The organism is Gordonia sp. OPL2, from assembly GCF_003797825.1.
Classification (GTDB): domain Bacteria; phylum Actinomycetota; class Actinomycetes; order Mycobacteriales; family Mycobacteriaceae; genus Gordonia.
Genome location: NZ_RKME01000019.1, coordinates 1 through 109,024 on the forward strand (window position 1 = coordinate 1; position 109,024 = coordinate 109,024).

Sequence of the window (109,024 nt, forward strand, 5' to 3'; positions counted from 1 at the left end):
GGTGCGGGTGGGGTGTCGGCATCGAATCGGGCGCGCGTCAGGTAGGCATCGTCGACGACGACCTCGGCGGATACGGCGTCGGCGATCAGGGCACGCCGACGCGGCGGTTGCTGGGGCTCGACCGGCACGTATGCGGCGCCGACGGTGAGGATCGCATAGACGGCGCAGACCTGGGCCACACCTCGTGGCAGAGAGACCACCACTCGATCCCCTGCGGTGACACCGTCGGCGACCAGGGTCGCGGCGAGTCCGCGGCGCAGGGCATCGATGTCGGCGTATGTCCATGTGCGCCCGTCGAATTCGACCGCCACGGCATCCGGATGATCATCCACCCGTCGCGCGAACCCGTCGAGCAGTCGCGCGTCGTCGCCGGGCACCGCGCGTCGCGGTCCGGTCCCGGCATCACGAAGCGCGTCGTCCTCCCCGTCCAGCAGGAGGTCGATGTCGGCGATCGGGACGGCCGGCTCGGCCAGGAGGCGCTCGGTGAGGGCGAGGAAGCGACGGAGATGGAGGTCGAGTTCGGCCTGGGTGTACAGCCCGGGATTGCCATGCAGGTCGATGACGAGACGTTCGCCCGGACCGGCCTGATACAGGTTGATCCGCAGGTCCTCGAGAATCCCCGATGACAGGATCTGGTAATCGACACGCGCGCCGGACAACTCGATGGGCTTGTCGAAGAACATCATGTTCACGATGGGACCGAACGAGGCGGTCGTCGAACTCGCCATCCCCGCGTCGACGCGGATGTCCTCGAATCGGTAGCGCTGGTGGCGCAACGCGCCCGTCATCTCGACGCGCAACTGGTCGACGAGTGCGGTCATCGAGGTGTGGGTGATGTCGCGACCGACGATCGGCAGCATGTTCGACACCATGCCGCCGGCACGCTTGATGCGGGCGGTCGCGCGGCCGGTGACCGGCAGGCTGAGGACGACGTCGTCGGTGCCCGTCATCCGGGCGAGATAGGCCGAGAAGGCGGCGGTCAACACGACCGCGGCGGAACTCCCACAGTCGTCGGCGACATGGTCGAGACTCTTGTGGGTAACCGTGTCGAGTGTGGTCCGGGCGAGGAGATTGACCGGCCGCAGCGGGGCGATCGTCGACGTCCCGGCAAGGCTGACTCGCTCGGGCAGTTCCGCGACCCGGGCCGACCAGTGTTCCCGGTCGGCGGCACGTCGCCGACTGTCGGCGTAGGCGGCGTCGTCGGCGACGAGCTCCGCCAGATCCGCACGACGGGGGTCGGCATGGTCACGACCGGCCAGCGCCGCGTTGTACCGCTCGAGGACCTGCTGGATGCAGGTGAGCGCGGCGTAGCCGTCGATGGCGATGTGATGACCCCGCAGGTACCAGAAGGCACGGTCGTCGGCGACTCGCAGGAGACTGGTGACCGCGAGCCTGTCGGAGAGCACGTCGATGGTGCGCTGGTGGTCGGCGGCCATCCACTCCTGGGCGGACGCGAACGGATCATCACGGTCGCGGAGGTCGACGATGTCGAGCCGGAAGCCGACTCCGGCGTCGACGACCTGGGCCGGTACCCCGTCGGTCTCGACGATCCTGGTGAACGGCGACTGCAGATCCCAGCCGACCTCACCGACAACGCGGCTGAACAGGTCGATGTCGAGCGGCCGATCGTCGTCCTGGATGTCGAGATAGTGGGCGATGATGACCGAGTACTCGGTCGAGAGGTTCTCGGCGAACCACATCCCGCGCTGCGCAGCGGTGAGCTCGAGTGGCTGGTTCCCCGAGACCGCGGCGGCGCGAGTGATCGCGCTTTCGGTCGGGTCCATTCCACTCGCTCTCGTTCGGGCGAGGTGGAGAGGGTTGCCGACGTGCCAGAGCCCTTTTCTCGGGTCCTGCGCGTACCGGCGTCTCTCCACCGTCTCGTACGTTCACACCCGCCATCGCCGCACAGCCGTCCTGGCTGTCGGCGACAACGGTCCCCCGACCCGTTGGAACCACTGAACCGAATCGTTAGTATCTCGAACTAACAAACCCGGATCACTGGTATGTCGTCTGCCGCGTTCGGTGCGTTACACGGCCGCGTCCTTCTCCGACGGAGAACCGTAGCGAATACCCTCCGTCGGACGGTAATCGCGAACTCCGGTGCGTCGGCACAGTCGCAACTGTAGGGGCGAATCCTGTGTGGTTGCTGTCGAGCTCGCCGGGACTCGCCGTGAACACCGACCACGATCCCGCTGACCTGGGCGGACTTTGCGTCGACGTAGGCTCGAATCCATGGCGACCGACAAGACCGGAGCACAGGCCTCCGTCACCGACAATCCCGCCGAACAGCGCTACGAGATCGCCGTCTCCGACGCCGGCGGCGGCACCCCGGCGACTGCCGGTTTCACCGCTTATCGCGACCGCGAGGCGAACGGCGTCGCCGAGCGTGTGTTCTTCCACACCGAGGTGGGCGAGGAGTTCGGGGGGCGCGGGCTCGGGACCATCCTGATCACCGAGGCCCTCGACGACACCCGCGCCCACGGCCGAACCATCGTCGGCGTCTGCCCGATGGTTGCCGCCTTCCTCAAGAAGCACCCCGACTACGCGGACGCGACCCACCCGGTCACGCCCGAGGTCCTCACCTGGCTTCAGTCAGCGCTCGACTGACACCCGATCGCCCACGATGTCGCCGGTCTGCGTGCAGTCGTAGCGTCGGGTGCCGTCGGCGGCGTTGACGACGATCGTCGCGAGTGTGGGTCGTCCCGGCGGCATCACACGCGCGGTGACCCGCCCCTGCGCCACGGTGGCGAGCTCGTCGATGAGGACGTCGTCGAGGCGGCTCTGCACACCGCTGCCGACGGTGCCGCCGTCGTCGAGGAGCAGGACGGTCACCCCGCGTTCGCGGGCCTGCCAGACGGCGTCACGGACTCCGGGCGCCTGCCACGCGGAGGCGCGGATGCCGTCACGCAGTTGAGCCTCGACGAGGCGAGCGCCGGACACGTCGCCCGCGGTGAACCAGTGGGTGGCGGCGACCTGCTCGAGCAGCGGCCGCGCACGACTGTCGAGCCGGGCGAGTTGCCGGTCGCGCTCGGCGGCCGACGCAGCCGCGGCGGCGCCGGTTGCGGCATACCGGAGTTCCTGGGCACGCAGCAGACGGATGCTGTCGGCCATCGGCCGCAGGATCATCGCGGTGAGAGTTGCGAACAGCATCACCGGGTACACCCACGATGTGTAGCTCAGGCCGGTGACGAACCCGATGCCACGGAAGGCGCCCCACACGCCGGCGGACAACGACATCGCGAACGTGCCGACCCAGGCCGGCACCAGACGCCCGCGGACCGCGAGCAGCACCACCACCACGATCCCGGAGATCGCGGCCGGAAGGCATTGCAGGCGGTCGTCGGGATTCTTCGGGATCGACCACCAGGCGATGGCGGTGCCGGCGACCATCAGGATCACCGCCGCGACGGCTGCGCGCATCGGCAACGGATCGCCGACGATGCGGACCAGCCCCGCGAGCACGCCCGCCAACAGCACGAATGCCACGATGAGCCCGGCCCAGCGCAGAGGCGAGTGAATGTTCATGCTCGACCCGAGGGTGACGACGACGTAGACCACGCCGTACGTGAGCAGGGCACCGGTCACCGGCCGGGAGCGGAGTCCGAACAGGTCGATGGACTGGGTGTCCTCCTGCGGTTCCGGCGCGGTGCCCGCCGTCGGCTCAGTGCTCATCGCGCACCCACCTCAGCACGACCGTCGTCCCGCGGCCCGTTGCACTGCGCACCTCGGAGTCCCCACCGGCCACCGACGCCATGCGCCGGCGTATCGCCACCGCCACCCCCAGCCGCTCCGGGGGGACCTGACCGGGATCGAAACCCCGCCCGTCGTCGACGACGGCGACGGTGACGCGGTCCGCCCGGAAGTCGCCGACGACAAGACACGACGCCGCCGGACCCGCGTGGCGGCCCACGTTTCGGATCGCCTCGCACATCGCGTCGTTCACGGCGGCGACCACATCCGTGGGATAGCGGGCGTCCGGTGACCGCTCGACCGAGAATTCCCGCTCGACCGAGTCGTCGGTGGTGGCGATCGCGGTGCGCACCCGCTGGACGAACTCGTCGACCCCGACAACCGGACGTCGCGGCTCGTCGTCGTCACGGTGATCGAGTTCGTCGAGTGCCGAGGTCGCCTGCGAGACCAGTGCCGAGGCCGGCCGGCCGACGTCGATGGCCAGGAGGATCGCGATGACCTTGTCATGGATGAGTGCCGCGAACCGCGCGCGCTCGGCACCCTGAGCGGTCGACGCGGCCGAGTCCGCTGCGGACTCCATCGCCGAGGATCGAGTCTCGTCCAAAACGCCCGCGGTGCGCACGGCCATCACGGCGATCGCGAGGAACACACAGTTGAGGGCCATCGTGAGCAGCGCGCCGAGGAACAGCTGCGGGCGCAGTTCCGAGTACAGCCCGAGCTGATTGGCGGCCGTGGTGAGCGTCGTCGAGACGACGATGTGCGCGATCGCGAGCCGGGCGTGCCCGGCGATGCCGAACACCAGTCCGGCCACTCCCGGGAACTGCACGAGCCACACGCTCCACCACGATGTGTCGGCCGCGACGTGACCGTTCCACGCGACGAACCACAGACCGACCGCGGCGAGGAAGCTGCCACTGCAGAGCCCGGCCAGTGCGGTCAGGTGAGTCAGTGATTCCCGGTAGGTCGCGGCGATCACCAGCAGCGCCGGACCCGCCACCAGAAGGGCGCTGAGCGGGGCCCACCAGAACGCGGTCAGGTCGGCGCGCGCGGCGATCAAGGGCGACAGACCGGCGGTGAAGATGAGCAGACCGAAACCGATGACACGCGCCCCGATGCGCCGCACACGGGCGAGAGCGCTGCCGTCGGACGGCCCGGCCAGCCGCTCCCGCCAGACACCACCGTGTCCTGACTCCGCGGCCGCCGCGTGTCCGCCCGCGGTCGTCGTGGAAAGCTGCGTCAACCCGATCATCTCCGTCTGTCTGCGGCGGCGACGATGCCGGCGCGCCGCATCCGGTCCGGCCCGTCTACGCGGTGACCGACCCGGTTCTCACTGCGACGATACCGTCGGTGCCGCATTCGACCCGACGGAAGTCCGGTCCGGTGTTCGCGACGATGGTGGCCAGCAGTCCGCGATCCGGCGGCAGGATGCGGGCGGTCACCTGCCCGTGGGCGGCTCGCGTGAGTTCGGCGACGAGCAACCGTCGCAGTCGGTCGGCGAGGTCCGGGCGTTCCGGGTCGAGGGCGCCGTCGTCGAGCAGCAGGACGCTCACACCTCGTCGCCGTGCCGCCCACACGGCATCACTGACCTGTTTCGAGTTCCATCCCGGGGCACGGATGCCGTCGCGGAGCTGACCTTCGGTGAGCCGGGACGCCACGACCTCGTCAGCGGTGAAGCGATGGCCGTCCACGATCTGTTCCAGGATCGGCCGGGCCCGTCGGTCCAACTGGCGCAGTTGCCGATTGCGTTCGGCAGCCGCAGCGGCGGTCGCGGCCTCGGTGGTCGCCTGCTCGACAGCACGCTCGGCCAGCATGCGGATTCGGGCTTCCATCGGCCGACCCATCACCACGAACAGCATCGCCAGCATCATGACCGGGTAACAGAACAGGGTGTTGCCGGCGCCGACGACCGCACCGACACCGATCGCCGCTCCCCACGCCCCGGCGACGACGCTGCCACACGCCGCCGCCGTCCAGGCGACGAACGGCCTGCCCTGCAATGCCAGCAGCGTCAGCACGATCGTCATCGCCGACACCGGCGGTGCGGTCTGCAGCGTCTGATAACTGGCCCCGGGGATGCTCCACAGCGAGATCGCGAGTCCACACACCGCAAGCGCACCGATGACAGCCGCCCGCGGCACCGGACAACGGGTTCCACGCGTACGGATCACGATCGCGGTCGCCGCCACGAACACCGCGAACCCGGCGGCCAGTCCCACCCAGCTCCACACCGCCTCGATCTCGGCGCACGCCCACCCCAGCACGATGACATAGGCAACGGCGAACGCCCCGACGGCCCACACCACCGTCGACGACCCGAGTCCGAACAGGTCGACCGTCGCGTCGTCCGGTCCACGGCTGCCGGCGTCACGGGCGCCGGGTCGGCCCGACCGCACCGTGCCGATCACGGTCGACGCCAATCGAGGACCACGGTGGTGCCACACCCTGGCGCACTGCGGATCTCCGCGAGGCCGCCCGGCACCGTCTCCATCCGACCGCGGATACCCACCGCGACGCCGAACCGCTCGGGCCGGACCTCTGCGGGATCGAACCCGACCCCGTCGTCGGAGATCGTCACCCGAACGGTGTCGGCACCGAACTCTGCGACGAGGGCGCATCGTGTTCCGGGACCGGCATGCCGACGCCAGTTCCGAATCGCCTCGCCCGCCGACTCGGTGATCGCCGTCATCGCCGCGTGCGGATAGCTCACCTCGGCCTCGGGTACCGCGACGTCGCAGCGGACCTGATCGCTGACGGTGTCGGCCATCTCGGCCAGCCTCGCGGCGAACTGCGCGGCGTCGATCGGCTGGTGCTCCGGCTCATCGCCACGATCGAGTTCATCGAGGGCTGCTGCGGCCTGTGCGATGAGGCGCGGGTCCGGCGTCCCGCTCCGGACGGCGAGCAGCGCGGCGATCACGTTGTCGTGGATGAGCGCGGCGAAGCGCGCCCGTTCCGCCTCGGCCGCGATGTCGGCCGCGACGGTCGCCGCGGCGGCCAGCATGTCGGCGCGGCGGGCGTCGAGCGACCAGACGTTGCGGGTCGTGGCGTATGCGACCGCGACGAACACGCCGCCGAGCGTGATCGTCAACGGGGCGCTGAGCAATTGCGAGAGGTGCACCTCGCCGTAGCGTCCGAGCTGATTGGCGACGTGCACGAGAAGGGTCGCGACGACGAGATGGACCAGCGCCCAGCGTGTTCGGGACACCAGAACCAGGGCGATACTCGCCACCGGCGGGAACTGCACCAACCAGACCGCCCAGCGATCCGGCTCGGTCTCGCCGTTCCACGCGACGAACCAGAGCAGGGCGGCGGCGATGTAGCCGATCGAACATGCCCCCGCGAGAGGAACCAGCCCTCGCGGCACCGCCCGGAACGTGGCGATCACCATCAGGGTCGGCGGCCCGGCCACGAGCACCATGCTCAGCGGGGTCCACCAGGCGGCGGTGAGGTCGGCGCGTGCGATCGCGACCGGTGTCATCACCGCGATGAACACCAACAGGCCCAACCCGACGAATCGCGTCCCGACCCGTTCGAGTCGTCCCACATCCGAGTCGTCGGAACGGATCCCGCCGCCGAAGCCCTCGAGGTAGTCGCTCACCGCACGCCGGACGTCGAGCCGTCGGTCGAGCACCACCATGCGTTTCACCGTCGTCGAGGGCAGGCCACCACCACCGGGTCTGCGATGCATCGAGAGTACTGTGCACCGAGCCGCTCGGCAGCAGGTCAGCGGTAGATCTGCCAACCCCACCCGACGAGTGACACCTCGACCGACCCGTCGTCGGCGACCGGTACGCGTTCCCCGGACAGCGGATTCCTCAGGTGCGACGGCAGATCCGCCCAGCCGGTCGGGATGCGGCCGGTCGCCGTCTCGTCGGAGACGTTGAGGACGATCAGCCATCGGTCGTCGTCGGCGGTGCGTGTCCAGGCGATCACGGTGGGCGCGGCGTCGTCGGTGCCGCACAGGTCGAGCCGGCCGTCGCGCAAACCCGCAGTGGCGAGCAGTCCCAGGAGCGCGCGATAGAACAGTGCGCGGTCGGTGTCGACGGGTTCGTCGGCGAATCGGCCGAGCTGCACCGGGAGTCGTCGTCGGCGACCGTCGAGCTGACCCTGGTGGATCAGTCGCGGCCCGGCCTGGGTGAGAGCCGCGACCGCCGCCTGGCGATCGCGGTCACCGAAGGCCACCGGCGCACGTGGTTCGTCGTGGTTCTCGATGAAGCGAAGCAGGTGTCGGCCGGCGGGTGGCCCGGCGGACATCACCTCGCGCAGGGTCGTCGGAGCATCTCGCACGGCGTCGTAGAACCGTTTGTCGTAACACTGATCGAAACCGTCGGCGAGCAGCGCAGGCTCGGTGTCCCAGTAGGCCTCGGCGATGAACACGAAATCGGGATACCGGGCACGCACGCCCTCGATGACCGGCGGCCAGAACTCGTCGTCGGGGATCGGCCCGGCCCGCTCTCCCCACGTCCGGGCGAACACATCGTTCCTCACGAGCATCGCCATGTCGCACCGCACGCCGTCGCAGCGGGCGGCGATCGCGGTCACGGTGGCGCGCGTCGCCGCCCGCAGACCGTCGCTGAACGCGTTGACCTGCACGACATCCCGCCAGGCCGGAAAGTACGGATCCCGGCCGTTGGCGATCACCGCGTCCCCCACCGCCACGAACGACAGAGGATCACGGTCGAGGTCGTCGGCGCTGCCGCGGATGAACCAGTCGGGATGCTCGGCGACCCAGGGATGGTCGACGGCAACATGATTGGGGACGAGATCGAGGATCAGGCCGACGCCGCGGTCGGCGAGGGCACGTCGGGCGGTCGCGAGTGCCGCGGGCCCGCCCAGGTGGTCGTCGACGATGTAGTCACGCACCGAATACGGCGACCCGACGACGTCCCCGGGCTCGAAGTCGGGCATCGTCGAGGCGAACCACGCCATCAGCGGGTCGTCGGCGCGGGCGATGGCCACCCCGGCCGGGCTGCGCCGCCAGACCCCCATGAGCCACACCGCGTCGAATCCGCGGTCGGCGATCCCATCCCACTCGTCGTCGGGGACGTCGGCGAGCGTGACCGACCGGCCGGCCGCGCGGCTCAGTGCCGTCAGCCACGGCCAGGTGTTGATCTCGTAGATGAGCGGCCACGCCGGGATGCGAACAGGGCCGGCATCGTCGGGGACGGGATGCATGAGGTCTGTCTACCGTACGGCCGACCGACCGGCAGCCCCATCGGAACGACCGGGGGAGAATGGCGAACGGCCCGCTCCCCTACCGGGGAACGGGCCGTTCGCGAATCTCCGAGGAGAGTGGCCTACTTGGCCTTCTCCAGCACCTCGACGAGGCGCCACCGCTTGGTGGCCGAGGTCGGGCGCGTCTCCATGAGCCGCACGCGATCGCCGATGCCGGCGGTCTCGTTCTCGTCGTGGGCCTTGACCTTGCTCGTGGTCCGGATGATCTTGCCGTAGAGCGGGTGGCTCTTACGATCTTCCAGCTCGACCACGATGGTCTTCTGCATCTTGTCGCTGACCACGTAACCGATCCGCTCCTTGCGGTTGTTACGCGTCTCGGTCTGGGTCACGTTCTGGTCCTCACTCATGCGTCATCACCGTCCGGTCCCGACGCCAGGCCCAGCTCACGCTCACGCATCACGGTGTAGATGCGCGCGATCTCGCGACGCACGGTCCTCAGACGGCGATTGTTGTCGAGCTGGCCGGTGGCCATCTGGAAACGAAGGTTGAACAGCTCTTCCTTCGACTCTTTGAGGCGATCGACCAGATCGGTGTCGTTGAGCTCACGCAGCTCGTTGGCAGCAACTCCGAGTCCCATCAGAACTGCTCCTCTCTGGTCACGATCCGGGTCTTGATCGGGAGCTTGTGCTGCGCGCGGCGCAGGGCCTCGCGAGCGATCTCCTCATTGGGGTAGGTCATCTCGAACAGCACACGGCCCGGCTTGACCGGCGCGACCCACCACTCCGGCGAACCCTTACCGGAACCCATGCGGGTCTCGGCAGGCTTCTTCGTCAGCGGACGGTCCGGGAAGATGTTGATCCACACCTTGCCGCCACGCTTGATGTGCCGGTTGATGGCGATACGAGCGGACTCGATCTGACGGTTGGTGATGTACGCGCCTTCCAGAGCCTGGATGCCGTAGTCACCGAACGTCACCTTGGTGCCGCCCTTGGCCTGACCCTTCAGGCTGGGGTGATGCTGCTTGCGGTGCTTGACCCGACGGGGGATCAACATGGGCTAGCCCTCCTGCTTCTCGGCGCCCGCCGCTGCAGTCGCCTCGGCCGGAGCCTCCGCCGCGCGACCCGCGTCGGTGCTCGTGGCAGTGGTGCCCGAAGCACCGCTGCGGCGAGGCCGGCTCGGCCGGCGCGGACGACGGTCCTCGGTGGCCGGCGCAGCTGCACTGAGCTCACGCTTGCCGCCGACGATGTCGCCCTTGTAGATCCAGACCTTCACGCCGATGCGGCCGAAGGTGGTCTTGGCTTCGTAGAGTCCATAGTCGATGTCGGCGCGCAGCGTGTGCAGCGGCACCCGACCTTCGCGGTAGAACTCACTGCGGCTCATCTCTGCACCGCCCAGGCGACCCGAGCACTGGACCCGGATGCCCTTCACGTTCGGCTGACGCATCGCCGACTGGATCGCCTTGCGCATCGCGCGGCGGAAGGCCACACGGTTGCTCAGCTGCTCGGCGACGCCCTGGGCCACGAGCTGGGCCTCGGACTCCGCGTTCTTCACCTCGAGGATGTTCAGCTGCACCTGCTTACCGGTCAGCTTCTCCAGGTCGCCACGAATCCGGTCGGCCTCGGCGCCGCGGCGACCGATGACGATGCCCGGACGGGCGGTGTGGATGTCGACGCGGACCCGATCACGGGTGCGCTCGATCTCCACCTTGGCGATGCCGGCGCGCTCGAGTCCCGTGGACAGGAGCTTGCGGATGGCGACATCCTCTTTCACGTACTCCGCATACTGCTTGTCGGCGTACCACCGCGAACTCCAGTCCGTGGTGATGCCCAGACGGAAGCCGTGCGGGTTGATTTTCTGACCCACTACTGGGCTCCCTTCTTCGGCTGACGCGACCGGCCGCGGCCGGCGGTGGCCTTCTCGGGAAGGCTCTCGACGACGACGGTGATGTGGCTGGTGCGCTTGCGGATGCGGAACGCACGACCCTGTGCACGCGGCTGGAACCGCTTGAGCGTGGGGCCCTCGTCGGCGAACGCGGTGGCGACGACCAGGCTCCGGCGATCCAGATCCAGGTTGTTCTCCGCATTCGCGACGGCGCTGGCGAGCACCTTGTAGACCGGCTCGGACGCCGACTGCGGGGCGAACCGCAGGATGTCCAGAGCCTCGTCCACGTTCTTGCCGCGGATCAGGTCGATCACACGACGTGCCTTCATCGGCGTGACACGCACGAAGCGAGCCGTCGCCTTGGCGGTCGGATTCTCAGTCTTCGTTGTCATTACCGGCGCTTCGCTTTCCGGTCATCCTTGATGTGACCCTTGAAGGTACGGGTGGGGGCGAACTCGCCCAGCTTGTGCCCGACCATGTTGTCCGAGATGAACACCGGGACGTGCTTGCGACCGTCGTGGACGGCGAAGGTGTGTCCGATGAAGTCCGGGATGATGGTCGAACGGCGCGACCAGGTCTTGATGACCTGCTTGGTGCCCTTCTCGTTCTGGGTGTCCACCTTCGCAAGGAGGTGGTCGTCGACGAACGGGCCCTTCTTGAGGCTGCGTGGCATTCTCTTACTCCCTCCTGCTTATCGCTTGTTCTTGCCGGTACGACGGCGGCGGACGATGAGCTTGTCGCTCGCCTTGTTCTTGCGGGTGCGGCCTTCCGGCTGACCCCACGGGCTGACCGGGTGGCGACCACCCGAGGTCTTGCCCTCGCCACCACCGTGCGGGTGGTCGACCGGGTTCATCACGACACCGCGGACGGTCGGGCGCTTGCCCTTCCAGCGCATACGGCCGGCCTTGCCCCAGTTGATGTTCGACTGCTCGGCGTTGCCGACCTCGCCGACGGTGGCGCGGCAGCGCACGTCGACGCGACGGATCTCGCCGGAGGGCATACGCAGGGTGGCGTAGGTGCCCTCCTTGCCCAGCAGCTGGATCGAGGCACCGGCGCTGCGGGCCATCTTGGCCCCGCCGCCCGGACGCAGCTCGACGGCGTGCACCTGGGTACCGGTCGGGATGTTGCGCAGCGGCAGGTTGTTACCCGGCTTGATGTCGGCGCCCGAGCCGCTCTCCACCACGTCACCCTGGTTCAGACCGCGGGGGGCGATGATGTAGCGCTTCTCGCCGTCCACGTAGTGCAGCAACGCGATCCGCGCGGTGCGGTTCGGGTCGTACTCGATGTGGGCGACCTTCGCGTTGATCCCGTCCTTGTCGTTGCGACGGAAGTCGATGACGCGGTAGGCACGCTTGTGACCGCCACCCTTGTGACGGGTGGTGATGCGTCCGTGTGCGTTTCGTCCGCCGCGACCGTGCAGCGGGCGAACCAGCGACTTCTCCGGATGGTCGCGGGTGACCTCGGCGAAATCCGCGCCGCTGGATCCGCGACGACCCGGGGTCGTCGGCTTGTACTTACGAATAGCCATGTCTCTAGTCCCTCAGTTCCCGAGTCCCGGTCAGCCGACCGGTCCTCCGAAGATCTCGATGGGCTTGCTGCCGTCGGCCAGCGTCACGATCGCGCGCTTGGTGTCCTTGCGCTTGCCGTAGCCGAAGCGGGTCCGCTTGCGCTTGCCCTGCCGATTGGCGGTGTTGACGCTGGTGACCGTGACGTCGAAGATCTGCTCGACCGCGATCTTGATCTGGGTCTTGTTCGAGTCCGGGTGCACCAGGAAGGTGTACACGTTGTCCTCGATCAGTCCGTAGGACTTCTCGGAGATCACCGGCGCCAGGATGATGTCGCGCGGGTCAGCCTGCGTAGCCATGCTCAGGCCTCCTCTCGGTCATTGGCGACGGGAGACTTCGTCTCGGTCGCTGCGTTCTGCTCGATGAACGCGTTGAGCGTCTCGACGCTGAACACCACCTCGTCCGAATCCAGGACGTCGTAGGTGTTGAGCTGATCCGGCGCGATCGGCAGGACGTTCTGCAGGTTCGCGACGCTCTTCCATGCGGTCTCGTCCTCACGGCCGAGAACCACCAGGAACTTGCGACGGTCACTCAGCGCTTCGAGGAACAGGCGAGCCGACTTGGTCGACGGGGTCTGTCCCGCAACCAGTTCGGTGATCACGTGAATCCGCTCGTTGCGCGCCCGGTCGGAGAGGGCACCGCGCAGGGCAGCGGCCTTCATCTTCTTGGGGGTGCGCTGGCTGTAGTCGCGCGGCTGCGGGCCGTGGACGGTGCCACCGCCGGCGAACTGCGGTGCGCGGGTCGAACCCTGACGGGCGCGACCGGTGCCCTTCTGCCGGTACGGCTTGGCGCCGCCACCGCTGACCTGTCCGCGGGTCTTCGTCGCGTGGGTGCCCTGGCGACCCGCGGCCTGCTGGGCCACGACCACCTGGTGCATCAGCGCGATGTTGGCCGGTGCGTCGAACAGTTCGGCGGGAAGATCGACGGTGCCGTCGGTCTTGCCGTCGGCCGTCTTCACGTCCAGCGTCAGTTTCGTTGTCGTTTCGGTGCTCACTTGGTCGCACCACCCTTCACTGCGTCGCGGATCACCACGATGCCGCCCTTGCGGCCGGGGATCGCGCCCTTGATCAACAGCAGACCGGCTTCGGCATCCACCTTGTGCACGGTCAGGTTCTGCGTGGTCACGGTGTCGTTGCCCATCCGGCCCGCCATCCGCATGCCCTTGAACACGCGACCCGGGGTGGCGCAGCCACCGATCGAGCCGGGTGCGCGGTGCACGCGGTGCGCGCCGTGGCTGGCACCCAGACCGGAGAAGCCGTGGCGCTTCATCACGCCGGCAAATCCCTTGCCCTTGGAGGTACCGGTCACATCGACCTTGGTGCCGTCCGCGAAGATCTCCGCGGTCAGCTCCTGGCCGATCTCGAGCTCCGAGACATCCGCGACGCGGATCTCGGCGAGGTGGCGACGCGGGGTGACCCCGGCCTTGGCGTACTGCCCGGCGACCGGCTTGGTGACCTTGCGCGGGTCGATGGCGCCGTAGGCGACCTGGACGGCGGTGTAGCCGTCGCGGTCCGCGGTACGGAGCTGCGTGATGACGTTCGGCCCGGCCTGGATGACCGTCACCGGGACGACACGGTTGTTCTCGTCGAACACCTGGGTCATGCCGAGCTTGGTGCCCAGGATGCCCTTGGTGGAACTCTGGTTACTCATTTTTTCTCGCCCCCCGCCTACTGGATGTTGACGTCGACGCTGGCCGGCAGATCGATGCGCATGAGCGCATCGACCGTCTTCGGCGTCGGGTCGAGGATGTCGATGAGTCGTTTGTGAGTGCGCATCTCGAAGTGTTCGCGGCTGTCCTTGTACTTGTGCGGCGAACGGATGACGCAGTAGACGTTCTTCTCGGTGGGCAACGGCACCGGGCCGACCACGCGTGCCCCGGTACGGGTCACGGTCTCCACGATCTTGCGCGCCGAAGCGTCGATCGCCTCGTGGTCATAGGCCTTGAGCCTGATGCGGATCTTCTGTCCCGCCACGCTGTGTCCTCTTCCGTCAGTTGTTCTCGACAGACGAACACCGCGTGACCGTTGCACCCCGCGAACGGGGCCGACTCGACGCCGGCGGGCACATGACCACCCGTGTGAGATTCGGGGATCGACGCTGTTCATCTATCGTTGTACGTTGGCTCGTCTCTCGAACGAGCCTGGTTGCTCCGGCACCCGCGGTCGGGCGTGTCGTGTCCGTGCCCCTGATTCGGCGCACGCGTTACACGCCCTGGCCCGGAATCCGGGGCCTGGGAGTCATTCACCTGAACGAGGTCGCGGTGTCCCACACATGCAGGAGCGTGCGTTCCCCGGTCAAGGCAACCCGACAAGTATGCACCAGGTCGGGGTCACTATTCAAATCCGGGCTGGTGGGACCATCCGCAGTCGGACGGACGACCCGCGAATCGCGTGATGGCCGTGGGCGAATCGGCCACCGGTCGCGGACAGGTTTTGTACCCTCGTGACGCGCCACACGCACCTCATCGGGGGGTTCGACCATTCAAGGGAGATCGGGGACATGAGCACACTGGCCGTCGTCGTGCCCGCGTACGACGAGGAACTCACCATCGCGGACTGCCTCGACGACCTGCTGGCCCAGTCCAGACCGTTCGACGAGATCATCGTCGTCGACAACGGCAGTTCCGACCGCACGGGCGACATCGTGGACAAGTACTCGATCGAGCATCCGAGAGTGCGCCGGGTCGTCGAACCCACGCCGGGTGTGGCCAATGCCCTGCGTCGCGGCATCGAGTCGGCAACCTCGGACCTCGTCGCGAGGACCGACGCCGACAGCAGGGTCGGACCGGGTTGGGCGCGGGAGGTCGAGGACTTCCTCGACAGCGACGACGGCCGGGACTATTCGGCGGTGACCGGACCGGTGTTCATCCACGACGGCCCCTCCTACGACTTCACCCGGCGCATGGCCATGCGGTCACTGGGCCGCCTCGCGGAGGGCTCCGAGGTGCGAAGTCTGTTCGGCCCCAACTTCGCCGTCCGCAGGTCGGCGTGGGACGCGGTCGCCGACAGCGTCCAGACCCGACAGGACATCTGGGAGGACCTCGATCTGAGCATCGCGTTCCTCGACGCGGGACACCGTATGTACTTCCAGCCGACGATGACCGTGGACACCTCGTGCCGGCAGTTGCGCCACTCCCCTCTGGGCAACCGCCAGTACATCCTCGGCGGCATCCGCACGATGCGGGGCCGCGGCGACGAGACCCGGACCCGGCAGATGTATGTGGATCTGCCGTTCCGCGTCATCGCCTTCACGGTGATGTGGCTGTACTTCCGGCCATGGGACCAGGCGGCAGGCAACTGGCGAGTCCATCGTCTGCTGATCCCGCTGCGCCGACGACGGCCGCTCGCGACGACCCGCCGCTGACCCGACGGTTCGCCCACACCACTTGGGGCCGAGGACCCGCGCACCGGAACTTACCGCGGAGTAATATCGGGGACCATGAGTGAGACCTCGTCGGCGAGCCCGACCTACGCCCTGCGCCGCAGACTGCCCGACAACATCGTCGGCCACGCCCTGTTCTCCCTGGGCATGGTCGCCCGCGTCCCCTACTTCGGCACGGTGCTGCCGATGGTGAACGAGATGCGCCCGGGATTCTGCCGCGTCACCGGCCCCAACTGGTTCGGGGTCCACAATCACCTCGGCACCTTCCACGCCATCGCCGCCTGCAATCTCGCGGAGGCGGCGATGGGCATGTTGATGGAGGCGACGACACCGTCGACGCACCGGTGGATCCCCAAGGCGATGCACACGCAGTACCTGACCAAGGCCACCACTCGTCTCACCGCCGAGGCCGAACTCGTCGCGGCGGTGGACTTCGCCGACATCACCGAGGGCACCGATGTCGTCGTCGGAGTACGCATCCTCGACACCACCGGGACCGAGGTCGTGCACTGCGACATCACCACCTGGGTGACTCCCCGGTCCTGACACCCCGTCCTGACATCCCGGTCCTGACATCCGGGTCCTGCCAACCTGCCTTCCGGCGACCGGCACCGTCGGCCTCCGCCGCCCGCTCTCGGCGGCAGCGCTCGTCCTGCCGCAGCGGCCGATTGCTCCTAGGCTTAGACGATGAGGCCGGTTGAGGAGCGCGCCGAGAACGACGCCCTCCCCGACCGCGCCCATCGTCGGGTGGGTGTCGAGGAGGAGTTCCACCTCGTCGACCTGCGGACGTCACGACTGACCACCCGGGCGCCGGAACTCCTCGAACTCCTGCCCGCCGACGGCCCGTTCGTCGAAGAGTTGCAGCGCTGCGTCATCGAGTCCAACAGCGGCGTCCACCAGCGCCTCTCGGACCTCCGCGACAATCTGCGATCCCAGCGTTCGGTCCTCGTCGAGACCGCACGATCACTCGGGATCGGGATCGTCGCGGCGGGTTCGGTACCGCTGTCGGTGCCGACCGAGATGCGGGTCACCGAGACGCCCCGCTATCGGCGCATGCTCGCCGATTACCAGTTGCTGGCCCGCGAGCAACTCATCTGCGGCACCCAGGTACACGTCGACGTCACCGATCGCGACGAGGCCGTGGCCGTCGCCGCCCGACTCGCGCCTCATGTCCCCGCCCTGCTCGCCCTGTCGGCGAGCTCACCGTTCTGGGCCGACGGCACCGACACCGGATATGCGAGCTCCCGCACCCTCATCTGGCAGCGGTGGCCCACCAGCGGCCCGTTCCCGGACCTGAGCACCGCCGCCGACTACGACGCCGAGATCGCCCGCCTCATCGGCAGCGGCGTCATCTCCGATCCCGGCATGCTCTATTTCGACGTCCGACCGTCGGCCCGGCTTCGCACTCTCGAGCTGCGCGTCTGCGACAGTTGCCCGTCGGTCGACACGATCACGGTCATCGCGGGTCTCTTCCGCGCCCTGGTGGTCCACGAGGCGCGCCGGGTCGACGAACCCGCCTCGCCGACATCCCCGGCCCTGTACCGGGCAGCCCTCTGGCAGGCCGCCCGCGCCGGCCTCGAGGGCGACCTGATCGACGTCGAGCACGCGACGCCACGGCCGGCGTCGAGCGTCATCACCGCGCTCACCGAGATGGTCCGCCCCGAACTCGAGGCGAACGGGGACTGGGAGACGGTGTCCGAGCTCACCCGACGGGCGTTGACGGCAGGTAGTTCGTCGTCACGCCAGCGCCGCACACTCCGACGTCGTGGCCGGCTGACCGCCGTCGTCGACAACCTGATCGCCGAAACCGCGGGCACCCTGCCGACGGTGACCGTTCCGGACGACCCGGAAGGCCGTATGCTGCACGGCTATCACCGGGTCGAGCTCGCCGACGACGTACCCGTTGTCGACACCCCCGATCGGCTGTCCTACGACGAGGCCGTCGCCGACGACGTGACCGCACGACCGGGATATTCGGAAATCCTCAGTGCTGCAGCAGCTCTGGGCGCTGCGGAGCTGCGCAAGCGGCAGTATCAGATCGAGCGCGAGCAGAGCATCGACGGCGTGACGTTCCGGGTCACCGGCCAATCCCGCGCGCAACTGTTCCCGCTCGACATCGTTCCCCGCTACATCGGCGCCGACGACTGGCTCCGGGTGGCCGCCGGCCTGCGCCAGCGTGCGCTCGCACTGAATGCCTTCCTCGTCGACGTCTACGGCGATCAGGAAGCCGTGCACGACGGCATCATCCCGATCGAGGCCCTCGACCGCGCGCCCGGATTCCGGCAGACCGGACGCGTCCCGGCCTGGCAACGCGTCCGCACCCACATCTGCGGGACCGATCTCGTGTCCGCCGCGCCGGGACGGTTCATGGTCCTCGAGGACAATCTGCGGGTGCCGTCGGGCATCGCCTACGCGATGTCGAACCGAGAACTGCTCTCCCAGTTCGTCCCCGAGATCCCCATGCCACCGGATACGCTGCCGCTCACCGATGTGCCCCGCATGCTCGGCGAGACGATCGCCGCGGCCCGTCCGCCCGATTCCCACCCCGACGGCGTCGACATCATGCTCAGCTCCGGATGGCAGGACTCCGCCTGGTTCGAACACACACTGCTCGCCCGCGGCGCCGGACTGGCGGTGGCGACACCGGAGAACATCTCGATCACCGCCGGCGACGGCCCGGACGGCGGACGCGTCTTCTTCCACCACGGCACCGCACGCGTCCCGATCAACACGGCGTACGTGCGGATGGACGAGGACATGTTGCTGTCGTCCAAGGGGTTCGACCATTCCCCGCTGCGGGCGGGCATCCTCGACGCGCTCGGGCGCGGCCGATTCGCCATCGCGAACGCGCTGGGCAACGGCGTCGGCGACGACAAGGCCATCTACTACTACGTGCCGAACATGATCCGGTACTACCTCGGAGAGGAGCCGCTGCTCGATCAGGTGCCGACCTGGCTGTGCGCCGAACGTCATCAGCGCGATCACGTCCTGGCCAACCTGGAGCACCTCGTCGTCAAACCCATCGACGGACTGGGTGGTTCGGACATCACGATCGGTCCCGAGTGTGATGAGGAGGAACTCGCCCGCCGGCGGGTGGACCTCCTGACACACCCAGAGCGCTACATCGCTCAGGAGGTGGTCGCGCTGTCGACCCACCCGACCTTCGACGGCAACGGCTTCTATGCGCACCATGTCGACCTGCGGGCCTTCGTCCATCTGAGAGACTCGCGCGAGAGGGTGACCGCCCACGTCGCGCCGGCGGCGCTCACGCGGGTCGCGCCGGCGGGCAGTCTGATCGTGAACTCGTCGCGTGGCGGCGGGGGCAAGGACACCTGGATTCAGGGAGTCGCCGAGGAGTCCGGCGGGCCGGGAGCGGTACCCGCAGGACCGGGAGAGGACGAGGGACATGTGCGGAATCTGTGGTGAGATCCGCTTCGACGCAACACCGCCGGATGTTGCCGCGGTCGACAGGATGACGTGTGCGATGACCCGGCGCGGACCGGACGGGTCCGGGGTGTTCGCCAAGGGATCGGTGGCGCTCGGTCATCGTCGACTCAAGATCATCGACCTGTCCGAACGCGGTGGCCAGCCGATGGTGGATCCCGAACTCGGTCTGGCACTGGTGTTCAACGGATGCATCTACAATCACCGTGAACTGCGCGCCGAACTCGAGGGCAAGGGATACCGCTTCTTCTCCCACGCCGACAGTGAGGTCATCCTCAAGGCCTTCCACGCCTGGGGCCCCGATTGCGTCGATCATCTGATCGGGATGTTCGCGTTCGCCGTGACCGACACCGACTCCGGAACGCTCACCCTGGCCCGTGACCGCCTCGGCATCAAGCCGCTCTATCTGTCGGAGACCCCCGGCCGTCTGCGGTTCGCGTCGTCGCTGCAAGCGTTGCTCGGCGCAGGCGACGTCGACACGAGCCTCGACCGGGTCGCACTTCATCACTATTTCAGCTTCCACGCGGTCGTCCCCGCCCCGCACACCATCTACAACGGCATCCGCAAGCTGCCCCCGGCCACCGTCCGGACCATCACCCGGGATGGGAGGAGCACCGAGAGACGGTACTGGACAACGGACTTCGCCCCACACCCCGACCGGTCCGACTGGGACGAACGCCGGTGGCAGCACGAACTCCTCGACTCGCTGCGCACCTCCGTCCGCCGTCGGATGGTGGCCGACGTCCCCGTCGGCGTCCTGCTGTCCGGCGGAGTGGACTCGTCGCTCGTGGTCGCGTTACTGGCCGAACAGGGGCAGCGCGACCTCGCCACCTTCAGCATCGGATTCGATTCCGCCGGAGGGGAATCCGGGGACGAGTACGCGTACTCCGACCTGATCGCGGACACCTTCGGGACCGACCACCACAAGATCCACATCGGCACCGACCGCCTGCTGCCCGCCGTGCCGGACGCCATCGCGGCGATGGGCGAGCCCATGGTCAGCCACGACTGCGTCGCCTTCTACCTGTTGTCGCAGGAGGTCAGCAAGTCCATCAAGGTGGTCCAGTCCGGGCAGGGCGCCGACGAGATCCTCGGCGGATACGACTGGTATCCGCCATTGCAGCACACACCCCGCGCGGACACGACGGCGGCGTATTCCGCGGTGTTCTTCGACCGTGATCACGCCGCGATCACAGCGTTGCTCGACGAGCGATACCACGTCGACGGCGACTACGACCCCAGTTGGGAGTTCGTCCACGCCCACCAGTCGGCACCGGGCGCCCGGACCGCCGTCGACGCGGCCCTGCGCCTGGACACCACGATCATGCTCGTCGACGACCCGGTCAAACGCGTCGACACGATGACGATGGCGTGGGGACTCGAGGCGCGGGTGCCGTTCCTCGACCATGAGTTCGTCGAACTCGCCGCGACGTGTCCACCGGATCTCAAGCTCGCCGGTGGCGGCAAGGGCGTCCTGAAGGAGGCCGGCCGGGCGTTGTTGCCGTCGGCGGTCATCGACCGCACCAAGGGGTACTTCCCGGTGCCCGGCATCCGCCATCTCGAGGGCGGGGTGCTCGACATGGTCACCGACGCACTGCGTTCGAGATCCGCCGTCGATCGCGGACTCTATCGGCCCGAGGCGCTCGACCGACTGTTCGCCGATCCCAACGGCATCCGCACCACGCTCGGCGCCAACGAACTCTGGCAGCTCGCCCTGCTGGAGATGTGGCTGCAGAGCATGGAGGCGATCACCACACCATGAACGTCGTCCGCAGCACCCCGGATGCCGGGACCGGCCCATCGTCCACCTCCACCGCCACGGTCCGTTTCGACGAGACCGGGTGGCACACCTACGGTGCGTCGGTATCGCCCGACGGCTCGGCGTTCGCCTACATCATCGACGACGGAACCGGTTATCCCCGTGCCGCCCAACGGTCTCTGTCGGTGGACGGGGTCGGCGAACTCCGGTGGGTGCGGCTGCGCGCAACCGGGCCGGTGCGCAAGGTGATCCATTCCACCGACAGCCGATGGCTGGCCGTCGAGATCGCCCCCAGCGGCGGCGAACACCACCAGGTGTGGGTGGTCACCACCGACGCCGACGACGACACCGCGCATCGGATCGGCGCCACCCGCCCCGACGGACGGTCGTTCGGCACCGTCTCGCTCGTCGGCTGGGACACCGACTGGGTCCTCATCACCGCGACCGAACCGGACGGGACCGCACACTCACTGCGCGTGCACCCGGGGACGGCGACCACCATGACCCTCGACGTCCGCGTCGGTGGTGCCCTCGTGGACTCCTGGAAGGGGGCCACCTTGGTCCGCGTGGGTCCGCGCGGTTATCGCGACATGCTGCTGTTGCGTCGGCGCCTCGACTCGCCGTCGGACGAGGTCACCATGACCCCGCTCCTGCCCAACGATCCCGGTGCCGTGACCGACCACGGCTACATCCTGGATCAGGGTTTCGACCACTCATCGGTCGTCTTCGTCGGACCGCCCCAGGATGCCGCGCGCGACCTCGACAGTGTGCAGGCACTGGTCATCAGCGACTTCGATGCAAAGTTTCCCCGCCTGCTCGGCGTCGAGGTCAGCCGATACGGAGTACGGTTCCGGGTGCTCGCCCAGCGTCCGGACGCCGGCGTCGACGAGTTCGCCGTCAGCAACGACCAGTCGACGGTCGCGATGCTGTGGAATATCGGCGGTCGCAGCGAATTACAGATCCTGACCCTGCCCGATCAGACCCTGCACGACCCGATCCCGCTGCCCGGTGATGTCGCGTCGGAACTGTCGATCAGCGCGGCCGGCGCCCTCGCCACCGTGACCGTGTCGAGCCCGCAGCACTCACCCCTCGTCCATCTCGTCACACCTGGCACCGGCGAGGTCACGGCGGTCCGCGACGACGTCGTCACCGGCGAGGGACCGTCGAGCACGCTGGCACCTGAACTCCTCGAGTTCTCGGCCCGCGACGGCATGCCGCTGTCCGGCTGGCTCTTTCGCTCGCGAACCCGCGGCGGCCCCACGCTGATCTACTTCCACGGCGGCCCGGAGGCCCAGACCCGCCCGGACTACAACTTCCTGTTCGGGCCGCTCGTGGACGCCGGCATCACCGTCTTCGCACCCAACGTGCGCGGGTCGTCGGGCTACGGGCGCCTGTTCTCCCACGCCGACGACCGCTACGGGCGCTACGCCGGGATCGACGACGCCGCCGACTGCGCGGAGGTCCTCGTCGCACGTGGGATCGCCGAACCGGGCGCGATCTACTGCTCGGGTCGCTCCTATGGCGGCTATCTGACCTTGGCCTGCTTGACCTTTCACGCCGACCTCTTCGCCGCGGGGATCGCGATCTGCGGCATGAGCGATCTCGAGTCGTTCTTCCGCAACACCGAACCGTGGATCGCCGTCGCCGCCTACACCAAGTACGGCCATCCCGAGTCCGACCGGGAACTGTTGGCCGACCTCTCCCCGATTCACCGGATCGCGGATCTGCGCGCGCCGCTGCTGGTGATCCACGGAGCCCACGACACCAATGTGCCGGTGAGCGAATCACAGCAGATGGTCGACGAACTCCGGGCGCGCGGCGCCACCGCGGAGCTGCTGCTCTTCGGCGACGAGGGCCACGAGATCGTCAAGCGTGACAATCAGCAGCGCCTCACCGCAGCGGTCGCCGGCTGGATCCTCGACCACCCGTCCCGGGGGGCAGCCGTATGAACCCGCGGATGACCGAGCGGCTCATCGCGCAACTCGTCGAGACCCGCTCCGACAGCGCCCGCGCCAACGTCCTCGAGGAGTTGCGTCGTCTGATCCTCTCCGGCGGAGCGCCTCCCGGCGCACAGATCCCGCCTGGAGAGGTGGCCGACGCCTTCCAGGTGAGCCCGATCCCGGTGCGTGAGGCCCTCAAGACCCTGGTGGGCGAGGGCCTCGTCGTCCATCAACGCAACGCCGGTTACCGGGTGAGCCAGATGTCGGTCGACGAGCTGCGCGAGATCTACTTCGTCCGTGGCGTTCTGGAGCAGGCCGCGCTCGCCCGGGCCGTCGAACAGATCGACGACGCCGGTCTCGATCGGGCCCGAGGACGCCACGACGAGCTGGTCACCGCTGCGAAGTACAACGACAGCAAGGCCTTTCACGACATCTCCCGTGAGTTCCACCGCGAGCTCACCGCGCCCTGCGCCATGCCGCGGCTGCTCAACATGTTCGAGAACACGTGGAATCTCACCGAGCCGTTCCAGGTGATGCGGTCGGTCGGATCCCAGACGCAGGAGGCCCTCAACGCCGATCACGCCGCCCTGCTCGATGCCTTTGCCGCCCGTGACACCGCGGCCGTGCTCGACGTCGGGCAGGTCCATCATCAGCGGCTCGAGAGCGCCATCATCGAGACCGCCGCCGACCTCGTCGTACGGCACGACTGATCCGCCTGCCCCCGATGGGCAGGGTCCCTGTCCGTTCGCTCGCCGGTTCTCTCTCGTCCCGGCGGCGGGCGAATTCGGACATCGGCGGAATATATCTGTCTGTTCATCCGCGGGTAACAAACCGTTCTTACCTTTTTCTCATCAGCGCACCCCGACCGTCGGCGCGCAAGACCGGGAGAACACACATGTCAGCACCATCTGCCGACGCCACGACCACGCATGAGAGCGCGGCGGGCGAGAGCGTCATCAAGCTCGGCTATCACCAGAACCTGACCAACTCCGATCTCGCGCCACTCAAAGAACAGAAGTGGACCTGGTACAACATCTTCGCGTTCTGGATGTCGGATGTGCACAGCGTCGGCGGCTATGTGTTCGCCGGTAGCCTGTTCGCCCTCGGCATCGCCGCCTGGCAGGTGCTCGTCGCCCTACTCGTCGGCATCATCGCCGTCAACCTGCTCTGCAATCTCGTCGCCAAGCCGTCGCAGCTCGCCGGCGTGCCCTATCCGGTCACCACCCGGGTGGCGTTCGGCGTCAAGGGCGCGAACATCCCGGCCATCATCCGCGGCCTGATCGCCGTTGTCTGGTACGGCATCCAGACCTACTTGGCGTCAGTCGCTTTCGGCCTGCTGGCCCTCAAGTTCTGGCCGGGTCTCGAGCCGTGGGGTGACGTCGAGCAGCACGGTTTCCTCGGCCTCAGTGTCCTCGGATGGGCCGGCTTCATCCTCATGTGGGTGCTGCAGGCTTTCGTGTTCTGGAACGGCATGGACACCATTCGCAAGTTCATCGACTTCTGCGGTCCCGCAGTCTATGTGGTCATGGTCGCGCTCGCCGCCTACCTGATCATCAAGGCCGGGTGGAGCAATGTCAGCTTCGATCTGTCCACCGGACCCGGACTGTCGGGATGGTCGTCGATCACACAGATGATCAGCGCGTTCGCCCTCGTCGTCTCCTACTTCTCCGGCCCGATGCTGAACTTCGGCGACTTCTCCCGCTACGGAAAGACCTTCGCGGAGGTGAAGAAGGGCAACTTCTGGGGTCTGCCGGTCAACTTCCTGTTCTTCTCGATCCTGGTGGTGTGCACGGTGTCCGCCGGTGCGACCGTGATCGGCAAGGACGGGGACGGCAACATCATCACCGACCCGGTGCACATCGTCGACAAGATCGACAACACGACCGCGGCCGTGCTCGGTGTGCTCACCTTCGCCATCGCCACGATCGGCATCAACATCGTCGCCAACTTCGTCTCGCCCGCATTCGACTTCTCGAATGTCGCGCCCACCAAGATCTCGTGGCGGACCGGCGGGATGATCGCTGCCGTCGGCTCGGTGCTGATCACCCCGTGGAACCTCTTTAACAACCCCACGGCGATCCACTACACGATGGACACCCTCGGTGCGGTGATCGGTCCGTTGTTCGGCATCCTCATCGTCGACTTCTACATCATCAAGAAGCAGAGGATCGAGGTCGACGATCTGTTCAGCATGGACCCGGGCAAGACGTACTCCTACCGCAACGGATGGAATCCGGTCGCGATCATCTCGGTGATCATCGCCTCGGTCCTCCCGATCAGCTTCGTGATCTGGGGTACCGCCTACCAGGCCAGTTTCACGTGGTTCATGGGCGCAGCCGCCGGCGCGATCGTCTACTGGATCGGGATGACCTTCGCGCCCAAGAGCTTCATCTACGGCACCGGCGTGGAACCGGAGGTCCTCCCCACGGCGAAGGACGGCAAACTCGAGCCGTCCGCGCTCTGAGTCCGCGGGCCACGATGCGCATCTGCGTCATCAACCCCAACACCGCGACGGCGATGACCGACGTCATCGCCGTCGCGGCGTCCGCGGTCGCCCGCCCCGACGCCGAGATCATCACGGTCACCTCGTCGATGGGCCCGGCGTCGATCGAGAGTCACTACGACGAGGCGCTGGCGGTTCCCGGTGTGCTCCGTGCGATCGCCGATCACCCCGACTGCGACGGCTATCTGATCGCCTGCTTCGGAGATCCCGGGATCGACGCCGCGCGGGAGATCGCCGCCGCACCCGTGCTCGGTATCGCCGAGGCCGCGATGCATCTCGCGGCACCGCTGGGGCGCGGTTTCTCGATCGTCACGACGCTGCACCGGACGATCGGTCGGGCCACCGATCTCGTCGCACATCACGGATTCTCACGACACTGCCTGGGCGTCCACGCCTGCGACATCCCGGTCCTCGAGCTCGAGACCAACCCGGCCACCGCCGACATCCTGGAGAAGGCCTGCCGGGAGGCACTGCTGTCCGACGGTTCGGACGCCATCGTCCTGGGCTGTGCAGGCATGGCCGACCTCCCGCGGCGAATCAGCGACGCGATCGGGGCACCGGTGATCGACGGTGTGGCCGCCGGCGTCGGCATGCTGACCGCCATGGCGGCGATGGGGCTGCGCACCGGCACCGCGTCCGGCGAGTTCGCTCCGCCTGTCCCGAAGCCGTACTCGGGCGCCCTGCGCGACTTCGGTCGGGACTGAGCACGTCGGCGCACCCTCCCGATCGCCGCCCTCGCCGCCCCCGACCTCACCTATCTCGATGACCTGTGCCCCACACGCGAGATCCCACCGACCGTGCCCCAGACGCGAGATCCCACCGACTGTGCCCCAGAATCCGCCCACCGTGTCCAGAAATCCGCCGATCGTGTCCAGAATCTCCCGCCACCGTGTCCAATGGATCGCCGACTGTGTCCAGTTCCGGCCGGAGGACCGAAGCGGACGCCACCGGCCTGCCGGACACCGCCACGCCTCCCGAACTGCTTCCGGGCCGCTCGACGACATCCTGGATACGCTCGGCGGATTTCTGGACACGCTCGGCGACATTCTGGGCACGATCGGCGAGATTCTGGGCACGGTCGGCGAATTCGGTTTTCGCTCCGCGTGATTCGACGCCGGGCGACGTCGGGCGACCCCGCCCGACGCCGGACCGTCGTGTTCGACGTCGGGTGACACGGTCGCGGATCGACCGGTCAGACCCGCATCTTGACGTTCTTCGCGGCCACCAGGGCGGAAGCGGCCTGCGGGATCAGGACCAGACCGAGCACACCCATGGCCAGCGTCCAGGAGCCGGTCGCATCGTGCAGCGCGCCGATCACGATCGGTCCGATCGCGGCGACGACATAGCCGATCGACTGCGCCATCCCCGACACCTGGCCGGTCACCCGCGTGGACGGGCTGCGCAGCACCATGAACAGCAGTGCGAGACTGATCGACGCGCCCGGACCGAACATGATGAGCATGACCCACAGGGTGACCACCTGATCGGTACTGACCAGGCCGATGAACCCGATCGCGCAGACCGCGACGACGATCAGGGTGATGATCCGTTGATCGGCGAATCGACCGGCCACGATGGGGATCACCAACGACGCCAGCAGGGCCACGACCTGACCGATGGCCAGAATCGTGCCCGCCTGGGCATCGGTCCGACCGTGGTCGAGAAGGTACTGCGGCAACCACGCACCGAAGGTGTAGAACACGAGAGACTGGGTGCCCATGAACACGGTGATCGCCCACGCGATCCCGTTGCCGCGCAGGGATATCGCTTCCGACGACACCGCGATTCGGTGGACGCGCGCCAACTGCGGCACCCAGACGACCATCGCCACGACGGCGAGCACGGCCCACGTTGTGAGGGTCATCCGCCAGTTGCCGTCGAGCCGCTCGTCGATGGGGACGGTGAGCGCAGCGGCGACGGCGGCTCCGCCGGACAGCGTCATCGAATAGAGCCCCGTCATCAGACCCGATCGGTGAGCGAAGTCCCGTTTGATCAGCGCCGGGAGCACCACATTGCAGATTCCGATCGCGGCACCGATGACCGCCGATCCCACGAACAGACTGACCGGGTGCGGCACGAAGCGCAGCGCCATGCCGAGTATCAGGACGATCAACGAGGCGAAAACGGTTCGCTCGATACCGAATCGGGCTGCGATCCGTGGCGCGAAGGGGGCGCTCAGGCCGAAGAACAGGACCGGAAGCGTCGTCAGCAGTCCTGCGATCGCACTCGTGACGCCCAGGTCGGCCATGATGTCGTCGATCAGCGGGGCGACCGACACCACCGGTGGACGGAGATTGGCCGCGACGAGCATGATGCCGACGGCGGCGATGACCGCGGCGACACCTCGCGGCGCGCTCCGGTCGGGTCCGTCGGAGTCCATGGTGTCCGCCGTGGTCGCACTGTCGGACCGGGTCGACGCCTCCCCCGACATCACGTGAGTCCCCGTCTCGCCTCGTCGAGGTAGGAATGCACCGCTGCACGCGCCGCACCGGGATCGCCCGCCTCGATCGCATCGACGAGTTCACGGTGTCCCTGCGGATGCCGTCCGTCGGTCACGCTCGCATCGACAATGCTCGCGTGCATCCGCTGCATGACCTCGACGATCCCGCCGTACAGTTCGACCAGCAGCGTGTTGCCCGAGGCGTCCACGAGGGACGCATGAAAAGCGATGTCCGCCTGCGCATACGACGCTACATCGGTCCTCGACAGCGCGTGTTCGGCCTCGGCGAGGCATGCACGCAGCGCGGCGATCTGCTCCGGAGTGGCCCGCTCGGCAGCCGATGCGGCCGCCTGGGCCTCGACGGCCCGCCGGGCCTCGAGTAGCTCGAGGTGCGCCGGTCCGGGCAGGCATCGTTCGATCGCTGCGGCGAGCACGTTTCGGCTCCGAACGTAGGTGCCGTCCCCGCGCCGCGGCACGAGCATTCCGGAGTGCTCCAGAGCCCGAACCGCTTCGCGGATCGTGTTGCGGCCCACGCCGAAATGCGCGACGAGTTCCGGTTCGGGCGGGATGCGGTCACCGACGGGCCAGCGGCCGCTGCGGATCATGTCCTGCATGCGGCCGACGACGAGTTCGCTGGTTCGAGGCGGCGGTGGGATCAGGTCGGACACCCAAACACCCTAACATCCCATGTTTGGTAGGACTCATCGCGCGGCGAGCACCCAGGCCCTCTAGTGCGCGTGGGCGGCCGGCATCCCCCAGTCGGGCAGCGGGTCGGGGAAGCAGCGCCAGGCATCCGGCCCGTGCGCCAACTCGGCGTCGGTCAACAGAGCCGATCCGAGGAGGTCGTGAACCGCGGGTGCGTCGAGGCGGACACCGATCAGCACCACCTCCTGCGACGGCCCGACAGACCCGCCGTCGTCGGATCCCCAGTACTGAGCGGGCTCGATGACCAGATTCGGACCGGCCTGCGACCACACCGCGAGGAACTCGGGACGGCTCGCGATCCAGCAGAATCCCTTGCTGCGCAACACCCCTCGCAGATCTCCGAGCACCTGCGCCAGTCGCGCGGGATGAAAGGGCCGATCCGAGCGGAACACCGTCGAGGAGATCCCGTACTCCTCGGTCTCGGGCACGTGACCGCCCAGCAGTTCGTCGTCCCATCCCGCGACCGAGGACGCGGCCTCGTGATCGAAGAGTCCGGTTCCCATGACCCGTTCGAGCGGCACGGCGCCCCGGTCGCCGACGACGACATCCGCTCGTGGATTCAGGCGGCGCACCATTGCCTCGACGGCACCCCGGACCTGGTCGGTGACCAGGTCCGCCTTACCGAGGACGACGACGTCGGCGAACTCGACCTGGTCGACGAGCAGATCGGAGATCGAACGATGGTCGCGCTCATCGGCTTCCATCGCCCGCTCGTCGAGGCGGTCACCCTCGACGAGCTCGGGAAGGAACGTCGCACAGTCCACGACGGTCACCATCGTGTCCAACGACGCGACGTCGCCGAGCGAGGTGCCGTCGTCGAACACCCAGTCGAAGCTCGCCGCGACGGGCATGGGCTCGGAGATCCCGGTCGACTCGATCACCAGGTACTCGAACCTCCCGGCACGGGCGAGTTCACCGACGGACTCGACGAGGTCGTCACGCAGGGTGCAGCAGATGCACCCGTTGGTGAGTTCGACGAGTCGCTCCTCCGTGCGGCCGAACCCACCGAGATCGACCAGCGAGGCGTCGATGTTCACCTCGCTCATGTCGTTCACGATCACCGCGACCCGTTTGCCGGCACGGTTGGCGAGGATGTGGTTGAGCAGGGTCGTCTTGCCGGCGCCGAGGAAACCGGAGAGCACGGTGACGGGCAACGGCGCGCGGGCGGAGGAGATCATGCACTAATGATAACTGTTTTCAATAAGGGGGGTGTCCCGCACCCTATCCCGACACGTCGAGTTCGCCGATGATCTTCGTCGGCTCGATCCAGACCGCCATTTCACCCTCGACCCCGTTACGCGCGCCGAACTCCTCCGCGCGATCGGCACCCATGTACCGAGCTCCCGCAAGAGTCGCGATGCGGCGCACCTCGTCGAGGTCGTCGGTGGTCACCGCACGTCCCTGGATCTGGACGAAGGCATACGGCGGCTCAGGCAGGTCCACCGTCAGCACCACACGTGGATCACGGGCGATAGCACGGCCTTTCGCGGTCGTCGCACCGGTGTTGAATGCCACCCGGTCACCATCGACGACGAACCAGATCGGCGCGGCGAGCGGCCGACCGTCCTTGGCCAGATAGCCGAGGTGGCCCGTCTTGGTCCCACTCGACAGGAAATCGCGAATCGCAGGATCGTCCAGGGAAGCAGCCATGCCCCCACCCTACGGTTCGTCCGGGCGCCCCGTCAGCACTCGACGAGGCGGTCCCCGATGCGGCAGGCGGTCATCATGATCGTGGCATGTGGGCCGCTACGGCCGGCGGTCGGCAGGATCGACCCGTCGACGATACGCAGACCATGCAGTCCGATCACCCCACCGAGCCAGTCGGTCCGCTCACCCATGGGCATGCTCCCCCATGCGTGCTGCGATGTCCGCACGACCGGATCGACCGCGACCGAGTCCGGATCGACCTCGCCGGCGAACGGGTCGGAGCGCAGCATCTCGGCGACCGCTGCCACACCGTGCTCGAAGCGAGCGGCGGCGACGGAATCCACCGTCCCGAGATCGATGGTCAACCCCGACGGGTTCAGCCGCACCGACCCAGGTGTCCCCGGCCTCATCACCGCGACCCCGACCGCAGGTCCCGCAGGCGGCAGGCCCTCGATGTAGTTCGCCATATCGTCGCTGTAGCAACGGATCTCGATGTCGTCGGCCGTATGCACCACTGACTGCAGCAGCGGACGTGCCACCGCCCGACCGGATCCCCATCGAGCCCGATAGTGCACCAGCACCTCCCGATGCTCGTGGACCGCCAACTCGTCGGCGCCGCCGAGCACGTCGAGGCCCGAACGCAGCAGGATCGCCGCGGTCCCCAAGGTGCCGGCGCACAGGACGACCTCGCCACACTCGACGGTGGTCCCGGCGACGTCGACGCCGGTGACGGTGCGACCGGCCGTCATCACCGCGGTCACCTCCGCCACGGTTGCGACGGCCAGGTTTCCCCGTCCCAGCGCGGCCCGCAGGTACGCCTCGGCCGCGGTCCGACGCCCGGTGCCCTCACGATTCGACCGCACCCGGTTCACACCGACGATCGGCCATGGTTCCTCGGACGGCCGGACCGGCATCGACCGCGCCCAGTAGGCCTCGAATCTCGGTACCACGTCGGCGAGTTCGTCGTCTGAGAACGCCGACACGTGCATCGTGCCCCCGGGGGCGTCGAGTTCTGCGTAGGCGGCCGCGATGTCGTCGGGCGCCCATCCGGTCGGCCAGCCGGTGAAGTCGCCCGGATGCCACCGAAGGAAGTATCCGCCGTTGACCGCCGACGACCCGCCGAGCCCGCGGCCCCGGATGACCCCCAGACCGGATGCCTCGTCGTAGGCCTGGGCGTAGCGCGAGCCGGCAGCGATGGGCAGTGCCCCGAGGTCGCGGATCTGGGTGCTCGGCCACTCGCGCGGCCCGCGGTCGAGCAGCAGGACAGAGCGATCGGGATTGCGCGACAGCCGTTCTGCGAGGACGCACCCGGCACTGCCCGCGCCCACGACGATCACGTCGACGCGCGACGGCAGATCGTCACGCGACATGGCTATGTGGTCAGGACCGGTCGGAGCGCACCGAGATCACGGTGCGTGAGAGCCCCCTGCCAGAGACCCGCACCGTAGGCGAGATCGTCGAGCCTGCGGAACAGAGTGTAGGTCAGCGGTCCCATCGCCGGACCCGCCGCGGGTTCCGCGACGGCGTGACGCACCCACGACACCACCCCCTCCGCGACGGCCATCTCGACGGCCAGGCGCCGGAAGCGGGCCGAGATCACCGCGAGGATGAGCGCGACCGGCCAATAGTGCCGGCAGACCGCACCACCAGCCTGCAGCAGCCCGAATCCGACCGCCCGGCCGGTCATCTGGGTCGCGACGAGGGGTGCACCCGGCAGCTCGCCGAGTCGCTGTCGCAGTCGCATCCCGAGCTGACCGAGGATGATGACGGCGATCGCGAGACCGATGCGGGTCCGGGTCAGCAGGGCGACGACGGCGACCGCCATCGGGATCGACATCACGACCGGCGCGGCGAAACCGCCGTGCCGGTCCGCGAGGTACGACGCGCCGGTGCCGTAATAGCGCCGCCGGTCGAGGACCGACCGGACGTCGGTGCGGTGATCGTGGGACACCCGCGCCACCGGGTCGTAGCGTACGCGCCAGCCCGCCTTGTGCGTCCGCCAGCACAGATCCACGTCCTCGGCCACGCGCAGCGACTCGTCGAATCCGTCAAAAGTGCTGCGCCGCACCACCATCGCCGCACTCGGGACGTAGGGGACGCGACTTCCGGGAACGACGGCACACTCTTCCGGACCCATGTCCAGCGACGAATAGCCGTTCTCGTAGCGCTCCGCGATCGATGCGTCCCGGTCGGTGCGGCTCAGACCGACGATCCGAGGCGCCACGATGGCGACGGCAGGATCGGAGAAGTGGCCGAGCAGCATCGTCAGCCAGTCGGCGGGTGGGACGACGTCCGAATCGAGGAAGGCGACGAAATCCGTCGTGGCGGCGTCGGCGCCCACATTCCGCGCGGCCGACGGTCCGCGGTTCTCGTCGAGTCGGATCAGCGTCACGTCGGCGCCACACACCGTGATCGGTTCCGGCGACCCGTCGTCGACCACGATGACCTTCGTGCCGGCGACCGCACGCAGGAGTCGGTCCACGCCCGACTGATTCCCGCGCACCGGCACGACGACCGTCACGTCGTCGGGCCGGGGCCCGAACATGGGGCGCGGGTTGGCGATTCCGCTGTCGAGGAGCCGGCGGGCCAGACTACGGGTGGCCGGATCACACACCTCGATGCGGCCGTCGGCGGAGGTCATGCCGAGTGCCGCATCGGTCAGGCGCAGCATCCTCGTCGGCGATCCGCCGACGAGATACCGCAGATCGCGATGCCGCGCACATCGCATGTCGATCTGCACCTGGAAACCATCGGGCAGCGTGTTGTCGACCGTGGCGGTGGCCTGCGGCTGCTTGTCGACCGCGGTCATCCCAGGCGCCCCTTGTCCCCGACGGTCCAATCACGCACCGCCGACACCAGGCCGGCGACCAACGCCTCGGTGATGTCCGCGCCGTGCTCCCGCGTCGCCCCGACCGGGTCGCCGAGCACACCGTTTCCGCTCACCGCCGCCACCCCACCGTCGCGCATGGTGGGCAACAACGTGGCGATGGGGGCGACGTTGCCCGCCTCGGCCGCCGCCATGACGACGCTCTCGGGCGAGAGATGAAGTAGCACAGAGGTTTCCGTGGCACCGGCGTGCGCATCCCCACCGGGAACCGCGCACGGGAACCAGGCGACGTCCCTCCCCTCGTACCGCAGCCGTTCGACAGCCGCCACCAGGGTGGCGCCGTTGCCGCCGTGGCCGTTGACGAAAACCACCCGGTCCGCCCACCGACAGGCACTGCGCCCGTACTCGAGGAGCAGCAGATGCAGGGCCTCGTGTCCGACGGAGATCGTGCCCGGGAATCCCTCGTGCTCCCCGCTCGCGCCGTAGGACAGGGCGGGTGCGGTCACGATCAGGCGGTCGTCGTCGGCCCGCGTGTCGTCGGCGAGGCGGGCGGCAGCACGCGAGGCGACCAGGCCGGCGATGCGGGTGTCGGTGTCGAGGCCGAGATGCGGTCCGTGTTGCTCGGTGGCGCCGATCGGCACGAGGAGGGTGACGGCGCGGTCGGACAGTTCGGGCCAGCACATCTGTCCCAGGCCCGACCGTCGCTCCATTCGTTCAACTCTAGCGACGGTGCCGGTGACAGAAAACCGAGTCGGCGCATTTACTCCATTCGATTCCGGTATCCCGGTCCCACCAGAAGAGACCGTATGTCCGAGCGATCGATCGGTTGTGCCATGCTGGACGCACGAACGTGAGACCCGACACATGGGGACGGGTATTGGACCGGGAGGACATCATGACGTCAACTGCGCCGCACAGCAGCGGAAAGAGCGGGCCCCTCAGCGCAATCCGGGTGATCGAGTTCGCGGGGATCGGCCCCGGGCCGCATGCGGCGATGCTGCTCGCCGACCTGGGTGCCGACGTCATACGCGTCCAGCGCCCCGGCACCCTTCCCGCCGCCGACCGTAAGGCGGACGCACTCCTGCGCGGCCGTGCCGTCGTCGAGGCAAATCTCAAGGACCCGGGAGATCGTGAGACGATTCTCGGCCTGATCGCCAAGGCCGATGTGGTCATCGAGGGTTTCCGTCCCGGTGTCATGGAACGGCTGGGGTTCGGCCCCGACGACCTCTCGACGGTCAATCCCGGCCTGATCTACGGACGGATGACCGGCTGGGGTCAGGAGGGCCCGCGCGCGGACCGCGCCGGCCACGACATCAACTACATCTCGCTGACCGGGATGCTGCATGCGATCGGCCGCAAGGAGGACCGACCCGTCCCTCCGCTCAACCTGGCGGGTGACTTCGGTGGCGGATCGATGTTCCTCGTCGTCGGCGTCCTCGCCGCTCTCCTGGAGCGCCAGTCGTCGGGGGCGGGTCAGGTCGTCGACGCCGCGATGGTCGACGGCGCCTCGGTGCTCGGGCAGATGATGTGGGCCTTCCGCGGCACCGGCCTGTGGAGCGACGAGCGTGGTGTCAACATGCTCGACACCGGTGCTCCCTACTACGAGGTGTACGAGACCTCGGACGGCAAATACATGGCGGTGGGCGCGATCGAGCCGCAGTTCTACGCCGAGTTGCTGACCGGACTCGGTCTCGCCGACGCCGATCTGCCCGCGCAGAACGACGTCGCGAACTGGCCGAAGCTCGAGCAGATCTTCACCGACACCTTCAAGTCGCGTACCCGTGACGAGTGGACGAAGATCTTCGACGGCACCGACGCCTGCACGTCGCCGGTTCTCGACTTCGGTGAGGCCCCGGCCGATCCGCACATGGCGGCGCGCGCGAACCTCGTCGAGATCGACGGCGTCACACAGGCCCAGGTGGCCCCACGCTTCTCCCGCACGTCGCCGGAGACTCCCACCGCGCCTGCCCGCGAGGCCACCGACCCGGCCACCCTCTGGCAGGACTGACCGCCCGACGTCACGCCCGACGTGCCCGCACGCCGGCGCCACACGGCGCTGGTGCGCGGCGCGGGCCATCGGTCGTGCCCGCGAATTCGCCGACCGTGCCCGGCTTTTCGCCGACCGTGCCCAGAATCTCGCCGACCGTGTCCAGAATTTCGTCGACCGGGTCGAGAGTCACGCCCATCACTTGAACCCCGGGTCCACCGGACGTTCGCGCTGACCTCCGACGTCGCGGGACTGTCCCCACGGACGGGGTGCCTGGGCACGATCGGCGCGATTCTGGGCACGATCGGCGATCGACGGCGACGGCGACAGCGACGGCGGAGGCGGTACGGCACGGCGCAGGACGCGCAGCGCAGGACGGGCAGCACACGGCGAACCGCGCGGAGAGGACCTCAGACCTTGGTCGCGCCCATGTCGATCGAGAACTCCGCACCGGTGACGGCTTTGGCGCCATCGGAGGCGAGGTAGAGCACGGCGTCGGAGATCTCGTCCAGCGAGGCGACCGGGTGGTGATTCATCATCGACGTGAGATGCGGTCCGACCCAGGGAATCCCGAAGATCCGATGGGCCTCGGTGTCGGCGACGCCCATCGGGGTGTCGACCGCGTAGGGGTGAACACTGTTGACCCGGATCCGGTGGTGCCCGAGCTCCTTGGCCGCGGACTGGGTGAGTCCGCGCAGCCCGAACTTCGACGCGGAGTAGGACGCCTGCAACGGCATCGCCTTCAGACCCGCCGACGAACTGATGACCACGATGGATCCGCCGTTGCCCGCCTCGAGCATGGCCGGGATCGAGGCGCGCAGCGTCTTCCAGGTCCCGACGAGATTGATGTCGACGACATCGGTGAACTGCTCTTCGGTCAGCTCCCACACCTTGCCCCAGGTGAGCAACCCCGCGTTGGCCACCACCACGTCGAGGCGACCGAACTGCTCGACACCGGCGGCCACCAGCTCCTCCTGGAATGCCAGATCGCGTGTATCCCCTTGCCGGGCAAGGATCTTTCCACCTGCTTCTTCGACGAGGCGGACGGTCTCGCGGAGGTCGTCGGGTGTGGCCGCCGGGTAGGTGGTGTGGTCGGCGACCTCATCGGCGATGTCCATACCGATGATGGCCGCGCCCTCGCGGGCGAACCGCACCGCGTGATTGCGTCCCTGTCCGCGGGCGATGCCCGTGATGTAGACGACCTTGCCGTCGAACTGCCCCATCCGCCCGAGTCCTCATCTTCCGTGTTACATTTCGAAAAACTGTAACACGTTCTACTTTGCCTCGGGCGGACTGGGCAATCCGCACGGATCAGGCGTGACCGAAGGACCGTTCGAAGTCCTCGGGGATGATCAGGTCGTCCCGCGACAGTTCGTGAACACTCTTGTGTCCCAAGCCCATCACGACACCGTCGAGACCCATGCGCAGGAGGTCGAGAACGTTCTCGACGCCGGCCTGTCCGTTGGCACCGAGGCCCCACAGGTAGGCACGGCCGACCATCACGGCGCGAGCACCGAGGGCCAGCGCCTTGGCCACGTCACTGCCGCGGCGGATACCGCCGTCGAGGAGGACGTCCACCTGCCCGCCGACCTGGTCCGCGATCGGCCCGAGCAGACGGATCGTCGCCGGCGTGCCGTCGAGATTGTTGCCGCCGTGGTTGGAGACCGAGATCGCGGAGGCGCCGATGTCGACGGCCCGCTTGGCATCGTCGAGGCGGGTGATGCCCTTGACCATGAACGGCCCGTCCCACTGCTCGCGCAGCCACTGGAGGTCCTCCCAGGTGGGCGGGGGTGTGTTCATCCACTGCCCGTAGGCTCCGAAGAACGTCGGACCCTGCTCACCCTTGGGTGTCAGGTTCGGCGCGGTGAGGTCCGGGATCTCGACCTTGCCGTCGCGAATCCAGTCGAGCGCATAGCGCGGCTTGACCGCGATCTCCGGCGCGAGTTTCAGCAGCGCCGGGATGTCGACCTTCTCCGGGATCTCCGGGCTTCCCCAGTCACGCCCGATGTTGAACACCCAGTCGGTGGTGACGATGAGCCCCTTCGCGCCGGCCTCCTTCGCGCGCTGCACGCGGGCCAGGATGTCGTCGCGGGTACCGAGCCAGTAGAGCTGGAAGAAGATCTTGTCGTTGACCGCCGTGACCTCTTCGATCGGGTGAGAGGCGAAGCTGGACAAGCCCATCGCGGTGCCGCGCGCTGCCGCGGCCCGGGCGACGGCGACCTCGCCGTCGGGGTCGACGGCCTGCACACCAGTCGGCGAGATCATCACCGGGAACGAGATCTCCTGGCCCATCACCGACGTCGACAGCTCGCGGTCGGGCTGGGCGCCGACCACGTGCGGGGCGAAACCGAGTTCGGAGAAGGCCTCGGTGTTGTCGCGCAGGGTGACCCCGGCCTGGGTACCGGCGACCAGCGATGAGTAGACGGATTTGGGCAACCGCTTCTTGGCGCGTCGCTGCGCCTCGTGGACGGTCTCGAACCAGGGATTGCGCGCCCACGGATTCTGTACCCACGGTTTCTTGGCCATTGTGTTTCCTACCTGTTTTCTTCTTCCGGTGGCAGCACGGCATCGCCCGGCCGCATGCCGGGCGTCCGTGTCGCCGATAGATTTCTGTTCTAGGGGGTGAACCCGGCGAGCGGGTTCTCGTCACAGCTCTTCGACGGCGGCGCGCCGACGGGCAACAGATCCCCGTCCGGCTGTCGCGTCATCAGAGTCAGTGGTGTGCCGCGCGAATGATCCTTGTTCGCAGTCGGTTTGGAACGATCCCCGGCCAGCAGCTGCTCGCCGTAGCCCTGGACGCACTCCGGGTCGGGACCGGCCAGCGGCAGTCCGGTGAAGAACTTGGCGGCCATGCAGCCACCGCGGCAGGCATCGAAATGCGCACACTTGGTGCACGCTCCGGCGTTCTGCGGTTCACGCAGTTCGGTGAATAGTTCCGAGCGCTGCCAGATCTCCTGGAAACCGCCGTCGGTGGTGATGTTGCCGGCGAGGAAGTTCTCGTGGATCGCGAACGGGCAGGCGTAGACGTCGCCGACCGGGTCGATCAGGCACACCACACGTCCGGCACCGCACAGGTTCAGACCCGGCAGCGCACCCGACCCGCCCGTCCCACCGAACGCCGACAGATGGAAGAACGAGTCACCTGTCAACACGTTGTCCCCGTGTGCGACAAGCCATTCATAGAGCGACCGCTGCTGCTCCGGCAGTGGGTGCAGGTCATCCCACACATCGGCGCCGCGGCCCGACGGACGCAGGCGGGTGATGCGCAGAGTCGCGTTGTACCGATCGGCTAGCGCCTTGAACTCGTCGAGCTGATCCACGTTCTGCCGGGTCATCACGACACTGATCTTGGCGTCGGCGAACCCCGCCTCGTGCAGGTTCTCCAACGCCCGCACGGCCATGTCGAACGATCCCGGACCGCGCACCGCATCGTTGACCTCGGCGGTGGCCCCGTCCAGCGAGATCTGCACGTCCACGTAGTCGGAGGCGGCCAGCCGGGCGGCGACCTTCTTGTCGATGCGCAGACCGTTGGTGGAGAACTTCACCCCCACCTGATGGCTGGTGGCGTAGTCGACCAGCTCCCAGAAATCGGAGCGGACCGTCGGCTCTCCGCCGCCGATGTTGACGTAGAAGACCTGCATCCGCTGCAGCTCGTCGATGATCGCCTTGCACTGCTCGGTCGACAACTCGCGCGGATCACGCTTGCCCGACGACGACAGGCAGTGCACACATGCCAGGTTGCAGGCATAGGTCAGCTCCCAGGTCAGACAGATCGGCGCGTCCAGCCCCTTCTCGAACTGATCGACGAGTCGACCGACCTTCGGGGGCTGTGCGGCGGCCGGCGGCACTCCAGGCGGCTCCGCCCCGACGAGAGCGGTTGTGGTGGGCGGCATTTCGAGTGTGGTCACGAGAAGAATCCTCTGGGCGTCGAGTCGAGAAGGGGGCGTCGAGTCGAGAAAGGCGTCGAGTCGAGATGGGTCAGGCGGCGCGGCGGACGATCATGCCCGAGTCGGCGAGCGCACCGAGGGCCTGCACGTAGAGCGGGCGGTCGGCCTCGCCGACACCGGCGGCGAACAGTGCGTCCTCGGCAGTCGCATGATCGGCGAGGGAGCGCACGATCCCGACGACGGTCAGGTTCTTGAGGAACGAGAGCTTGCGCGTGCCGAAGTGATACAGGAGCGCGCCGAACGGCTCCGGACGCAATGCCACCTTCGGGTTGAGCGTCCACGCATCGTCGAGCGCGAAGCGGTCGCGGTCAGTGGTCGAGGGCCCGCCCCCGGCGGCCGCAGAGCGACCGCCGGAGACCGGAGTCGATGTCGGGGTCGACATCAGTAGACCCCGCACATCCCGTCGATCGACACCTCTTCGACGAGCGACTCGCCCACGAGTTCGGTGTCCTGCGACGTGGCTGACTGATCTGCCATGATCCAACCTCCATTTTCTGACGGTAGTGATGCGGATCACCTGACACTATAATGGCACTCGGTGCATTAAAACCACCCCTGGCGAAAAACTGATCAAATGGACAGGTGACGATGAGCACATCCGGCGCGAGACCGGCCCCCACACGCTCCGCGCAACCTGGGCGACGGCCGGTCACCTCGCGTGCCGAGATCAGTGCCGTGGCGATCGATCTGTTCACCTCTCGGGGATTCGAGGAGACCAGCGTCGACGACGTCGCGGACGCCGTCGGGATCGCCCGACGGACCCTGTTCCGCTACTACCCGTCGAAGAACGCGATCGCCTGGGGGGATTTCGACTCGCACCTGGCCGAGATGCGGGCCCTGCTCGCCGACATCCCCGAGGACCTGCCCATCGCCGAGGCCCTCCGACAGGCGTTGATCTCGTTCAACGAGGTGCCCCGGACCGAACTCGCCGGCCACCGTCGTCGGATGTCACTCCTGCTGGGCGTACCTGCGCTCCAAGCCCATTCGATGCTGATGTATGCCGAGTGGCGGCAGGTGATCGCCGAGTTCTGCGCCCACCGGCTCGGCCTCACCGAGAACGACCACCTCCCCCAGACGATCGCCTGGCTGTGCCTGGGCACCGCCCTCGCCGCCTACGACCAGTGGCTGACCCATCCGGACACCGACCTCCAGGCCCTGATCGTCGCCGGCAGTCGTACCCTTGCACAGGGAGTGGATGCGCTGTCATGATCGGCGCAGCCTGGGGTAAACTCAACTAGAACGTGTTCTAATTGTTGCCCTGAGCAGCCACGATGCGATGAGCATCGGATACGACGACGATCATCGAGAGGTGGCGAGATGACCGAGCTGACCCCGCATGGCTCGCGGAGCGTGATCCTGACGGTGGCCGAGGTCATCGACGAGACCGCGGATGCCCGTTCGGTCGTGTTCGAGGTCCCCGACGTCCACCGGGAGTCCTTCACCGAGTACAAGCCCGGACAGTTCCTCACCCTACGGATTCCGAGTGAGCAGACCGGCTCGGTCGCGCGATGCTATTCGCTGGCGTCCTCCCCGCGGACCGACTCCCTGCCCAAGGTGACGGTCAAGCGCACCGCCGACGGGTACGGCTCCAACTGGGTCTGCGACAACCTCACCAAGGGAACGCAGATCGAGGTGCTGCCACCGTCGGGGGTCTTCACGCCGAAGGAACTCGACACCAGGCTGTTGCTCATCGCGGCGGGCAGCGGTGTCACACCTGTGATGTCGATCCTCAAGGCGGCGCTGCACGCCGGTTCGGAGCCGATCACGTTCTTCTACGCCAACCGCGGCGTCGACGACGTGATCTTCGCCGACGAACTGCGCGAACTGCAGCAGGCCCATGCCGATCGGCTGTCGGTGATCCACTGGCTGGAGTCGTTGCAGGGCCTACCGAACGATCAGGTACTGGCGACCACCTTCCGCGCCCTCGCCGACCACACCGCGTATCTCTGCGGGCCCGGTCCGTTCATGGATGCTGTCCACAAAGGGCTTGCCGGAGCAGGATTTCCGCATCACAACGTGCACACGGAGGTCTACAACTCGCTGTCCGGCGACCCCTTCGCCGACGTCGAACTCGACGAGGTCACCGAGGAGGAGGACGCCGAGTCCGCCACTGTCGAGGTCGACCTCGACGGCGAGACCCACAATCTCAAGTGGCCGCGGAAGCGCTCACTGATCGACATCATGCTCGCGGCCGGACTCGATGCGCCGTACTCGTGTCAGGAAGGTGAATGTGGTTCCTGTGCCTGCACCCTGACTGAGGGTACGGTCGAGATGGAGAACACGGGGGCGCTCGATCCCGAGGACATCGCCGACGGCTACATCCTCGGTTGCCAGGCGCATCCCACATCGGATTCACTCCGGGTCGAGTTCTGAGACACCACGAGCCGGCTCACACGACGAAGGGCACCTCATGACCCCCGACCGACTGGCACGTTCCCTTGCGGGCATGCTGTTGACCATCGGCACACTGCATTTCGTGGCGCCCAAGCCGTTCGACGAGATCATCCCGGAGGAGATCCCCGCCGATCCGCGTACCCTCACCTACGCCTCGGGTGTCGCCGAGGTCGCCATCGGCGCGGGCTTGCTGGCCCCGCGGACCCGCAAGCCCGCCGCAGCTCTCGCCGCCGCGCTCTTCATCGCGGTCTATCCGGCCAACATCAACATGGTCCGGCTCTGGAAGGACAAGCCGCTCGCCATGCGTGCCGTCGCGATCGGCCGACTCCCCTTGCAGTTCCCGATGATCTGGGCCGCAGTCAAGGTGTTCCGCGGTACCCCGACCACGTAGGTCGGGCACCGGGCCCGACACAGCCGGGTACCGGACAGCAGGGTCAGCGCAGCAGGGTCAGCGCTACAGGATCAGCGCGGCAGGATCAGCGCAGCGATCGGTAGTGGGCCCGCTCGTCGACGTCGAGGTGTTCGATCGCGTAACTGAGTGCGGTGCGGCCCATCTGGGCTGCGTTGTCGGCCAGGAAGCCGGTGAGCAGATCGCGGTCCACGCGTTTGCCGAGTTCTCGCAGCATCCAGCCGGTCGCCTTCTGGATGAGGTCCCGGCGATCCGCGAGGACCACCGGCACGACGGCGAGGGTGGCGTCGGGATCGCCGACCTTGAGAAATGCGAAGGTCCCGACGATCCCGACCCGGCGATGCCAGAGTCGTTGGTCCGCGGCCAGTTCGACGAGCGGTCGATGATCTCCCTGATCGACCAGCCAGCGGCCCAGCACGGAATCCGCCGACGCGTCGACCAGATCCCAGTTGTCGACGCATCCCCGGTCGATCGCGTCGCGGTAGTGCTCGACCCACTCGGCGGCTGCATCTCCCGACGCACGGTCGAACTCCGCCCGCAGCAGGAACAGTGCGATCAGCCGGTGCTCGTGGATCGGTGACGCCAGGAGGGTGTCGATGGTGGCCGCGTCGACATCACGACAACGTTTGGCGACCTTTCGCAGTTGCGGCACCGTCACCCCGATGAAGGAGTCGCCCTCGCCGTACTCCCCCGGTCCGGTCTTGAAGAACCGCGCCGAGCCGGCGGCCCGGTCCGGATCTGCCAGTTGCGCTGTCTCCGCGATGATCTCGTCGGCCCGCGACACCACCACGGGTCAGCCGAGGACGTCGGCGATCGGCGTCGGGGTCAGCAACTTGGGCCGGGTCTTCATCACCGCACCCACCTTCCCGGCGCCGACGACGCCGGTCAGGATGCCGTCCCGGCTGTAGTAGGCGAGGAACTTGGTGCCGTCGTCGTCGACGAGATGCAGGAGGTCGGAGGACTCCGGACGTCCCAGGACCTGGATCTTCAGGTTGTACTGGTCGCTCCAGAAGTATGCGGGCGTGGCCGGGATCATCGCGTCGGTCTTCGCGATCCGATGAGCCACGACGGTGGCCTGCTCGACCGTGTGGGTCCAGTGCTCGACGCGTCTGGTCGCGCCCGACTCGAGCCGCCAGTTCGCGACATCGCCGAGTGCATACACGTCGGGGACCGACGTCGCACCGTTCTCGTCGCAGGCGATGCCACCACCGGATTCGCGTGGGGCGAGCTCGATTCCGGAGCCGTCGAGATAGTCGATCACCGGGATGGAACCGATGCCGACGACCACGATGTCGGCGGCCAGCTCGGAACCGTCGGCCAGCCGCACGCCCCGCACCTTCGTCGCCCGCGCCGGGTCCGTGTCTGCTGCCGAACCCGGCGATGGGTCCGTCAGGATCTCCTCGACGCCGATACCCGTGCGCACGTCGACTCCGTTGGCCTGATGCAGCCGGGTGACCAGAGCGCCGACCTCGGTACCGAGCGCGGCGGCGAGCGGTGTGGGCGCCGGTTCGACGAGCGTGACGCTGATCCCGCGCTGATTGAGGCTGGCGGCCACCTCACAGCCGATGAACCCCGCGCCGACGACGACGGCGGTCGACGCGTCGTCGATCTCACCGCGGAGGGCGAGCGCGTCGTCGATCGAACGCAGCACGTGGATTCCGGACACACCGTCGGTGCCCGGCAGCGTCCGCGGGCTCAGTCCCGTGGCGAGGATCAACGTGTCGTAGCCGACGGTCTCACTGGACGACGGATCGTCGGGCTTCTCGACGGTGACGGTGTGATCGCCGGGTGAGATGGCGCTGACGCGTTCTCCGACCCGCAGCCGGATCGACGACTCGTCGAAGAACTCGGCGGGTTTGAGGTCGACGCGGTCATCCTTGCCCAGCAGCACCGACTTCGACAGCGGCGGACGGTCGTACGGCGGGTGGGACTCCGCGCCGATCAAGGTGATCGGGCCCTCGTAGTCGTTGGCGCGCAGACTCTCCGCGACCCGGATTCCACCGAGACCCGCTCCCACGATCACCACACCCGCGTCTGATCCACTCATCGTGTTTCCTCCGTGACGACATCCGTCCGTCGCGCCGGACGTGCCACGGCGCGCGGTTCCGGTCTGGTGACCGGTGTGAGCTGCGCGAGGTGCGCATGCTCATCGAGTGACGTCGCCGACCGGTTGCAGGTCGGCGAGGCGCCAATTCCCCTCGACACTACGCATAGTGGCCCACCGTGCGGTAGGGGCACGTTCGGTGTTCTCGCCGTCATCGCCAGGCCCGTCCGGCGGACCAGTCCCCGGTACACGGATCGTCTGATCGGCGAACACCAGGACCTGGGACTGGTCGTCGGCGTAGGCGTTGACCGCCGCACCGACGACACGGACCGACATCGTCACGCCCGACTCCACCGCGCCCGGCAGCACCACATCCGGTCCCCTGCTGCGGTAATCGGCCAGCAGCGGACCGGTGAGGTGCGTCTGCACGGCGTCGCGGCCGGTCCGGTCGAGATCCGGACCGAACGTCATCAGCGCTGTCACCGCCGAGGTGGTCGCCGAGAGGACCGCGGAGCGCTGCCCGTCGTCGGGCACCGGTCGTGAGCGGACGACGCCGACGATCCCGACCAGTGAGACGACCAGGGCGACGACCATGACGCCGACGGCGATCGTCACCCGCCGACGGCCGCGGGTGGTGAGTCGCGCCGGTGAGCGCGGAACCGCGCTCATGCCGGCCCCGCCGAACTGATCAGCCACCCTGCGGGTTCACGGGTCATCGTCACCTCGACGGTCACCCGACGGGTATCTCCCCCGAGCAGTTGCGGATCCGTCGCCTCGGCGACCACGAGAACCCGGGCCTGCGCGCCGACGTCGTCGGACCCGGGGTCGGTGATGAGTCCGGCCGAGAGCACCTCCCCGCTGCTCGGTCGGGTCTGTGCTGCGACCTCGGCGGCGAGGGCATCCCGTGCGGCCGTGAGCCTGTCGCGCTGATGACCCGTGCTGACCGAGAGTGCCCGGTCGACATATCCGGGACCATCGGCAGGGTCGGCGGTCAGCAGCGTGGTGATCGCGCTCCGCGACGCATCGAGCGCTGCCGTCGCAGCCTCCGAGCGTGCGGCGGCTGATCGATTGTGGAGCGCGAGCGCTGCGATCACGCTTATCAACGCGATCACGACGACGACCACCGCGATCACGCTCAGCCGGAACCGGCGGGTCCGTAGCCGAGCCCGCGCGCGCAGCGGTTCCGCCGCGGCGATCCGGGCCGAGCGAGCGCGTCTGGTCGCCTCCTCGTATCGGCGACGAACCGGCTGCAACGCGTCGGCGTCCACCTGGGTTGCACCGCGTTTCTCGCTCACGAGAGCACCTCCACCCGCGTCAGCACCCATCGGTCGTCGACGCGGTCGAATCCTGCGGTGACCGAGCGATGTTCGATGTCGTCGGCGGCCGGTGGGGCGGCCGGCGCCGCCGACGCCGGCGTGACGACGATCCTCGCCCGGATGAGGGTGTCACCGTGATCCGGCGCGGCGTCGACGATGCCGACGACCTCGGGCGTCCAGACGACCGAGCGGGCACCGTCGGCCGGCGGCCGGGTCAGTTCGGTGGCGTACCTGGCGGCGAACTCGCCGTCCACGAGACCGCGGGCGCGCTCGCGATCGGCCCGCCACCGCGCCGCGTCGACCGAGAAGACCTGCGCCACGATCCGACCGGCCTCTCGGCGGAGTTCGGCGCGGGTGCGATCGACGGCGTCATCGGTTGCCGCCGTGCGCCATTGACACACGACGCCGATCACCGACGCCAGCACCGCGACCGTTGCTACGACGGCGATCGCTGTTGCGGCACGCACCGAGATGATGCGGCCCGACGGCGCGCGGTCCGGCTCGGGACGATCCGCACCGGATGACGAGGTCTGCTTCCAGGACGCGCTCATGGCAGGTACTGCACCGCGCCGATCTTCAATTGCCCGGCGTCGGGTTCGATCAGGACCCGGAGCCGAAACTGCCTGATGCTCTGGCCTTCTGCGTTCTGGTCCTCTGCACTCTGGTCGTCGGGACGGCTGAACTGCACCGTCGCGGCGACGAGCACCGTCGCCTTGTCCCCCGACCGTGCCGACACCCCGACACCGTCGACCGTGCCCCGCCCGACGGTTCCCTGCGTGTCGACGAACTTCGTGTAGCCGTCGGCGGATTGGGCGAACTGGTCGTGGAATTCACCTGTCGCGCCGTCGAGAACGCGGCGGACCTGATCGGGCCGTCGATGATCCGGGCTCAACAAGACCGACACCCTCGCCGTGGCCGCGCGCTCGTAGTCGTCGTCGGTGTACGCATCAGCTGCTCGAACCCAGTACACGACGCAGATCGCTGCCGCGAGGATCGTCGCGGCAGCGACGGCCACGAGCACCGTCACCAGTCGCGACCGGCGTCGGACACCGGCGGCGACCTCTGCGGTCAGGAGATCGTCGGCGGCTCGACGCAGCTCTCGACGCGCTGCGCGCTCGTCGTCGAGCAACGCATGGTCAGGCATCGGTCCCCCTTTTCTCGACCGGTGCACGGTATCGCAGGGCGAACACCGATGGCCATCAACCCGTCAACCGGTGACCATCACCCCGTCGGACGGCGATGCCGTTGCGGTCGCCGGGGTCACTCCGCGCCGATCCGCCGGGAGTAGGCGGACCGCTGGTCGTGGTCGTAGTCGATGAACATGCTGTCCAGCTTGGTCATCCGTCGTGAGGCACGCTTCATGCGCTGCGGAAACAGCGCGTTGGCGTGGGTCCAGGCCATGGACCGAGGCGCGGTCACCCGGACGCGCGGTCGGGCGATGATGGAGACGACCTGGGCGGCGACCTCCTCGGGTTCGATCGCCCGGACCATGCTGTTGGTGTGCAGACCCGAGATGAGTCCGGTGCGGGTGAAGGTCGGCAGCACGGTGCTCACCCGTACACCGGTGGACTCGAGTTCGGCGTCGAGCGCCTCGGAGAACTCGATCACGGCGGCCTTGGCCCCGTTGTAGATGGTGAGGCCCGGTGTGGGCAGTCGGCCCGCGACCGACGCGATGTTGACGACCTGCCCGTGTCCGCGCCGCACCATCCGGCGCGCGGCCAGCTGGGTGCCGGTGATCACGCCGATCACGTCGATGTCGTAGGTGCGCCGGATCAGGGCATCGTCGTAGGACAGGAAATCGCCGACGGGCATGATCCCCGCGTTGTTGATCAGGACGTCGATCGGCCCGAGGGCGTCCTCCACCTGCGTAAGGAACTCCTCGAACGACCGACGGTCGGTGACGTCGACACCGAATCCCTCGATGCCGAGGTCCGCGGCAGCCTTGCCCACCGCCTCATCGTCGATGTCGCCGAGCGCGACGACCGCACCGGATTCGAACAGCTGTGTCGCGGTCTCGAATCCGATCCCCCGGGCGCCGCCGGTGATCGCGATGACCTTGCCGTGCAACGCCGATCGGAGTTCCTCGTGGTCGGGTGTGCGGCGCAGACGGTCACGTAGGGACATGTGTTTCCTTCATCTCCTCGGGCAGGACAGCTCGTCGGGACGACAGCTCGGACAGTGCGGTGGGGCGGCGGCCACACCGGTCACCAGATCATCGGCGCCAGATACTTGGCTGCCAGCGCACGGACCGCGTCGGGTTGCTGACGTTCCTCCGTCGTCGGTATCTCGAGATACGAGATCACCAGTCGCACATGGAGTTCCACGGCATGGTGGAGATCCTCGTCGGGCATGGTGGCGCCGGCGTCGCGCAAGGTCGCGGCCACCCGGTCGGTGACCATGTCGATGAACAGCGCGGTCACCGCCGAGGTGATCCCGCGCATCTCCGAATCGGTGAGCACGAGCCGGCGCATGAGCGGATCCTCGGAGATCATCACCGCACCCTCGGCGAACGCCTCGACGACCGCCTCAGCCGGCCCGAGCCCGACGACGGCGTGCTCGAGCCGGTGCATTCCGTGTTCATAGAGGTCGTTGGCGACCGCCAGCAGCAACGCCTCTTTGTTCGGGAAGCGTCGGTAGAGGGTGCTCCGGCTCACGCCGGCCGCCGTCGCGACCTCATCCATGTTGGCCCGCCGTACCCCCACCTCGGTGAACTCCGCACCGGCGGCGGCGAGGATGGCCTGTTCCTGATCTTCCGGGCTCGACGTGTTGCGTGTCTTGCGCGGCGCTCGTGTGGAGGTCATCGGCGGTGCAGTCGTACGGGGAGTTTGTCCTTCGGGACCGGTAGTGAGCTGTAGTCCATCGGGATCTGGTAGCTGTCGGGCACCGACCACTCGTAGTCGCGCACCAGGTGGTGCAGGATCGTCTTGATCTCCATCTGGCCAAAATACAGCCCGATGCATTTGTGCACCCCGCCGCCGAACGGCATCCACGCCATGCGGTGGCCCTTGTCCTCGGCGCGCTCCTTCGAGAACCGTTCCGGATCGAACATGTCCGGGTTGGTGTAGAACTCGGGGTCCCGATGATTCGTCAGCTGGGGCACCGACACGAAGCTGCCCTTCGGCACGAAGTAGCCCTGCACCGAGGTGTCCTTGACGGCCATGCGCGGTTGGGCCGGGACCGGCGGGCACATTCGCAGCGATTCCTTCATCACCTGGTCGATGACGGTCAGCTTCCCGAGGTCGTCGTACCCGAGTTCGGGATTGAGTTCCATCGACTGCTCATGCGCGCGCTGCTGCCATTCCGGCGCCTTTGCCATCCGGTAGGCCATCTGGGTCATCGTGATCGTCGAGGTGTCGTGAGCCGCCATGAGCACGAAGATCATGTGATTGACGACGTCTTCGTCGGTGAATGAATGACCCTCGTCGCTCTCGGCGTGACACAGCACCGAGAACAGGTCCGGGGTCTCGCGCGCACGTTTCGCCGGGATGTTCTCGTAGAAGAATTTCTCGAGAACCTTGCGCGACCGCAGCCCCTTCCACCAGCGACCACCCGGTACGGGCTTGCGTACGTAGGCGACTCCCGCACGCACTGTGTCGATGAAGGCCTTGTTGATCCGGTCGGCATCCTTCTTCGGCAGTTCGACGCCCAGGAAGACCTCGAGTGCGACGTCGAGGGTGAGCGCCTTGAACTCCTCGAACATCCGCACGTCGCCGGTCGGCAGGGCCGCGACCCGCTCGGCGATCATCGGCTGCATCTCCTGCATGTATCCCTTGAGCGCCGACGGCGTGAACGCCTGCTGCAGGATGTGGCGGTGATGGCGGTGCTCGTCGAAGTCGAGCAGCATGATTCCGCGGTTGAAGAACGGCCCGATGAAGTAGCTCCACGCCGGGCCGTTGGCGAATGCCTTGTCGCGGTTCATGAGGATCTCGTCGGCGGCGCGCGGGCCCGACGCGATCACCATCTGCACTCCGAGCGCGTTGAGACCGGACACCTTGCCGAACCGCGCAAGCCGTTCGTCGCCGAACGCGAACGGGTCGCGGCGCATCGCCATCATCTCGAGGACGCCGTTGCGCTCCGCGCACGGGACCTCCAGCAGACCACTCTCGGCCGGGGCCTTCGCGAACACCGTTGTCATGGAACTCTCCTCACCGAAACACCACCGACCGAACACCACCGAACGACTTCACGAACCGTCGTGCACATCAGTGCCACCGCTGTGACCCTGGTCGCACATCACCCTATTGGAACAGATTCGCGAAAATGTTTCTAGTCCCGGTCGGTCGCCCACGCCGGCGCGCTGCCGCGGGCGCAGAGAACCGCATGGCATCGGCGCAGGCGTTCTCGCCACCACTGATCGCGGTCCGCCTCGGCGACGGCCAGATGGCGGGGGTCGATGTCGGCCGGCCCGAACCATCGAGGTGCCACCACCCCGTCGACCGGCGTGAACCCGACGGCGACGTCGGTGGTGAACAGGGTCCCGGTTCCCAGCCCGCACGCATGGCCGAGCGAGGGCAGTGCTGCCGCCGCGGCCACACCGGCGGCGATCCCGACGGCGGAGTCGAGTGCTGACGAGACCACGACCGGCAGTCCGATCGTTTCCGCGAGTTCCAGGGTCGACCGCATGCCGCCGAGTGGGGCGACCTTGATGATCGCAACGTCCGCGGCGTCGGCGGCGACGACGCGATGGGGATCGTCGGCCTTTCGGATCGATTCATCGGCCGCGATCGGCACGTCAACGGAGCGACGCACCTCGGCCAGTTCCTCGACTGTGGCACAGGGCTGTTCGGCGTACTCGACATCGCCGATCGCCCGGATGGCCCGGATGGCCTGCGCCACGGTCCACGCACCGTTCGCATCGATCCGGACATGCTGCACCACCGATCGGGCGGCGGTGACCCGCGCGACGTCATCGTCGAGCGTCTGTCCGCGTTCGGCGACCTTCACCTTCGCGGTCCTCGCACCCGGGTACCGAGCGAGGATCCCGGCGACCTCCTCCGCGTCCACCGCCGGCACCGTCGCGTTCACCGGGACCGCGTCACGCAGTGGGGCCGGCGCACCGAGATAGGCCGCCTCGACACCGGCCGCGAGCCAGGTCGCGGCCTCGTCGTCGGCGTATTCGACGAACGGCCCGAACTCGCCCCACCCTGCCGGCCCGCGGAAGATCATCGTCTCCCTGGACGTGAGTCCTCGAAAGCGCGTGCGCATCGGGAGCCGCACCACCACGGCCGACTCGAGCAGATCGGTCACCGGCGGAAGTCCTTCGGCCACCTCGACCACCTCTTCCATCGATCACTGTTGAAACAAATCTTCCACTTCGTTCCAACCTAGGTTAGTCTCCTCACATGTCAGTCAACCAGGACTACGAGCATGCGATCCGCGAGGCCGAGCCGCTCATCGTGGCCGACGACGCCGACACCGCGCTGCCCTCACCCCGTCTCGGCGCCGATTCCCTGATCTGGAAGTTCTACGGGGACAGTCGCGGAGTCCTCGGATTCCAGCGTCTCGCCGGGACCGAGAACTGCATCGAGCAGCTGGGCCAGGCCGTGCTCGACCACTCGGTCATCTTCGACGACTTCCTCGGCCGCGCGCGGCGCACCGGCCCGCCGGTGATGAAGACCGTCTACAGCACCGAGCCCCAGAAGTGGGGGCGCACGGTCCGCGACTTCCACCGCGACATCAAGGGCACGATCAGCGACGGCTCGCGCTATCACGCGCTCAATCCGGAGCTGTTCTATTGGGCGCACGCCACATTCGTCGATCAGGTCCTGTTCATCACCGACACCTTCATCCGGCGTCTCAGCCACGCCGAGAAGGTCCAGATCTTCGAGGAGAGCAAGATCTGGTACGAGCTGTACGGCGTGAGTGCACGCAGTCAGCCTCAGACCTACGACGAGTTCGTCGAGTACTGGGAGGACATGCTCGATCGCTTCGTCCCCCACAAGACGGTGGTCTACGCGACCGGCTACATCCGGCAGGGTCTTCCGCGGCCGAAGAAGATCCCCGCCCCGGCGTGGAAGATCCTGTCCGCCCCGCTGAACGCCTTCACCCGCACGGTCGTCGTCGGGACCGTACCGCAACAGATGCGCGACGTATGCGGCCTCGATTGGGATGCCAAGCGGGAAAAGCGTTTCCAGCGATTCGCCGCCCTCATGCGGGCACTCAACCCGGTGTTCAACCGGCTGCCGCTCAAGTGGCTGTACGTACCGTGGGCCTACCAGGCATGGCGCGAGATCGGCGTCGACCCGAGACCGCTGTACAACAAGCCCGCGGCCTGACCGAACACGGCGGGACGGCTCGTCATCCGGCGCTGCGGTAGCGACCTCCGGGGCTGTCGTAGTACCTGCTGTACGGCTCCTCGGACGGTGCCGCCCCGGGCTCGCGGAGCCGGGGCGCGCCCAGGTCGTCGCCGAGTACCCGTTTGATGATCCTGCCGATCCGCGCGAAGTCCGACGACGCGGTCGACATCGGATAGGCATCGGCGATCAGGGCCATCCAGTGATAGATCTGCCGGAGGTCGTCGGCCGACAGCGGCCCGTTGACCCAATCGTCGTTCGTCCATGTCTCCCGGTGCCAGGTCTGCCAGGGATAGTCGGCGTCGGCGGGTGGGGACACCGAGAACAGTCCGCGCACGACGACATCATTGCGATCGGCGCCGGTCCCGACGCGCCACTGCGTCACCAGCTCGGCGAAACCGGCATAGTCGTCGGCGGTCCACGCGCTCACCGGGAATCGCTTCCACCCGGCACGCCGGATGGTGCGCGCGATCTTGCTGTCGAGCACCTGGCTCGGATGGTCGGGCGCGCCGCCCCCGGCGAAGTAGAGGAACCAGGTGAAACCGGTGGGGCCGAGACGGTCGATCGTGTTGCCACCGCGCTCGGGCTTGAGCAGTTCGAAGGCGGCGGCCGGATCCTCGCGACTCGCCTGCGCAGCCTCCTGCAGGAGACCGCCGATCCGGGTGCGGTCGGTGGCCACGGCGACCATGCGGCGCTTGTTCTCGCCCGGCCGACGACCGTGGCAGAAGGCGACGGTGTTCCACAGCAGGTTGATCGCGTCGTCGGGCGAGGTGACTGCGGCGTCGGCGAGGCCGAAGAGATCGGTTCGGGAGATGGTGGTCTCGCCGCACAGGACACCGGGAAGTCGGTGGTCGGCAAGGTGTTCCGACCACCAGGGGCGGTCGACGCCGACAGAGTCGGCGAGGAGTTCGGCGGTGCGATCGCCGGCGGCGAGCCAATCAGACAGGACGGTGGGTGGTGCGATGTCTCGGGGAGTCATGGTCATTGGACGCAGGAGCACCCCGGCCGGTTCCATCGCGCCGGAACGGCCCACTCGACGCGGGCCGTCCGACGTCACGCCCGGCCCGCGTCCAGGAACTCGGTCACCACCGCTGCGAAGTCGGCGGCGCGATCTCGATGGACGCTGTGACCGGTGGGGATCTCGACGAAGCGGCCGTCGGGCAGGGCATCGCTCAGCGAGCGAAGATGCCGGGGCGGAAGGAAACTCCGGCGACCCCCGGAGATGACCAGCGTCGGAGAGGCCACCGCTCCCAGGCGCGCCCACCAGTCCGGGTCGGCGACCTCGAACTGTGAGGACACGTCGGCCGGGAGGCGTCGGTCGAACCGGATCAGGGGCACCGGATTGCGTAGAGCCCAGCCGAGTCCGCGGACGCGCTCACCGAGGGACGCGGCAACGACGATGCCCTCGTCGAGATCGCGTTGATCACGCGGCATCGGTGGGATCTCCTCCAATACGAGGCGACCGATCCGGTCCGGAACGTCCATGGCCAATCGCAATGCCGCGTGCGCGCCGAGAGAGTGGGCGACGACATCGGCGACGTCGAGGTCGAGGTCGTCGAGCACGAACCGCAGGTCGTCGCGGAAGTCGTCGAGCCGGTAGCCGGCGGCGTGTCCGCTGCGACCATGGCCACGCAGGTCGACGGCGACGACGGTCCGACCCTCGCGGCGCAGTACGGAGGCGAAGGCCCGCCACGTGCTGTGGTCGCCCGCCATCCCGTGGACGAGCACTACCGGTGGCCGGGCGTCGTCGGCACCGGAGACCCGCACGCCGAGGGCGAGCTGCCCGGTGGCCATCGTTCGGTGCAGCACGCGCATGCCGTCGAGGGTAACGAGCGGTGCGATCGGCGACGTCCCGGGTGCCATCGCCGGCAGCGAGGTCGTCGTCAGCGTGACAGTCCCTCTTCTCTCGAAGTTGCGGGGGCTGCCGTCAGCGCGACCGATGGGTCAGTCGCGGAACCAACCGCTGCGCTTCGCGGCGAAGACCATGTCCTGCCAGTAGCCCCACTGATGGGTCCCGACCGCGGGATAGTCGGTTGTGACGCGGATTCCGGAGATCGCCGCGGCCACTTCGAAGGTCCGGGTCTGTGCGAGCGAGAACACCTCCAGCGGTGTGCCCTTGATCGAGCCGACGGCATCGGTGTTGTACCGGCCCCAGACCCCGGAGGACGCGCCGACCCGGATGTGCATCCCCCGCATACGCGGCAGTTGGACCACCGCGTCGTTGTTCACCCACCGCTTGTCCCACGGCAGCCCCCACATGCTGTCGGCGTTGAACGGCCCGACGCCCGCGGCCATGCCCGCGTCGATGAGGGCCAGGCGGACGGCCTCGCGCATCGTCGGGGCGGAGGGGTTGAGGAAGCCCGACATCGAGAAGATGTGCGAGATCCTCTTCCGGTGGTAGGCGCCGTAGATCATCGCGGCGTTCCCGCCCATGGAGATTCCCATCAGCGCGTACTTCTCTCGGGGTCCGGCGGCCAGTCCCCGCGCGTCGAGTTCGTTGATGATCGTGTTCAGCCGGCACGTCCAGCGATACCGGTACTTGATCTTGTTGCCCGGACTCGCTGCGTTCCAGTCGGTGTAGAAGCTGGCGAGACCGCCGACCGGTTCCACCACGTTCACGCCGGAGTCGGCCATCCGCTGGATCCGCGTCTCGTGTCGCCAGCCGCTCATGTCATCGGTCGCACGCAGGCCGTCCAGTGCGATGACCGTCTTGTAGTTCCCCCATCGCGTCCACATGTCCACCGGCGTGGTCGGCATACCGCACCCGGACACGTAGAACCGGCCGAACGACGCGGCGTTGGCAGTACCGGCGGTCACGACTCCCACGCCCAGCGCCGTCGACAACGCGAGAAGGAGCACAACGAGACGTCGCCGCATCACGGCATATCGCCCGCGGGTGGTGAGAACTGACACTGCAGCAACATATTTGGCCTGGTGGGCGCGACGCCACAGCTGTGACCACAGCAGTGGCAGTTTGCAACCAGGGTGTTATCAAAGTGGTCAGTGTTGCCCAAGTGACGAGCGCGGCGGGACAGGGGGGCCGATCAGATCGATCCGAGAATCCGCTGTCGCGCGGCGGCGTACTCCGTGTCGGTGATCTGGCCCGTGTCACGCAAGGCGTCGAGGTCACCGAGACGCTCGCCGACCGACCGTCGCGAATCCGACGTCGACGGGTCGATCGCCCCCATCGGCTCATCCCCCGGCGATGGCTCTGTCATCGCCGACCCCTCTCGGCCCGCGTAAGCCCGCACGATCTCCATGACCGCCCGGCGCGCATGAGGGTTGCCACGCAGGTCGATCGAACCGGATGAGCTGACGTCGTGCTGTCGGAGTACTTCGAGGATTCGGATCAGCGGTTCGGTTCGACCCGTCATGTCGTAGGTGGCGCCGTCCTCGCTCGAGGTGAATCGTGCCGGCACCGAACCGGTGAGCAGTGCTGTTGCCTGCCAATCGATCTCGAACTCGTTGGTGGCCGGGTCGACCAGCACCGCAAGAACCCGGCGATGCAGCATCGGCTGCTGGAAGATCGGGACGACGGTGCGCTTCTGCGCCTCGAAGGACGATATGCCGTCGCCGTGGACGTGGAGATCGAGCTTCATGAGCGGCTGGTCGTTGATCTGGACATTGGTCTGCTCGAGGCCCCGGATGTCGGCGACGGCCATACGTCCGGTCGTGCGCAGCCGCGCGGTCTTGCGCTGCCCGCCGATGCTCAGCCGCGCCACGAACAGCGCGATGGCGACATCGAGAAGGGTCACACCCAACCCCGTCCACAACATCCACTCGGTGTCCGGTTGGTCGATCAGGAAGTACGCGACAAGGAAGATCGGTCCGACGATGCCGCACAGCATCACGAATCCGAAGATCTTGAGGAACGAGGCGACCGAGCCTGGGACACGCGGGCCGGCACCTGCTTCACCGAACATCGTCATGATCTGGAGATGATAGAGCGCTTTCGACGGGCGACCTGCGTCGATATGGCTGATCGGACGGCGGGAATCGGTGCGCGGTGGCACACTTTCCCTGCAGACGAGCACATCAACGGGCTCCCCGGTGAGAGGCCACCATGGACGAATCAGCGCAGACGCCGACCGGGATGAGTCGCCGGACCTTTCTCACCACCTCCGCCGCACTCGGTGTGGGCGCGGCGTTGGGTTCGGCCGCGGCGCTCGGAACGGGCGCGGGCTCGGCCGCACCGTTGGACTTCGGATCGGCCGGGTTGGGGGGTACTCCTCCACCGCCGCCGCCACCGCCCGGGTGTGGCAGCGTCAACTCCCAGGACTTCCTCTGGAAGGCCGTCGACGGGGTGAACCCAGGGAACTTGGGTTCCAACAAGTACGTGGTGGAACCTGCCGTGCAGCCGACCGCGCAGTTCAGTCAGTTGTATGCGATTCGGCACGGAGGCGACAAACCGAACTCGCCCTACGATTGGCTTCTGCTCCCCACGCGCCGCATCTCGGGTATCGAATGCCAAACGATCTGGAAGCCGGACATGCTCAACCTGTGGAGGTATGCGTGGACCGAGGCGCCGGGACTGCTGAAGCTCCCGGAGGACGAGATCGTCGTGGGCATCAACTCGAAGAACGCCCGCAAGCTGAATCAATTGCACATCCACCAGACCCGGCTGAACGGCCCGACGCGCAAGTCGTTGACCGCGGCCAAGGGTCTGCCGACCCGTCTCTCCGACTGGACGACGCCCAAGGCGCTCGTACCGCTGGACATCAACGACCCCACTCGCCCGAGTGCCCATTTCCGGGTGGTCCATCTCGACGCCCTGCTGCCGAATCTCTTCGTCGACCTCGAGCGTCTGGTGGGTGCCTCGGCGATGGCGGATCAGATGATCGCGGTCGCGAAGGCGCCCAAGGGTTTCTACGTGATCAGCAGCTCCGGAAAAGGAGTCCACGACGGTACGGGATCGTGCGAGGGCCTGTTCTTCATGTGACCGCCCGTCTGCAGCGATACAAGCAAAGGCGCCCGGCCACTTTCGTGACCGGGCGCCTCTGTCGACTCAGTGAGTCAGATCAGGCAAGTGGAATCACTTGGTGATCTTGGTGACTCGACCCGCACCGACGGTGCGGCCACCCTCACGGATGGCGAAACGCAGGCCCTCGTCCATGGCGACCGGCTGGATGAGCTTGACGCTCATCTCGGTGTTGTCGCCCGGCATGACCATCTCGGTGCCCTCGGGGAGGGTCACGACGCCGGTCACGTCGGTGGTACGGAAGTAGAACTGCGGACGGTAGTTGTTGAAGAACGGGGTGTGGCGTCCACCCTCGTCCTTGCTCAGGATGTAGGCCTGGCCCTCGAACTCCGTGTGCGGAGTCGTGGTGCCCGGCTTCACGATGACCTGACCACGCTCGACGTCCTCACGCTTGAGGCCGCGCAGCAGCAGACCGGCGTTGTCGCCCGCCTGTGCCGAGTCGAGCAGCTTGTGGAACATCTCGATACCGGTGACGGTGGTCTTGCTGCTCTTCTCGCGGATGCCGACGATCTCGACTTCCTCGTTCACGTTGACCTCGCCGCGCTCCACACGACCGGTGACCACGGTGCCGCGGCCGGTGATGGTGAAGACGTCCTCGACGGGCATCAGGAACGGCTTCTCGGTCTCGCGGACGGGATCCGGGATGGACTCGTCGACAGCAGCCATGAGCTCCTCGACCGACTTGGTCCACTCCGGGTCACCCTCGAGCGCCTTGAGAGCCGAGACCTTGACGACCGGGGCCTCCTCGTCGAACTCCTGGGCGGCCAGCAGTTCGCGGACCTCCATCTCGACGAGCTCGATGATCTCGTCGTCGTCGACCATGTCGGCCTTGTTCAGGGCGACCAGGATGTAGGGCACGCCGACCTGGCGGGCCAGCAGCACGTGCTCACGAGTCTGCGGCATCGGACCGTCGGTGGCGGCGACCACGAGGATCGCGCCGTCCATCTGGGCCGCACCGGTGATCATGTTCTTGATGTAGTCAGCGTGACCAGGAGCGTCGACGTGCGCGTAGTGGCGCTTGTCGGTCTCGTACTCCACGTGGGAGATGTTGATCGTGATACCACGAGCCTTCTCTTCCGGAGCCTTGTCGATCTGATCGAACGCAAAGCTCTTGTTGAGCTCGGGGTACTTGTCGTGCAGCACCTTGGTGATCGCCGCGGTCAGGGTGGTCTTGCCGTGGTCGACGTGACCGATGGTGCCGATGTTCACGTGCGGCTTGGTCCGCTCGAACTTCGCCTTCGCCACTTGATTGTCCTCCTGGACTGTTGTTGCTCTGCCGAGTGGATCTCAGCAGGGTTTTCGAATACTTACGTTGTCGCGGTCCCGATCCTTGAGAGAAAGGGGCGCACGCCAGAGCCGTGGGCGAGTATTACTCGCCGGTGGCCTTGGCGATGATCTCCTTCGACACGTTCGCCGGAACCTCGGCGTACGAGTCGAACACCATGGAGTAGTTTGCTCGGCCCTGGGTCTTCGACCGAAGGTCTCCGATGTAGCCGAACATCTCCGACAGCGGAACCTGTGCCTTCACGACACGAGCACCGCTGCGCTCCTCCATGGCCTGGATCTGGCCACGGCGGGAGTTCAGGTCGCCGATCACGTCACCCATGTAATCCTCCGGAGTCGTGACCTCGACGGCCATGATCGGTTCCAGGATCACCGGGCTCGCCATCTTCGCAGCCTCCTTGAGGGCCTGCGAACCGGCGATCTTGAACGCCATCTCCGACGAGTCGACGTCGTGGTACTGACCGTCGAGCAGAGTGACCTTCAAGTTGACCAGCGGATAACCGGCGAGGACACCGTACTGCATCGCGTCCTGCGCACCGGCATCCACGGACGGGATGTACTCGCGCGGAACGCGGCCACCGGTGACCGCATTGTCGAACTCGTAGGTGGCGCCGTCCTCGGCGTCGACCAACGGCTCGAGCTTGATGATGACCTTGGCGAACTGCCCCGATCCACCCGTCTGCTTCTTGTGGGTGAACTCGTGCTTGTCGACGGTCTTGCGGATCGTCTCGCGGTAGGCCACCTGCGGCTTGCCGACGTTGGCCTCGACCTTGAACTCGCGCTTCATGCGGTCGACCAGGATGTCGAGGTGGAGCTCGCCCATACCGCCGATGACGGTCTGACCGGTCTCGTCGTCGAGCTGCACCGAGAAGGTCGGATCCTCTTCGGCGAGCTTCTGGATCGCGGTGCCCAGCTTCTCCTGGTCGGACTTGGTCTTCGGCTCGATCGAGACGTTGATGACCGGGTCCGGGAAGCTCATCGACTCCAGCACGATCGGCGCGCTCGCATCGCACAAGGTGTCACCGGTGGTGGTGTCCTTCAGACCGATCATCGCGTAGATGTGGCCTGCGGTCGCATCCTCGACCGGGTTCTCCTTGTTGGCATGCATCTGGAAGAGCTTGCCGATGCGTTCCTTCTTGCCCTTGGTCGCGTTGAGCACCTGGGTGCCGGCGTTGATCCTGCCCGAGTAGACGCGCACGAAGGTCAGCTTGCCGAAGAACGGGTGCGCGGCGATCTTGAACGCGAGCGCCGAGAACGGCTCGTCCGACGACGGCTTACGCGAGAGCACCTCTTCCTCGTTGCCGACGGCGTGACCCTCGACCGAGGGGACGTCGAGCGGCGACGGGAGGTAGTCGATGATCGCGTCCAGCATCGGCTGGACACCCTTGTTCTTGAAGGCCGAACCACAGATCACGGGGTAGTACTCGCGAGCGATGGTGAGCTTGCGAATGGCACCCTTGATCTCGTCGACGCTGAGTTCCTCGCCACCGAAGTACTTCTCCAGCAAGGCCTCATCGGTCTCGGCGACGGTCTCGAGCAGCTTCTCGCGGTACTCGGCGGCCTGATCGGCGAGATCGGCGGGGATCTCCTCGATCGTCGGGGCAGCGCCGATCTCGACGGTGCCGCGCCAGGTGATCGCCTTCTGCTCGATCAGGTCGACGACGCCGTCGAAGTTGTCCTCGGCACCGATCGGGAGCTGCAGGACCAACGGCTTGGCGCCGAGGCGGTCCTCGATGGTCTTCACGGTGAAGAAGAAGTCCGCACCGAGCTTGTCCATCTTGTTGACGAAGCAGATACGCGGGACGTCGTACTTCTCGGCCTGACGCCACACCTGCTCGGACTGCGGCTCGACGCCTTCCTTGCCGTCGAACACGGCAACGGCACCGTCGAGCACGCGCAGGCTGCGCTCCACCTCGACGGTGAAGTCGACGTGGCCGGGGGTGTCGATGATGTTGATCTGGTTCTTGTTCCAGAAACAGGTGACGGCGGCGGAGGTGATGGTGATACCCCGCTCCTTCTCCTGCTCCATCCAGTCGGTGGTCGAGGCACCGTCGTGGGTCTCACCGATCTTGTAGTTCACACCGGTGTAGAAGAGGATTCGCTCGGTTGCGGTGGTCTTACCGGCATCGATGTGGGCCATGATGCCGATGTTGCGAACCTTGTTCAGGTCGCTGAGCACTTCCTGTGCCACTTGGTTTCCCTTCGGGAATTGCTGTTGATCAAAAAGGCTTTCGCTCCGGGTGCCGGGGATGGCCCGTCACCCGGAGCAGGTTCTCACCAGCGGTAGTGCGCGAACGCCCGGTTGGCCTCGGCCATCTTGTGGGTGTCCTCGCGACGCTTGACCGAGGCGCCGAGACCGTTGGAGGCGTCGAGCAGCTCGTTGGCCAGACGCTCGACCATGGTCTTCTCACGACGCTGACGGCTGAACGTGACGAGCCAGCGCAGCGCGAGCGTGTTCGCGCGGCCGGGCTTGACCTCGATCGGCACCTGGTAGGTGGCGCCACCGACGCGACGGCTCTTGACCTCGAGGGTCGGCTTCACGTTGTCCAGGGCGCGCTTGAGGGTGACGACCGGATCGGTACCGGTCTTGTCGCGGGCCTGCTCGAGGGCGCCGTAGACGATGCGCTCGGCGGTCGACTTCTTGCCGTCCAGCAGGATCTTGTTCACGAGCTGGGTGACCAGCGGCGAACCGTAGACCGGGTCGTTGATCAGGGGGCGCTTCGGTGCGGGTCCTTTGCGTGGCATGACTTATCAGTTCCCCTTCTTGGCGCCGTAACGGCTGCGGGCCTGCTTGCGGTCCTTGACACCCTGGGTGTCGAGCGAGCCGCGGATGACCTTGTAACGCACACCGGGAAGGTCCTTCACACGACCACCGCGGACGAGCACCATCGAGTGCTCCTGCAGATTGTGACCCTCACCCGGGATGTAAGCGGTGACCTCGACGGAGCTGGTCAGGCGCACACGGGCGACCTTGCGCAGCGCGGAGTTCGGCTTCTTCGGGGTGGTGGTGTAGACGCGGGTGCACACGCCACGACGCTGCGGGCTCCCCTTGAGGGCTGCGGTCTTGGTCTTGGCAGCCTTGTCGTGACGGCCCTTGCGGACCAGCTGGTTGATCGTTGGCACTGAGTGTTTCTTCCTTTGTCGGCAGGTTCGCCGGGCGCCGTGCGGCGCGGGCGGCGGTGGTGCAGTTGTCGTGTTGAGGTTTGTGCTCCGGGCAAGCATCGAGAGCTTTCTCGAATCTCGTTGCTTCCACAACTCGCCCCACCAGCGCGTTTGCGCTGGTCAGTACATTTATCGCTACCCCGAGGTCGGGCGTGTCACACACTCGACGACGGTCTCGCCTGTCAGTCCGCGTGCAACCCGGAAGCCGGGCATGCGGACTGGCCCAGCATGTGCCGGGCACCGGCGATCCACTCTACCGATCGAGTTTGCACAGGTCAAAAATCGGTTCGCCCACGTTGACCGGGACCGTCGCAGGGGTGAACACGCAGTGATCATCTGGATTCCTCAACGGTGGGATCAGCCGCGTTGTTCCCGGTCATCGGGGCTGTCGGCATCGGGGACGTCTCCACCGAGAACCCTGGCACGGGCGTCACCGTCGACCGCTGACTTGAGTTCGGCCTCCTCATCCCACAGTTCCGCGGTCTGGACGAGCCAGAACGCGAGGAATGCCGCCAGCAGAACCCATTCGACCCAGAACACGAGGTTCACGCCCTCACCCCAGCCGCAGACTGATGCCACGCCGGCGACGACGACCGTCACGAACATGCCGGTGGCGATCAGGAAGTACGCCGTCGCGTATCGGCGTGGGGCGTCCCGGACCACCGCGGCGAGCCCGTTGACGCCGACGACCAGTGTCAGGAACCCGAACATCGAGACGGCGGCGGCGACGTGTGGCGTGATACCGAATGCGTCCTCCCACCAGAGCTGCTTGGCGACGACGACGATCACCGCGCAGAGCCCCAGACCACGGGCGACGTTCCCGGCGAGGGTCGTCCGTCGTGACGTCGCGAACCGGCCGATGCGGCTGATCAGCGACCAGATGACCACGGCACTCACGCCTCCGAACACGGCGGTCCACATGTTGAGGATGATCCAGTCGCGCGGCGGATACACGAGGCGTTCAGCGGTGTCGGTGGGCAGGAACGCCACGAAGAACGCGAGAAAGCCCGCGTAGTTCAGCAGTACGTCTTCGATCTCGGAGCGACCCTTGTAGGCCATGAGCATGGCGCCCATCGCACACACCGTCGCGATGAACACGGCCCGCACCGAGGTGTCGTAGTAGTCGCTGATCGACGGCCTGATGTCCGTCGATCGGATCGATTCGGCGGTCACCGCAAAGGCCAGCATCAGGATCAGCGTCACCATGCCGATCCGGAGGTTGCGGTAGGTGTCGACGACGTCCCCGCGTCGACGTGCCACGACGTTGCGCTGGGCGAAACGCATGATCCCGTCGCGCACTTGCCTGATCAGACCCATGCGTCCATTCAAGAACCCACACGCCGACGATGACCCCGGTTCCGGGCAGACCACGCTGTCGGGGTTTCGAGACCTCTACTCGGTCGACTGGGGGAGCTTCACCGTCGACGATCCGCGTCGGGCCGGGTTCGACGGTGGCGGGACGACCGGCCCGATGTCGCCGTCGGGAGCGGTGTCGAGATCGACGACGACCGGCGCGTGGTCGCTGGGCTTGCTGCCCTTGCGCGCCTGCCGGTCGACCCATGCGGCCGCCACCCGATCGGCGACCGTGCCGCCGGCGAGCACGAGGTCGATCCGCATGCCGAGATCCTTGTGGAACATCCCGGCCCGATAGTCCCAGTAGCTGAACACGCGATCGTCCGGCCACCGATCGCGCACGACGTCGCGCAGTCCCAGGGACTGCAGACCCGCGAGCGCATCACGTTCCGGCGTGGTCACATGCGTGTGTCCCTCGTAGGCCGCCGGGTCGAAGACATCCGCGTCGGCGGGTGCGATGTTCACGTCCCCGCACAGCATGGTGTTGTCCGCGGAGTCGTCGCCTGTCCCGGCCGCCACGGCGACTCGTAATCGAGCCAGCCAATTCAGCTTGTACGCATAGTGATCCGAGTCCGGCACACGTCCGTTCGGCACGTACAGGGAGTGGATTCGCACACCACCGCAGAGCGCGGACACCGCACGTGCCTCGACGGGCGAGTCCGGCTCGGGGAACCCGGGCGCGGCGTCGAAGCCGCGGCGCACGTCGACGAGACCCACCCGCGACAGCAGGGCGACCCCGTTCCACTGCCCTTGTCCCACATGGGCGATCTCGTATCCGCGGTCGGCGAGATCGGCGCCGAGGACATCGTGGAACGCGTCGTCGGACAGCTTGGTCTCCTGCAGGCAGACCACGTCGGGGGCACGATCGTCGAGCCACGGCAGCAACCGCGGGATCCGCTGCTTGACCGAGTTCACGTTCCAGGTCGCGACGCGCATGCGGTCAACCGTAGTCGGCGGCGGACGCGGCCCGCGACGCCGTCGTCGGCGGCGAGCGGACTTCCCTTCCCCGGTGATGTGTGTCACGTTGGTGACATCGACACCGTCGCCTTCACCTCCGATCAGACGCCGAGACGCTCGGTCATCGAGCACTCGTGGCGACGGTCCGCGCTGTCCGGTGTCCGCCCGGACGACGCGACCCCCACCGCCCTCGCCGACATCGCCTCCGCCGACCCGCTGCTCGATGCCGCGCGTCCGGTCCTGGACGACGCGGCCGTGCGACTCGCCGACACCGACCTGTCCCTGCTCCTGGTCGACCACGAGTGCCGCATGGTGACGCGGGTGGCCTTCGGATCCGCGGTCGAGCGGACCCTCGACGAGGTCGGCGCGTCACCGGGGGTCCCGTTCGGTGAGGACTTCGTCGGCACCACCGCACTCGGGACCCCGGCGGAGACGCGTGGTGGTGTCGTCGTCAACAGCAGCGAGCACTACCTCGAACAGTTCAAGTCGATCAGCTGTTTCGGTCAGCCGATCATCCACCCCGCCACCCGCAGACTGGCCGGGATCATCTGCATGTCCGAGATCGCCGACCGCATCAACCCACTGGCCGTCCCATTCGTCAACGGCATCGTCGCCGACATCGCCGACCGGCTCCTGGATCGGTCTCGCGCGCACCAGCGGCGGGTGCTCGACGCCTTCCAGCGCGCTGCTCCACGCCGCGACCTCGCCGTCGCCGCCATCGGCGACGACCTGCAGCTCACCAACGCACTGGCGGCAGAGCTGCTCTCCCCCACCGACATCGGCGCGCTGCGTATCGTCGCGACCGACCCCGGACTGCGCGAGACGGTGCTCCCGCTGACCCTGGTGTCCGGCGCCGAGGTCGAGGTCGCCGTCGAACCCGTTGCCGGCGTGCGTGGCGCCGCGCTGTTCCGTTTCCGTCCGGTCGTCGTCGCCCCGCCTCCGCGTCCCACCTCGGTCGGTGCGCCGTCGGCGGTCAGCGTCGCCGTGTCCGGAGAGCCGGGAACGGGACGCAGCACCCGCGCGCTCGCGTTGGCCGCCGACGTCGGCTCGGCCGACCCGCCCGTCATCGTCGACGTCGCCGACGACCTGATCGCCGGGCGGCAGCCCGACATCCCCGCGTCGGTCGCCCGCGCTCGCGAGGTCCGTGCCCCGCTGATCGTCGACGGCGCCGACCTGCTCGACGACCGGGCCGTCGCCCTGCTCGGCCGCGTCGCCGGCCTCAGCTCGGCATCCACACCACTGATCGTCGTGAGCGGCCCACGGGATCAGGCGGCCGCCGGGGTGGCCGCGCTGCTGGCACGGTGCGCCACACGTGTCGACCTCCCACCCCTGCGGCACCGCGTGTCCGAACTCGGCGCGCTCGCGGCGGGAGTGCTGACCGACATCGACCCGACGATGACGCTGTCCGGTGGCGCCACCGACGCGTTGCTGTGCCAGGACTGGCCCGGCAACTTCTCCGAACTCGGGTCCGTGCTGCGGCAGGCCGCGGCAGCCTGCCGGATGCGGGCGGGACGCGTCATCGAGCCCGCCGACCTCCCACCCGCGTATCGCACGACCAGTCGCGCCGCACATCTGTCGGGCCGTGAACAGGCCGAACGGACCGCGATCGTCGAGGCGCTCGACCGGGCTCAGGGCAACAAGGTCCACGCAGCCCGCGAACTCGGCATCAGTCGCACGACCCTGTACGCGCGGATGCGGGCGCTCGGCGTCTGACATCCGCAACGCCGCGGACCCGATTCAGTCGACGAGCGGTCCCGGCACCGTCTGGGCATGCACCGTCTGGGCATCCACCGCCTCACCCTGCATCGTCTGACGCGCGAGCGCCGCGATGAGGTCGGTCTGCGTCACGATCCCCACGATGATCTCGTCGTCGAGAACGGGTACCGCATCACATCCGCGTCCGGACAGCATCGGCAGCAGCGCGGCGACGGGCGTGGCCGGGGCGGCGACCGGCAGATCGAGCGCCATCACGTCCTCGGCACGCAATACGCTGCCGTCACGCCGCAGCAACCGGTCGACGATGGCTCCCGGCCGTGCCCGCATCGGGGTCGCGCGCAACCTGGCGACCAGGTGGATCTGGAACACGACCCCGAGGTAGCGCCCGTTTCGCGTCACCACCGGCAGCGACGTGAAGCCATGCTGATCGAACAACTCGGCCAGATCCGTCACGGTGGCGTCCGGGCCGACGGTCACCAGGTCCCTCGACATCACGTCGGAGGCGTTCAGCGGGCCGGCGCGGTGTCCGGCGGCCTGCAACTCGGCGGCGCCGATCAGTCGGGCGAGATCGGCGACACCGAGGTTCAGCGATTGCCGATACCGCTGCAGGATTCCGGTCAGCTCGTCCTCGCTCAACCCCAGACGCTCACCGGGCGGAGTGACGGAGTCGAAACGTCGGTACGGATAGCGACGACCGGTCGCGCGGGCGTAGCCGGCGGCGAGTGCCACCAGCAAGATCGTGCCGATCGCGACCGGCGCGAGAGCGAACCGGAAGCCGAGGGCATCGATGGCCTCGGGGCTCAGGGCAGCCGTCATCGCGACCGCCCCCGCGGGCGGATGCACGGCGTGGCACAGGATCATCACCGCGACCGACAGCCCGACGGCGAGCGCGACCCGTAGTGCGGCCTGCGGTACCAGCAGGGTGACGGCGACGCCGACCAGGGCGGAGAAGGTGTTCCCGACGACGGCGGGCCAGGGCTGGGCGAGCGGACTGTTGGGTGCGGCGAACACCAGTACGGTCGTCGCCCCGAACGGCGCGATCATGTACAGCCCGAGTTGTAGGTCGATGCCCGACGACATGAGCACCAGACCGACGACACCGAGACCGAGGATCGCGCCGGCGCCCGCGCGCACCGCCTCACGCGGCGACACCGTTGCGGCCACCGGTCCGACCCCGGCCAGGACGCTGCGCAGCCTGCCTCTCGATGTCCGCGTCGCCATCGTGCTCTCCTGCCCCATCGTGGATCCGTCGGTCGTGACCCCCCGATGCCCCGATTCCGGCCGGTCGTCGGCGAATCCGTGCCGGGGTCACACGCTAGCGGCGACGTGGATGACTGGATGAGGGGACCTCACTTGTCCGGGGTCACAGCGGTGAGGCGCTGCTGTACAGGCCACTGTCCAGTTTCTGGACATGGCGGGAAGGTCGAAGGGTGGCAGAAATGAAGCAGGTCACATCTATGACCCAGATCACTTCCGATCTTCACCTGACCAGGAGGTTTTCATGACCGCCGTCGCCACTGACCTGCACGCGAAGGTCCGCGACTTCATCTCCGGCGACCGACCGATGCTCATCGGCGGTGAATGGGTGTGGTCCGCGTCGGGCCGCACGTTCGAGACCATCGATCCGGCGACCGCCCGGCCCATCACCTCGGTTGCGCACGGAGATGCCGCCGACATCGATCGCGCGGTTCGCGCGGCCCGACAGGCCTTCGACGACGGCCCGTGGACGCGGATGAAGCCCAACGAGCGGGAGCGTCTGCTGTGGAAGGTCGGCGACCTGCTGACCGAGCGTGCTGCGGAGTTCGGTCAGCTCGAGGCTCTCGACAACGGCAAGGCGGCGACCATCGCCGCCGCGGTCGACACCAATTGGTCGGCCGACATCTTCCGCTACAACGCCGGCCTGGCCACCAAGATCACCGGCTCGACGGTCGACGTGTCGATGCCCTTCGTGCCCGGCGGCGAGTTCCATGCCTACACGTTGCGCGAGCCGGTCGGCGTCTGCGGGCTCATCGTCCCGTGGAACTTCCCCCTCCTCATGGCCGCGTTCAAACTGGCCCCGGCGCTCGCGGCCGGCAACACGGTGATCCTCAAGCCCGCCGAGCAGACCCCACTGACGGCACTGCTGCTCGGCGAGATCTTCCAGGAGGCCGGGTTCCCTCCCGGCGTGGTCAACATCGTCACCGGGTACGGCGAGGCAGGCGCTGCGCTGGCCGCACACGAGGATGTCGACAAGATCGCGTTCACCGGCTCCACCGAGGTCGGCAAGAAGATCGTGGAAGCGGCGAAGGGCAATCTGAAGAAGGTGTCGCTGGAACTCGGCGGCAAGAGCCCGAACATCGTGTTCGCCGACGCCGACTTCGAGAAGGCGGTTGCCGGATCGGTCGCGGCGTGGATGTTCAACCACGGCCAGTGCTGTGTGGCCGGCACCCGTCTGTTCGTCGAGCGGCCGATCTTCGACGACTTCACCGCAGCCGTCGCCGAGGCTGCGTCGCAGGCCAAGATCGGTCCAGGTCTCGATCCGACGACCGAACTCGGCCCACTGGTCAGTCAGGAGCAGTTCGACCGTGTGTCCGGCTACCTCGCCGCCGGCCTCGCCGATGGCGCCCGGGCACTCACCGGCGGAAAGCGTTGGGGCGATGAGGGATTCTTCATCGAACCGACCGTCTTCGTCGACGTCGAACCGAGCTTCTCCATCGTTCAGGAGGAGATCTTCGGCCCGGTCGTCGCAGCACTGCCGTTCGACGCCGACACCGGTGTCGCCGCGGCCGCCAACGACTCCATCTACGGACTCGCCGCCGGCATCTGGACCCAGGACCTGTCCAAGGCACACAAGACCGCGCGCCAGATCAAGGCCGGCTCGGTGTGGGTCAACCAGTACAACGGCTTCGACACCGCGATGCCGTTCGGTGGATACAAGCAGTCCGGTTGGGGCCGCGAGCTCGGGTCGTCGGCCATCGACCTCTACACCCAGACCAAGGCCGTCAACATCTCCCTCTGATCTCTCCACCCTCATTCGAACCAGGAGCACAATCCATGTCTCTCACCACCAAGGCCGCAGTCCTCACCGGTCCCGGGAAGCCGTTCGAGCTCGTCGAACTCGACCTCGACGAGCCCCGCGACGGGGAGGTCCTGATCAAGTACACGGCTGCCGGGCTGTGTCACTCGGATCTGCATCTCACCGACGGTGACCTGCCGCCGCGCTATCCCATCGTCGGCGGACACGAGGGTTCCGGTGTCATCGAGGCGGTCGGGCCGGGTGTCACGAAGGTCAAGCCCGGCGACCATGTCGTGTGCAGCTTCATCCCGAACTGCGGCACCTGTCGCTACTGCTCGACCGGCCGACAGAACCTCTGTGACATGGGGGCGACCATCCTGGAGGGCTCGATGCCCGACGGGTCGTTCCGCTTCCATTCCGGCAGTGATGATTTCGGCGCGATGTGCATGCTCGGCACCTTCGCCGAGCGGGCGACCATCTCCCAGCACTCGGTGGTCAAGGTCGACGACTGGCTCCCGCTCGAGAAGGCTGTGCTGGTGGGCTGTGGCGTGCCGTCGGGCTGGGGTACCTCGGTCTATGCCGGCGGCGTGCGCGCAGGCGACACCGTCGTCATCTACGGCATCGGCGGCCTGGGCATCAACGCCGTACAGGGCGCGGTGTCCGCGGGCGCCAAGCACGTCGTGGTGGTCGACCCGGTCGCTCTCAAGCGCGACACCGCGATCAAATTCGGTGCGACACATGCGTTCGCCGACGCGGCGGAAGCGGCGGAGAAGGTCAACGAACTGACGTGGGGGCAGGGCGCCGACCAAGCGCTCATCCTGGTCGGCACGGTCGACGCGGAGGTCGTCGCCAACGCCACGGCGGTTGTCGGCAAGGGCGGCACGGTGGTCATCACCGGACTCGCCGATCCCACCAAGCTGACCGTCCAGGTGTCCGGCACCGATCTGACGCTCAACCAGAAGACCATCAAGGGCAGTCTGTTCGGGTCGGCCAACCCGCAGTACGACATCGTCAAACTGCTGCGTCTCTACGACGCCGGTCAACTGAAGCTCGACGAGCTGATCACGCAGACCTACACCCTCGACCAGGTGAACGAGGGTTACCAGGATCTGCGCGACGGCAAGAACATCCGCGGTGTGATCATCCACGACAGCTGACCCCCGCGGGCAGACCCCGGCCCGGACGCGATGCCTCCCCCTGCCGCGTCCGGGTCGGTCCACGTCGGCGCCGCATCAGGTGTCACAGCGATCGGATCAGTGCCGTCATCCACGGCACCGACAGGCAGACGACGACGCCGACGTTGAGCCACAGGTGATCTCGCAGAATGGCGAGATACTCGCGGGTCTGCGCGTTCGGGAAGAAGTACGACGGGGTGTGCGCACCCGTGCTGAATCCGTCGATTCCCGCGTTACGCATGAGTGTAGCGGCACGGAAGGCGTGGTAGTCGCTGGTGACGACCGCGACCGGACCGCGGATCTCCCGCTCGGCCAGTAGTCGCGCGGAGTATGTGAGGTTCTCCGCGGTATCGGTGGACGAGTTCTCCAGAACGACGTCGCTCTCGTCGATCCCGCGCTCGACGAGGTAGCGTGCCATCGCCTCCGCCTCGGGAATTCGCTCGTCCGGCCCGCGGCCTCCCGAACAGATGACGATCGGTCGGCGCCCCTTCCGCCGCGCGAGCTCGTACACCACTTGCCCACGATCGAGACGACCGGCGAGCAGAGGACTGACCCGATCCCCGTCCAGGAGTCCGGCGCCGAGCACGATCACCGCGCCGACGGCGTCCCGGCCCGCGCGACGACGACCCCACCGCGCGTACACCAGCGACCAGCCGAGGAAGGTCGCGAAGACGAAACCCAGATATCCCGCCGGCAAACCCACCGCGAGCAGGATCACCACAATCGTGTTCGAGTCGCCCACGTAGACCTGTCCGATGACCATGCCGGCAGCCACCGCCACCGCGTATCCGAGCAACACCACGCCGAGTCCGGTCGACAGCAGAGTCGGCAGGTGGACACCCTCGTGCCGGGCGAGGTTCGCCCCGTTGACGATCAGGAACGCGCCGAGTGCGGCGATCACCGCCAGGCCCGAAAAGCTCAGTGCCAGAACGATCACGGCCCCCGTCAGCGGATTGCCGGCAGTGCGCATCACGAGAAAGATGACAAGCAGTGCGACAAGGACCAGCGCGGCCCCGAGATAGACTCCGGGCCGCAGCCGGCGCGGGTCACGCCAGGCACTGATGATCCCGCTGAGCAGCAACAAGACGACGACGGCCGCGACGATGAGCATGTGCCCATGCTGCCAGGACGACGCAGGTGCGCTGGCTCATGAAAGGAGTCGGAATGTCATCTCGCGGGGCGTCGGTGACAGCTTGAGTGATCGTGGTGGGTGACACTTCTCCACCAACACTCAGGTGTGCAATCACCGGTCCGATTGGCACGCGATGTGCGCTCGTCCGACGTGCCAGGTCACTGGTGCGAGGCGTGACCGGTTCCGTCCGTGCTGCAGCAGTCGCAGCCGTCGGGCTCACCATCGCGCTGACCGATACTGGGTGCGCAGCATGCGTCGCCCTTCCAGGCGTTGATGCCCTCGCGGACTGCGATCGCCGCAATGACGAGCGCCGCAATCGGATCTGCCCACGACCACCCGAGCAGGCTGTTGAGTACCAAACCGACCAGCAGCACCGCCGACAGGTACGTGCACAGCAGCGTCTGTTTGGAGTCGGCCACCGCGCTCAACGAGCCGAGCTCACGGCCGGCGCGACGTTCGGCCCACGACAACAGCGGCATGATCAGCACACTGACCGCCGCCACGGCGATGCCGATCGATGAGTGCCGCGCCTCGTCACCCAGACCGAACAGCGAACGTAGCGACTCGACGCTGACATATGCCGCCAGGGCGAAGAACGAGTACGCGATGATCCGCAGAGCGACTTTCTCCCGGCGCTCGGGATCCGCACCGGCGAACTGCCAGGCAACCGCCGCCGCCGAGGACACCTCGATGACGGAGTCCAAACCGAAGCCGATCAGTGCCCCTGATGACACTCTCGCACCCTCACTGATCGCGATGACGGCCTCGACGACGTTGTAGGTGACGGTCGCCGCGACGAACCAACGGATGCGGCGCTGCAACAACTCCCGACGCGCGACGTCGAGGGCCGGTCGACCCACCGACGGTAGACCGAGCTCGGAAGCCATCAGCAGCATCCCTGCCCGTCGGAGGCCGGGCAACAGGCCGGGTCGACCGCGAGGACCAAGCCGAGTAAGTCATCCAACGCGTGGCTGATCCGGCCATCGGCCAGCTCGTACCGAGTGCGGCGACCCTCGGGCACCGCAACTACGAGGCCACAGCCCCGCAGACAAGCAAGATGGTTGGACAACGCCTGGCGCGACACTCCGATAGCGTCGGCCAGCTCCGCGGGATACGCACCGCCGCCCCGTAGCCGCAACAGCACCTGCGTGCGCGTCGAGTCCGACAACGCGTAACCGAACCTGGTCAGCGCATCGCGCTGACTCACAGCAACCGCTTCCACGAGCCTCACGGTACATGAGTTTCTGTATTCACAGAAGTCTGTACAACGCCTGGGTGGTGGCAATCAATGAACGTATCGACCCTGTCGTGCTGCCGGCGGTCTCGCAGTGGCCTGATGCCGCCCCGCGGGGCGGTCTCGACGTTCTTCTCTGGCACGACATTTTCCGAAAGTCGTTCTACAAGTGCGGAAACGCGCCGAGGGAAGAGGAGCCGTCGGCACCTGACAACCGCGCGGCCCACGCCCCTCCAAGACCACCGTCATCAAAGTCCTGACACACCAACTGTGGCAGCGATGTCTTGATTCGGAACTGTCACCGCTGTCCCGATACATCACGAAAAAAGGTTGTGGAAATCCCTTGCGCTTCGTACATGTGTTCGATAGATTGGTTGTCAGCAGGTTCGAAATGATGTGAGTGAACCGCCACACCCCCGGTGTGGCCCCAAGAATCCGATGAGTCTCCTGCTGGCCTGATCTGTCGACTCTTGGGGGACTGCTGTGAGCATCATCGACGACATCTCCGACATCTCTGCCGCCGTCCACGATCTGCGCGTCGACGACGCTGACATGACTGGTCCTGTCGCGTTCGACGCGATGCGGGCGCTCCTGAAACTGCGCAACCTGATCGATCACCACGCCGCAGTCCTGACCGCAGCGCTCGAACGACTGCGCGTGGCCACCGATCACGGGCGCACGACTCGAGAACTGTTGATCGTCATGGGATGTGCACCCGCCGTGGCCCAACGCTTCATCCGTATCGCCGGATCGCTCACCACACTGCCGACGTTGGCCGCCCACGCCGCCGACGGCGTCATCTCCGGCGAACATGCTGACGCCATCGTCCGCGGTATCGAGCACATCGGGAAAAGATCACCGGAACCGATCGACGACGGTGAACGTCTAAACCATGTGACAGACCTTCTCGCCCAACACTTCTCCGGCGCCACCCCCGCCGAAATCATCGACCGCGCCCGCACCCTGGGCAACCTGATCGCCGACGACACTCCCGGCGGGTTGCCCGCCGCCGAAGACCGCACCATCAACACGCTCACCAAACACAAGACCACCGACGGACGCATCCACGTCGACGCCGACCTCGATGTCGAAGTCGGCGAAAAATTCCAGGCCGCCATGGAACGCCACGGTGCACCCCGCCCCGAACCCGACGGCTCCCCCGACGCACGCTCCACCGAACAACGTCTCGCCGACGCATTAGAGACCATCCTCGACATCGCCGCCGCAGGCGGAAACAACGCGGCCATGGTTCCGAGAACCCATGTGCTACTGACCATCCCCGCCGACAACCCCAAAGAATCGTCCCTCGAACACATGGGATCGATCACCCCCGCCACGATGAACCGACTCGCCTGCGACCCAACCATCACACCACTACTCGTCGACGGCGAAACCGTCCCCCTCGACGTCGGCCGCGACAAACGACTGTTCACCCCCGCCCAACGCACAGCCCTCTACATCCGCGACCGATGCTGCATCAAATGCGGTGCACCCGCCGAACGATGCCACGCCCACCACATCGACCACTGGAGCCACGGCGGCGACACCTGCCTGGAGAACGGCTGCCTGCTGTGCCCGTCCTGTCACGCCGACATCCACCACAACGGCTGGGACGTGTTCATCGGCGCCGACCACCACCCCTGGCTCACCCCACCGAGCACCGTCGACCCACACCGAAGACCCGTACCCAGCTACAACCGACGCACCCTGACCATCGACAACCTGCCCACCGCCGCCTGACACGACCCGATCTGACCTGACCGAACCGACCAGACCACCAACACCGCACCCGGCCACGCCGGGACCGCATCCGTACCTTGACAACTCCACAGAGTGAAACCACGCCACCACAGGATACCGCGTATCCGACGGCACCCGCAGACAACCCATCTGCCGGTGTGCGCGATCCGCGGCACCCTCGGCCACCACTGGTGCTGTGCTGCAGATCTTCCGCACGCGAGAGACCGCTCTCCGAGGAGAGTCAGGCGGTGTGCGTCAGGGCGAGACGCACCAATTCCGTCCACGTCCCGACGACCTGGGCGCGACGCCGGGAGTCGTCGGACAGGGTGTCGGCAAGGCCGAGACCTCGCGCGAGGTCGAGGGTCACCTGGGCGATCCGACGCGAATCGGGATATCGCCCTTCCGGATCCAACGCCGAGACGGTCATCTGATGTGCGGCGTGCGCGAACTTGCCTTCCATCGGCAGGATCAGCTCGCGCAGAGCCGAATCCGACGCGGCGGCGGCCCACACCTGGAGGGCGGCCTTGAACTCGGTGCCGGTGTAGATCGCGACCGCGCGATCGACGGCGGCGGCGATGCGGCCGGCGTCGTCGTCGGGCAAGGTCGCGATCGCTGCCGACGCGGTCGAGGTCATGTCGTCGAAGACCTGCTCGAGAACCGCGGTGATCAATGCTTCGCGAGTAGGAAAATGATGCTGTGCGGCACCGCGCGACACCCCGGCGCGCTCGGCGACGGCCGCCACCGTCGCCGATGCCCAACCATCCTGTGCCAGCGCATCGATCGCGGAGCGCAGTAGGCGTTCGCGGGTGAGCCGCGAGCGTTCCTGCTGCGGCTCGCGGGGTGCCGGGGTGCGGGTGCCCGAGGAGGTCATACCCGGTCCGCGGTCAGATCCCAGGGTGGCCGCTGCTTCGACAGGAATGCGGCCATCCCCGCGCGCGCCTCCTCCGAGGAGAACAGGGTCGCCGATTCCTTGGCACGAACATCCGCCGACTCCTCGAACTGGGCCAGCACGTCGGCGGTGGTGAGCGCCTTCGACGCCGCCAGTCCCTGCGGCGACGACCGGCGGATGCCGGCAAGGATGGTCTCCTGCCCCGCGGCGAGGTCGTCGGCGGTGGCGAACGCCTCCGAGACGAGCCCGAGTCGGACGGCGGTCGCGGAGTCGAAGGTCTCCCCGGACAGGAAGTACCGGCCGGATGCTCGGGCGGTCAGTCGTGGCAGCAGCACAAGCGAGATGACCGATGGCGCCAGGCCGAGTCGTGCCTCGGTCAGCGCGAAGGTGCACGACGGTCCCGCCAGCACGATGTCGGCGGCACCGATGAGCCCGAATCCGCCGGCCCGCACATGGCCGTCGATCCGGGCGATCACCGGTTTGGGCATCTCCACAATCGTCCGCATCAGGTCGATCATCGACCGGGTCCCGTGGGCAGATGCATCCTCCACCGACATCCCGGATTTCAGTGCCTCACTGAGATCGGCTCCGGCACAGAATGTCCCGCCGGCGTGCGTGAGGACAACGGCACGCACCGACGCGTCGTCGGTGGCGGCCGACAGCCCCGTCAACAATCCCTCGACCAGGGACGCCCCCAGAGCGTTGCGGTTGGCAGGCGAGTCCAGTTCGAGCGTGACGATGCCGTCGGCGACCGTGGTGTGGACGACTTCTGTCGTGTCGTCGGTCATCTCGTGTCTCCTCTGTGCGAGTCGGTACGACGTGCGACTCAGTACGACTTGGGCAGGCCGAGACTGGTCTGCGCCACGAAGTTCAGGATCATCTCGCGGCTGACCGGCGCGATCCGCGCGATGCGGGCGAGGCTGAGCATCGGGGCGAGTCCGTACTCGGTGGTCAGTCCGTTGCCGCCCATCGAATGCACGGCATGATCGACGATCTTCACGCACGCCTCGGCGGCCGCGTACTTGGCCATGTTCGCCGGTTCCGCGGCACCCCAGTCGTCGCCGGCGTCGTAGAGGGTCGCGGCCTTCTGCATCATCAGCTTGGCCATCTCGATCTGGACCTTGCCCTCGGCGAGCGGATGGGCGATCGCCTGATGCGCACCGATCGGGGTCTTCCACACGGTGCGGTCGTTGACGTAGGCCACCGCCTTGTCGAGCGCGAAGCGGCCCATGCCGACCGCCGATGCCGCAGCCATGATCCGTTCGGGGTTGAGGCCGGCGAACAGCTGACTCAGTGCCGCATCCTCGGACCCGATGAGGGCATCGGCGGGCAAACGCACGTCGTCGAGGAACAGCTGGAACTGCTTCTCCGGGTTCTGCAACTCCATGTCGATCATGGTGAACTCGAAGTTCGGCGCGTCGGTCGGCACGATGAACAGCGCCGGTTTCAGCTTGCCGGTCTTGGCGTCCTCGGTCCGGGCCACGATCAGGACGGCCTCGGCCTGGTCGACACCGGAGATATAGACCTTGCGTCCGGTGAGCAGCCACTCGTCGCCGTCACGGCGCGCGGTGGTGGTGATCTGATGCGAGTTGGATCCGGCGTCGGGCTCGGTGATCCCGAACGCCATCGTGATGGTGCCGTCGGCGAGTCCCGGGATCCAGCGCTGCCGCTGCTCGTCGGTGCCGAAGCGCGCGATGATGTTGCCGCAGATGGCCGGCGACACCACGAGCATGAGCAGACCGGCCCCCGCGGCGGCGATCTCCTCCATCACGATGGCGAGTTCGTACATACCGGCGCCACCGCCGCCGTACTCCTCCGGCAGGTTGACGCCGATGAAGCCGAGTTTGCCTGCTTCACTCCACATCTCGTCGGTCTTGCGTCCTTCGCGGGCGCATTCGCGGAAGTACTCCTGCCCGTACTTCTTGGCGAATGCGGCCACCGACTGCCGCAGGGCGGCGCGTTCCGGGGATTCGACGAAGGGGTTCACTGCGACATCGGTAAGGTCGGTCATCCGACGTTCTCCTCGTGCTGTGTCTGGGATGGGTTGGTGGGGTCTGTCTCGTCGTCGGCCGTGATCACGGCGAGGACATCGCCGACCGACAGTTGTTGGCCCGCCTGCACCGACAGGGTGGTGACCACCCCATCCGCCGATGCCGCGACGGTGTGTTCCATCTTCATCGCCTCGAGCCACAGCAGCGGCTGCCCGGCGGTCACCCGGTCGCCCTCGGCGACCGCGATCCGGATCACCGAGCCCGGCATCGGCGCGAGCAGCGATCCCGGTCGCGCCACCGCCGACGGGTCGACGAACCGCGGGACACGACGCAGCGTCACAGCCACACCGGGCCGGTCGACGAACACGGACTGACCGTGGCGCGACACCGTCCACCGGTGGCGGACACCGGCGACATCGGCGACGACACGGTCCGCGGTCACCTCGACCACCGACACAGCCGGCAGATCCGGCAGGTCGACGGTGCCGTCACGGTGATATCGGTACCGGATCTCCACCTCGCCGTCGGTTCGGACGTCGACGTAGCGCCGGATCTGGTGACCGGAGGCGAGATTGCGCCAGCCCGAAGGCAGCCCGGCCTGCACGGTCGCTCGCCGACGACCGGCCGCGGCATCGGCAAGCGCTGCCATCGTGGCCGCCGTCCGCACCTCGTCGGTACTCGCACCCGACGCCGACAACACGTCGAGACCGATCTCGTCGATGAACCCGGTGTCGGTGTCCCCGTCCAGGAACCGCTCGTGGCGCAGTGTGTTCACCAGCATGTCGCGGTTGGTGACCGGGCCGTGGATGGTGGCGTCGGCAAGGGTACGGGCCAGCATGGCTGCGGCCCGACGGCGATTCGGCGCCCAGCTGATCACCTTGGCGAGCATCGGGTCGTAGTAGGTGGTTATCTCACTGCCGGAGTCGATCCCGGAGTCGACGCGGATACCGGCCCGCTCGAGCGGGCCGAACCGGGCGTCATCGTCGATCTCGATCGCGTGCACGATCCCGGACTGCGGCTGCCAGTCGGCGGCCGGGTCCTCGGCGTAGAGCCGGACCTCGATGGCATGTCCGGACGCTCGCGGCGCCTCGACGTCGAGGTGCTCGCCCATCGCGATGCGGAGCTGCCACTCCACCAGATCGGTACCGGTGGTCAGTTCGGTGACCGGATGCTCCACCTGCAGGCGGGTGTTGGTCTCCAGGAAGAAGAACCGTCCCGACTCGTCGGCGAGGAACTCGACCGTGCCGGCGCCGGTGTAGCCGATCGCCTCGACCGCCGACCGGGCCGCCGAGAAGAGGCGCTCCCGCAGGTCGCCGCCGAGCCGTTCCACCAGCGGGGCCGGGGCCTCCTCGACAACCTTCTGATGGCGCCGCTGGATCGAGCACTCCCGCTCCCCGACCGCCCAGATGGCCCCATGGGTGTCGGCCATGATCTGGACCTCGATGTGGTGCCCGCGTTCGACGTACGGTTCGCAGAACACCGTCGGGTCACCGAACGCCGACTGCGCCTCGCGCGCCGCGGCGTCCACCGCGGTCGAGAGTTCGGCCAGGTCCCGGACGATCCGCATGCCCCGGCCTCCGCCACCGGCGGACGCCTTGATCAGCAGCGGCAGGTCGTCGGTGGTCACCGCCGCCGGATCGATGTCGCCGAGCACCGGCACCCCGGCGTCGGCCATCAGCTTCTTGGCGTTGACCTTCGACCCCATCGCGGTGATCGCGGCCGGGTCGGGACCGATCCAGGCGAGTCCGGCGTCGATGACCTGCTGTGCGAAAGTGGCGTTCTCCGAGAGGAAGCCGTAACCGGGATGGATCGCGTCGGCACCTGCCGCCTGCGCGGCGGCAACGATGAGGTCACCGCGCAGATAGGTCTCCGCCGACGTCGCGCCGGGCAACCGGACCGCTGAATCGGCCATTCGCACGTGAGGTGCGTCGGCATCGGGGTCGGAGAAGACCGCCACGGTCCGCATGCCCATCGCACGGGCCGTGGTGAAGACACGGCAGGCGATCTCACCGCGGTTGGCCACCAATACGGAGCCCAGGGCGGAGCGGGCAGGCCGAATGGGTACAGGGGATGATTCCATGTCCTCTTTCCTCACATCCGGAAGACGCCGAAGTTGGACGTGCCCTCGACCGGCCCGCTGTCGATGGCCGAAAGACACAGTCCCAGAATAGTTCTCGTGTCTCTCGGATCGATGACACCGTCGTCGTAGAGCATGCCGGAGAGGAACGCCGGCACCGACTCCGCCTCGATCTGCGCTTCGATCATCTGTTTCATCGCACTGTCGGCGGCCTCGTCGACCGTGCCGCCGCGGGCCTCGGTGGCCGCCCGCGACACGATGGAGATCACCCCGGCCAGCTGGGCTGCACCCATCACCGCCGACTTCGCGCTCGGCCAGGCGAACAGGAACCGCGGGTCGTAGGCACGCCCGCACATCCCGTAGTGCCCCGCACCGTAGCTGGCACCCACCAGCACCGAGATGTGCGGCACGGTCGAATTGGACACGGCGTTGATCATCATCGCACCGTGTTTGATGATGCCGTTCTGCTCATACTCTTTGCCGACCATGTAGCCGGTCGTGTTGTGCAGGAACAACAGTGGTGTGTTGCTGCGGTTGGCGAGCTGGATGAACTGCGTCGCCTTCTGCGATTCCTGACTGAACAGCACGCCCTGCGCGTTGGCCAGGATGCCGATGGGATACCCGTGGATGCGTGCCCACCCGGTACACAGGGAGCTGCCGTACTCCGGTTTGAACTCGTCGAAGTCGCTGTCGTCGACGACACGCGCGATCACATCACGCGGGTTGAACGGGATCTTCAGGTCGGACGGCACGATCCCGAGCAGCTCCTCGGGGTCGTAGCGGGGTTCGAGCACTTCGGCAACCGGGCCGGGGCCGTGCTTGCGCCAGTTGAGCCTGCTGACTATGCGTCGGCCGATGCGGATCGCGTCCTGCTCGTCGGCTGCGTAGTGGTCGGCCAGGCCGGACTGGCGGGCATGCATCTGCGCGCCGCCGAGGGATTCGTCGTCGCTGTCCTCTCCGGTGGCCATCTTGACCAGCGGCGGACCGCCGAGGAACACCTTCGAGGCGTTCTCGATCATGACGACGTGGTCGCTCATGCCGGGCACGTATGCCCCGCCGGCGGTGGAGTTGCCGAACACCAGGGCGATGGTCGGGATACCCGCGGCAGACAAGCGGGTCAGATCCCGGAACATCCGGCCGCCCGGGACGAACACCTCTTTCTGCGTGGGCAGGTCGGCGCCACCCGATTCGACCAGCGAGATGACCGGGAGGCGGTTGGCGAGGGCGATGTCGTTGCACCGCAGGATCTTGCGCAGCGTCCACGGGTTCGACGTGCCTCCGCGCACCGTCGGGTCGTTGGCGACGATCATGCACTCGACGCCTTCGACGACGCCGATACCGGTCACCACAGACGCGCCCACCTGGAAGTCCGAGCCGTAGGCGGCGAGCGGGCACAGCTCGAGGAACGCGGAGTCCTCGTCGACCAGCAACTCGATGCGTTCGCGGGCGATCATCTTGCCGCGTGCGCGATGTCGTGCGACATATTTCTCGCCGCCGCCGGACAGCGCCTTGTCGAACTCGGCCTGGAGTTCGGTGAGCTTGCCCGACATGGCGGAGCTCGCGGCGACGAAGTCTTCGCCGGCCGGGTCGAGAGTGGAGCGGAGAACCGTCACTGCTGATACCCCAATCGTTTTGCAGCGAGACCGGAGAGGATCTCGGTGGTCCCACCTCCGATGCCGATGATGCGCATGTCGCGGTACTGCCGTTCCACCTCGGTGCCCGTCATGTAACCGAGCCCCCCGAAAAGCTGCACGGCCTTGTCGGCCACCCATTCCCCCGTCTCGACGGCGGTGTTCTTCGCGAAACAGACCTCGGCGATGAGGTCGTCGTCGGAACTCACCTTCCGCTCGACGACCGCGCGGGTGTAGGTCCGTGCGATGTCGATGCGGCGAGCCATCTCGGTGACAGAGTCCTGCACCGACTGCCGGGCGATGAGCGGCTTACCGAACGTCTGCCGCTCCCGCACCCAGGCAAGGGTGAGGTCGAGGCAACGCTGGGCGCTCGCGTATGCCTGCACGGCGAGACCGGAGCGTTCGGTGACGAAGGCGGCGGCGATCTGGACGAATCCGGAGTTCTCGGCGCCGACGAGGTTGCTCACCGGGACACGGACATCGGTGAACGACAGCTCCGCCGTGTCCGAACTGCGCCAGCCCATCTTGTCGAGTTTGCGCGTGACGGTGAAACCCGGCGTGTCCTTCTCGATCACGAGGAGGGACACACCTGCCGCTCCCGGGCCACCGGTGCGTACCGCGGTGACGACGAAGTCGGCACGGACCGCGGACGTGATGTAGGTCTTGGCGCCGTTGACGACGTAGTGGTCACCGTCGCGCACCGCGGAGGTCCGCAGGTGGCCGACATCGCTTCCGCCATCGGGTTCAGTGATGGCCAGGCTGCCGATCTTCTCACCGGCCAGGGTCGGTCGGACCCACCGGTCGATCTGATCCGGATCGCCGGCACCGATCAGGTGCGGCAACGCGATTCCGTGTGTGAACAGTGACGCGTAGACACCACCCGCGGCTCCCGCGTAGTGGAGTTCCTCGCCGAGGATCGTGGCATCGACGAGGTCGCCGCCCGAACCGCCCACATCCTCGGGAATGCCCAGACCGAACAGGCCCAGCTTCGCGGCCTCACGGTGCAGCTCACGCGGGATCAGGCCGTCGCGCTCCCAGTCGTCCTGATGGGGCAGCACATGGCGTTCGACGAATCCACGGACCGTGGAACGCAATTCCCTGCGTTCCGGAGTCTCCCACACGGGGTTCGTGATCGGCACTAGCTCTCCTTCTGTGTCGTGAAGGCCATGGGAATCGGTACCGGTCGCGAACGGAGCCACTCCCCCATCCCCTTCGCCTGCGGGTCGAACCGGACGTTCTCGGCGACGCCGCGCCCGAGCACTCCGTCGATGACGAAGTTCACCGCATTCAGGTTGGCGAGGCGGTGGCGGCGGACCGGCAGATCGGCCACCTCGGGCAGCAGACGCTTGAGCAGGGCGACGTCGAGCGTCGCGTCCAGCCAGGCGAAGTGTTCCGGATTGCGCACCCACACACCGATGTTGGCGCTGCCGCCCTTGTCCCCGCTGCGCGCACCGGCCACGGTGCCCAATGGCAGCGAGACCATCGGGCCCCAGTCGGTCGACATCTCGACGGGCTCGTCCGTGCGGTCGTCGGGGACCTCGGTGCGCAGCGGACTCGGCGGGATCCGTTCGACGACACCGGTGTGCAGCGCCACGCGGTGGTCGACGTCCTCGGCGTCGACGTACCCGGGCTCGAAGACCCCGTATGGGGTGCCACTGCCCGGCGGTGAGGTCATCGTGAAACCGGGGTAGCTCGCCAATGCCAGTTCGACGGCCGTCGCGGAGAACGCGCGACCGACCTTCTTGGCATCCGGATCCCGGACGACACATCGCAGGAGTGCGCTGGCCTGCTCCTCGGTCTGTGCGTCGGCCCGGTCGAGTCGCGACAGTTCCCAGTCCACCTCGGCGGGTGCAGTCGGCAGGGCGGCGGTGAACTGCTCCTTGAACAGCTCTGCCTTCGCCTCGATATCGAGCCCGGTGAGGATGAGTGTGATCTCGTTGCGGACGCCGGCGAGATGGTTGAGCGACACCTTGGTGGTCGTCGGCGGAGCCTCACCACGAACACCGGTGACCGACACACGATCCCGGCCCACCTGGGCGAGGTCGATCGTGTCGATCCGGGTGGTGACGTCGGGTCCCAGGTATTGCGGTCCGCCCACCTCGTAGAGCAACTGAGCGGTCACCGTACCGACCGTCACCGCGCCACCGGTCCCCTCGTGTTTGGTGATCACGGACGTACCGTCGGCGGAGACCTCCGCGATGGGGAATCCCAGATGTCCCATCGTGTCGATCTCGGTGAAGAAGGAGTAGTTGCCGCCGGTCGCCTGGGCACCACACTCGATGATGTGGCCCGCGACGACGGCACCGGCGAGTGCGTCGAGATCGTGATGGGTCCAGTCGAACGCACTGGCCGCGGGGCCGACGGTGAGCGAGGCGTCGGTCACCCGTCCGGTCACCACGATCTCGGCACCGGCGTCGAGTGCGGTCTTGATCCCGAACGCGCCGAGGTAGGCGTTGGCCGTCAGCGGTGTGCCCAGTCCGAGATCGGCGGCGCGGTCGACGAGGTCGTCGCCGTCGACGAACGCGATGTCGACGCCGACGCCGAGGTTCTCAGCGAGTTCGCGCAACGCAACGGTCAGCCCGTGTGGATTGAGTCCGCCGGCGTTGGTGACGATCCGGACGCCCTTGTCGATGGCCAGGCCGAGACATTCCTCCATCTGCCGGAGAAATGTCTTGGCGTAGCCCGACTTCGGGTCCTTCATCCGATCCCTGCCGAGGATCAGCATGGTGAGTTCGGCGAGATAGTCACCGGTGAGGTAGTCGAGTTCACCGCCCTCGAGCATCTCGCGGACCGCCGCGAACCGATCGCCGTAGAAGCCCGATGCGTTGCCGATCCGGACGATGCCGCCGGTGGGGTCTTGTGCGCTGGTGCCGGTCACCGTCGGCTCGCCTCCGCTCCGTCGCGTCGGGGTTCTCGGCCGGCCCCGGGTGGCCCCGCGAAGGACTGTGCGATCCCCGTCCACCGGTGCGCCTCGGCTCCGACGATGTCGAGGTCCAGGTCGGCGATCGCCCGTCGCTGGGTCACCAACTGACAGAAGTCGACGGCGGTGCCGCGGATCACGTCGGCCGCGTCGTCGGGTCCCCACGTCCAGAGTTCGCCCGACGGCGCGGTGATCTCGTAGCGGAAGGGTTCGGTGGGAGCGGTCAGCCCGTTGACCATGTACGCGAAGTCGCGGGTGCGGACGCCGATGTGTACGACGCCCTTGATCCGGTCGGTGGCCGCGCGCGTGACGCCGAATGCGTCCGCGACGTCGAGGCCGTGCGCCCAGGTCTCCATCAGCCGGGCCGTGGCCATCGAGGCCGCCGACATCGGAGGTCCGAACCACGGGATCTTCACTCCGTCGGGTACATCGCGCAGTGCGTCGGCCAGTGCAGCACGGGCGTCGCGCCAGTCCGCGAGGATCTGCGCGGGAGGTGCGGCGGCTGCCCGCTCGGCCGCGGCGTCGACGAATCCGGCCGGGTTCGTCGCGCCGTCCTCGAGCACAGCCGCAAAACCGTCCGCATCCGTCGCTGCGATCGCGGCGACCTTGTCCGTCCAGGCGAGATGGCCTATCTGATGGGCGACGGTCCATCCCGGCGCCGGTGTGAGCATCCTCCACCCATCGTCGTCCAGCGCCGCCACCAGCGCATCGAGCTCCCCCGACTCGTCGGTCAGATCCGCCACGAGTCCGTCCACGATCGACATGCGATCAGGGTCACACACACCGTCGGAAAAATCAATCATGCATGATTGTTTTACCGGCGGCCGTGCCCCGTACTCGCCGACCGTGCCCAACTTTTCGCCGACCGGGCCCAACTTTTCGCCGACCGTGCCCACCGACCGGGCCGGCCACCACGGGCCGCGACAGTCAGCGATAGAGGACGTCGGCCGTCGCTCGACTGAGCAGCATCCCGTCGTGCGCGGTCATCGTCGCGTCGAAGGACGCGATCCGGCGTCCGACCTTGATCGGGACGACATCGACGATCACGTTGTCGCCCTGCACCGCCGGAGACCGCAGGAACCCGATGGCGAGATCACCGAGCTGATAGTCGATCCCGGCCGCGGCGTTTGCCTGCCCTGCAAATGAGCACGCCGCGGCGGTGATCGCCGCGATCACTCCCCCGTGCATCGTGCCGAACACATTGCCCATCCACGGTTCGGTCGTCGCGGTGAATCGAATCCCGACCGTGCGCCCGTGGGTGACCGGTTCGACGACACCGTTGAGCAATTCGGTCAGCGGCCCGGCACTGCGGACACCGATCGCGATCTGTTCGACGATCTGGCGGCCGCTCAGTGACGGTTCGATGGCGGCCGGCAGCTCCACCGGCGCCCCGCCGGAATGCTCGGACGCCAGGCCAACGCCACGCCCCGTCGACGGATCGTTCGCGAACGTCCGCCCTACGGCGACGTTGCGAGCGGAACCGGAGCTGCACAGCGTTCCGGTCGAGGTGGTGATGTCCACGCGCGTCGTGCCGAACCCGTCGTCGTGCATGAGCAGCTCTGCGGTCCCGGTGACCACATCTCCGACGGCGACGTGCCCCTGCATCGACATCGAGAGCCGGGCCTGGACGCACGGCGATCCGTGCGGACCGGAGCGGAAGAACGGGAGTCCGCCGAGGTGATCGAACAGGACTGCGAGGGCCGGCATGTCGATGCGCCCGCGGTGATCGGTGAATCGGGGGCCGAGTTGCTGTTCGGCGGTCACGACGCCGGGTCGCGGGGCGAGGACGTTCCCGATGCCGAACGCCGTGACCGGATCGTGCAGTGCCGCACGTTCCATCTGCGTCGAATCCTCCATCATGCCTGCGCACCCCTCTGTCGAACCGGTCCTCGTGCCACGACCATCCAAGCACCCGGACGGGGAGGCCGCCGATCGGCCCTCGGCGTCTCGGATACGTAACAGAACCCGCGGCCCGCTTCACGACCGGCGCCGATTCGGACACGCTGTGATCTGGGAGAACCGTCGACTCGAAGGAGTGCCCGATGCTCGTGTCTCGTCGATCTGTCCGGAGGTCCGCCTGTGCCGCCGCCATCGTGGGAGCTGCGGCGACCACCGCGCTGTCGGCCGGCGTCGCCGACGCCGCGCCCCGCGCGCTGCGCGTCGACCAGGTGCCCAATGTCGGGATCACGGTGGGCCCGAGCGGCATCTCCGGCGGATTCGCCGCCAACGTGGCGGCCACCGCCACGTCGACCGGCACGACACGACTGGGCCTGCAACCGATCGCCGGCGCCTGCACCGGCAGCCTGAGACAAGCACGCGTCGGGGTCACCTGGCGCAACGAGCGAACCAATCGCACCGATGACGCGGTCTTCCCGGTATGCACGGCCGGCAAGCCCGGCCCCGGCGTGGAGGCGGTGACCGGGACGGGCCGCATCTCGTTCACCACCACCATCATCGGTCGCACGGATCAGGCCTTCACGGTGATACCCGGGACCGGATTCTTCTTCCGCTGATCCGGTCCAGAGCCGGCTCAGTAGACATTTTTCAGAATCTGTTCACAAGAAACGAGAACACGTTCTACAGTGGGTCGCGTGGCGGACACCGTGACCCAGCTCCTGCAGGAGCGTACGAACGACGACAACCTGGCGATCACCTATGAGGGTCGTGACTGGACCTGGCGGGAGTACATCGCCGATGCCGAGCGGATGGCCGCTGCCGTCCTCGGTGTGGCAGATCGGAATCGGCCGATGCACATCGGCACGCTCCTCGGCAACACCCCCGACATGCTCCTGGCGCTGGCCGCCGGCGCCCTCGGCGGCTACGTGACGGTCGGCGTGAACAACACCCGCCGAGGCGAGGGACTGGCCGCCGACATCGTGCGCGCCGACTGTCAGGTCCTGATCACCGACGCCGACCACCGCCCCCTCCTCGACGGGCTCGACCTGCCGGGCGTCACGATCCTGGACACCTCCACCGCGACCTGGGACCAGCTGATCGCGAATGCCGGTGACCTGGTGCCACATTCGGTACCGACCGCCGTCGACACCTTCATGCTCATCTTCACGTCCGGCACCAGCGGCAATCCCAAGCCGGTGCAGTTCGCGCACATGATGATCCCGTTCGCCGGCCCCGTCCTCGCCGAGAAGTACGAGGTCGGGCCCGGAGACGTCTGCTATCTGTCGATGCCGCTGTTCCATTCGGCCGCCCTGATGGGTGGTTACTGCGTGGCCCTCTGCGGAGGAGCCGCCATTGCGCCGGCGAAGTTCTCCGCCTCGACCTTCCTCGACGACATCCGTCGGTACAACGCGACCTACATGAACTATGTCGGCAAACCGCTGGCCTACATTCTGGCCACCGAGGAGAAGGCCGACGACATCGACAACCCGCTGCGTGTGGCGTTCGGCAACGAGGCCACCGACCGCGACATCAACGAGTTCTCCCGACGTTTCGGGTGCACCGTCTGGGATGGGTTCGGTTCCACCGAACTCGCGATCATCATCACCCGTGAACCGGGAACGCCGGAGGGCTCGATCGGCAAGGGCTTTCCCAATGTCGCCGTGTACAACTCCGACACGCTGACCGAATGCCCCCGCGCCGAGTTCGACGAGAACGGCGCCCTGTCCAACGCCGACGCCGCCATCGGCGAATTGGTGAACATCGACGGCGCCGGGATGTTCATGGGCTATTACAACGACGCCGACGCGACCAGCGAGCGGATGCGGCACGGGATGTACTGGTCCGGCGACCTGGCCTACAAGGACACCGACGACTGGATCTACCTGGCCGGACGGACCGGCGACTGGATGCGCGTCGACGGCGAGAACCTCGCAGCCGGGCCGATCGAACGAATCCTGCTGCGACTGCCCGAGATCAACCGGGTGGCGATCTACGCGGTCCCCGACGAGCACGTCGGCGACGCGGTGATGGCGGCCGTCGTCCTGCAGGACGACGCCGTCCTCACCCCGGAATCCCTGTCGGCGCAACTCGCCGCTCAGGCCGACCTGTCCCCCAAGGCGTGGCCACGATTCGTGCGCATCGCCGACGACCTGCCGACGACGGCGACGAACAAGATCCTCAAGCGCGAGCTGAAGAAGCAGGGTCCCGTCGCAGGCGATGGCACCCTCTGGGTTCGCCAGGCGCGGTCGACCGAGTACCGCGACGCGGCGGCGCCTGCCGCGACCGTGTGATCCCCACCAATGTCGGGGAGCTCAGCGCTGCCTGGCTGTCGGACCTTCTGGGCGCCCGGTATCCGGATGTCGAGATCGATTCGATCACCGTCGAACCCGTCGGCTCGGGGCAGATGGCCGGGTCCTTCCGCATCACGCCCACCTACGCGACCACCGGGTCGGGGCCCGTCGGCGCGCCCGGAACGCTCGTCGCGAAACTCGCCATCGGCGAACGCTCCCAACGCGAATTCGCTGCGGGTGTCTTCCGCAACGAGGTGCTGTTCTATCAGCGCCTCGCCCCGACGGTGACGGTTCCGGTCCCGCGCTGCCACGGTTCGGTGATCTCCCCCGACAACACCGAATTCGTCCTGCTGCTCGAGGACATGGCACCCGCGGTGCAGGGCGATCAGATCGCGGGCTGCACTCCGCATCAGGCGCGGGCGGTGGCGGTCGCGGCGGCCGGACTGCACGCTCCGCGGTGGTGCGACGAATCATTGTTCGAGCTGCCCGGTCTGTCCCTGCCGGATCACGAGGACCGGGTGCTGATGGACTCGGTCCTCGAGCCGATGGCCGACGTGTTCCGCGCACGATTCCCCCTGACCGGACGAGAGGCAGCCACCGTCGACTGGCTGGTCGCGGAGGCAGGAGACTGGCTCGAGCGGACGCCGCAACGCTTCGCGCTCATCCACGGCGACCTTCGCATCGACAACGTGCTGTTCGGTCCCGACGGCTCGGTGACCGTCGTCGACTGGCAGACCATCACCGTAGGAAACGCGCTGCGCGACATCGCCTTCCTGCTCGCGACAAGTGTGTCCACCGAGGACCGGCGCACCGCCGAGCGTGACATCGTCAGCGCCTACCACACCGAACTGCGGAACCAGGGCGTCACCGACCACACCGTCGACGAGTGCTGGACGGACTACGTCGATTCCCTCATCCAGGCCCCGATGATCATCGTGTTCGGTTGCGCTGCAGCCATGCCGACCGAACGGGGCGACCGAATGTTCATGACGATGCTCGAGCGTGCAGCCGCAGCCATCGACGATCTGAATCCCGGTGTCCTGTGACCACACTGGTCATCGGGGCGTCGGGTTTCCTCGGTTCACATGTCGTACGCCGTCTCGTCGAGTCCGACGACGACGTGCGCGTACTGGTCCGCGCGACCAGCGACACCAGGGCGATCGACGACCTCGACGTCGACCGTGTCGTCGGCGAGCTGACCGACGCGGATACGGTACGCACGGCCATGACCGGATGTGATGCGGTGTTCTACTGCGCCGTCGACACCCGGGCGTGGCTCACCGATCCCACCCCGCTCTATCGCACCAACGTCGACGCCCTGCGCGCCGTGCTCGACGTCGCGGTCGATGCCGAACTCCGATCCTTCGTCTTCACCAGCACGGCCGCCACGATCGGGAGTGCGGGCCCCAGAGCGGCCCGACGTGTCGCCACCGAGGCCGACGACTTCGACTGGGTCGACACAGCGCCGGACTACGTGCGGACACGCGTGGCCGCGGAGAACCTGGTCCTCGAGTACTCCAGCAAGCACGGTCTGCCGGCGGTGGCCATGTGCGTGTCGAACACCTACGGCGCCGGCGACTGGCAGCCCACGCCACACGGTGCGTTCGTCGCGGGGGCCGCACTCGGCAAACTCCCGTTCACGGTTCGGGGGTGCCGCGCCGAGTCGGTCGGCATCGACGACGCCGCCGAGGCCTTGATCCTGGCCGCAGACCGCGGGCGCCCCGGTGAGCGGTACATCGTGTCGGAGAGCTTCATCGACCTCGGAGACATCATTGCGACGGCCGCAGCCGCCGCCGGGCGTCGGGCACCGCGACTCGTCCTTCACCGCCCGGTGCTCTATCTCTGCGGCGCTGTCGGCTCATTGCTGGCGAAGGTCACCGGCACACCACGGCAACTCACGATCTCGTCGGTGCGCTTGATGCACTACATGCCACCGATGGACCACGGAAAGGCCACACGTGAACTCGGGTGGCGGCCCACCCCGGTCAGCGAAGCGGTGGCCTTCGGCGCCCGCTTCTGGGTCGAACGCGTCGCGCAACGGCGAGCGGCTCGGCCGGACGGCCCTTCGTGACGCTCGCGGGCTCGCTCCTCAGGGAACAACAGGTGGTAGAGCACCGAAACCTGCTGTTCCACAAACTGTTCCCTGAGGAGCGAGGCGCCAGCCGAGCGTCACGAAGGGTCCGCCACCGACTCACGCACCGGACCCCTGCAGCAACTCGGCCAATTCCACCATCGTGTACGGCGCACTGTCCCGGTGATCGCGATAGGCGATGAACTCCGCCTGTTGCGGACCGTACCGTCCGATGAAACCGCCTGCTGCGGTGAATATCTGACCGTTGACACCGCGTGCGGCATCACTCGCCAGGAAGACATACAGCGCGGCGACATACTCCGGCGGCGCCGGATCGAGCGCGGCATCACGGGTCAGGTCGTCGAGCACACCCCGGCGATGCAGTCCCTCGATGTGCGCGACGTAGTCGTCCCCGCTCGACAGCCGTGACTTCGCGCCGGGCATCACCACGTTGACCCGCACACCGTGCTCGGCGAGGTCGGCGCCCGCCGCGAGGGCGAGCGCGTTGACGCCACCTTTCGCCGCCGGATATCCACTGCCCCCGAACATCCCGAGAGATGCGGCCGAGCCGGTCAGGACAAGCGAACCGGCGCCCTGCTCGGCGAACACCCGTCCGGCCGACTGCGTCAGGTGAAACGCACTCATCAGATGAGCATCGATCTGGTCCCGGAATTCGTCGGGTCGGATCGTGAGAACCGTCGACCCGGCCGGCTCCGCGATACCCGCACAGTTGATGGCGATATCGAGCGCACCGAACTCGGCCAGCGCGCCGTCGACCATCCGCTGCGCGACCCCCTCCTCGCCCGCGGAACCGACCACGCCGACGGCATACCCTCCACCGCCGCGGATCTCGGTGACCGTCTCCTCCACCGCCACCGGATCCCGGCCGTTGACCACGATCGACACCCCACGGCCCGAGAGCGCGTACGTGACGGCCAGGCCGATACCGCGGGTCGCGCCGGCGACCACCGCGACCCGACCGGACAGGTTCATCTCCCCCGCCTCCGGGCCGCCGTACCGATCGGGCTCGGTCATCAGACGCCGCTACCCACCGGGGTGATGGGGATCGAGCGACCGCGGTCGGTGAACTCGAAGTCCGCACCGGAACTGAACCGTGCGATGGCGACCTCTCCGGACTCCTTGTGGCGCTGTTCGCCCTTCGACATCACGAACACCGTGGCGCCCTCCTCGTCGGTCGACGACGCGACGGCCCAGTGAGCGTCGACAGCGGTGCCGATCGCCTGCAGTGGTTCGGTGTGGTCGGCCTCCAGCAGTGCGACCCATCCGCCGTCGGCCACGGCTCCGGAGTCGGTGGGCACCCGCACGATCACGTCGTCGCCGACCACCTCGGCGGTGACACCGGTGTACTGCACCGGCCCGAGGATGGGGGCGAGGGTGATCACCGCCGCCAGACCGGCCGCATCCGAACCGAGATTCATCGCGGAGCGCAACCGATCCGCCGACAACCCCGCGATCCCGGTCAGCTGCTTGCGGAAGATCTCGCGAACCTGGTCGTCGCTCTCGGCATACCTGCGTACCGACCACAGGAATCCCAGTGACAGCAACTGATGCTGCAACGCGATCTCCTCGGCCATCCGGGCCAGCGCGGTCTGCGACCATTCCCGAAACTGCAGATCGGCGAGCAGCGGCCCGCGGTAGTCGACGAACCCGTCCGTCGCGGAGATGTCGATCGGGGTCAGTTGCGTCTGCCCGGCACGGGTGGAGAACATCTCCTCGGCATCCGCGGGTAGGGGCAGCTCGTCTCGGTCGTCCTCGATCGTCACCGTCCACTCACAGTGCGGCATACGACCTTCCGGCCTCCGGGGCGGGCGATGGACAGGGCGAATACGGGCGCGACGGTTGGTGGCGATCGCCGTCGCGTCGAACGTCGGGTCCTCGATGTCGTGACACATCGTCGTCACATAGTCGTCGCCCATGGGCTCGACGTCCATGAGCGCGCCGCAGTGTTGCAGGAAGAACGATCCGTGATACTTGTCGATCACCTCGTATCGGAAATCCATGAACTGCGGTGGTGCACCGATGTCGAGTTGCAGACATTTGAACATGTCCTCGACGCCGTCGCCGTCGATGCCGAGCGCGGTACGCATCCGGTGGGTGTAGACCGGGCTGGCCGCCATCCATTCCTCGATGGCCACCTGTCCCATGGTCTCTCGGCCGAACGCGCTGATCAGGTGGGCCATCCCACTGCGATCGATCAGCTGACCGGACAGGAGGAGTTCGGGCACCAGGACGGCGAGCTGCTGCTGACTCAGGCCTTGGTAGGCCGGGGCTGGGAGAGTCATCGTTTCTCAGCTCACCAGAACGCGACAGGAGCTTTGCCGAACGGGTACCAACCGGGGAGGTTACCCGGGGCCGACTTCTCGATCCGCTTCAGCATCCCCTCGCTCATGGCGTCGTTCTTCAACATCTCGATGAACAGCGCGGAGACGTTTCCGAAGTCGAAGAAGTCACGCTGCCAAGAGAATTGGAAGTCGCCCGCATACTTGAACCAGCTGCCCTGGATGCCCTCGAGGGCGTAATGGGTACCGTCCTCGCGCGTGCGTTCGTAGATCTGTTTCCACAAACCGATCATGTCGCCGGTCGTCTCGTCGATCACCCACGACTGGTAGGGGTACTCCCACCCCTCGAGGCCTTCCATCTCCTGTCCGAGGGCCAGGTCACGGATCTCGTCGCGACCGACGGCCATGAAGTCCTTCTCCGGCCCGTAATTCCAGCCGTACGTCGCATCCTCGGTGTAGAACTCGGCCAGCGGCTTCCAGTCCCCGGCCTTCTCCGCCTCGACATTGGCGTCGAGCCACCGCTGTTTCATGTCTTCCAGTTCGGCACGATCAAAAGGCATCTTGCGTCTCTCCACTCACTCGTCTTCCACAATTTTCAGGGCTTGCGTGGGGCAGTACATGACCGCGGCCTCGATCTCGGTGCGGCGGCTCTCGTCGGGTTCTTTGTCCAGGATCTCGACGTGGTCGGAATGGGCCCGGAAGACCTCCGGAGCCTCCATCTCGCACATACCGTGCCCCTGGCAGATATCCAGGTCCACCTCGACGCGCATAGCACTCACCCCTTCGCGCCGGCTCGCCTGCGGTAGCGCACCCGGCACGGCTGCTGGAGCTGGACGACCATCTTGGAGTGGTCGTTGCGGTAGGTGTCCGACGGTTGCAGCATCTCGAACTCGTAGTTCTGGAACAGCACCGAGAAGATCGCCTTGAGTTGCATGATCGCGAATTGTGCACCCACGCAACGGTGTCGGCCCGCGCCGAACGGAATCCACGTCCACCGGTTGACCAGGTCCTCGGTGCGGGGCTTGTTGTACCGGTCCGGATCAAAGGTGTCCGGGCTGTCGAAGTCCTCGGGCAGCCGGTTGGACACGGCGGGTGATACCGCGATCGACTGGCCGGCCTTGATCTCGAAGTCCTCGATATGAAAGTCCTTCTGCACGAGTCGCATCAGGATGATCAGCGGCGGATGCAGACGGAGCGCCTCCTTGAGAGCGTTCTCCAGCAACGGCATCTGCCGGGTGTGGGCAAAGGTGTACTCCGGTCGTTCGCCGTCCGGTGTGTCGCCATAGATCTCGTCGAGCTCGTCATAGACCCGCTGCATGTAGTCGGGGTTGCGCAACAGTTCGATGAGCGTCCACGCCGCGGTGCCCTGGGTGGTGTGGTGCCCGGCGAACATCATCGAGATGAACATGCCGGTGATCGTGTTGGCGTCGAAGCCCACCTGGATCAGGACATCCATCAGGTCGCGGTCGGCTTTGTCCTCGGTCGGATTGGCGACACGGTCGTTCATCACACCTTGGATGAACTCGACCAGCTCGGCGCGGGCGGCATCGCGTTTGCGGAAACTCTCGATGTCGGCATACGCGTCCACGTAGGCGATCGGGTCGGTGCCCTTCTCGAGATCGTGGAACAGTTCGGAGACGTGCTTGGTGAGCTGTTCCCGGAACTTGCGACCGATCAGGCAGGCCGATGACGTGTACAGGGTCAGCTCGCCGAAGAACTCGAGGAGATCGATCTCGCCCTCGTCGCCCCAGCCGGCGATGATGCGCTCCGCCTCGTTCGGGATGGTCACCGCATGCTGTTTCATGTGCGGGCCCTTGAGCGCCGAATTGTGGATGGCCTTCGAGCGTTCCTCGGGGCTCGCGTCGAAGACGACTCCCTCGCCGAACACCGGTGTCATGAACGGGTAGGCCGCGGCCTGATCCAGATCCTCCTCCGGAGCGCGGAAGAACTCCTCGTTGGCGGCCGCGCCGGACACCAGCACGACCTCCCGGTCCGCCAGCTGGAACTGCCCGACGTCACCGCATTCCTCCCGGACGCGCCAGAAGAGTCCGATCGGGTCGGACGCGAGTTCGTCGAGGTGTCCGTGCTCGCCGTCTCCACCGGAGACGCGTCGCGGCTTGGTCAGAGCGGTCATGAGTCCGTTCCTTTCGAGTCGGCAGACTGCTGTTCGCGTTTCGCCCGCGGGATGGCTCCTTCGGCCTCGACCTCGACCGAACGCATGTGCGCGCCGCGCGGCATCTCGACCATCGCGGAGACCGCCTGGGCGATGTGTTCGGGCGACAGGAAGTTCCCGTGGCGGGCGAGGCCGTGTCTGATCCAGTCGTTGAGCATGTTCTCGGTGGTCGCCGGATCGAGGTTCATCCCCATCCCGGTGAGGGTCTGTCCGGGCCGGACGACGCCGGCACGCACCCCGGTGCCCTCGAGTTCCAGCTGGATGGTGGCGACGAGTCCGTCGATGCCCGCCTTCGCCGCCACATACGCCGACGACCAGGGACGCGGCCGGATCGCCACGTCCGATCCGATGAAGACGAAATCGCCACGCGTGCGGTCGATCATGCCGGGTATGGCCGCACGGAAGATGCGGTAGGCACCGTTGAGATGGATGTTGATCTGGTCGGTGAACTCCTCCGGCGAGGTCTCGTACGACAGCCCCACCGCGAGGTCACCGGCTCCCGCCACCACGATCTCCAGCGGTCCGAGCGCTGCCTCGGATTTCGCGACGCAGTCGACGACCGAAGCAGGGTCGGTGACGTCGAGCGGGACGGCCACCGCCTCGCCGCCCGCCGCGGTGATCTTGTCGGCGAGTTCCTGCAGCCGATCGACCCGACGCGCTGCCAGCGCGATCGGATACTTGCGCGCCGCAAGGTATTCCGCGGTCGCCGCGCCGATGCCCGACGACGCGCCGGCGACGAGCACCGGTCGACGTTCGGGATGAGGGATGTATGCCATCAGCGCACCTGCACTCTCACGGGGAGTTCGGCGAAGCCACGCACGTTCACCGAATGGACTCGGACTGCGTTGTCGATGTCGATGTCAACGCTCCGGATGGACCGGGCCACCTCGTCGAGACCGATGTTGGACTCGAGCCGTGCGAGGTGCGCGCCGAGGCAGAAATGGGTGCCCATACCGAAACTCATCAGGGCCTGGCTGCAGTCCCGGCCGATCTGGTACTCATCGGCGTCCTCGAACACGGTCTCGTCGCGGTTCGCCGACCCCACGAGGAGCAGCACGCGGTCCCCTTCCGGGATGGTGATGTCGCCGTAGGTGACATCGGCGGCAACCTTGCGCAGAACCATCTGCGTCGAGTTGTCGTAGCGCAGCGTCTCTTCGGTCCAGTCCGGCACAACGTCGGGATCGGCGATCACCTTGGCGAGCTCATTCGGGTTCCGCCAGCCCCAATACAGCGCGTTCGCCAGCAGTTTCGTGGTCGTCTCGTTGCCGGCCACCACCATCAGCACCATGAAGCCGACGATCTCGTCCTCACTGAGCGTGGTCTTCTCGCCGGTCTCGTCATCGTCGACCTCGGCTTCGATGAGCGCCGAGACGAGATCCTCGCCGAGGTTCTTGCGCCGGTCCGCGATGAGCTCGGTGTAGTACTTGTGCAGTTCGATGTAGGCGTACACAGCCGCCTCGGGGATGTCGAGCACCCCTTCTTCCCGGTGCAACAACAGGTCCGACTGCTGACGCAGGAAAGCGCGATCCGCCTCGGGGACACCGAGCAGCTCGGACACGACATCCATCGGGAGCAGACCCGCGAAGTCCGCTACGTAATCGAACTCACCCATCTCCAGGCATCGGCTCCAATGCTGCTGCGTCAGTGCGATGATGCGGTCGGACAGGTCGTTGACCCGACGCGGGGTGAAACCCTTCGACACCAGCTTGCGGATGCGCATGTGCCTCGGATCGTCCATGGCCAGGAACGACATCGACTTGTGGGCGTCCGGACCGTAGGACGACGGGTCCATCGACACGCCCCAGGCGTTGGACAGGTTCACGCTGTCCCGGAAGCCGGCACGGACGTCGGCGTGGTTGGCCAACGCCCAGAAGTTCATCTCGGCGTTGTAGTAGACGGGCGCCTCGTGACGCAGACGCGCGTACGTGGGGTACGGATCCTCGTGGAAGCCATAGGCATACGGATCGAACGGGACACGGTGTTCCATCCCCGCTCCCGTGGCGGTTTCGGTCATCACTTCTCCATCAGTAGATGTGCGGCTGCGACAAGACGTTCCGAGGTCTGCTCGTACGACATGTGGCCCATTCCCGCATGCACCAACCCACCGGCGTAGATCATCTCGAGTGCGTCGAGCAGTGGCCCGGGATTATCCGGGTCCACCTCGAGCGCCTCCGCCAGGCGGCGCCGGATGAAGCCGCCGATACGCAGACGCAGGTGCTCGACATCCGGGTCGGTTCCGAGCAGTGCCATGGTCACGGCACCACCGAGCTGACCCTCCCCGGCCACCACCATGGACACTTCGCGCAGCACCTGGGCGACACGCTCGGCGGGCGCTGCCGAGAGGTCCGGCTCAGGCACGCCCGCACTCAGTCGACGCCAGAACACCTCGGCGACGAGGTGACTCTTCGATGAGAAGTACGTGTATGCCGTGGCCGGCGCGACACCCGCCAGCTTGGCGACGGTACGCACGGTGAGCCCGTCGAAACCCTCGGTGTTGAGTACCTCGACCGCCGCGTCGGTGAGCCGGGTGACGGTCTCCGCCTGCTGCTGGGTGAGCCTCCGGCGGGTGGATTCCTGGGACACGGGACTGGACATGTGAGCGAGGCTACACTAGGTTTGAACGCGAGTCCAGACACCTGTCCAGATGGAGTTCCAGACCATGTCTCTTCGCCCCGCCTCGTCGTCTGATCTGCTGATCGACGGCAAACTCACCGCCGGTGGCGCCGGCACGTTCGATGTCGTCAACCCGGCCACCGAGGAGGTGATCGGACAGGCCGCCGACGGCACCGCCGCCGACATGGACGCCGCGATCGCCGCCGCACGGGTCGCCTTCGACACCACGAACTGGTCCCGCGATCACGCGCTGCGTGCCCGCTGCCTGCGTCAGCTCCGGGATGCGTTGCTCGCGCACGCCGACGAGTTCCGCGACCTCACCGTCGCCGAGGTCGGCTGCCCCGTCTTCCTCACCCACGGACCGCAATTCGAGGGACCGGTGCGCGATCTCGGGTACTTCGCCGATCTCGCCGAGACCTACGAGTGGACCAGGGACCTCGGTGAGGCGAAACCGATGGGCCTCAAGAACACTCGCGAGGTGCGGTTCGAGGCGGCCGGCGTGGTCGGAGCCATCACGCCGTGGAACTTCCCGCACCAGATCAATTTCGCCAAGATCGGGCCGGCGCTGGCGGCCGGCTGCACGGTGGTGCTCAAGCCGGCCCCCGACACTCCCTGGTGTGCAGCGCTGGTGGGCAAGGTCATCGCCGAGGAGACCGACTTCCCGCCCGGCGTGATCAACATCGTCACCTCCGGCGATCACGCGCTCGGCGCCCAACTGTCCACCGATCCGCGCGTCGACCTGGTGTCGTTCACCGGCTCGACCGCAACCGGCAAGAAGGTCATGGCGAGCGCAGCGGAGTCGCTGAAGAAGGTGTTCCTCGAGCTCGGCGGCAAGTCGGCATTCATCGTCCTCGACGACGCCGATCTCGCGTCCGCATGTTCGATGGCCGCCTTCAACGTCGTCACCCACGCCGGTCAGGGTTGCGCCATCACCACGCGCCTCGCCGTACCGCGCGACAAGCTCGACGACGCGATCGCCGCCACTCGCGACTCGCTGGCCGGTCTCGCCGCCGGCGACCCGACCGACGGCGGAACCATCTGTGGCCCACTGATCTCTGCGACGCAGCGCGCACGAGTCGAGTCCTACATCGAGTTGGCACGGTCGGAGGGCGGCACCGTCGAGATCGGCGGCGGACGCCCCGCCGACAAGGACCGGGGATTCTTCGTCGAACCCACCCTGATCTCCGGGTTGGACAACTCGGCGCGGGTCGCGCAGGAGGAGATCTTCGGGCCTGTCCTGGTGATCATTCCCCACGACGGCGACGACGACGCCATTCGCATCGCCAACGATTCTCCGTACGGTCTGTCGGGCGCCGTCTGGGGCACCGACCCCGCCCGGATCGACAAGGTGGTCAACGGAGTCCGGACCGGCACCATGGGCATCAACGGCGGAATCTGGTACTCCGCCGACGTCCCGTTCGGCGGATACAAACAGTCCGGGATCGGACGCGAGATGGGTGTCGCCGGATTCGAGGAGTACCTGGAGTCGAAGGCCGTCGCCACCCCGGCGTGAGTCCCGATCCCATGACGAGCGAGACCGCGGTGCATCTGTCCCGATCCCTCAGGGGCGAGCACCACCGACCCCTGAGGAGCGAGGCGCCAGCCGAGCGTCACGAAGGGCGGCCCTTCGTGACGCTCGCAAGCTCGCTCCTCAGGGACCACCATGACCGCTCATCTCCCACCGTTGGTCGAGTAGCGACGAGCGAGCGAAGCGAGCCCGACGCGTATCGAGACCACCCACACCACCCACAACAGAAAGCAGCACAATGACTTCCGACAACCGTGCACGTTTCACCGGCAAGACCGTCATCGTCACCGGCGCCGCCGGCGGCATCGGCGAGGCCTACGCTCGCGCACTGGCCGCCGAGGGCGCCAATGTCGTAGTCGCCGACCTCAACGACGAGGCAGGCAAGCAGGTCGCCGCCGACATCGGCGGTCTCTACGTCAACACCGATGTCTCCGATGAACAGTCCGCGCAGGCGCTCGCGACCGCGACCGTCGACGCCTACGGCAGGATCGACGGCCTGGTGAACAACGCCGCCATCTACGGCGGGATGAAGTTGGACTTCCTGATCACCGTCCCGTGGGATTACTACAAGAAGTTCATGAGTGTGAACCTCGACGGCGCTCTCAACGTCACCCGGGCGGTGTACTCGCACATGACCGACGGCGGGGCCATCGTGAATCAATCATCCACCGCCGCATGGCTCTACAGCGGCTTCTACGGACTGGCCAAGGTGGGGGTCAACGGCCTCACCCAGCAACTCGCGACCGAACTCGGCGGCCAGAACATCCGGGTCAACGCCATCGCGCCCGGCCCGATCGACACCGAGGCCACCCGCTCGACGACACCCAAGGAGATGGTCGCCGACATCGTGAACCGACTGCCCCTCAAACGCTTCGGTACACCCGAGGATCTCGTCGGCATGTGCCTGTTCCTGCTCTCGGATGAGGCGAGTTGGGTCACCGGCCAGATCTTCAACGTCGACGGCGGGCAGGTCATCCGCTCATGAGTCCCGACACTCCCGACTCCGACACCCCTGACGCCGCCGAGGCCGACGCATCGGTTCGGCTCGGGTACGTGGGCCTCGGCAACATCGGCGGTCCGATGGCGGCCCGGTTGGCCAAGTGGGCTGGCGGGCTCACCGTGTTCGACCTGTCCGACGAGGCGGTCGCGAAACTCGTCGATCAGGGCGCCACCGCGGCAGGCTCGCTCCGTGAGGTCGCCGCGGGCGCCGACATCATCGGCATCTGCGTGCTGAACGACGAGCAGGTTCGCACCGTCGTCGCCGGGAACGACGGCCTGCTCAGCGCAGCGGGCGAAGGCACCATCATCACGGTGCACTCGACGATCTCTCCGCAGACGGCGATCGAACTCGCAACGGTCTGTGCCGAGCGCGGTGTCACCTTGCTCGATGCGCCCATCTCGGGTGGCGCACCGGGAGCCGAGCAGGGGCGGCTCGCGGTCATGGTCGGCGGTCCCCGCGAGGCCTACCAGAAGCTGAAGGAGCCGTTCCGCCACTGCGCCGACATGATCGTCCATGCCGGTGACGAGGTGGGTGCGGGTACGAAGATGAAGCTGGCACGCAATCTGCTGCACTTCATCTCGTTCACCGCCGCCACCGAGGCGTCGCGTCTCGCCGAGGCAGCCGGGATCGACATCACCAAACTCGGCAAGGTCGTCCGCCACACCGATGCCATCACCGGCGGCGCCGGTGCGATCATGTTGCGCGACACCACTGCCGAGATCGATCACGACGATTTCTGGTACGGCATCTTCACGCACGTGCGAGCCTTGGGAGAGAAGGACCTGTCGCTCGCGCTCGCGCTCGCCGCGGATCTGGGCGTCGAGTTGCCGCTGGGCACCCAGGCCTACGCCGATCTCGCGCGCGGGCTGGGCGTCCCTCACCACGAAGGAGATTCATGACCGACCCCGACACCCCGACACCGCAATCCGAGGAGCGACGTCGCGGGCTGGAGATGATGTCGCAGGTCTACGGCTGGGAAATGTCCGACGGCCCGGGTCTGCATTTCGCACACACGGCGGACCAGTTGTTCGCACAGGTCTGGACGCGCGAAGGTCTGTCGATCCGCGACCGCAGGCTGCTGCTGCTCGGGGCGCTGGCCGCGGGCGGCCAGGTCGACGTCGCGGAGATCCAGGCCGGTGCGGCGCTCGGCAACGGCGAGCTGACACCGGAGCAACTCGAGGAGATCGCACTGTTCCTCTGCTATTACGTCGGCTGGCCGATCGGGACCAAGATGAACATGATGTTCGGCGAGGTCAGCAAGAAGTACCGTAAGTCGCAACAACCGTCATGACGAGCGTGACGTTTCGCGAGATGACCGGTGGCGCCGGGTGTTCGATCATCAGCGCGACACCCGGCCCGGACCTGGCCGCGCACGGGTTCGTCGAGAACGAGTACGCGGCGGCCGGCACCGCGACACATCACGCGCAGGATGCGGGCACCGTGGTCGACTCCGCCGTCTACACCACGCGCGTCCTGGTCCGCCGTCCTCTCGCCGACAACGACTTCAACGGGACCGTCGTCGTCGAATGGCTCAATGTGAGCAGCGGTTCCGATGCCGCGCCCGAGTACACCTACGTCGCCGAAGAACTGATCCGTGGCGGGTATGCCTGGGCCGGGGTGTCGGCGCAGTACACCGGGATCGAGGGTGGCGAGGGGTCGGTCGACGGACTCTCGACGGACGGATCGTCGGGCCTGTCGGCCAAGGATCCCGACCGGTATGCGGGACTGCACCATCCCGGGGATGCCTACTGCTACGACATCTTCGCCTCGATCGGCCGTGCGCTGAGGTCGGTCTCGGATACGGATCATCCGCTGTCCGGCCTGTCGGTTCGGCGCCTGCTTGCCGTCGGGGAATCGCAGTCGGCGATGGCCTTGACCACGTACGCGCGACGATTCGTCGGCAGCCACGGCGTGTTCGACGGAATCCTGATCCACTCCCGTGCCGCCGCCGGCATGCCGTTCGGTGAGGTCGGCCGAGGAATCGACATCGACACCGTGTTCGACGCCGAACCCGTCACGATCCCCGAATCGGTCGACGTCCCGGTCCTCACCGTCCAGACCGAGACCGACGTGCTCACGAACTTCATGTATGTGCGCTCCCGCCAGCCGGATTCGTCCCGAATCCGGACCTGGGAGATCGCCGGCACGTCACACGCCGACCTGCACCAGATCGGCCCGTACGAGAACCTCCTGGGGTGCCCGACACCCGTCAATCGTGGCCAGCAGCGCTTCGTGCTGCGTGCCGCACTGCGACATCTCACGTCTTGGGCCTCCGGCGGCGCCCCTCCGCCGTCGGCGGCACCGCTCGAGGTCGACGACGCAACCGACCCACGGCGATTCCTGCTCGACGAGCTCGGGAACGTCCGGGGCGGCGTGCGCAGTCCCTCGGTCGAGGCGCCGACACAGGTGCTCAGCGGCATCGTCGGAGGAGAGGTCCCACGCATCTGCGTCCTCTTCGGATCCACGACGCCCGCGGACCCCGACGTCCTCGGTCGACGCTACGCCGACGCGGAGGATTACCTCGCGCGGTACCGCGCCGCGACGACGGACATGATCGCTGCCGGGTTCGCGCTCGACGACGACCGGGACGAGATCCTCGCCGACGCTCGACCCGACCTCGTCCCCGAGCCCGTCGATTCGACGGGCTCTCCGGTCACCGGAGGTGAGCACTGATGGAGTTCACCCTCGAGGACATCTCCGACGAGGAGATCGCCCGACGGCGGGCTCTCTACGAGCCACTGACCGACTCGGTACGGGAGCTGATCGACGCGGTCATCCGCACCGAGGTCGACGACGACACCGTCCGGGACGTGCACCGTCTGGTGAACACCGCAGTGGAGTCGTTGCGCGCGAAGCAGCTCGACGGCGCCTACGGCGTGCGCTTCACCTCCGACCTACAGGGCATGCCGTGGGGAAACGCCGTGATCGGACTACGCAACGCGATCGCGCCGCCCCTGCACACGGTGCGCCACGACGACGGAACGGTCACCGCCGACTTCGCCCTCGGCGCGGCCTACGAGGGGCCGTCGGGATGCGTGCACGGCGGCGTCGTCGCGCTGGTGCTCGACCATGTGCTCGGTGAGGCGGGAAGCGCCGACAACGTCCCCTGCTACACCGGCACCATCTCTGTCCGGTACCTGCGGCCGACCCCGCTCGGGCCGTTGCGCGCGACGGCGGTCATCGTCGAGCGGGCGGGACGCAAGAAGATCGTCCGCGGCTCACTGGCCGATGCCAATGGCGAAACAGTCACCGCCGAGGGCACATTCATCGTCCCCAAGGACTGGGACGGACCGATGCCGCACAAGGTCACCGCTGTCGACGACGGCGAGGCGGTGTAGTCGTGCGTGCCGCCGTGACCGCCGCTGGCTCGTTCGCGATCGCCGAGGTACCCGATCCTACGGCCGGACCCGGCGATCTCGTGCTCGCCGTCGCGGCGACCGGGGTCTGCGGATCGGATCTGTCGACTGCTCCCCTCCTGCCGGACGGGACGATCATGGGTCACGAGTTCGCCGGTGTCGTCGTCGCAGCCGGAACCGACGTCGAGGAACAGTGGCCTCTCGGTTCACCCGTGGCCTCGATGCCGGTCATCGGTTGCACCCGATGCAGGGCGTGCGTGACCGGCGACATCGCCCACTGCCCGGATGCGGAGGCGGTGGGTCTGGGTCTCGCCCCGGGGGCGTTGGCGGAGTACGTGCGAGTCCGAGCCGCGTCGAGCGTGCGACTCGACCTCCTCGCCGGCTCGGCGTCGGTGGTCGTCGAGGATGCCGCGCTCGCCGAACCCCTTGCGGTCGGGTTACACGCGGTCACACGAGCACAGGTCGCACCGGACGATCGGGTCCTGGTGCTCGGCGCCGGCCCCGTCGGACTGGCTGTGCTGCATTGGATGTCACGGATGCCGAGCGGCGAGATCGTGTGTTCGGATCCGTCGGTTGGTCGCCGAGCGGCGGCACTCGAGATCGGCGCGGACGTGGCCGTCGCACCCGACGAGATCTCCGCGCTGCGTGGCAACGGATTCGATGTGGTCGTCGAATGCGTCGGCAAGCCCGGAATGGTGGCCGCCGCCGTCGACGCAAGTGGCGTGCACGGCACCGTCGTGATCGCCGGCGTGTGCATGGGCGAGGACACCTTCCTCCCGGTCGCGGGCGTGGTGAAGGAGACGACGGTGCACTTCGTCTCGTACTACACCAAAGCCGAATTCACCGCGGCCACACGTGCGGTCGTCACCGGTGCCGTCGACTCGTCGTTGTTCGTCACCGAGCGCGTCGGGCTGGGGGACGTCGGTCGCGTGTTCGACGAACTGCGCGCGCCGGGCGACCAGCGGAAGGTGCTCATCGCGCCGCGGTAGAGGTCGACGCAGTCACCCGATCGGCGGGGCGTGACTGCCGGGAGTTTGCGCGTGGTCAGGCACCGCTTCCTGGAGTGGGGTGCTTGCGATGATTGTCGTTGTAACGCGCCTTCTTGTACCGGTTCCCACAGGTGTTCATCTCGCACCACTTGCGGGTACGACTCTGACTGGTGTCGAAGAACGCAGCCCGGCAGGTCGGTGACGCGCACAAGGCCAGTCGACCTGAGCGTTCACCGGAGATGATGGCAACGGCGTCCGCCGCGATGACCCTGAGTGCGTCATCGACACCGGGTGGTGTGCCCAACTGCCACAACCGTTTCCGCTCGGGTGTCAACACTGCCGCAGCTTGCCCCCGAGCGCTGCATTCGTTGATGACGTGCACCGCGCCTGCCGGCAGATCCTCGCCATCGGCCGCCGCGGTCGCGGCCGCGTGGATGGATTCCCTCAGATCACGCGCACGCTCCAGCTGTGCGTCCGTGCACGACTCCACCGGCAGACCGCTGACCACCAACCAGTCCATCAGACGGTGTGGGGTCGGGATGCGCTCGACCGGATCGCCACGACGTTCGGTCAGTGTCGCCGTGAAACTGGTCGCCAGCTCGGTACCCAGCCGAAAATCGGGAAACTCACCTCGCACGGAACCACCATAGCCGGTTGTCGAAAACGGGTCCGGATGGTAGAACCATCAAAGGCGGTTCGTCACAGTTCGGAGCCGGCCGCCGGGAACTCAGGAGGCCCTATGATCCTGCTCGCCGACCGCATCGAGCCATGGCAGACGCAGACATCCGAAGCCGATCTCGACGACCTACGCCGGCGCCTGGACACGGCAAGGCTCCCCGAACGAGAGACGGTCGACGTCGCGGACCCCGACCGCTGGCGACAGGGGGTTCCGCTTGCCGACCTCACCGAGACCGTCGAGTACTGGCGCACGGCCTACGACTGGCGGTCGTGTGAAGATCGACTCAACCGAATCGGCCAGTACCGCACCGCTGTCGACGGACTCGACATTCACTTTCTGCACCACAGATCCTCCCGCCCGGATGCCGTGCCACTGATCCTGACGCACGGCTGGCCAGGCAGCATCGTCGAGTTCATCGACCTCATCGACGAACTCGCGGAGCCCGTCGACCCGGGCGCCCCGGCGTTTCATGTCGTGGCGCCATCGCTGCCCGGCTTCGGTTACAGCGGCAAACCGACCGGCACCGGATGGGGAGTCGAACGAATCGCGGCCGCGTGGGTGACCCTGATGGACAGGCTCGGCTACGGCACGTTCCTCGCCCATGGCGGCGATTGGGGCGGCGTGGTCACCACCGTCCTGGCGGGCAGATTCCCGAACCACGTTCTGGGCATCCACACCACGCTTGCGCAGGCACCACCCGGCCTGTCGAGGGACGGACTGACGGCCGCCGAGCGTCGGTGGGCCGACGACACCCGGAACTTCTATCTCCAGCGCGGCGCCTACGCGCGCCAGCAGGCGACTCGACCGCAGACCATCGGCTACGCGCTCGTCGACTCCCCCGTCGGACTGCTTGCGTGGATCGTGGACAAGTTCGCCGAATGGACAGATACCGAGGACTCTCCGTTCGAGACGATCTCGAGGGATCGAATCCTGGACGACGTGACCCTGTACTGGCTGACCCGAACGGGCGCTTCCGCGGCCCGGATCTACCACGAGAGTCACGGCGGCGTGAACACCGTGGATCCGCAGCTCCGTGTCGACGTTCCGACGGCCATCACCATCTACCCCCGGGACATCGAGAAGTGCCCACGTCCGTGGGCGCGCGAACGCTATTCGCGCATCGTGAGGTGGACCGAACCGCCCACCGGGGGACACTTCCCTTCTCTGGAAGTCCCCCACTACTTCCTGGACGATCTCCGACGCGGCCTCGCGGCCGTGCTCGCGGACGCCTGATCCGACGCACGAATGCCACGGTGGCCGAACGACGCAGATCGATCCGCCGTGCAGGCTGACGTAGCGTTGGACAGATGTGCGACGACGCCACGGCTTCCGAAGGCCCCCGTCCCTTCAGCACCGACGAGGCCACGGCCGTACGCGGGGTCTGGCAGGAACTCGGCCTGCCCGGCCTGATCGATGTGCACACCCACTTCATGCCCAAGTCCGTGATGGACAAGGTGTGGGCCTACTTCGCGTCGGCGGGCCCGCTCGTCGGACGGGAGTGGCCGATCACCTATCGCGCCGACGAGGACTCCCGAGTCGCCGCACTGCAGGGCTTCGGCGTGCGCGCCTACTCATCGCTGGTCTATCCCCACAAGCCCGACATGGCGGAGTGGCTGAACGGGTGGGCGACCGACTTCGTCGCCCATCACCCGGATTGCCTGCACACCGCGACCTTCTACCCCGAAGAAGCGGCCACCGACTACGTGTCGAAAGCCATTCAGCGCGGCACGCAGGTCTTCAAGTGCCACATCCAGGTCGGCGACTACTCGCCGCTGGACCCCCTGCTCGACGGCGTCTGGTCGCAGATCGCGGACAGTCAGGTACCGGTCATCATCCACTGCGGTTCCGGGCCGGCCCCCGGCCGCCACACCGGCGTCGACCCGATACGTGCTCTGCTGCACCGATTCCCCTCGCTGCCGCTGATCATCGCGCACATGGGGACACCCGAGTACCTCGAGTTCCTCGATCTCGCCGAGCGTCATCCGAACGTCCGCCTCGACACCACGATGTCGTTCACGGATTTCTCCGAGTCGGACGCCCCGTACCCGAAGGAGGCGCTCGGTCGGGTACGCGACGTCGGCGACAAGATCCTGTTCGGCAGCGACTACCCGAACATCCCGTACGGCTATCCGCACGCTCTCGAGGCGCTGATCCGACTCGACCTCGGTGACGACTGGCTGCGCGGCGCGTTGCACGACAACGCGGCGGCGCTGTTCGGCGTCGCGACCTGATCCTCCTCAGATCGCGGGCACCGATTCGCCACGCGCCACCATCCGCGCACGCACCTCGGGGCGGCGGAGCGGCGGCACCGTCTTCGGTGGCTGCCGCCGTTCCGGCAAGGCGTCGAGGAGCTCATGCGTGGCGTCGGTGACCTTCTGTACCGCGGCCTCGAACGCCTCGACGTTCGCCGCCGACGGCTGACGCACACCGCTCACCTTGCGTATGTACTGTCGGGCGGCCGCCTCGATCTCCTGATCGGTGGCCGCGGGCTCGAGTCCTCGCAGTTCGGTGATGTTGCGGCACATGGTGCGCTCCTCTGGTCTCAGTCGGCGATCTTGACGACCGCTTTCCCCAGGATCCGCCCTTCGGCGAGATCGGTCAACGCCGTCGGCAGTTCGTCGAGCTTGTAGGTCACGTTGACCAGGGGTCGCATACCTGCCGCGATCATCTCCGTCAGCTCGTCGTGGAGCAGTTCCGGGATACCGGGGTGCGTGCGGACGTACTCGCCCCAGGCCGCACCGACGACGGCGATGTTCCGGAAAAGGACTCGGTTCAGCTTGACGGTGGGGATGCCGCCGGCCGCGAAGCCGATCACCACGTAGCGGCCGTCGGGGGCCACCTGGCGCAGCGCCTCGTCGAACACGTCGCCGCCGGAGGGGTCGATCATGACGTCGACGCCCTCGGGGGCGATCTTCTTGAGTTCGGCGCCCCATCCCTCCTCGAGCTGGATGATCTCGTCGGCGCCGGCGTCGCGCAGCAGTTCCTCGGCACCCTTTCGGTGGACGATGGCGATGACCTTGGCGCCCATGGCCTTCGCCACCATGATCGACGCGGTCCCGACGCCGCCCGCGGCGCCGAGCACCCCGACGACCTCCCCGGGAGCGGTCTGCGCGCGGATCTTCAGCGCGAACAGGGCGGTCTGGTAGTTGATGCCCATGGCCGCGCCCTCGTCGAAGGTCAGTCCCTCGGGCAGCGGGAGCAACTGCTCCGGGGCCGCGGCGACCTGCTCGGCGAAACCGCCGACGATGGACGCGACGAGGACCTTGTCACCCGCCTTGACCGATGAACCCTCAGGAGCCTCACGCACCACACCGGCCACCTCGGTACCGGGCGTGAACGGGGTGGGCACGCGCAACTGGTACTTGCCCTGACTCATCAGGAGGTCGGGGAAACAGATCCCGCAGGATTTGATGTCGACGAGCACCTGCCCGTCGGCCGGCGTGGGGGCCGGGACGTCGTCGAGGGTCAGCCCCGCGGGCCCGGTCTCCGAACTGAGCACTTGTGCTTTCATACGGATCACCCTACGCGGGCGCGGATGCCCACCGGATAGGATCTGCCTCATGACTGCATCGTCGGCACGCACCCCGAACGCCCCGTCGCCGGAACGCCTGCGCGTCGCCGAGGAAGCACCGGGATTCATGCCGCTCGACGAGGCGCAGACCCTCTTCGAGATCGCCGGAGAGTATCTGTCACAGTCGAATTCGACGCGTGTGGGTGTCGAGATCGGGACGTACTGCGGTAAGTCGACGGTGTTCCTCGGCGCTGCCGCGGAAGCGTACGGCGCGACGATCGTGACCGTCGATCACCATCGAGGTTCGGAAGAGCACCAGCCCGGCTGGGAGTACCACGACACCTCGCTGGTCGATCCGCACACCGGCACGCTGGATACGTCGGCACGGTTCCGGCGCACCATGTTCGACGCCGGTCTGGAGGGCACCGTCATCGGCATGCTCGCCGGTTCGGCGACCGCCGCCAAGGTCTGGGGAAAGCCGGCCGACTTCGTGTTCATCGACGGCGGCCACAGCATGCAGGCCGCGCAGAACGATCTCGACGGATGGGCGCCGTGGGTGCGGATCGGCGGGGCGCTGCTCATCCACGATGTGTTCCCCGATCCCGCCGACGGCGGTCGCCCGCCGTACGAGATCTATCGACAGGCGCTGGCCACCGGCCAGTTCACCGAGGTCCGCGCCGAGGGCTCGCTGCGTGTGCTGCGGCGCGACGGCGGCGAGGTGGGCGTCCCCCTCCCGCGCTCGTAACCCACCCCGCGCCGCCCGCCGCACCAGCCGCACCGTTCTTCCCCCGGGTATCAGTTCTTCCGCCGGGTATCCCTGCGTCCCCCTCGAGCACGTGGAGGATGCCACCACACCCGGGGGAAGAACAGTCACCGCAAGAGGCCAGCGGTCCGGAGCGCTGCGATGACCTTGGCGTGCAACATCTTCGACTGCCGCGCCTCGGCCCACGTCCAGCGTGCGACAATCGGGCCCGTCGCCCGTATCGCGTCCTCGCGCAGCTTCTCGTCGTAGAGGACCTCCTCGGGAAGTCGATCGCCGAACGGGTTCGAACGGTGATACTTCAGCCGCCCGTCGAACTCTCCGACGACTCTCAGCACGCCACGGACATCGCGCCAGCCGAAGTCGGCGCGGACCGTTCTCCGCCGCCCGGCGATCTCGACCGAGATCGGGACCTGCAGTTCGGGCGTCGGGATCAGGGGGTTCTCCCCCATACCGAGCCGGCTGACGGACTCACCGACACTCTCCGACCGACCGTCGGCAAATGCTGCAGCGGCGCGCAACATCGCGATCCCGTGATGACGTCGGAGCCGCGACATCTGCTCATCGATCTCGTCCATGGTCACGCCGAGCAGCAGCCCAGAATCGAGGACGCAGACCGCTTGCTCCAGTGTGCCGGTCCGCGCCACGTCGCAGACCGACCGAGCCGGGGAGGCGACCGAGATGCCGTCAACGACCATGATGTCCGACTCCGGCAATGCCGCCTGGTGGATGATGCCTCGCGCGAGGCTCTTTCCCGTTGTCGACGACGTGAAGTGCACCGTCGAGAGATCTGGGTCCAGCATCGGGATACGGTGCATGGCGGCTGCAGAACCATGACTGGCGGTCCGCTTCGGACCGCCGCTGAGCGACGCAGCAACCACAGTCATGCGATACCGTTCGAGTTCTGCCGCAGGGCTGTCGTCGCGCACTCCCTGCTTAGGGAGGTACACCCCATACCAGACACGTTCGGTCACGCCGTTCTTGATGTCGCGCGATAGAGACGCGTCGGTCGCTCCCCGTCGAATCGCATCGGCACGAAACACAAGGCGATCAGCGCCGTTGTCGAGGTCATCCATGCATGCAGATCATGCCGCTTCTCGTGGTCGTCACCAGTCCCTGTCCACAGGAAACCGATCTCAGGAGTACACCGCCCCAACACCTCACAGATTTCCTCCCCCGGGTATCGCTTCTTCGCCCGGGTATCGCGTGATCCTTATCGAGCCCGCGCCGGAAGGAGTGATACCCGGGGGACGAACCATGCTCAGGGGCGGGCTCGATA

At 67.3% G+C, this 109,024-nt stretch carries 109 protein-coding genes and 2 pseudogenes; 35 read left to right on the forward strand and 76 right to left on the reverse strand.

All coding sequences use genetic code 11. The features are described from left to right. A partial coding sequence (locus tag EEB19_RS17165; protein WP_187588459.1) for a condensation domain-containing protein occupies positions 1–1,784 on the reverse strand: 1,784 nt, incomplete at its 3' end. A gap of 448 nt (positions 1,785–2,232) precedes the next feature. On the opposite strand from EEB19_RS17165, the gene EEB19_RS17170 reads away from it, so the two are divergent. Beyond that, the gene (locus EEB19_RS17170; RefSeq protein WP_187588461.1) at positions 2,233–2,607 is read left to right on the forward strand and encodes a GNAT family N-acetyltransferase; all 375 of its coding nucleotides are present in this window, start codon (positions 2,233–2,235) and stop codon (positions 2,605–2,607) included. Here EEB19_RS17170 and EEB19_RS17175 read toward each other — a convergent pair. The 16 genes from EEB19_RS17175 to rpsJ form a co-directional block, all read right to left on the reverse strand. Next, positions 2,593–3,672, reverse strand: a complete 1,080-nt coding sequence (locus EEB19_RS17175; RefSeq protein ID WP_187588463.1) for a hypothetical protein — start codon at positions 3,670–3,672, stop codon at positions 2,593–2,595. The two genes, EEB19_RS17170 and EEB19_RS17175, sit on opposite strands and share 15 nt — an antisense overlap. Next, the gene (locus tag EEB19_RS17180) at positions 3,662–4,939 is read right to left on the reverse strand and encodes a sensor histidine kinase (RefSeq protein ID WP_187588465.1); all 1,278 of its coding nucleotides are present in this window, start codon (positions 4,937–4,939) and stop codon (positions 3,662–3,664) included. Before EEB19_RS17180 ends, EEB19_RS17175 begins: the two co-directional genes overlap by 11 nt. Before the next feature lie 55 nt (positions 4,940–4,994). Continuing rightward, entirely contained in the window at positions 4,995–6,107 is a 1,113-nt protein-coding gene (locus EEB19_RS17185; RefSeq protein WP_262365737.1) for a hypothetical protein, read from the reverse strand. Next, positions 6,092–7,375 carry a sensor histidine kinase gene (locus EEB19_RS17190; RefSeq protein ID WP_262365738.1) on the reverse strand — a complete coding sequence of 428 codons (1,284 nt, stop codon included), beginning with the start codon at positions 7,373–7,375 and terminating at the stop codon, positions 6,092–6,094. The genes EEB19_RS17185 and EEB19_RS17190 overlap by 16 nt, the downstream gene beginning before the upstream one ends. Before the next feature lie 35 nt (positions 7,376–7,410). Further along, complete coding sequence (locus EEB19_RS17195; protein ID WP_187588467.1) at positions 7,411–8,862, reverse strand: alpha-amylase family glycosyl hydrolase; 1,452 nt, start codon at positions 8,860–8,862, stop codon at positions 7,411–7,413. A 122-nt stretch (positions 8,863–8,984) separates the two neighbouring features. Next, positions 8,985–9,269 (reverse strand): 30S ribosomal protein S17, encoded by a 285-nt coding sequence (gene rpsQ / locus EEB19_RS17200; protein WP_187588469.1) that lies wholly within the window; start codon positions 9,267–9,269, stop codon positions 8,985–8,987. Further along, complete coding sequence (rpmC, locus tag EEB19_RS17205; protein ID WP_187588471.1) at positions 9,266–9,499, reverse strand: 50S ribosomal protein L29; 234 nt, start codon at positions 9,497–9,499, stop codon at positions 9,266–9,268. The genes rpsQ and rpmC overlap by 4 nt, the downstream gene beginning before the upstream one ends. Further along, entirely contained in the window at positions 9,499–9,915 is a 417-nt protein-coding gene (gene rplP / locus EEB19_RS17210) for a 50S ribosomal protein L16 (protein ID WP_004020548.1), read from the reverse strand. The genes rpmC and rplP overlap by 1 nt, the downstream gene beginning before the upstream one ends. A gap of 3 nt (positions 9,916–9,918) precedes the next feature. Continuing rightward, positions 9,919–10,725 (reverse strand): 30S ribosomal protein S3, encoded by an 807-nt coding sequence (rpsC, locus tag EEB19_RS17215; protein WP_187588473.1) that lies wholly within the window; start codon positions 10,723–10,725, stop codon positions 9,919–9,921. After that, positions 10,725–11,135 carry a 50S ribosomal protein L22 gene (gene rplV / locus EEB19_RS17220; RefSeq protein ID WP_187588475.1) on the reverse strand — a complete coding sequence of 137 codons (411 nt, stop codon included), beginning with the start codon at positions 11,133–11,135 and terminating at the stop codon, positions 10,725–10,727. The genes rpsC and rplV overlap by 1 nt, the downstream gene beginning before the upstream one ends. Continuing rightward, the gene (rpsS, locus tag EEB19_RS17225) at positions 11,135–11,416 is read right to left on the reverse strand and encodes a 30S ribosomal protein S19 (protein ID WP_007318897.1); all 282 of its coding nucleotides are present in this window, start codon (positions 11,414–11,416) and stop codon (positions 11,135–11,137) included. The genes rplV and rpsS overlap by 1 nt, the downstream gene beginning before the upstream one ends. A gap of 18 nt (positions 11,417–11,434) precedes the next feature. Further along, complete coding sequence (rplB, locus tag EEB19_RS17230; RefSeq protein WP_187588477.1) at positions 11,435–12,271, reverse strand: 50S ribosomal protein L2; 837 nt, start codon at positions 12,269–12,271, stop codon at positions 11,435–11,437. A gap of 30 nt (positions 12,272–12,301) precedes the next feature. Further along, on the reverse strand, positions 12,302–12,607 hold the full coding sequence (gene rplW / locus EEB19_RS17235; protein WP_187588479.1) for a 50S ribosomal protein L23: 306 nt from the start codon (positions 12,605–12,607) through the stop codon (positions 12,302–12,304). A gap of 2 nt (positions 12,608–12,609) precedes the next feature. Beyond that, complete coding sequence (rplD, locus tag EEB19_RS17240; RefSeq protein ID WP_187588481.1) at positions 12,610–13,302, reverse strand: 50S ribosomal protein L4; 693 nt, start codon at positions 13,300–13,302, stop codon at positions 12,610–12,612. After that, on the reverse strand, positions 13,299–13,958 hold the full coding sequence (gene rplC, locus EEB19_RS17245) for a 50S ribosomal protein L3 (protein WP_187588483.1): 660 nt from the start codon (positions 13,956–13,958) through the stop codon (positions 13,299–13,301). Before rplC ends, rplD begins: the two co-directional genes overlap by 4 nt. Before the next feature lie 17 nt (positions 13,959–13,975). Next, positions 13,976–14,281 carry a 30S ribosomal protein S10 gene (rpsJ, locus tag EEB19_RS17250; RefSeq protein WP_003938093.1) on the reverse strand — a complete coding sequence of 102 codons (306 nt, stop codon included), beginning with the start codon at positions 14,279–14,281 and terminating at the stop codon, positions 13,976–13,978. Positions 14,282–14,807: 526 nt separating this feature from the next. On the opposite strand from rpsJ, the gene EEB19_RS17255 reads away from it, so the two are divergent. From EEB19_RS17255 to EEB19_RS17295, 9 genes are all read left to right on the forward strand, one after another. After that, complete coding sequence (locus EEB19_RS17255; protein WP_187588485.1) at positions 14,808–15,671, forward strand: glycosyltransferase family 2 protein; 864 nt, start codon at positions 14,808–14,810, stop codon at positions 15,669–15,671. 75 nt (positions 15,672–15,746) lie between these two features. Beyond that, positions 15,747–16,235, forward strand: coding sequence for a hotdog fold domain-containing protein (locus EEB19_RS17260; protein WP_187588487.1), 489 nt, complete (start codon positions 15,747–15,749; stop codon positions 16,233–16,235). A gap of 141 nt (positions 16,236–16,376) precedes the next feature. Beyond that, positions 16,377–19,115 carry a carboxylate--amine ligase/circularly permuted type 2 ATP-grasp protein gene (locus EEB19_RS17265; protein ID WP_187588489.1) on the forward strand — a complete coding sequence of 913 codons (2,739 nt, stop codon included), beginning with the start codon at positions 16,377–16,379 and terminating at the stop codon, positions 19,113–19,115. Next, the gene (locus EEB19_RS17270) at positions 19,096–20,895 is read left to right on the forward strand and encodes an N-acetylglutaminylglutamine amidotransferase (RefSeq protein ID WP_187588491.1); all 1,800 of its coding nucleotides are present in this window, start codon (positions 19,096–19,098) and stop codon (positions 20,893–20,895) included. The genes EEB19_RS17265 and EEB19_RS17270 overlap by 20 nt, the downstream gene beginning before the upstream one ends. Further along, complete coding sequence (locus EEB19_RS17275) at positions 20,892–22,841, forward strand: S9 family peptidase (protein ID WP_187588493.1); 1,950 nt, start codon at positions 20,892–20,894, stop codon at positions 22,839–22,841. Before EEB19_RS17270 ends, EEB19_RS17275 begins: the two co-directional genes overlap by 4 nt. 8 nt (positions 22,842–22,849) lie before the next feature. After that, positions 22,850–23,542 (forward strand): GntR family transcriptional regulator, encoded by a 693-nt coding sequence (locus EEB19_RS17280; RefSeq protein ID WP_187588495.1) that lies wholly within the window; start codon positions 22,850–22,852, stop codon positions 23,540–23,542. Positions 23,543–23,727: 185 nt separating this feature from the next. After that, positions 23,728–25,296, forward strand: a complete 1,569-nt coding sequence (locus tag EEB19_RS17285) for an NCS1 family nucleobase:cation symporter-1 (RefSeq protein ID WP_187588497.1) — start codon at positions 23,728–23,730, stop codon at positions 25,294–25,296. A gap of 14 nt (positions 25,297–25,310) precedes the next feature. Continuing rightward, complete coding sequence (locus EEB19_RS17290) at positions 25,311–26,039, forward strand: aspartate/glutamate racemase family protein (RefSeq protein ID WP_187588499.1); 729 nt, start codon at positions 25,311–25,313, stop codon at positions 26,037–26,039. Positions 26,040–26,160: 121 nt separating this feature from the next. After that, positions 26,161–26,442 (forward strand): hypothetical protein, encoded by a 282-nt coding sequence (locus EEB19_RS17295; protein WP_187588502.1) that lies wholly within the window; start codon positions 26,161–26,163, stop codon positions 26,440–26,442. An 85-nt stretch (positions 26,443–26,527) separates the two neighbouring features. On the opposite strand, the gene EEB19_RS17300 is transcribed toward EEB19_RS17295, so the two are convergent. The 7 genes from EEB19_RS17300 to mftE are packed head-to-tail and all read right to left on the reverse strand — an operon-like array spanning position 26,528 to position 33,664. Beyond that, the gene (locus EEB19_RS17300) at positions 26,528–27,715 is read right to left on the reverse strand and encodes an MFS transporter (protein WP_262365746.1); all 1,188 of its coding nucleotides are present in this window, start codon (positions 27,713–27,715) and stop codon (positions 26,528–26,530) included. Between the two features lie 50 nt (positions 27,716–27,765). Continuing rightward, positions 27,766–28,443, reverse strand: a complete 678-nt coding sequence (locus tag EEB19_RS17305) for a FadR/GntR family transcriptional regulator (RefSeq protein WP_187588506.1) — start codon at positions 28,441–28,443, stop codon at positions 27,766–27,768. Between the two features lie 60 nt (positions 28,444–28,503). After that, positions 28,504–29,655, reverse strand: coding sequence for a GTP-binding protein (locus tag EEB19_RS17310; protein WP_187588658.1), 1,152 nt, complete (start codon positions 29,653–29,655; stop codon positions 28,504–28,506). A 46-nt stretch (positions 29,656–29,701) separates the two neighbouring features. Beyond that, the gene (locus EEB19_RS17315) at positions 29,702–30,130 is read right to left on the reverse strand and encodes a PPOX class F420-dependent oxidoreductase (protein WP_187588508.1); all 429 of its coding nucleotides are present in this window, start codon (positions 30,128–30,130) and stop codon (positions 29,702–29,704) included. A gap of 32 nt (positions 30,131–30,162) precedes the next feature. After that, entirely contained in the window at positions 30,163–31,497 is a 1,335-nt protein-coding gene (gene mftG / locus EEB19_RS17320) for a mycofactocin system GMC family oxidoreductase MftG (RefSeq protein WP_187588510.1), read from the reverse strand. Positions 31,498–31,499: 2 nt separating this feature from the next. Next, positions 31,500–32,936: a mycofactocin biosynthesis glycosyltransferase MftF gene (mftF, locus tag EEB19_RS17325; RefSeq protein WP_187588512.1), complete on the reverse strand. Its 1,437-nt coding sequence runs from the start codon at positions 32,934–32,936 to the stop codon at positions 31,500–31,502. Next, positions 32,933–33,664 carry a mycofactocin biosynthesis peptidyl-dipeptidase MftE gene (gene mftE / locus EEB19_RS17330; protein ID WP_187588514.1) on the reverse strand — a complete coding sequence of 244 codons (732 nt, stop codon included), beginning with the start codon at positions 33,662–33,664 and terminating at the stop codon, positions 32,933–32,935. Before mftE ends, mftF begins: the two co-directional genes overlap by 4 nt. Positions 33,665–33,849: 185 nt before the next feature. Between mftE and EEB19_RS17335 the strand changes: the two genes are divergently transcribed. Beyond that, a complete protein-coding gene (locus tag EEB19_RS17335) occupies positions 33,850–34,962 on the forward strand; it encodes a CaiB/BaiF CoA-transferase family protein (protein ID WP_187588516.1) in 1,113 nt (370 codons plus the stop codon). 10 nt (positions 34,963–34,972) lie between these two features. On the opposite strand, the gene EEB19_RS17340 is transcribed toward EEB19_RS17335, so the two are convergent. The 6 genes from EEB19_RS17340 to mftA all read right to left on the reverse strand — a co-directional run bounded on the left by EEB19_RS17340 (position 34,973) and on the right by mftA (position 39,365). After that, on the reverse strand, positions 34,973–35,140 hold the full coding sequence (locus EEB19_RS17340) for a hypothetical protein (protein WP_187588518.1): 168 nt from the start codon (positions 35,138–35,140) through the stop codon (positions 34,973–34,975). 211 nt (positions 35,141–35,351) lie between these two features. Next, entirely contained in the window at positions 35,352–36,164 is an 813-nt protein-coding gene (locus EEB19_RS17345; protein WP_187588520.1) for a mycofactocin-coupled SDR family oxidoreductase, read from the reverse strand. A gap of 88 nt (positions 36,165–36,252) precedes the next feature. Continuing rightward, the gene (gene mftD / locus EEB19_RS17350; protein ID WP_187588522.1) at positions 36,253–37,467 is read right to left on the reverse strand and encodes a pre-mycofactocin synthase MftD; all 1,215 of its coding nucleotides are present in this window, start codon (positions 37,465–37,467) and stop codon (positions 36,253–36,255) included. An 89-nt stretch (positions 37,468–37,556) separates the two neighbouring features. Next, positions 37,557–38,849 (reverse strand): mycofactocin radical SAM maturase, encoded by a 1,293-nt coding sequence (mftC, locus tag EEB19_RS17355; protein ID WP_187588524.1) that lies wholly within the window; start codon positions 38,847–38,849, stop codon positions 37,557–37,559. Between the two features lie 70 nt (positions 38,850–38,919). Further along, positions 38,920–39,270, reverse strand: a complete 351-nt coding sequence (gene mftB / locus EEB19_RS17360) for a mycofactocin biosynthesis chaperone MftB (protein WP_187588526.1) — start codon at positions 39,268–39,270, stop codon at positions 38,920–38,922. Continuing rightward, positions 39,270–39,365 carry a mycofactocin precursor MftA gene (gene mftA / locus EEB19_RS17365; RefSeq protein WP_187588528.1) on the reverse strand — a complete coding sequence of 32 codons (96 nt, stop codon included), beginning with the start codon at positions 39,363–39,365 and terminating at the stop codon, positions 39,270–39,272. The genes mftB and mftA overlap by 1 nt, the downstream gene beginning before the upstream one ends. A gap of 111 nt (positions 39,366–39,476) precedes the next feature. Here mftA and mftR point away from each other — a divergent pair, with 111 nt between their 5' ends. From mftR to EEB19_RS17380, 3 genes are all read left to right on the forward strand, one after another. Beyond that, entirely contained in the window at positions 39,477–40,097 is a 621-nt protein-coding gene (gene mftR / locus EEB19_RS17370) for a mycofactocin system transcriptional regulator (protein WP_187588530.1), read from the forward strand. A 108-nt stretch (positions 40,098–40,205) separates the two neighbouring features. Then, on the forward strand, positions 40,206–41,261 hold the full coding sequence (locus tag EEB19_RS17375) for a ferredoxin--NADP reductase (protein WP_187588532.1): 1,056 nt from the start codon (positions 40,206–40,208) through the stop codon (positions 41,259–41,261). A 37-nt stretch (positions 41,262–41,298) separates the two neighbouring features. Then, positions 41,299–41,673, forward strand: coding sequence for a DoxX-like family protein (locus EEB19_RS17380; RefSeq protein WP_187588535.1), 375 nt, complete (start codon positions 41,299–41,301; stop codon positions 41,671–41,673). Between the two features lie 85 nt (positions 41,674–41,758). Here EEB19_RS17380 and EEB19_RS17385 read toward each other — a convergent pair whose 3' ends face one another. From EEB19_RS17385 to EEB19_RS17430, 10 genes are all read right to left on the reverse strand, one after another. Beyond that, a complete protein-coding gene (locus EEB19_RS17385; protein WP_187588660.1) occupies positions 41,759–42,478 on the reverse strand; it encodes a DNA alkylation repair protein in 720 nt (239 codons plus the stop codon). 6 nt (positions 42,479–42,484) lie between these two features. Continuing rightward, positions 42,485–43,738, reverse strand: a complete 1,254-nt coding sequence (locus EEB19_RS17390; protein WP_187588537.1) for an NAD(P)/FAD-dependent oxidoreductase — start codon at positions 43,736–43,738, stop codon at positions 42,485–42,487. A gap of 99 nt (positions 43,739–43,837) precedes the next feature. Then, positions 43,838–44,404 carry a hypothetical protein gene (locus EEB19_RS17395; RefSeq protein WP_187588539.1) on the reverse strand — a complete coding sequence of 189 codons (567 nt, stop codon included), beginning with the start codon at positions 44,402–44,404 and terminating at the stop codon, positions 43,838–43,840. After that, positions 44,401–45,030 (reverse strand): hypothetical protein, encoded by a 630-nt coding sequence (locus EEB19_RS17400; protein ID WP_262365739.1) that lies wholly within the window; start codon positions 45,028–45,030, stop codon positions 44,401–44,403. Before EEB19_RS17400 ends, EEB19_RS17395 begins: the two co-directional genes overlap by 4 nt. Further along, on the reverse strand, positions 45,027–45,602 hold the full coding sequence (locus EEB19_RS17405; RefSeq protein ID WP_187588541.1) for a hypothetical protein: 576 nt from the start codon (positions 45,600–45,602) through the stop codon (positions 45,027–45,029). Before EEB19_RS17405 ends, EEB19_RS17400 begins: the two co-directional genes overlap by 4 nt. Then, positions 45,599–46,195: a hypothetical protein gene (locus tag EEB19_RS17410; protein ID WP_187588543.1), complete on the reverse strand. Its 597-nt coding sequence runs from the start codon at positions 46,193–46,195 to the stop codon at positions 45,599–45,601. Before EEB19_RS17410 ends, EEB19_RS17405 begins: the two co-directional genes overlap by 4 nt. Before the next feature lie 116 nt (positions 46,196–46,311). Next, entirely contained in the window at positions 46,312–47,175 is an 864-nt protein-coding gene (locus tag EEB19_RS17415; RefSeq protein ID WP_187588545.1) for an SDR family oxidoreductase, read from the reverse strand. 80 nt (positions 47,176–47,255) lie between these two features. Beyond that, entirely contained in the window at positions 47,256–47,852 is a 597-nt protein-coding gene (locus EEB19_RS17420) for a TetR/AcrR family transcriptional regulator (protein ID WP_187588547.1), read from the reverse strand. Further along, positions 47,849–49,186 carry a cytochrome P450 gene (locus EEB19_RS17425; RefSeq protein ID WP_187588549.1) on the reverse strand — a complete coding sequence of 446 codons (1,338 nt, stop codon included), beginning with the start codon at positions 49,184–49,186 and terminating at the stop codon, positions 47,849–47,851. The genes EEB19_RS17420 and EEB19_RS17425 overlap by 4 nt, the downstream gene beginning before the upstream one ends. Positions 49,187–49,317: 131 nt before the next feature. Continuing rightward, positions 49,318–50,319, reverse strand: coding sequence for an o-succinylbenzoate synthase (locus EEB19_RS17430; protein WP_262365740.1), 1,002 nt, complete (start codon positions 50,317–50,319; stop codon positions 49,318–49,320). A gap of 74 nt (positions 50,320–50,393) precedes the next feature. Between EEB19_RS17430 and EEB19_RS17435 the strand changes: the two genes are divergently transcribed. Beyond that, the gene (locus EEB19_RS17435; RefSeq protein WP_187588553.1) at positions 50,394–51,326 is read left to right on the forward strand and encodes an oxygenase MpaB family protein; all 933 of its coding nucleotides are present in this window, start codon (positions 50,394–50,396) and stop codon (positions 51,324–51,326) included. A gap of 22 nt (positions 51,327–51,348) precedes the next feature. Here the strand turns inward: EEB19_RS17435 and EEB19_RS17440 are convergent, their stop codons facing one another. From EEB19_RS17440 to EEB19_RS17455, 4 genes are all read right to left on the reverse strand, one after another. Continuing rightward, positions 51,349–52,329, reverse strand: coding sequence for a hypothetical protein (locus EEB19_RS17440; RefSeq protein ID WP_187588556.1), 981 nt, complete (start codon positions 52,327–52,329; stop codon positions 51,349–51,351). 68 nt (positions 52,330–52,397) lie between these two features. Continuing rightward, positions 52,398–53,159 carry an alpha/beta fold hydrolase gene (locus EEB19_RS17445; RefSeq protein WP_187588558.1) on the reverse strand — a complete coding sequence of 254 codons (762 nt, stop codon included), beginning with the start codon at positions 53,157–53,159 and terminating at the stop codon, positions 52,398–52,400. 129 nt (positions 53,160–53,288) lie between these two features. Next, a complete protein-coding gene (locus tag EEB19_RS17450) occupies positions 53,289–54,221 on the reverse strand; it encodes an alpha/beta hydrolase family protein (RefSeq protein WP_187588662.1) in 933 nt (310 codons plus the stop codon). 167 nt (positions 54,222–54,388) lie between these two features. Beyond that, a complete protein-coding gene (locus EEB19_RS17455; protein WP_262365741.1) occupies positions 54,389–55,273 on the reverse strand; it encodes an SHOCT domain-containing protein in 885 nt (294 codons plus the stop codon). 134 nt (positions 55,274–55,407) lie between these two features. On the opposite strand from EEB19_RS17455, the gene EEB19_RS17460 reads away from it, so the two are divergent. Continuing rightward, positions 55,408–56,283 (forward strand): CDP-diacylglycerol diphosphatase, encoded by an 876-nt coding sequence (locus EEB19_RS17460; protein ID WP_187588560.1) that lies wholly within the window; start codon positions 55,408–55,410, stop codon positions 56,281–56,283. Between the two features lie 93 nt (positions 56,284–56,376). On the opposite strand, the gene tuf is transcribed toward EEB19_RS17460, so the two are convergent. From tuf to EEB19_RS17490, 6 genes are all read right to left on the reverse strand, one after another. Beyond that, positions 56,377–57,567 (reverse strand): elongation factor Tu, encoded by a 1,191-nt coding sequence (gene tuf / locus EEB19_RS17465; RefSeq protein WP_187588562.1) that lies wholly within the window; start codon positions 57,565–57,567, stop codon positions 56,377–56,379. Between the two features lie 124 nt (positions 57,568–57,691). Continuing rightward, positions 57,692–59,797 carry an elongation factor G gene (gene fusA / locus EEB19_RS17470; RefSeq protein WP_187588564.1) on the reverse strand — a complete coding sequence of 702 codons (2,106 nt, stop codon included), beginning with the start codon at positions 59,795–59,797 and terminating at the stop codon, positions 57,692–57,694. A gap of 83 nt (positions 59,798–59,880) precedes the next feature. Beyond that, the gene (gene rpsG / locus EEB19_RS17475; RefSeq protein WP_187588567.1) at positions 59,881–60,351 is read right to left on the reverse strand and encodes a 30S ribosomal protein S7; all 471 of its coding nucleotides are present in this window, start codon (positions 60,349–60,351) and stop codon (positions 59,881–59,883) included. Positions 60,352–60,357: 6 nt separating this feature from the next. Next, positions 60,358–60,729 carry a 30S ribosomal protein S12 gene (rpsL, locus tag EEB19_RS17480; RefSeq protein ID WP_007619326.1) on the reverse strand — a complete coding sequence of 124 codons (372 nt, stop codon included), beginning with the start codon at positions 60,727–60,729 and terminating at the stop codon, positions 60,358–60,360. A gap of 396 nt (positions 60,730–61,125) precedes the next feature. After that, entirely contained in the window at positions 61,126–62,085 is a 960-nt protein-coding gene (locus tag EEB19_RS17485; RefSeq protein ID WP_187588569.1) for a hypothetical protein, read from the reverse strand. 75 nt (positions 62,086–62,160) lie between these two features. Beyond that, positions 62,161–63,057 (reverse strand): exodeoxyribonuclease III, encoded by an 897-nt coding sequence (locus tag EEB19_RS17490; RefSeq protein ID WP_187588571.1) that lies wholly within the window; start codon positions 63,055–63,057, stop codon positions 62,161–62,163. A 78-nt stretch (positions 63,058–63,135) separates the two neighbouring features. Here EEB19_RS17490 and EEB19_RS17495 point away from each other — a divergent pair, with 78 nt between their 5' ends. Next, on the forward strand, positions 63,136–64,791 hold the full coding sequence (locus tag EEB19_RS17495) for a sigma-54-dependent Fis family transcriptional regulator (protein ID WP_187588573.1): 1,656 nt from the start codon (positions 63,136–63,138) through the stop codon (positions 64,789–64,791). Between the two features lie 24 nt (positions 64,792–64,815). On the opposite strand, the gene EEB19_RS17500 is transcribed toward EEB19_RS17495, so the two are convergent. Beyond that, positions 64,816–66,015, reverse strand: a complete 1,200-nt coding sequence (locus EEB19_RS17500) for an HPP family protein (RefSeq protein WP_187588575.1) — start codon at positions 66,013–66,015, stop codon at positions 64,816–64,818. Positions 66,016–66,295: 280 nt separating this feature from the next. Here EEB19_RS17500 and EEB19_RS17505 point away from each other — a divergent pair, with 280 nt between their 5' ends. Both EEB19_RS17505 and EEB19_RS17510 read left to right on the forward strand, forming a co-directional pair. After that, positions 66,296–67,792, forward strand: coding sequence for an aldehyde dehydrogenase family protein (locus tag EEB19_RS17505; protein WP_187588577.1), 1,497 nt, complete (start codon positions 66,296–66,298; stop codon positions 67,790–67,792). Positions 67,793–67,827: 35 nt separating this feature from the next. Beyond that, positions 67,828–68,946 carry an NDMA-dependent alcohol dehydrogenase gene (locus tag EEB19_RS17510; protein ID WP_187588579.1) on the forward strand — a complete coding sequence of 373 codons (1,119 nt, stop codon included), beginning with the start codon at positions 67,828–67,830 and terminating at the stop codon, positions 68,944–68,946. A gap of 82 nt (positions 68,947–69,028) precedes the next feature. On the opposite strand, the gene EEB19_RS17515 is transcribed toward EEB19_RS17510, so the two are convergent. The 3 genes from EEB19_RS17515 to EEB19_RS17525 all read right to left on the reverse strand — a co-directional run bounded on the left by EEB19_RS17515 (position 69,029) and on the right by EEB19_RS17525 (position 71,318). Beyond that, the gene (locus EEB19_RS17515; protein WP_187588581.1) at positions 69,029–70,075 is read right to left on the reverse strand and encodes a YdcF family protein; all 1,047 of its coding nucleotides are present in this window, start codon (positions 70,073–70,075) and stop codon (positions 69,029–69,031) included. A gap of 179 nt (positions 70,076–70,254) precedes the next feature. After that, entirely contained in the window at positions 70,255–70,983 is a 729-nt protein-coding gene (locus EEB19_RS17520) for a cation transporter (RefSeq protein WP_187588583.1), read from the reverse strand. Further along, positions 70,983–71,318, reverse strand: coding sequence for a helix-turn-helix transcriptional regulator (locus tag EEB19_RS17525; protein ID WP_187588585.1), 336 nt, complete (start codon positions 71,316–71,318; stop codon positions 70,983–70,985). The genes EEB19_RS17520 and EEB19_RS17525 overlap by 1 nt, the downstream gene beginning before the upstream one ends. 495 nt (positions 71,319–71,813) lie before the next feature. Between EEB19_RS17525 and EEB19_RS17530 the strand changes: the two genes are divergently transcribed. Beyond that, positions 71,814–73,070, forward strand: coding sequence for an HNH endonuclease signature motif containing protein (locus EEB19_RS17530; RefSeq protein ID WP_262365742.1), 1,257 nt, complete (start codon positions 71,814–71,816; stop codon positions 73,068–73,070). A 241-nt stretch (positions 73,071–73,311) separates the two neighbouring features. On the opposite strand, the gene EEB19_RS17535 is transcribed toward EEB19_RS17530, so the two are convergent. Genes EEB19_RS17535 through EEB19_RS27195 form a run of 4 tightly spaced genes read right to left on the reverse strand, consistent with a single transcriptional unit; the run spans position 73,312 to position 76,599 of the window. Beyond that, positions 73,312–73,941 carry a TetR/AcrR family transcriptional regulator gene (locus tag EEB19_RS17535; RefSeq protein WP_187588587.1) on the reverse strand — a complete coding sequence of 210 codons (630 nt, stop codon included), beginning with the start codon at positions 73,939–73,941 and terminating at the stop codon, positions 73,312–73,314. Next, positions 73,938–74,747 (reverse strand): enoyl-CoA hydratase family protein, encoded by an 810-nt coding sequence (locus EEB19_RS17540; RefSeq protein WP_187588589.1) that lies wholly within the window; start codon positions 74,745–74,747, stop codon positions 73,938–73,940. Before EEB19_RS17540 ends, EEB19_RS17535 begins: the two co-directional genes overlap by 4 nt. Before the next feature lie 38 nt (positions 74,748–74,785). After that, positions 74,786–75,970 (reverse strand): acyl-CoA dehydrogenase family protein, encoded by a 1,185-nt coding sequence (locus tag EEB19_RS17545; protein WP_187588591.1) that lies wholly within the window; start codon positions 75,968–75,970, stop codon positions 74,786–74,788. Then, positions 75,967–76,599 (reverse strand): acetyl-CoA carboxylase biotin carboxyl carrier protein subunit, encoded by a 633-nt coding sequence (locus EEB19_RS27195; protein ID WP_369074058.1) that lies wholly within the window; start codon positions 76,597–76,599, stop codon positions 75,967–75,969. The genes EEB19_RS17545 and EEB19_RS27195 overlap by 4 nt, the downstream gene beginning before the upstream one ends. A gap of 1 nt (position 76,600) precedes the next feature. Between EEB19_RS27195 and EEB19_RS27200 the strand changes: the two are divergent. Further along, positions 76,601–76,729 (forward strand): annotated as a pseudogene (locus EEB19_RS27200) (hypothetical protein); the annotation flags it as partial. Here the strand turns inward: EEB19_RS27200 and EEB19_RS17550 are convergent. From EEB19_RS17550 to EEB19_RS17575, 6 genes and pseudogenes are all read right to left on the reverse strand, one after another. Beyond that, positions 76,675–78,030: pseudogene (locus tag EEB19_RS17550) on the reverse strand (acetyl/propionyl/methylcrotonyl-CoA carboxylase subunit alpha); the annotation flags it as partial. The pseudogenes EEB19_RS27200 and EEB19_RS17550 overlap by 55 nt on opposite strands. A gap of 11 nt (positions 78,031–78,041) precedes the next feature. Continuing rightward, positions 78,042–79,640 carry an acyl-CoA carboxylase subunit beta gene (locus tag EEB19_RS17555; protein ID WP_187588595.1) on the reverse strand — a complete coding sequence of 533 codons (1,599 nt, stop codon included), beginning with the start codon at positions 79,638–79,640 and terminating at the stop codon, positions 78,042–78,044. After that, positions 79,637–80,797: an acyl-CoA dehydrogenase family protein gene (locus tag EEB19_RS17560; protein ID WP_187588597.1), complete on the reverse strand. Its 1,161-nt coding sequence runs from the start codon at positions 80,795–80,797 to the stop codon at positions 79,637–79,639. Before EEB19_RS17560 ends, EEB19_RS17555 begins: the two co-directional genes overlap by 4 nt. Beyond that, a complete protein-coding gene (locus EEB19_RS17565) occupies positions 80,797–82,536 on the reverse strand; it encodes an acyclic terpene utilization AtuA family protein (RefSeq protein ID WP_262365743.1) in 1,740 nt (579 codons plus the stop codon). Before EEB19_RS17565 ends, EEB19_RS17560 begins: the two co-directional genes overlap by 1 nt. Beyond that, entirely contained in the window at positions 82,533–83,342 is an 810-nt protein-coding gene (locus EEB19_RS17570; RefSeq protein ID WP_187588599.1) for a TIGR03084 family metal-binding protein, read from the reverse strand. The genes EEB19_RS17565 and EEB19_RS17570 overlap by 4 nt, the downstream gene beginning before the upstream one ends. Before the next feature lie 163 nt (positions 83,343–83,505). After that, positions 83,506–84,438, reverse strand: a complete 933-nt coding sequence (locus EEB19_RS17575) for a hotdog domain-containing protein (RefSeq protein ID WP_262365744.1) — start codon at positions 84,436–84,438, stop codon at positions 83,506–83,508. A 182-nt stretch (positions 84,439–84,620) separates the two neighbouring features. Between EEB19_RS17575 and EEB19_RS17580 the strand changes: the two genes are divergently transcribed. The 4 genes from EEB19_RS17580 (at position 84,621) to EEB19_RS17595 (ending at position 88,836) form a co-directional block, all read left to right on the forward strand. Then, positions 84,621–85,091, forward strand: coding sequence for a hypothetical protein (locus EEB19_RS17580; protein ID WP_187588601.1), 471 nt, complete (start codon positions 84,621–84,623; stop codon positions 85,089–85,091). A gap of 78 nt (positions 85,092–85,169) precedes the next feature. After that, entirely contained in the window at positions 85,170–86,765 is a 1,596-nt protein-coding gene (fadD1, locus tag EEB19_RS26990; protein WP_187588603.1) for a fatty-acid--CoA ligase FadD1, read from the forward strand. Further along, positions 86,762–87,811 (forward strand): phosphotransferase, encoded by a 1,050-nt coding sequence (locus EEB19_RS26995; RefSeq protein ID WP_187588605.1) that lies wholly within the window; start codon positions 86,762–86,764, stop codon positions 87,809–87,811. Before fadD1 ends, EEB19_RS26995 begins: the two co-directional genes overlap by 4 nt. Next, positions 87,808–88,836 carry an NAD-dependent epimerase/dehydratase family protein gene (locus EEB19_RS17595; RefSeq protein WP_187588607.1) on the forward strand — a complete coding sequence of 343 codons (1,029 nt, stop codon included), beginning with the start codon at positions 87,808–87,810 and terminating at the stop codon, positions 88,834–88,836. Before EEB19_RS26995 ends, EEB19_RS17595 begins: the two co-directional genes overlap by 4 nt. Positions 88,837–88,956: 120 nt before the next feature. Here the strand turns inward: EEB19_RS17595 and EEB19_RS17600 are convergent, their stop codons facing one another. Genes EEB19_RS17600 through EEB19_RS17635 form a run of 8 tightly spaced genes read right to left on the reverse strand, consistent with a single transcriptional unit; the run spans position 88,957 to position 95,904 of the window. After that, positions 88,957–89,829: an SDR family NAD(P)-dependent oxidoreductase gene (locus EEB19_RS17600; RefSeq protein WP_187588667.1), complete on the reverse strand. Its 873-nt coding sequence runs from the start codon at positions 89,827–89,829 to the stop codon at positions 88,957–88,959. A gap of 41 nt (positions 89,830–89,870) precedes the next feature. Next, positions 89,871–91,139, reverse strand: coding sequence for a hypothetical protein (locus tag EEB19_RS17605; protein ID WP_187588610.1), 1,269 nt, complete (start codon positions 91,137–91,139; stop codon positions 89,871–89,873). A gap of 11 nt (positions 91,140–91,150) precedes the next feature. Next, positions 91,151–91,696 (reverse strand): nuclear transport factor 2 family protein, encoded by a 546-nt coding sequence (locus tag EEB19_RS17610; protein ID WP_187588612.1) that lies wholly within the window; start codon positions 91,694–91,696, stop codon positions 91,151–91,153. Between the two features lie 15 nt (positions 91,697–91,711). Next, positions 91,712–91,906, reverse strand: a complete 195-nt coding sequence (locus EEB19_RS17615) for a ferredoxin (RefSeq protein ID WP_187588614.1) — start codon at positions 91,904–91,906, stop codon at positions 91,712–91,714. A gap of 5 nt (positions 91,907–91,911) precedes the next feature. Next, the gene (locus tag EEB19_RS17620; RefSeq protein ID WP_187588617.1) at positions 91,912–93,270 is read right to left on the reverse strand and encodes a cytochrome P450; all 1,359 of its coding nucleotides are present in this window, start codon (positions 93,268–93,270) and stop codon (positions 91,912–91,914) included. Further along, complete coding sequence (locus EEB19_RS17625) at positions 93,267–94,085, reverse strand: SDR family oxidoreductase (protein WP_187588619.1); 819 nt, start codon at positions 94,083–94,085, stop codon at positions 93,267–93,269. The genes EEB19_RS17620 and EEB19_RS17625 overlap by 4 nt, the downstream gene beginning before the upstream one ends. Continuing rightward, the gene (locus tag EEB19_RS17630) at positions 94,085–95,323 is read right to left on the reverse strand and encodes a cytochrome P450 (RefSeq protein WP_187588621.1); all 1,239 of its coding nucleotides are present in this window, start codon (positions 95,321–95,323) and stop codon (positions 94,085–94,087) included. Before EEB19_RS17630 ends, EEB19_RS17625 begins: the two co-directional genes overlap by 1 nt. Continuing rightward, positions 95,323–95,904, reverse strand: a complete 582-nt coding sequence (locus EEB19_RS17635) for a TetR/AcrR family transcriptional regulator (RefSeq protein WP_187588623.1) — start codon at positions 95,902–95,904, stop codon at positions 95,323–95,325. Before EEB19_RS17635 ends, EEB19_RS17630 begins: the two co-directional genes overlap by 1 nt. Positions 95,905–95,968: 64 nt before the next feature. Here EEB19_RS17635 and EEB19_RS17640 point away from each other — a divergent pair, with 64 nt between their 5' ends. The 7 genes from EEB19_RS17640 to EEB19_RS17670 all read left to right on the forward strand — a co-directional run bounded on the left by EEB19_RS17640 (position 95,969) and on the right by EEB19_RS17670 (position 102,795). After that, a complete protein-coding gene (locus EEB19_RS17640; RefSeq protein ID WP_187588625.1) occupies positions 95,969–97,435 on the forward strand; it encodes an aldehyde dehydrogenase in 1,467 nt (488 codons plus the stop codon). A gap of 253 nt (positions 97,436–97,688) precedes the next feature. Continuing rightward, positions 97,689–98,435: an SDR family oxidoreductase gene (locus tag EEB19_RS17645; RefSeq protein WP_187588627.1), complete on the forward strand. Its 747-nt coding sequence runs from the start codon at positions 97,689–97,691 to the stop codon at positions 98,433–98,435. Then, on the forward strand, positions 98,432–99,349 hold the full coding sequence (locus tag EEB19_RS17650) for an NAD(P)-dependent oxidoreductase (protein WP_187588629.1): 918 nt from the start codon (positions 98,432–98,434) through the stop codon (positions 99,347–99,349). Before EEB19_RS17645 ends, EEB19_RS17650 begins: the two co-directional genes overlap by 4 nt. Beyond that, complete coding sequence (locus tag EEB19_RS17655) at positions 99,346–99,741, forward strand: carboxymuconolactone decarboxylase family protein (RefSeq protein WP_187588631.1); 396 nt, start codon at positions 99,346–99,348, stop codon at positions 99,739–99,741. The genes EEB19_RS17650 and EEB19_RS17655 overlap by 4 nt, the downstream gene beginning before the upstream one ends. Continuing rightward, a complete protein-coding gene (locus tag EEB19_RS17660) occupies positions 99,738–101,123 on the forward strand; it encodes an alpha/beta hydrolase domain-containing protein (RefSeq protein WP_222929953.1) in 1,386 nt (461 codons plus the stop codon). Before EEB19_RS17655 ends, EEB19_RS17660 begins: the two co-directional genes overlap by 4 nt. Next, positions 101,123–101,788: a PaaI family thioesterase gene (locus tag EEB19_RS17665; RefSeq protein WP_187588635.1), complete on the forward strand. Its 666-nt coding sequence runs from the start codon at positions 101,123–101,125 to the stop codon at positions 101,786–101,788. The genes EEB19_RS17660 and EEB19_RS17665 overlap by 1 nt, the downstream gene beginning before the upstream one ends. 2 nt (positions 101,789–101,790) lie before the next feature. Continuing rightward, entirely contained in the window at positions 101,791–102,795 is a 1,005-nt protein-coding gene (locus EEB19_RS17670; RefSeq protein WP_187588637.1) for an alcohol dehydrogenase catalytic domain-containing protein, read from the forward strand. Positions 102,796–102,850: 55 nt separating this feature from the next. Here the strand turns inward: EEB19_RS17670 and EEB19_RS17675 are convergent, their stop codons facing one another. After that, positions 102,851–103,432 carry an ABATE domain-containing protein gene (locus EEB19_RS17675; protein ID WP_187588639.1) on the reverse strand — a complete coding sequence of 194 codons (582 nt, stop codon included), beginning with the start codon at positions 103,430–103,432 and terminating at the stop codon, positions 102,851–102,853. A gap of 102 nt (positions 103,433–103,534) precedes the next feature. On the opposite strand from EEB19_RS17675, the gene EEB19_RS17680 reads away from it, so the two are divergent. Together EEB19_RS17680 and EEB19_RS17685 are read left to right on the forward strand one after the other, a co-directional pair. Further along, positions 103,535–104,707 (forward strand): epoxide hydrolase family protein, encoded by a 1,173-nt coding sequence (locus EEB19_RS17680; protein ID WP_187588641.1) that lies wholly within the window; start codon positions 103,535–103,537, stop codon positions 104,705–104,707. A 74-nt stretch (positions 104,708–104,781) separates the two neighbouring features. Further along, positions 104,782–105,705 carry an amidohydrolase family protein gene (locus EEB19_RS17685; RefSeq protein WP_187588643.1) on the forward strand — a complete coding sequence of 308 codons (924 nt, stop codon included), beginning with the start codon at positions 104,782–104,784 and terminating at the stop codon, positions 105,703–105,705. 6 nt (positions 105,706–105,711) lie between these two features. Here the strand turns inward: EEB19_RS17685 and EEB19_RS17690 are convergent, their stop codons facing one another. Next, positions 105,712–105,999, reverse strand: a complete 288-nt coding sequence (locus tag EEB19_RS17690; RefSeq protein WP_187588645.1) for a DUF2277 domain-containing protein — start codon at positions 105,997–105,999, stop codon at positions 105,712–105,714. A gap of 17 nt (positions 106,000–106,016) precedes the next feature. Then, the gene (locus EEB19_RS17695; protein ID WP_187588647.1) at positions 106,017–106,985 is read right to left on the reverse strand and encodes an NADPH:quinone oxidoreductase family protein; all 969 of its coding nucleotides are present in this window, start codon (positions 106,983–106,985) and stop codon (positions 106,017–106,019) included. Between the two features lie 49 nt (positions 106,986–107,034). On the opposite strand from EEB19_RS17695, the gene EEB19_RS17700 reads away from it, so the two are divergent. After that, the gene (locus tag EEB19_RS17700; RefSeq protein WP_187588649.1) at positions 107,035–107,730 is read left to right on the forward strand and encodes a class I SAM-dependent methyltransferase; all 696 of its coding nucleotides are present in this window, start codon (positions 107,035–107,037) and stop codon (positions 107,728–107,730) included. Between the two features lie 125 nt (positions 107,731–107,855). Here EEB19_RS17700 and EEB19_RS17705 read toward each other — a convergent pair whose 3' ends face one another. Next, entirely contained in the window at positions 107,856–108,548 is a 693-nt protein-coding gene (locus EEB19_RS17705) for a hypothetical protein (RefSeq protein ID WP_262365745.1), read from the reverse strand. Positions 108,549–109,024 lie beyond the last annotated feature (476 nt).

Coding starts and splice junctions, on each gene's coding strand:
- mftG (WP_187588510.1), bottom strand. CDS start 31,497: ATGTCGCGTGACGATCTGCCGTCGCGCGTCGACGTGATCGTCGTGGGC.
- EEB19_RS17180 (WP_187588465.1), bottom strand. CDS start 4,939: ATGATCGGGTTGACGCAGCTTTCCACGACGACCGCGGGCGGACACGCG.
- EEB19_RS17575 (WP_262365744.1), bottom strand. CDS start 84,438: ATGATGGAGGATTCGACGCAGATGGAACGTGCGGCACTGCACGATCCG.
- EEB19_RS17255 (WP_187588485.1), top strand. CDS start 14,808: ATGAGCACACTGGCCGTCGTCGTGCCCGCGTACGACGAGGAACTCACC.
- EEB19_RS17610 (WP_187588612.1), bottom strand. CDS start 91,696: ATGCCTTTTGATCGTGCCGAACTGGAAGACATGAAACAGCGGTGGCTC.
- EEB19_RS17700 (WP_187588649.1), top strand. CDS start 107,035: ATGACTGCATCGTCGGCACGCACCCCGAACGCCCCGTCGCCGGAACGC.
- EEB19_RS17405 (WP_187588541.1), bottom strand. CDS start 45,602: ATGAGCGCGTCCTGGAAGCAGACCTCGTCATCCGGTGCGGATCGTCCC.
- EEB19_RS17625 (WP_187588619.1), bottom strand. CDS start 94,085: ATGGCATACATCCCTCATCCCGAACGTCGACCGGTGCTCGTCGCCGGC.
- EEB19_RS17415 (WP_187588545.1), bottom strand. CDS start 47,175: ATGTCCCTACGTGACCGTCTGCGCCGCACACCCGACCACGAGGAACTC.
- EEB19_RS17490 (WP_187588571.1), bottom strand. CDS start 63,057: ATGCGCGTCGCGACCTGGAACGTGAACTCGGTCAAGCAGCGGATCCCG.
- rpsQ (WP_187588469.1), bottom strand. CDS start 9,269: ATGAGTGAGGACCAGAACGTGACCCAGACCGAGACGCGTAACAACCGC.
- rpsG (WP_187588567.1), bottom strand. CDS start 60,351: ATGCCACGCAAAGGACCCGCACCGAAGCGCCCCCTGATCAACGACCCG.
- EEB19_RS17285 (WP_187588497.1), top strand. CDS start 23,728: ATGTCAGCACCATCTGCCGACGCCACGACCACGCATGAGAGCGCGGCG.
- EEB19_RS17605 (WP_187588610.1), bottom strand. CDS start 91,139: ATGACTCTCCCAGCCCCGGCCTACCAAGGCCTGAGTCAGCAGCAGCTC.
- EEB19_RS17440 (WP_187588556.1), bottom strand. CDS start 52,329: ATGACCATGACTCCCCGAGACATCGCACCACCCACCGTCCTGTCTGAT.
- EEB19_RS17435 (WP_187588553.1), top strand. CDS start 50,394: ATGTCAGTCAACCAGGACTACGAGCATGCGATCCGCGAGGCCGAGCCG.
- EEB19_RS17335 (WP_187588516.1), top strand. CDS start 33,850: ATGACGTCAACTGCGCCGCACAGCAGCGGAAAGAGCGGGCCCCTCAGC.
- EEB19_RS17345 (WP_187588520.1), bottom strand. CDS start 36,164: ATGGGGCAGTTCGACGGCAAGGTCGTCTACATCACGGGCATCGCCCGC.
- rpsS (WP_007318897.1), bottom strand. CDS start 11,416: ATGCCACGCAGCCTCAAGAAGGGCCCGTTCGTCGACGACCACCTCCTT.
- EEB19_RS17570 (WP_187588599.1), bottom strand. CDS start 83,342: ATGTCGATCGTGGACGGACTCGTGGCGGATCTGACCGACGAGTCGGGG.
- EEB19_RS17485 (WP_187588569.1), bottom strand. CDS start 62,085: ATGGGTCTGATCAGGCAAGTGCGCGACGGGATCATGCGTTTCGCCCAG.
- mftE (WP_187588514.1), bottom strand. CDS start 33,664: ATGGAGCGACGGTCGGGCCTGGGACAGATGTGCTGGCCCGAACTGTCC.
- EEB19_RS17665 (WP_187588635.1), top strand. CDS start 101,123: ATGGAGTTCACCCTCGAGGACATCTCCGACGAGGAGATCGCCCGACGG.
- EEB19_RS17615 (WP_187588614.1), bottom strand. CDS start 91,906: ATGCGCGTCGAGGTGGACCTGGATATCTGCCAGGGGCACGGTATGTGC.
- mftR (WP_187588530.1), top strand. CDS start 39,477: ATGAGCACATCCGGCGCGAGACCGGCCCCCACACGCTCCGCGCAACCT.
- EEB19_RS17515 (WP_187588581.1), bottom strand. CDS start 70,075: ATGCTCATCGTCGCGGCCGTCGTCGTCTTGTTGCTGCTCAGCGGGATC.
- EEB19_RS17645 (WP_187588627.1), top strand. CDS start 97,689: ATGACTTCCGACAACCGTGCACGTTTCACCGGCAAGACCGTCATCGTC.
- EEB19_RS17505 (WP_187588577.1), top strand. CDS start 66,296: ATGACCGCCGTCGCCACTGACCTGCACGCGAAGGTCCGCGACTTCATC.
- EEB19_RS17315 (WP_187588508.1), bottom strand. CDS start 30,130: ATGGCTGCTTCCCTGGACGATCCTGCGATTCGCGATTTCCTGTCGAGT.
- rplB (WP_187588477.1), bottom strand. CDS start 12,271: ATGGCTATTCGTAAGTACAAGCCGACGACCCCGGGTCGTCGCGGATCC.
- EEB19_RS17340 (WP_187588518.1), bottom strand. CDS start 35,140: ATGGGCGTGACTCTCGACCCGGTCGACGAAATTCTGGACACGGTCGGC.
- mftA (WP_187588528.1), bottom strand. CDS start 39,365: ATGGCAGATCAGTCAGCCACGTCGCAGGACACCGAACTCGTGGGCGAG.
- EEB19_RS17635 (WP_187588623.1), bottom strand. CDS start 95,904: ATGTCCAGTCCCGTGTCCCAGGAATCCACCCGCCGGAGGCTCACCCAG.
- EEB19_RS17705 (WP_262365745.1), bottom strand. CDS start 108,548: ATGCTGGACCCAGATCTCTCGACGGTGCACTTCACGTCGTCGACAACG.
- EEB19_RS17545 (WP_187588591.1), bottom strand. CDS start 75,970: ATGACCGACCTTACCGATGTCGCAGTGAACCCCTTCGTCGAATCCCCG.
- EEB19_RS17300 (WP_262365746.1), bottom strand. CDS start 27,715: ATGGACTCCGACGGACCCGACCGGAGCGCGCCGCGAGGTGTCGCCGCG.
- EEB19_RS17425 (WP_187588549.1), bottom strand. CDS start 49,186: ATGACAACGGTGTTCGCGAAGGCCCCGGCCGAGAGTGGTCTGCTGGAG.
- EEB19_RS17630 (WP_187588621.1), bottom strand. CDS start 95,323: ATGACCGAAACCGCCACGGGAGCGGGGATGGAACACCGTGTCCCGTTC.
- EEB19_RS27195 (WP_369074058.1), bottom strand. CDS start 76,599: ATGGCAGCGCTTGCCGATGCCGCGGCCGGTCGTCGGCGAGCGACCGTG.
- EEB19_RS17510 (WP_187588579.1), top strand. CDS start 67,828: ATGTCTCTCACCACCAAGGCCGCAGTCCTCACCGGTCCCGGGAAGCCG.
- EEB19_RS17380 (WP_187588535.1), top strand. CDS start 41,299: ATGACCCCCGACCGACTGGCACGTTCCCTTGCGGGCATGCTGTTGACC.
- EEB19_RS17655 (WP_187588631.1), top strand. CDS start 99,346: ATGACCGACCCCGACACCCCGACACCGCAATCCGAGGAGCGACGTCGC.
- rplP (WP_004020548.1), bottom strand. CDS start 9,915: ATGTTGATCCCCCGTCGGGTCAAGCACCGCAAGCAGCATCACCCCAGC.
- rplC (WP_187588483.1), bottom strand. CDS start 13,958: ATGAGTAACCAGAGTTCCACCAAGGGCATCCTGGGCACCAAGCTCGGC.
- EEB19_RS17685 (WP_187588643.1), top strand. CDS start 104,782: ATGTGCGACGACGCCACGGCTTCCGAAGGCCCCCGTCCCTTCAGCACC.
- EEB19_RS17520 (WP_187588583.1), bottom strand. CDS start 70,983: ATGGCTTCCGAGCTCGGTCTACCGTCGGTGGGTCGACCGGCCCTCGAC.
- EEB19_RS17650 (WP_187588629.1), top strand. CDS start 98,432: ATGAGTCCCGACACTCCCGACTCCGACACCCCTGACGCCGCCGAGGCC.
- EEB19_RS17170 (WP_187588461.1), top strand. CDS start 2,233: ATGGCGACCGACAAGACCGGAGCACAGGCCTCCGTCACCGACAATCCC.
- EEB19_RS17265 (WP_187588489.1), top strand. CDS start 16,377: ATGAGGCCGGTTGAGGAGCGCGCCGAGAACGACGCCCTCCCCGACCGC.
- EEB19_RS17195 (WP_187588467.1), bottom strand. CDS start 8,862: ATGCATCCCGTCCCCGACGATGCCGGCCCTGTTCGCATCCCGGCGTGG.
- EEB19_RS17275 (WP_187588493.1), top strand. CDS start 20,892: ATGAACGTCGTCCGCAGCACCCCGGATGCCGGGACCGGCCCATCGTCC.
- EEB19_RS17375 (WP_187588532.1), top strand. CDS start 40,206: ATGACCGAGCTGACCCCGCATGGCTCGCGGAGCGTGATCCTGACGGTG.
- EEB19_RS17580 (WP_187588601.1), top strand. CDS start 84,621: ATGCTCGTGTCTCGTCGATCTGTCCGGAGGTCCGCCTGTGCCGCCGCC.
- rplV (WP_187588475.1), bottom strand. CDS start 11,135: ATGACAACGAAGACTGAGAATCCGACCGCCAAGGCGACGGCTCGCTTC.
- EEB19_RS17390 (WP_187588537.1), bottom strand. CDS start 43,738: ATGAGTGGATCAGACGCGGGTGTGGTGATCGTGGGAGCGGGTCTCGGT.
- EEB19_RS17695 (WP_187588647.1), bottom strand. CDS start 106,985: ATGAAAGCACAAGTGCTCAGTTCGGAGACCGGGCCCGCGGGGCTGACC.
- EEB19_RS17500 (WP_187588575.1), bottom strand. CDS start 66,015: ATGGCGACGCGGACATCGAGAGGCAGGCTGCGCAGCGTCCTGGCCGGG.
- EEB19_RS17535 (WP_187588587.1), bottom strand. CDS start 73,941: ATGACCTCCTCGGGCACCCGCACCCCGGCACCCCGCGAGCCGCAGCAG.
- EEB19_RS17460 (WP_187588560.1), top strand. CDS start 55,408: ATGGACGAATCAGCGCAGACGCCGACCGGGATGAGTCGCCGGACCTTT.
- EEB19_RS17680 (WP_187588641.1), top strand. CDS start 103,535: ATGATCCTGCTCGCCGACCGCATCGAGCCATGGCAGACGCAGACATCC.
- mftD (WP_187588522.1), bottom strand. CDS start 37,467: ATGGCCAAGAAACCGTGGGTACAGAATCCGTGGGCGCGCAATCCCTGG.
- rplW (WP_187588479.1), bottom strand. CDS start 12,607: ATGGCTACGCAGGCTGACCCGCGCGACATCATCCTGGCGCCGGTGATC.
- mftB (WP_187588526.1), bottom strand. CDS start 39,270: ATGTCGACCCCGACATCGACTCCGGTCTCCGGCGGTCGCTCTGCGGCC.
- EEB19_RS17620 (WP_187588617.1), bottom strand. CDS start 93,270: ATGACCGCTCTGACCAAGCCGCGACGCGTCTCCGGTGGAGACGGCGAG.
- EEB19_RS17690 (WP_187588645.1), bottom strand. CDS start 105,999: ATGTGCCGCAACATCACCGAACTGCGAGGACTCGAGCCCGCGGCCACC.
- EEB19_RS17450 (WP_187588662.1), bottom strand. CDS start 54,221: ATGCGGCGACGTCTCGTTGTGCTCCTTCTCGCGTTGTCGACGGCGCTG.
- EEB19_RS17260 (WP_187588487.1), top strand. CDS start 15,747: ATGAGTGAGACCTCGTCGGCGAGCCCGACCTACGCCCTGCGCCGCAGA.
- EEB19_RS17420 (WP_187588547.1), bottom strand. CDS start 47,852: ATGACCTCCACACGAGCGCCGCGCAAGACACGCAACACGTCGAGCCCG.
- EEB19_RS17660 (WP_222929953.1), top strand. CDS start 99,738: ATGACGAGCGTGACGTTTCGCGAGATGACCGGTGGCGCCGGGTGTTCG.
- EEB19_RS17175 (WP_187588463.1), bottom strand. CDS start 3,672: ATGAGCACTGAGCCGACGGCGGGCACCGCGCCGGAACCGCAGGAGGAC.
- EEB19_RS17455 (WP_262365741.1), bottom strand. CDS start 55,273: ATGACGATGTTCGGTGAAGCAGGTGCCGGCCCGCGTGTCCCAGGCTCG.
- EEB19_RS17410 (WP_187588543.1), bottom strand. CDS start 46,195: ATGCCTGACCATGCGTTGCTCGACGACGAGCGCGCAGCGCGTCGAGAG.
- EEB19_RS17395 (WP_187588539.1), bottom strand. CDS start 44,404: ATGAGCGCGGTTCCGCGCTCACCGGCGCGACTCACCACCCGCGGCCGT.
- EEB19_RS17190 (WP_262365738.1), bottom strand. CDS start 7,375: ATGCATCGCAGACCCGGTGGTGGTGGCCTGCCCTCGACGACGGTGAAA.
- EEB19_RS17290 (WP_187588499.1), top strand. CDS start 25,311: ATGCGCATCTGCGTCATCAACCCCAACACCGCGACGGCGATGACCGAC.
- EEB19_RS17600 (WP_187588667.1), bottom strand. CDS start 89,829: ATGAACCTGTCCGGTCGGGTCGCGGTGGTCGCCGGCGCGACCCGCGGT.
- EEB19_RS17280 (WP_187588495.1), top strand. CDS start 22,850: ATGACCGAGCGGCTCATCGCGCAACTCGTCGAGACCCGCTCCGACAGC.
- rpmC (WP_187588471.1), bottom strand. CDS start 9,499: ATGGGACTCGGAGTTGCTGCCAACGAGCTGCGTGAGCTCAACGACACC.
- EEB19_RS17540 (WP_187588589.1), bottom strand. CDS start 74,747: ATGACCGACGACACGACAGAAGTCGTCCACACCACGGTCGCCGACGGC.
- mftF (WP_187588512.1), bottom strand. CDS start 32,936: ATGACCGCGGTCGACAAGCAGCCGCAGGCCACCGCCACGGTCGACAAC.
- EEB19_RS17445 (WP_187588558.1), bottom strand. CDS start 53,159: ATGCGCGTGCTGCACCGAACGATGGCCACCGGGCAGCTCGCCCTCGGC.
- EEB19_RS17270 (WP_187588491.1), top strand. CDS start 19,096: ATGTGCGGAATCTGTGGTGAGATCCGCTTCGACGCAACACCGCCGGAT.
- EEB19_RS17640 (WP_187588625.1), top strand. CDS start 95,969: ATGTCTCTTCGCCCCGCCTCGTCGTCTGATCTGCTGATCGACGGCAAA.